Source organism: Halomonas sp. DP4Y7-1 (genome assembly GCF_019800705.1).
Taxonomy (GTDB): domain Bacteria; phylum Pseudomonadota; class Gammaproteobacteria; order Pseudomonadales; family Halomonadaceae; genus Halomonas; species Halomonas litopenaei_A.
This window is the reverse complement of the sequence record NZ_JAHVKS010000001.1, coordinates 230,686-346,028: the sequence shown is the minus strand read 5'-3', so window position 1 is coordinate 346,028 and position 115,343 is coordinate 230,686. Positions and strand designations below refer to the sequence as shown.

Annotated in this window: 93 protein-coding genes (2 of these 93 only partly in view); 42 read left to right on the top strand and 51 right to left on the bottom strand. The window is 61.8% G+C overall.

Translation table 11 applies throughout. The features are described 5' to 3' along the window. Both KUV72_RS01375 and KUV72_RS01370 read right to left on the bottom strand, forming a co-directional pair. Positions 1-123: the beginning of a hypothetical protein gene (locus KUV72_RS01375; RefSeq protein WP_206939861.1), read on the bottom strand. It extends 240 nt beyond the left edge of the window; the window shows 123 of its 363 coding nt (coding positions 1-123); it begins with the start codon at positions 121-123; the stop codon falls past the left edge of the window. Between the two features lie 665 nt (positions 124-788). Beyond that, positions 789-1,502 (bottom strand): glutathione S-transferase N-terminal domain-containing protein, encoded by a 714-nt coding sequence (locus tag KUV72_RS01370; RefSeq protein ID WP_222237181.1) that lies wholly within the window; start codon positions 1,500-1,502, stop codon positions 789-791. A 356-nt stretch (positions 1,503-1,858) separates the two neighbouring features. On the opposite strand from KUV72_RS01370, the gene KUV72_RS01365 reads away from it, so the two are divergent. Next, complete coding sequence (locus KUV72_RS01365) at positions 1,859-3,562, top strand: L-lactate permease (protein ID WP_222237180.1); 1,704 nt, start codon at positions 1,859-1,861, stop codon at positions 3,560-3,562. Between the two features lie 500 nt (positions 3,563-4,062). Beyond that, entirely contained in the window at positions 4,063-4,215 is a 153-nt protein-coding gene (locus tag KUV72_RS01360; protein ID WP_222237179.1) for a hypothetical protein, read from the top strand. A gap of 155 nt (positions 4,216-4,370) precedes the next feature. Here the strand turns inward: KUV72_RS01360 and KUV72_RS01355 are convergent, their stop codons facing one another. The 10 genes from KUV72_RS01355 to KUV72_RS01310 form a co-directional block, all read right to left on the bottom strand. Continuing rightward, positions 4,371-4,895, bottom strand: a complete 525-nt coding sequence (locus KUV72_RS01355) for a gamma carbonic anhydrase family protein (RefSeq protein WP_206939869.1) — start codon at positions 4,893-4,895, stop codon at positions 4,371-4,373. Between the two features lie 88 nt (positions 4,896-4,983). Further along, positions 4,984-6,012 carry a low-specificity L-threonine aldolase gene (gene ltaE / locus KUV72_RS01350; RefSeq protein WP_206939871.1) on the bottom strand — a complete coding sequence of 343 codons (1,029 nt, stop codon included), beginning with the start codon at positions 6,010-6,012 and terminating at the stop codon, positions 4,984-4,986. An 87-nt stretch (positions 6,013-6,099) separates the two neighbouring features. Next, positions 6,100-9,114 carry an FAD-binding and (Fe-S)-binding domain-containing protein gene (locus KUV72_RS01345; protein ID WP_222237178.1) on the bottom strand — a complete coding sequence of 1,005 codons (3,015 nt, stop codon included), beginning with the start codon at positions 9,112-9,114 and terminating at the stop codon, positions 6,100-6,102. Positions 9,115-9,179: 65 nt separating this feature from the next. Next, positions 9,180-10,403 carry a pyridoxal-phosphate-dependent aminotransferase family protein gene (locus KUV72_RS01340; RefSeq protein ID WP_222237177.1) on the bottom strand — a complete coding sequence of 408 codons (1,224 nt, stop codon included), beginning with the start codon at positions 10,401-10,403 and terminating at the stop codon, positions 9,180-9,182. 176 nt (positions 10,404-10,579) lie between these two features. After that, on the bottom strand, positions 10,580-11,767 hold the full coding sequence (locus KUV72_RS01335) for a CaiB/BaiF CoA transferase family protein (RefSeq protein ID WP_222161715.1): 1,188 nt from the start codon (positions 11,765-11,767) through the stop codon (positions 10,580-10,582). Between the two features lie 24 nt (positions 11,768-11,791). Continuing rightward, the gene (locus KUV72_RS01330; RefSeq protein ID WP_206939879.1) at positions 11,792-12,586 is read right to left on the bottom strand and encodes an enoyl-CoA hydratase/isomerase family protein; all 795 of its coding nucleotides are present in this window, start codon (positions 12,584-12,586) and stop codon (positions 11,792-11,794) included. Positions 12,587-12,614: 28 nt separating this feature from the next. Next, a complete protein-coding gene (locus tag KUV72_RS01325; RefSeq protein ID WP_206939881.1) occupies positions 12,615-13,901 on the bottom strand; it encodes a TRAP transporter large permease in 1,287 nt (428 codons plus the stop codon). Beyond that, positions 13,898-14,479, bottom strand: coding sequence for a TRAP transporter small permease (locus KUV72_RS01320; RefSeq protein WP_206939883.1), 582 nt, complete (start codon positions 14,477-14,479; stop codon positions 13,898-13,900). Before KUV72_RS01320 ends, KUV72_RS01325 begins: the two co-directional genes overlap by 4 nt. Before the next feature lie 63 nt (positions 14,480-14,542). Beyond that, positions 14,543-15,517 carry a TRAP transporter substrate-binding protein gene (locus KUV72_RS01315; protein WP_206939885.1) on the bottom strand — a complete coding sequence of 325 codons (975 nt, stop codon included), beginning with the start codon at positions 15,515-15,517 and terminating at the stop codon, positions 14,543-14,545. A gap of 512 nt (positions 15,518-16,029) precedes the next feature. Further along, positions 16,030-16,506: a GlcG/HbpS family heme-binding protein gene (locus KUV72_RS01310; protein ID WP_222161712.1), complete on the bottom strand. Its 477-nt coding sequence runs from the start codon at positions 16,504-16,506 to the stop codon at positions 16,030-16,032. Positions 16,507-16,699: 193 nt separating this feature from the next. Here KUV72_RS01310 and KUV72_RS01305 point away from each other — a divergent pair, with 193 nt between their 5' ends. Further along, a complete protein-coding gene (locus KUV72_RS01305; protein ID WP_206939889.1) occupies positions 16,700-17,359 on the top strand; it encodes a GntR family transcriptional regulator in 660 nt (219 codons plus the stop codon). 339 nt (positions 17,360-17,698) lie between these two features. Here the strand turns inward: KUV72_RS01305 and glcC are convergent, their stop codons facing one another. After that, positions 17,699-18,472: a transcriptional regulator GlcC gene (gene glcC / locus KUV72_RS01300; RefSeq protein WP_222237455.1), complete on the bottom strand. Its 774-nt coding sequence runs from the start codon at positions 18,470-18,472 to the stop codon at positions 17,699-17,701. A 212-nt stretch (positions 18,473-18,684) separates the two neighbouring features. On the opposite strand from glcC, the gene glcD reads away from it, so the two are divergent. The 10 genes from glcD (at position 18,685) to KUV72_RS01250 (ending at position 29,371) form a co-directional block, all read left to right on the top strand. Beyond that, positions 18,685-20,184 carry a glycolate oxidase subunit GlcD gene (gene glcD / locus KUV72_RS01295; RefSeq protein ID WP_222161711.1) on the top strand — a complete coding sequence of 500 codons (1,500 nt, stop codon included), beginning with the start codon at positions 18,685-18,687 and terminating at the stop codon, positions 20,182-20,184. A gap of 408 nt (positions 20,185-20,592) precedes the next feature. Continuing rightward, complete coding sequence (gene glcE / locus KUV72_RS01290; protein WP_222237176.1) at positions 20,593-21,678, top strand: glycolate oxidase subunit GlcE; 1,086 nt, start codon at positions 20,593-20,595, stop codon at positions 21,676-21,678. 98 nt (positions 21,679-21,776) lie between these two features. Next, complete coding sequence (glcF, locus tag KUV72_RS01285; protein WP_222237175.1) at positions 21,777-23,024, top strand: glycolate oxidase subunit GlcF; 1,248 nt, start codon at positions 21,777-21,779, stop codon at positions 23,022-23,024. Positions 23,025-23,080: 56 nt separating this feature from the next. Then, positions 23,081-23,482: a heme-binding protein gene (locus KUV72_RS01280; protein WP_222237174.1), complete on the top strand. Its 402-nt coding sequence runs from the start codon at positions 23,081-23,083 to the stop codon at positions 23,480-23,482. A gap of 89 nt (positions 23,483-23,571) precedes the next feature. Beyond that, the gene (locus tag KUV72_RS01275) at positions 23,572-24,468 is read left to right on the top strand and encodes a DMT family transporter (protein WP_222237173.1); all 897 of its coding nucleotides are present in this window, start codon (positions 23,572-23,574) and stop codon (positions 24,466-24,468) included. Positions 24,469-24,625: 157 nt separating this feature from the next. Then, a complete protein-coding gene (locus KUV72_RS01270; protein ID WP_222237172.1) occupies positions 24,626-24,940 on the top strand; it encodes a hypothetical protein in 315 nt (104 codons plus the stop codon). Between the two features lie 482 nt (positions 24,941-25,422). Next, positions 25,423-25,785, top strand: coding sequence for a hypothetical protein (locus KUV72_RS01265; protein ID WP_206939904.1), 363 nt, complete (start codon positions 25,423-25,425; stop codon positions 25,783-25,785). 477 nt (positions 25,786-26,262) lie between these two features. Beyond that, positions 26,263-27,837: a bifunctional GNAT family N-acetyltransferase/carbon-nitrogen hydrolase family protein gene (locus KUV72_RS01260; protein ID WP_206939905.1), complete on the top strand. Its 1,575-nt coding sequence runs from the start codon at positions 26,263-26,265 to the stop codon at positions 27,835-27,837. Then, positions 27,837-28,679 (top strand): zinc-dependent peptidase, encoded by an 843-nt coding sequence (locus KUV72_RS01255; RefSeq protein ID WP_222161704.1) that lies wholly within the window; start codon positions 27,837-27,839, stop codon positions 28,677-28,679. The genes KUV72_RS01260 and KUV72_RS01255 overlap by 1 nt, the downstream gene beginning before the upstream one ends. Continuing rightward, positions 28,676-29,371 (top strand): TVP38/TMEM64 family protein, encoded by a 696-nt coding sequence (locus KUV72_RS01250; protein ID WP_222237171.1) that lies wholly within the window; start codon positions 28,676-28,678, stop codon positions 29,369-29,371. The genes KUV72_RS01255 and KUV72_RS01250 overlap by 4 nt, the downstream gene beginning before the upstream one ends. 219 nt (positions 29,372-29,590) lie before the next feature. Here KUV72_RS01250 and KUV72_RS01245 read toward each other — a convergent pair whose 3' ends face one another. From KUV72_RS01245 to KUV72_RS01235, 3 genes are all read right to left on the bottom strand, one after another. Beyond that, the gene (locus KUV72_RS01245) at positions 29,591-30,688 is read right to left on the bottom strand and encodes a sensor domain-containing diguanylate cyclase (protein ID WP_206939910.1); all 1,098 of its coding nucleotides are present in this window, start codon (positions 30,686-30,688) and stop codon (positions 29,591-29,593) included. A gap of 106 nt (positions 30,689-30,794) precedes the next feature. Beyond that, positions 30,795-32,132 carry a glycosyltransferase gene (locus KUV72_RS01240; protein WP_222237170.1) on the bottom strand — a complete coding sequence of 446 codons (1,338 nt, stop codon included), beginning with the start codon at positions 32,130-32,132 and terminating at the stop codon, positions 30,795-30,797. Positions 32,133-32,308: 176 nt separating this feature from the next. Then, positions 32,309-33,208 carry a LysR substrate-binding domain-containing protein gene (locus KUV72_RS01235; RefSeq protein WP_222237169.1) on the bottom strand — a complete coding sequence of 300 codons (900 nt, stop codon included), beginning with the start codon at positions 33,206-33,208 and terminating at the stop codon, positions 32,309-32,311. 165 nt (positions 33,209-33,373) lie between these two features. On the opposite strand from KUV72_RS01235, the gene KUV72_RS01230 reads away from it, so the two are divergent. Further along, positions 33,374-34,570, top strand: a complete 1,197-nt coding sequence (locus KUV72_RS01230) for a TauD/TfdA family dioxygenase (protein ID WP_222237168.1) — start codon at positions 33,374-33,376, stop codon at positions 34,568-34,570. 29 nt (positions 34,571-34,599) lie between these two features. On the opposite strand, the gene KUV72_RS01225 is transcribed toward KUV72_RS01230, so the two are convergent. Continuing rightward, a complete protein-coding gene (locus tag KUV72_RS01225; protein ID WP_222237167.1) occupies positions 34,600-35,505 on the bottom strand; it encodes a LysR family transcriptional regulator in 906 nt (301 codons plus the stop codon). 208 nt (positions 35,506-35,713) lie between these two features. Here KUV72_RS01225 and KUV72_RS01220 point away from each other — a divergent pair, with 208 nt between their 5' ends. Further along, on the top strand, positions 35,714-36,790 hold the full coding sequence (locus KUV72_RS01220) for a tartrate dehydrogenase (protein WP_206939920.1): 1,077 nt from the start codon (positions 35,714-35,716) through the stop codon (positions 36,788-36,790). 29 nt (positions 36,791-36,819) lie between these two features. Here KUV72_RS01220 and KUV72_RS01215 read toward each other — a convergent pair whose 3' ends face one another. Continuing rightward, positions 36,820-37,764 carry a class I SAM-dependent methyltransferase gene (locus KUV72_RS01215; RefSeq protein WP_222237166.1) on the bottom strand — a complete coding sequence of 315 codons (945 nt, stop codon included), beginning with the start codon at positions 37,762-37,764 and terminating at the stop codon, positions 36,820-36,822. Between the two features lie 202 nt (positions 37,765-37,966). Here KUV72_RS01215 and KUV72_RS01210 point away from each other — a divergent pair, with 202 nt between their 5' ends. From KUV72_RS01210 to msrA, 11 genes are all read left to right on the top strand, one after another. Further along, the gene (locus tag KUV72_RS01210) at positions 37,967-38,536 is read left to right on the top strand and encodes a lipocalin family protein (protein ID WP_206939925.1); all 570 of its coding nucleotides are present in this window, start codon (positions 37,967-37,969) and stop codon (positions 38,534-38,536) included. Between the two features lie 118 nt (positions 38,537-38,654). Continuing rightward, positions 38,655-39,674, top strand: a complete 1,020-nt coding sequence (locus KUV72_RS01205) for an SMP-30/gluconolactonase/LRE family protein (RefSeq protein ID WP_206939926.1) — start codon at positions 38,655-38,657, stop codon at positions 39,672-39,674. Positions 39,675-40,349: 675 nt separating this feature from the next. Then, positions 40,350-41,342, top strand: a complete 993-nt coding sequence (locus KUV72_RS01200) for a succinylglutamate desuccinylase (protein WP_222237165.1) — start codon at positions 40,350-40,352, stop codon at positions 41,340-41,342. 222 nt (positions 41,343-41,564) lie between these two features. Continuing rightward, complete coding sequence (locus KUV72_RS01195; protein WP_206939928.1) at positions 41,565-42,335, top strand: ABC transporter ATP-binding protein; 771 nt, start codon at positions 41,565-41,567, stop codon at positions 42,333-42,335. An 18-nt stretch (positions 42,336-42,353) separates the two neighbouring features. Continuing rightward, positions 42,354-43,058, top strand: a complete 705-nt coding sequence (locus KUV72_RS01190; RefSeq protein WP_206939930.1) for an ABC transporter permease — start codon at positions 42,354-42,356, stop codon at positions 43,056-43,058. Continuing rightward, complete coding sequence (locus KUV72_RS01185; protein ID WP_222161695.1) at positions 43,058-43,789, top strand: ABC transporter permease; 732 nt, start codon at positions 43,058-43,060, stop codon at positions 43,787-43,789. Before KUV72_RS01190 ends, KUV72_RS01185 begins: the two co-directional genes overlap by 1 nt. Before the next feature lie 196 nt (positions 43,790-43,985). After that, a complete protein-coding gene (locus KUV72_RS01180; protein ID WP_374107035.1) occupies positions 43,986-44,753 on the top strand; it encodes a transporter substrate-binding domain-containing protein in 768 nt (255 codons plus the stop codon). A gap of 376 nt (positions 44,754-45,129) precedes the next feature. Next, on the top strand, positions 45,130-45,912 hold the full coding sequence (locus KUV72_RS01175; protein ID WP_409995875.1) for a transporter substrate-binding domain-containing protein: 783 nt from the start codon (positions 45,130-45,132) through the stop codon (positions 45,910-45,912). Between the two features lie 110 nt (positions 45,913-46,022). Beyond that, entirely contained in the window at positions 46,023-47,180 is a 1,158-nt protein-coding gene (gene iadA / locus KUV72_RS01170; RefSeq protein WP_222237164.1) for a beta-aspartyl-peptidase, read from the top strand. A 143-nt stretch (positions 47,181-47,323) separates the two neighbouring features. Then, positions 47,324-47,770 (top strand): peptide-methionine (R)-S-oxide reductase MsrB, encoded by a 447-nt coding sequence (gene msrB, locus KUV72_RS01165; RefSeq protein WP_206939936.1) that lies wholly within the window; start codon positions 47,324-47,326, stop codon positions 47,768-47,770. A 2-nt stretch (positions 47,771-47,772) separates the two neighbouring features. After that, positions 47,773-48,282: a peptide-methionine (S)-S-oxide reductase MsrA gene (msrA, locus tag KUV72_RS01160; RefSeq protein WP_206939938.1), complete on the top strand. Its 510-nt coding sequence runs from the start codon at positions 47,773-47,775 to the stop codon at positions 48,280-48,282. A gap of 109 nt (positions 48,283-48,391) precedes the next feature. On the opposite strand, the gene cadR is transcribed toward msrA, so the two are convergent. Continuing rightward, complete coding sequence (gene cadR / locus KUV72_RS01155; RefSeq protein ID WP_222237163.1) at positions 48,392-48,847, bottom strand: Cd(II)/Pb(II)-responsive transcriptional regulator; 456 nt, start codon at positions 48,845-48,847, stop codon at positions 48,392-48,394. A 200-nt stretch (positions 48,848-49,047) separates the two neighbouring features. Here cadR and KUV72_RS01150 point away from each other — a divergent pair, with 200 nt between their 5' ends. From KUV72_RS01150 to KUV72_RS01140, 3 genes are all read left to right on the top strand, one after another. Next, positions 49,048-51,354, top strand: a complete 2,307-nt coding sequence (locus tag KUV72_RS01150) for a heavy metal translocating P-type ATPase (protein WP_222237162.1) — start codon at positions 49,048-49,050, stop codon at positions 51,352-51,354. A gap of 95 nt (positions 51,355-51,449) precedes the next feature. Then, positions 51,450-51,680 carry a type II toxin-antitoxin system VapB family antitoxin gene (vapB, locus tag KUV72_RS01145; RefSeq protein ID WP_222237161.1) on the top strand — a complete coding sequence of 77 codons (231 nt, stop codon included), beginning with the start codon at positions 51,450-51,452 and terminating at the stop codon, positions 51,678-51,680. Positions 51,681-51,719: 39 nt separating this feature from the next. After that, the gene (locus tag KUV72_RS01140; protein WP_261317278.1) at positions 51,720-52,103 is read left to right on the top strand and encodes a type II toxin-antitoxin system VapC family toxin; all 384 of its coding nucleotides are present in this window, start codon (positions 51,720-51,722) and stop codon (positions 52,101-52,103) included. Positions 52,104-52,261: 158 nt separating this feature from the next. Here the strand turns inward: KUV72_RS01140 and KUV72_RS01135 are convergent, their stop codons facing one another. From KUV72_RS01135 to KUV72_RS01095, 9 genes are all read right to left on the bottom strand, one after another. Next, on the bottom strand, positions 52,262-52,501 hold the full coding sequence (locus KUV72_RS01135) for a type II toxin-antitoxin system Phd/YefM family antitoxin (RefSeq protein WP_222237160.1): 240 nt from the start codon (positions 52,499-52,501) through the stop codon (positions 52,262-52,264). Between the two features lie 89 nt (positions 52,502-52,590). Then, positions 52,591-53,319 (bottom strand): glutamine amidotransferase-related protein, encoded by a 729-nt coding sequence (locus KUV72_RS01130; RefSeq protein WP_206939945.1) that lies wholly within the window; start codon positions 53,317-53,319, stop codon positions 52,591-52,593. Between the two features lie 89 nt (positions 53,320-53,408). Beyond that, the gene (locus KUV72_RS01125; protein ID WP_206939947.1) at positions 53,409-54,587 is read right to left on the bottom strand and encodes an iron-containing alcohol dehydrogenase; all 1,179 of its coding nucleotides are present in this window, start codon (positions 54,585-54,587) and stop codon (positions 53,409-53,411) included. 7 nt (positions 54,588-54,594) lie between these two features. Next, complete coding sequence (locus KUV72_RS01120) at positions 54,595-55,980, bottom strand: aldehyde dehydrogenase family protein (RefSeq protein ID WP_222237159.1); 1,386 nt, start codon at positions 55,978-55,980, stop codon at positions 54,595-54,597. Positions 55,981-56,024: 44 nt separating this feature from the next. Next, positions 56,025-57,404 (bottom strand): glutamine synthetase family protein, encoded by a 1,380-nt coding sequence (locus tag KUV72_RS01115; RefSeq protein ID WP_222237158.1) that lies wholly within the window; start codon positions 57,402-57,404, stop codon positions 56,025-56,027. 66 nt (positions 57,405-57,470) lie between these two features. After that, positions 57,471-58,529 (bottom strand): twin-arginine translocation signal domain-containing protein, encoded by a 1,059-nt coding sequence (locus tag KUV72_RS01110; protein WP_206939953.1) that lies wholly within the window; start codon positions 58,527-58,529, stop codon positions 57,471-57,473. A gap of 253 nt (positions 58,530-58,782) precedes the next feature. Next, the gene (locus KUV72_RS01105; protein ID WP_222237157.1) at positions 58,783-60,105 is read right to left on the bottom strand and encodes a TRAP transporter large permease subunit; all 1,323 of its coding nucleotides are present in this window, start codon (positions 60,103-60,105) and stop codon (positions 58,783-58,785) included. Next, on the bottom strand, positions 60,102-60,677 hold the full coding sequence (locus KUV72_RS01100; RefSeq protein WP_222237156.1) for a TRAP transporter small permease subunit: 576 nt from the start codon (positions 60,675-60,677) through the stop codon (positions 60,102-60,104). Before KUV72_RS01100 ends, KUV72_RS01105 begins: the two co-directional genes overlap by 4 nt. A 170-nt stretch (positions 60,678-60,847) precedes the next feature. Next, positions 60,848-61,807: a LysR family transcriptional regulator gene (locus KUV72_RS01095; protein WP_222161688.1), complete on the bottom strand. Its 960-nt coding sequence runs from the start codon at positions 61,805-61,807 to the stop codon at positions 60,848-60,850. A 256-nt stretch (positions 61,808-62,063) separates the two neighbouring features. Here KUV72_RS01095 and KUV72_RS01090 point away from each other — a divergent pair, with 256 nt between their 5' ends. Next, entirely contained in the window at positions 62,064-62,864 is an 801-nt protein-coding gene (locus KUV72_RS01090; protein WP_222237155.1) for a TraX family protein, read from the top strand. 10 nt (positions 62,865-62,874) lie between these two features. On the opposite strand, the gene KUV72_RS01085 is transcribed toward KUV72_RS01090, so the two are convergent. Next, positions 62,875-63,810 carry a LysR substrate-binding domain-containing protein gene (locus tag KUV72_RS01085; RefSeq protein WP_222161686.1) on the bottom strand — a complete coding sequence of 312 codons (936 nt, stop codon included), beginning with the start codon at positions 63,808-63,810 and terminating at the stop codon, positions 62,875-62,877. A 224-nt stretch (positions 63,811-64,034) separates the two neighbouring features. Here KUV72_RS01085 and KUV72_RS01080 point away from each other — a divergent pair, with 224 nt between their 5' ends. Beyond that, positions 64,035-65,057: a YeiH family protein gene (locus KUV72_RS01080; protein WP_222237154.1), complete on the top strand. Its 1,023-nt coding sequence runs from the start codon at positions 64,035-64,037 to the stop codon at positions 65,055-65,057. A gap of 148 nt (positions 65,058-65,205) precedes the next feature. Here the strand turns inward: KUV72_RS01080 and KUV72_RS01075 are convergent, their stop codons facing one another. Continuing rightward, on the bottom strand, positions 65,206-66,321 hold the full coding sequence (locus tag KUV72_RS01075) for a 5-(carboxyamino)imidazole ribonucleotide synthase (protein WP_222237153.1): 1,116 nt from the start codon (positions 66,319-66,321) through the stop codon (positions 65,206-65,208). Positions 66,322-66,376: 55 nt separating this feature from the next. After that, complete coding sequence (purE, locus tag KUV72_RS01070; protein WP_206939969.1) at positions 66,377-66,898, bottom strand: 5-(carboxyamino)imidazole ribonucleotide mutase; 522 nt, start codon at positions 66,896-66,898, stop codon at positions 66,377-66,379. 234 nt (positions 66,899-67,132) lie between these two features. Here purE and KUV72_RS01065 point away from each other — a divergent pair, with 234 nt between their 5' ends. Continuing rightward, positions 67,133-67,843, top strand: coding sequence for a YbaY family lipoprotein (locus KUV72_RS01065; protein WP_222237152.1), 711 nt, complete (start codon positions 67,133-67,135; stop codon positions 67,841-67,843). Between the two features lie 134 nt (positions 67,844-67,977). Here KUV72_RS01065 and KUV72_RS01060 read toward each other — a convergent pair whose 3' ends face one another. The 4 genes from KUV72_RS01060 to KUV72_RS01045 all read right to left on the bottom strand — a co-directional run bounded on the left by KUV72_RS01060 (position 67,978) and on the right by KUV72_RS01045 (position 73,440). Further along, positions 67,978-69,981 (bottom strand): TRAP transporter permease, encoded by a 2,004-nt coding sequence (locus tag KUV72_RS01060; protein ID WP_222237151.1) that lies wholly within the window; start codon positions 69,979-69,981, stop codon positions 67,978-67,980. 160 nt (positions 69,982-70,141) lie between these two features. Further along, positions 70,142-70,720, bottom strand: coding sequence for a DUF1850 domain-containing protein (locus KUV72_RS01055; protein WP_222237150.1), 579 nt, complete (start codon positions 70,718-70,720; stop codon positions 70,142-70,144). Positions 70,721-70,752: 32 nt separating this feature from the next. After that, entirely contained in the window at positions 70,753-71,715 is a 963-nt protein-coding gene (locus tag KUV72_RS01050; protein ID WP_222237149.1) for a TAXI family TRAP transporter solute-binding subunit, read from the bottom strand. A 291-nt stretch (positions 71,716-72,006) separates the two neighbouring features. Next, complete coding sequence (locus KUV72_RS01045; RefSeq protein WP_222237148.1) at positions 72,007-73,440, bottom strand: APC family permease; 1,434 nt, start codon at positions 73,438-73,440, stop codon at positions 72,007-72,009. Positions 73,441-73,797: 357 nt separating this feature from the next. Between KUV72_RS01045 and KUV72_RS01040 the strand changes: the two genes are divergently transcribed. The 4 genes from KUV72_RS01040 (at position 73,798) to KUV72_RS01025 (ending at position 77,756) form a co-directional block, all read left to right on the top strand. Further along, the gene (locus KUV72_RS01040) at positions 73,798-74,085 is read left to right on the top strand and encodes an XRE family transcriptional regulator (protein ID WP_206939980.1); all 288 of its coding nucleotides are present in this window, start codon (positions 73,798-73,800) and stop codon (positions 74,083-74,085) included. Positions 74,086-74,410: 325 nt separating this feature from the next. After that, positions 74,411-75,079, top strand: a complete 669-nt coding sequence (locus KUV72_RS01035; RefSeq protein WP_222237147.1) for a hypothetical protein — start codon at positions 74,411-74,413, stop codon at positions 75,077-75,079. Positions 75,080-75,414: 335 nt separating this feature from the next. Continuing rightward, positions 75,415-76,569 carry a GGDEF domain-containing protein gene (locus KUV72_RS01030; protein WP_222237146.1) on the top strand — a complete coding sequence of 385 codons (1,155 nt, stop codon included), beginning with the start codon at positions 75,415-75,417 and terminating at the stop codon, positions 76,567-76,569. 515 nt (positions 76,570-77,084) lie between these two features. Continuing rightward, entirely contained in the window at positions 77,085-77,756 is a 672-nt protein-coding gene (locus tag KUV72_RS01025; RefSeq protein ID WP_222237145.1) for a hypothetical protein, read from the top strand. Positions 77,757-77,852: 96 nt separating this feature from the next. Here KUV72_RS01025 and KUV72_RS01020 read toward each other — a convergent pair whose 3' ends face one another. Next, a complete protein-coding gene (locus KUV72_RS01020) occupies positions 77,853-78,398 on the bottom strand; it encodes a peroxidase-related enzyme (protein WP_409995874.1) in 546 nt (181 codons plus the stop codon). A gap of 19 nt (positions 78,399-78,417) precedes the next feature. On the opposite strand from KUV72_RS01020, the gene KUV72_RS19780 reads away from it, so the two are divergent. Continuing rightward, positions 78,418-78,558, top strand: a complete 141-nt coding sequence (locus KUV72_RS19780) for a hypothetical protein (RefSeq protein WP_261317342.1) — start codon at positions 78,418-78,420, stop codon at positions 78,556-78,558. A 162-nt stretch (positions 78,559-78,720) separates the two neighbouring features. On the opposite strand, the gene KUV72_RS01015 is transcribed toward KUV72_RS19780, so the two are convergent. Continuing rightward, entirely contained in the window at positions 78,721-80,220 is a 1,500-nt protein-coding gene (locus KUV72_RS01015; protein ID WP_222161676.1) for a CoA-acylating methylmalonate-semialdehyde dehydrogenase, read from the bottom strand. 231 nt (positions 80,221-80,451) lie between these two features. Between KUV72_RS01015 and KUV72_RS01010 the strand changes: the two genes are divergently transcribed. Continuing rightward, a complete protein-coding gene (locus KUV72_RS01010; RefSeq protein WP_222237143.1) occupies positions 80,452-81,417 on the top strand; it encodes a LysR family transcriptional regulator in 966 nt (321 codons plus the stop codon). Between the two features lie 161 nt (positions 81,418-81,578). Here KUV72_RS01010 and KUV72_RS01005 read toward each other — a convergent pair whose 3' ends face one another. From KUV72_RS01005 to KUV72_RS00995, 3 genes are all read right to left on the bottom strand, one after another. Next, the gene (locus KUV72_RS01005; RefSeq protein ID WP_206939996.1) at positions 81,579-82,241 is read right to left on the bottom strand and encodes a LuxR C-terminal-related transcriptional regulator; all 663 of its coding nucleotides are present in this window, start codon (positions 82,239-82,241) and stop codon (positions 81,579-81,581) included. Positions 82,242-82,499: 258 nt separating this feature from the next. Further along, entirely contained in the window at positions 82,500-84,449 is a 1,950-nt protein-coding gene (gene acs / locus KUV72_RS01000) for an acetate--CoA ligase (RefSeq protein WP_222237142.1), read from the bottom strand. Between the two features lie 166 nt (positions 84,450-84,615). Beyond that, positions 84,616-85,200 carry a SprT-like domain-containing protein gene (locus KUV72_RS00995; RefSeq protein ID WP_222237141.1) on the bottom strand — a complete coding sequence of 195 codons (585 nt, stop codon included), beginning with the start codon at positions 85,198-85,200 and terminating at the stop codon, positions 84,616-84,618. A 96-nt stretch (positions 85,201-85,296) separates the two neighbouring features. Between KUV72_RS00995 and KUV72_RS00990 the strand changes: the two genes are divergently transcribed. Next, the gene (locus KUV72_RS00990; RefSeq protein WP_222237140.1) at positions 85,297-85,998 is read left to right on the top strand and encodes a YecA family protein; all 702 of its coding nucleotides are present in this window, start codon (positions 85,297-85,299) and stop codon (positions 85,996-85,998) included. Positions 85,999-86,108: 110 nt separating this feature from the next. On the opposite strand, the gene KUV72_RS00985 is transcribed toward KUV72_RS00990, so the two are convergent. Then, positions 86,109-87,233 carry a phospholipase D-like domain-containing protein gene (locus KUV72_RS00985; protein ID WP_222237139.1) on the bottom strand — a complete coding sequence of 375 codons (1,125 nt, stop codon included), beginning with the start codon at positions 87,231-87,233 and terminating at the stop codon, positions 86,109-86,111. 236 nt (positions 87,234-87,469) lie between these two features. Between KUV72_RS00985 and plsB the strand changes: the two genes are divergently transcribed. Further along, positions 87,470-89,905, top strand: a complete 2,436-nt coding sequence (plsB, locus tag KUV72_RS00980; RefSeq protein ID WP_261317277.1) for a glycerol-3-phosphate 1-O-acyltransferase PlsB — start codon at positions 87,470-87,472, stop codon at positions 89,903-89,905. Here the strand turns inward: plsB and KUV72_RS00975 are convergent. The 6 genes from KUV72_RS00975 to ampD all read right to left on the bottom strand — a co-directional run bounded on the left by KUV72_RS00975 (position 89,889) and on the right by ampD (position 98,215). Beyond that, complete coding sequence (locus KUV72_RS00975) at positions 89,889-90,635, bottom strand: class I SAM-dependent methyltransferase (protein WP_374107033.1); 747 nt, start codon at positions 90,633-90,635, stop codon at positions 89,889-89,891. The two genes, plsB and KUV72_RS00975, sit on opposite strands and share 17 nt — an antisense overlap. Further along, positions 90,632-91,351: a tRNA (adenosine(37)-N6)-threonylcarbamoyltransferase complex dimerization subunit type 1 TsaB gene (gene tsaB, locus KUV72_RS00970; RefSeq protein WP_222237138.1), complete on the bottom strand. Its 720-nt coding sequence runs from the start codon at positions 91,349-91,351 to the stop codon at positions 90,632-90,634. Before tsaB ends, KUV72_RS00975 begins: the two co-directional genes overlap by 4 nt. A gap of 194 nt (positions 91,352-91,545) precedes the next feature. Further along, the gene (gene adk / locus KUV72_RS00965; protein WP_206940008.1) at positions 91,546-92,202 is read right to left on the bottom strand and encodes an adenylate kinase; all 657 of its coding nucleotides are present in this window, start codon (positions 92,200-92,202) and stop codon (positions 91,546-91,548) included. A 313-nt stretch (positions 92,203-92,515) separates the two neighbouring features. Continuing rightward, positions 92,516-94,555 (bottom strand): pyruvate dehydrogenase complex dihydrolipoyllysine-residue acetyltransferase, encoded by a 2,040-nt coding sequence (gene aceF, locus KUV72_RS00960; protein WP_222237137.1) that lies wholly within the window; start codon positions 94,553-94,555, stop codon positions 92,516-92,518. A gap of 74 nt (positions 94,556-94,629) precedes the next feature. After that, complete coding sequence (gene aceE / locus KUV72_RS00955) at positions 94,630-97,302, bottom strand: pyruvate dehydrogenase (acetyl-transferring), homodimeric type (protein WP_222237136.1); 2,673 nt, start codon at positions 97,300-97,302, stop codon at positions 94,630-94,632. A gap of 343 nt (positions 97,303-97,645) precedes the next feature. After that, positions 97,646-98,215, bottom strand: a complete 570-nt coding sequence (gene ampD / locus KUV72_RS00950; protein WP_315857832.1) for a 1,6-anhydro-N-acetylmuramyl-L-alanine amidase AmpD — start codon at positions 98,213-98,215, stop codon at positions 97,646-97,648. Positions 98,216-98,317: 102 nt separating this feature from the next. Between ampD and nadC the strand changes: the two genes are divergently transcribed. Then, positions 98,318-99,175 carry a carboxylating nicotinate-nucleotide diphosphorylase gene (gene nadC, locus KUV72_RS00945; protein WP_222237134.1) on the top strand — a complete coding sequence of 286 codons (858 nt, stop codon included), beginning with the start codon at positions 98,318-98,320 and terminating at the stop codon, positions 99,173-99,175. A 102-nt stretch (positions 99,176-99,277) separates the two neighbouring features. Here the strand turns inward: nadC and KUV72_RS00940 are convergent, their stop codons facing one another. Beyond that, positions 99,278-99,799, bottom strand: a complete 522-nt coding sequence (locus tag KUV72_RS00940; protein WP_206940018.1) for a GNAT family N-acetyltransferase — start codon at positions 99,797-99,799, stop codon at positions 99,278-99,280. Positions 99,800-100,033: 234 nt separating this feature from the next. Here KUV72_RS00940 and tsaA point away from each other — a divergent pair, with 234 nt between their 5' ends. Beyond that, the gene (tsaA, locus tag KUV72_RS00935) at positions 100,034-100,753 is read left to right on the top strand and encodes a tRNA (N6-threonylcarbamoyladenosine(37)-N6)-methyltransferase TrmO (RefSeq protein ID WP_222237133.1); all 720 of its coding nucleotides are present in this window, start codon (positions 100,034-100,036) and stop codon (positions 100,751-100,753) included. A 93-nt stretch (positions 100,754-100,846) separates the two neighbouring features. Here the strand turns inward: tsaA and KUV72_RS00930 are convergent, their stop codons facing one another. The 3 genes from KUV72_RS00930 to KUV72_RS00920 all read right to left on the bottom strand — a co-directional run. Further along, positions 100,847-101,560: an SH3 domain-containing protein gene (locus tag KUV72_RS00930; protein WP_222237132.1), complete on the bottom strand. Its 714-nt coding sequence runs from the start codon at positions 101,558-101,560 to the stop codon at positions 100,847-100,849. A 67-nt stretch (positions 101,561-101,627) separates the two neighbouring features. Further along, entirely contained in the window at positions 101,628-110,897 is a 9,270-nt protein-coding gene (locus tag KUV72_RS00925; RefSeq protein WP_409995873.1) for a hypothetical protein, read from the bottom strand. Positions 110,898-111,788: 891 nt separating this feature from the next. Further along, positions 111,789-115,343: the 3' portion of an Ig-like domain-containing protein gene (locus KUV72_RS00920; RefSeq protein WP_222237130.1), read on the bottom strand. It continues 1,512 nt past the right edge of the window; only the last 3,555 of its 5,067 coding nucleotides appear in the window; its start codon lies off the right edge, out of view; its stop codon occupies positions 111,789-111,791.

Genomic DNA, 115,343 nt, shown 5'->3' with positions numbered 1-115,343 from the left:
CACATCGAGCATTTTCTGTGAATACTCCAGTGTCAGCAGGCTGCTTTCGCGCCAGGGGGTGAATAGCGTGTCCATGGAGGGAATCATCTTGTCGATGGACGGCATGGCCTTGTTGTTGCTCATTTCGGTGTCTCCCTAGGAAGTCAGCCAGCACGCCAGAACATCGGTCAGGGCGACTCATGACTCACGCTTGCGTCCGCCCAGCCAGACAAGTGCTGCCTGTGATATATCGCGTCTTCAAACGAGCACAATTTAGTCTCGCCACATGAAGACTAGAACGCCCCATGCTGCGCCGCAACATCATATAAGACATATACGCGGGCGCCGCCCCCCTTCGGGGCCGAGGCAGTCAGTTATGGCAGCGGCACTCACCATCACATCGAGAGCCAGCCTCATCTGACCATAGCAAGAGGAAAGTGACGCACCGGTGACAATCCGTTATCCGAGGGCTGGCGGCCTGTATTCGTACACTTTGTAAGAAAAGACGACATCGCGTGCTCCGTTACTGTCCCGATGAAAAGCGGTGAACTAGACGGAGGAGAAGCGACAGCGACAAGAGCCGCAAGAAAGCAAGATAGGTAAAGGCAGTGGAAGGGAGAAAAGAGACCGGGCCGGAAAAGTCCAAAGAGAACGGGCCTACGCTTTGTCCGAAAAGTCCACGAGCGAAGGTTAGACAAGGCAACAATCGGTGAGAAAGCGCAGTTTACGAGGCGTAAAGCTCGGCGAACAGCAGACGTATCGAGGTCTACGTCCGCCGCGCTTCACATCATCGTTCTTCCCATCAGCGCTCAGGGCCGATATGCGCCCTCGATATCAGTGATACGCACGGCCTTGCGTCCCATGCCATCGTTGACGTCCAGCATACGTTCCAGCCAGGCGTAAACCGGATCCGCATTGGAGACCAGGTCCGCGGTAGAGACAGTGCGGGCCCACATGAAATTCGCAAAGAGCAGGTAGTCGGCGCCAGCCGGAGCATCGCCATCCACAAAATCGCTGCCAGAGAGCTGGCCCCGCAGTGGTTCCAGGGCGGAATCCAGCTGGCTCAAGCCCTTCGCCGGCGAATGGAACTGCTCAAGCGTCATGCCCAGGCGCTTTTCCCGGGTACTGCGAAAATAGTCGCGATCCTTGGGGTGAATCGCATTTATCAGATCCATCACGATGGTGCGCAGAATCGGCAGCTGCAGGGACCGTTCGCTGTAATGCTTGAAAAAGCGTGCTCGCGCCTGGCCCATCGAGTCGCCCAGCAAGGAAGGTGCCTCAGGGTAGGCACGATCAAGGTACTGCATGATCTCGAAGCTGTCGGTGATGACGTTATCGCCGTCCACCATCACTGGCACCTTGTCGTGATGGGAGAACTCAAGCGCCTCCTTCTCGGTGAAACACCAGGGGCGCGTCTCCAGCTCAAGGCCCTTATGCGCTACCGCAAGCTTGGCCCGCCAGCAAAACGGAGAGAAGCGCAGCGCCTCATCGATGCCACACAGGTCATACATCACCAGTGCCATGCCAAATACCCCATTTCAACAAAGTGTCCACTGATAGTGCCATCCCCCACCACCGTCGCCAACGCTTGCGATGCAGGAATATCGACATTTTGCTGTCCATTAGTCTAACAATCTTGCCCGTTCGACAGCGGGGACAGGCTGAGCCAAAGACTCTAAGCTATTGTAAATAAATGCTTAACTCGTTAAATCCAAAAACAACTCAGCATTCTCATTTTGGTCTGACCAATATCCCAGAGCTAGATCAACGCCGTGAGTCAGCTTATCGTGCCGCCTTGTCCGAACCTTAGGTCGAGATGCGACCGGCACGTCATACAACGGCAATTACAAACAAGGACACGACAAGAGACCCCAACACCATGACCGATACCTCCCTAGCGTTGATCGCCTTTATACCGCTCGTCCTGGCAGGCATTCTGCTGATTGGACTGCGCATGGCTGCCAAGATCGCCATGCCTATCGTCTTCGTGGTCACCGCATTGATCGCTCTGCTGGCCTGGGACATGACCTTTACCCGGGTCATGGCTTCCACCCTGCAGGGGTTGATCCTGACCGTAGCGATCCTGTGGATCATCTTTGGCGCCATCTTGTTGCTCAATACGCTGAAGCACTCGGGTGGCATTGCCGCCATCCGTAACGGTTTTTCCGGCATCAGCCCTGACCGCAGGGTCCAGGCCATCATCGTGGCCTGGCTGTTTGGCTGCTTTATCGAAGGTGCCTCGGGTTTTGGCACTCCAGCAGCGGTCGCCGCCCCACTGATGGTCGCCCTGGGCTTCCCGGCACTTGCCGCGGTCGTTGTCGGCATGATGATCCAGTCCACACCGGTGTCCTTCGGTGCTGTCGGCACCCCGATCGTGGTGGGCGTGGCCGGAGGCCTGGACAAGGCAGGCATCACTGCCTCGCTGGAGGCTGGCGGTGCCACCTGGCTGGAGTACTTCCGTTTGATCGCCGGTGAAGTGGCGCTGGTCCATGCCGTGGTGGGCATCCTGATGCCGCTGTTCATGGTCAGCGTGATGGTGCGCTTCTTCGGCGCCAACCGTTCGTGGAAGGAAGGCCTGGCCATTGCGCCTTTTGCCATCTTCGCCGGCATTGCCTTCGTCGTGCCCTACGCCCTGGCGGGTGTCTTCCTGGGACCTGAGTTTCCTTCGATGATCGGCGCCATGGTAGGCCTGGCCATCGTCGTGCCTGCCGCCCGTCGCGGCTTCCTGATGCCCAAGGAGAGCTGGGACTTTCCCGACGCGGACAGCTGGCCCAAGCACTGGATCGGCAAGCTCAGCATCAAGGCCGATGATGTCGTGGGCCGCGCGCCGATGAGCACCTTCATGGGCTGGCTACCTTACGTACTGCTGGCGGTGCTGCTGGTACTGTCGCGTACGGTAGATCCGTTCAAGCAGGCCCTGACCTCCATCAGCGTCGGCTTCAGCGATATTCTGGGCGAAGCTGGCATCTCCGGCAGCCTGCAGCCGCTGTACCTGCCGGGGGGCATCCTGTTGATGGTGGTCCTGTTGACCGCCCTGCTGCATCGTATGAACGGCAGCCAGCTCAAGGCGGCCTTCGGGGAATCCACCCGCACCTTGCTGGGAGCAGGTTTCGTGCTGGTATTCACCATTCCGATGGTGCGTATTCTTATCAACTCAGGCGTCAACGGCGCGGACCTGGCCTCCATGCCCGTCGCCATGGCCACCGCCGTGGCTGATGGTGTGGGCGGCATCTATCCGCTGTTCGCACCGGCCGTCGGTGCCCTTGGCGCCTTTATTGCCGGCTCCAATACCGTCTCCAACCTGATGCTGGCCGACTTCCAGTTCAACGTGGCCCAACAGCTCGGTGTCTCCACTGCGCTTATGGTCGCGCTGCAGGCTGTGGGTGCCGCTGCCGGTAACATGATCGCCATCCACAACGTGGTCGCAGCCTCTGCAACGGTGGGCTTGCTGGGCCGTGAAGGCATCACGATTCGCAAGACCATTCTGCCAACGATCTACTATGTGCTCGCGGCAGGTCTGATCGGGCTCGTGGCCATGCAAGTGGTCGGGATCAGTGATCCATTGATGGGACTTGCCGGGTAATCCCGTCACGCTCGACACGTCGCGCAACGAGGGCGTCACCACCGGTGGCGCCCTTTTTGGTTGCCCTGCCAGGCGACTTGTCTCAAGGGTCAAAACAGGCGTTGCACAGGCGTTCAAGGGCTGCCGCGAACTCTCGAAGGCCTGCAAGGTGGCTCACCACTGCCTACCTATCGCCCGAGGCGATGCCTCCATAGCGCCAAGCCAGGCGCCCCTCTCAGCACAATTTGAATACTACTGTGCTGATATGGCGATCAGGCTCAGGGCCACCTAGAGTGACATCAAGGCAGGTAGTTAGCGCCGTGCCAGTTCTATAGCACCGCACAGATAATAGAGGAAGGCTTTCACCAAGGTCGCCGGGAATGACGGCCCATCCGGGAATGACGACCAATAAAGGAAGGCGAGACCGCGTCGCAGCCTCGCATCAAGGGACGACTCAGGACACCCTCGCCGATGGGGCGAAACCGTCCAGCGAGTCCACCACGCTGACAAGGAGACTTATCATGTCCTACTTTCTGTTCGCCCTGATCACCGTGATTGCTGCCATCATCATCACCCAGGCAGCACGCCCTACTGATGCCGCGCTGGTCCGCACCAAGATCCCCGTACCACAAAGGGCCCGGCGCTCCCACCGGCCCGCCAGGCGACGCTCCTGAGCGAAACAGCGGGAAGCTGGCCGGCACGCGTTCGCCCGTGCTGAAAGCAGCAGGCGCTTGCCCTGGAGGCGCACGGCCAGACAGTTTGTCTCCAACGGGCGCCTCCTCGGCCAACCTGGCCTGAGGAGGCGCCGTCCAGTCGCTGGCTGCAAGCGCTAGCCAATCCTGGCTAGCCGCGTGCGATGCAGCCTGGCTTTCTCGACATAGCCCTGGGCATTGTCCTTCAGTGCAGCAATCGCCTTGTCATTGAGCTCACGGATGACTCTCGCCGGTGCACCTACAACCAGACTGTTGTCGGGAATTTCGGCGCCTTCCTTGACCAGGGCACCCGCACCGATCAGGCAATTCTTGCCGATCACCGCGCCATTGAGCACCACCGCCTGGATGCCGATCAGCGTCCCCTCTCCCACGGTGCAGCCATGCAACATGGCCTGATGCCCCACCGTCACGCCTGGTCCCACGACCAGCGGATAGCCGGGATCCGCATGCAGCACGGCACCATCCTGAATATTGCTGCCCTGTTGAATCTCGAGTGATTCGGTATCGCCCCTCAATACGGCCTGATACCACACGCTGGCGTCTTCGTGCAGCTTGACCTGGCCGATGACCTCGGCACTTTCGGCGACGAACACGCTGCGATGGATATGAGGGGAATGGTTACCCAGACGATAGATGGCCATGGCCCGCTCCTGACGTCGTTGTCCTTGTGGATGGGTGGCGATGAGCGTCCACCCTGACTATATAGTGGACGCTGTTTCCAAACTCTGCCTACTCCGTTGTCGACTCCTGGGCGAGGGAGGCAAAGTAGCCGGAGATTTCTGTCGCCACACGGCGCACGTCCGACTCAGAGATCCCGAGGTGCGTGACCAGACGCGTGCGCGGCCTGACGGCGACAAGAATGCCTCGCTCGGCCAGATATCCTTCCAGCGCCGCGCAATGGGGGGCCGGCACATCCATGAACACCATGTTGGTCGCTTGTCCGAAAACGCCAATACCGGGGACCGCCGCCAGCCACTCCGCCAGTTGGCGCGCGTGGCGATGGTCGTCAGCCAGCCGCTCCACATGGTGATGCAGCGCATGGCGACAGGCGGCGGCGAGCAGGCCCGACTGGCGCATGCCGCCGCCAAGCGTCTTGCGCCAACGCCGAGCCGAGTCAATGAAGCGCTCACCTCCCAGCAGCAGTGACCCTACCGGAGCGCCAAGGCCCTTCGAGAAGCACAGGGATACCGAGTCAAAACCTGAACACAGCTCCGCCAACGACTTCCCGGTGGCAACGCTGGCATTGAACAGCCGAGCACCATCGAGATGACAGGCAAGACCTCTGTCCGCCGCAAGCCCGGTGACGGCCGCCACATAGTCCTGGGGCAAGACTCGGCCTTGAAAGGTATTTTCCAGGGCAATCAAACGCGTGCGCGCGTGGTGGATATCATCGCCCTTGATCGCCGCCGCAATGTCATCCAGGGCGATACGACCATCAGGCTGCTGGGCCAGCGGCTGCGGCTGAATGCCTCCCAGGACGGCGGCACCGCCCCCCTCATCGCGGTAAATGTGCGAAGCCTGCCCGGCGATGACTTCGTCTCCTCGCCCGCAGTGCACCAACATCGCGGTGAGGTTGCTCTGGGTGCCAGAGGGGAAGAACGCCGCAGCCGCAAAGCCGGCGCGATCGGCCACCTCCGACTCGAAGGCAGTGACGCTAGGGTCATCACCCCACACATCATCACCCACCGGCGCAATCGCCATGGCATCGCGCATGGCATCGGTGGGCTGCGTCACGGTATCACTACGTAGATCGATCATGGCGTTATCCCCGCATTGGCTGCTCGTGTGCTCGAGTATGCCAGCCCGGCTGCGCTGTGAGCACTGTCATCACCGCCACGCGCTGCGTCATCTCAGTGCCTCGGCCAGCACCACGGCCACGTGGCGAGCCTCCCGTGCGGCGCCATCGCGAATCTGGTGGCGACAGCTGGTACCGTCAGCCACGATCAACGCCTCCTCGTCCTCTCGCACGGCGGGCAGCAGCGATAGCTCCGCCATCTGCATGGAGGCGTCGAAATGCTCGCGTTCGTAGCCAAAGCTGCCGGCCATGCCACAGCACGACGACTGGATGGTGTTGACCTCAAGGCCGGGAATCCATGACAGCACCGTCTGCACCGGCGTCAGCGCGCCAAAGGCCTTCTGATGACAGTGCCCATGCAGCAGCGCACGCGGCGTGGCCAACGGCCCCAGTGCCAGATTCAGGCGCCCGGCATCCTGCTCCCGCACCAGAAACTCCTCGAATAGATAGCTGGAGGCTGCCAGACGCTTGGCCGCCTCACCAAAGCCAAATCCCAGGAACTCGTCCCGCAGCGTGAGCAGACACGATGGTTCGAGCCCGACGATGGCGACGCCTCGTTCGACGTAAGGCGCCAGCGCCTCCAGGGTTCGCCTGGCTTCCTGCTTGGCGCGCTCCACCTGGCCACTGGCGAGATAGGTTCGACCACAGCACAGCGGTCGGCGATCAGGCCCCCTGGCCAGCGTCACCTGATAGCCCGCCGCTTGCAGCACCCGATGAGCCGCCACCGCATTGTCGGCTTCCATGTAGTTGTTGAAGGTATCCACAAACAGCACCACTTCGCCGCTCGTGGCACCCTCACCCGCCGCCATGTCCGCCGTGTGTCCGACCATGTCGCCCAGGTAGTCCGACGTCACTCTGGGCAGGGCACGCTCCTGCGCCAGGCCAAGAGCACGCTTGAGCGGGTTGGCAACCCACGACACCTGCTCGATGGCGGCCACCAGTGGAGCCAGGCGCTTCAGCATGGGCGCTCGTCTGGGCAGGTCACCGATCAACCGCTCGCGTAGGCCGATCCCGTGCTGCGCCACCCGGGCGGCACGTGCCTCTATCTTGATCCTGGCCATGTCGACACCGGTAGGACAGTCGCGCTTGCAGCCCTTGCACGAGACGCACAGGTCGAGCGCTTCCTTGACCTCATCGCTGGCCAGGCCGTCGCGACCGAGCTGGCCGGACAGCACCAGGCGCAGGGTATTGGCACGCCCGCGGGTCAGATGTTTTTCATCTCGAGTGATGCGATAGCTGGGACACATGGTGCCAGCGTCAAACTTGCGGCAATGACCGTTGTTGTTGCACATCTCTACCGCACTGGCGAGCCCTCCCGTGCGGTCGCTTCCAGTGCCGGGTGCCGTCTGCTCACCGTTCATGGGGTCCCGTTCAACGTTCCACGGAGACCAGTCGAGTACCGGCGTCACCTCGATGCGCTGGTAGTCCGGGGGAAACCGGAACAGACGAGATTCGTCCATTTTCGGGGTATCGACGATCTTGCCGGGGTTAAGCAGGTTCGACGGATCGAACAGTCCCTTGACCTCACGAAAGGCGTCGTTGAGTGTCTCGCCAAACTGCCAGGCCACCCATTCGCCGCGACAGATGCCGTCGCCGTGTTCCCCGGAGTAGGCCCCCTTGTAGGCCTTGACCAGGGCCGATGCCTCCTCGGCGATGGCCCGCATCTTCTCGGCCCCGTCACGACGCATGTCGAGAATGGGACGGACATGCAGCGCACCGACACTGGCGTGGGCATACCAGGTGCCCTCGGTGCCATGGCGATGGAACACCTCAGTGAGCTTGTCGGTGTACTCCGCCAGATGCTCAAGTGGCACCGCGCAGTCCTCGATAAAGGACACCGGCTTGCCGTCGCCCTTCATGCTCATCATGATGTTCAGCCCGGCCTTGCGCACGTCCCACAGTGCCTTCTGGGCGCTGGGCTCCGGCATGTCGACCACACAGTCCGGCAGTCCCAGGTCAGCCATCAGCTCATTCAGCCGGGCCAGGTTCTTAAGCAGTTGCTCCCGGTCCTCACCGGCAAACTCCACCAGCAACACGGCTTCTGGCTTGCCGATCAGGGCTTTTTCAATGACAGGGCGAAATGCCGGGTTTTCCAGCGACAGCGAGATCATGGTGTGGTCCACCAGCTCCACCGCCGTCGGTGACAGGGTCACGATGTGCTGGGTCAGGTCCATGGCCTGATAGAAGGTGGGGAAGTTCACCACGCCCAGCACCTTGTGCTGCGGCAGTGGTGACAGCTTCAGGGTCAGCCGTCGCGTCACCCCCAGGGTGCCCTCGGAGCCCACCAGCAGGTGCGCCAGATTGGCGTGTCCATCAGCCTCGTACGGCAGCGGGTTCTGGCAGTCGAACAGGTCCAGGTTGTAGCCCGCCACCCGCCTGAGCACCTTGGGGAAATGCTCGCGAATGCGCTCACGCTCACGCCGCGCAATCATCTCGACGCGCTCTGCCAGCATCGCCGCCCGAGAGCCGGCGACAAGCTCGTCAACTCGCCCGAAGTACGCTTCTTCGCCATCGGCCAGCAGCACATCCATCGCCTGGACGTTGTGCACCATGTTGCCGTAATGAATCGAGCGCGAGCCGCAGGAGTTGTTGCCCGCCATGCCGCCCAGCGTGCACTGGGCGCTGGTCGATACATCGACCGGAAACCACAGGCCATGGGGCTTGAGCCAGGCGTTGAGATGATCAAGCACCATTCCCGGCTCCACCACGACGGTGCGTGCCTCCTTGTCGAAGGACACCACACCGTTGAGGTGACGGCTGACGTCGACCACCAGCGCCTCGCCCACGGTCTGGCCACACTGACTGGTCCCCCCGCCCCGGGCCAGCACCGGAATCCCCTCATCCCGCGCAATGTCGAGGGTCAGCGCGAGATCATCCTGATGACGCGGGATGACCACGCCTACCGGGGTGATCTGATAGATCGAGGCGTCGGTGGAATAACGACCGCGACTGGCGGCGTCGAACAGCACCTCCCCCTTCAACTCACGCGCAAGGCGCTCGGCAAAGCTCGGCAGAGGCTGGATGCGAGCGTTTCGGGGCGTGACAGTAGACGTCAACGAATTCATTACCCTCTCCTCAGCAACCTGGCTGGACCGCCGGCGCCAACGCACGCCGGCGGGCGGATGGTGGTTCAATCGCGAGCCAGGCGCGCCACGTGTGGCGCCGGGTTCTCGGAGAAGTACGCCATGGCGGCCTCGACGCCGCTGCCGGCGAGGCTCACCCCGGAGAGCTTCAGCCCCATCTCGCAGCCGGCCAGGGTCGCCATCAGCGTCAGGTCATTGCAGTCACCCAGATGGCCGATACGGAACATGCGTCCCTTGGCCTTGCCAAGCCCGGTGCCGAGCGACAGATCGAAGCGCTCGTAGATCAGCTTGCGCACGGCATCGGCGTCGACGCCCTCCGGCATCACCACGCCGGTCAGCACCGGCGAGTAGACCTCGGGGTCCTGGCACTGAATCTCGAGTCCCCAGGCGTTCACCGCCGCGCGCACCCCCGCTGCCCAGCGCTGATGACGGGCCAGAACGTTATCCAGCCCCTCGTCCAGCAGCATGTCGATGGCCTCGTTGAGGCCATAGAGCAGATTGGTATTGGGGGTATAGGGCCAGTAGCCGCCCTGGTTGGCTTCAAGGATCTCGTCCCAGGCCCAGAAGCTCTTGGGCAGCCGCGATTCGCGACTGGCGGCCAGGGCCTTGTCGGAGATGGCGTTGAAGCTGATGCCCGGCGGCAGCATCAGTCCCTTCTGGGAGCCGGAGATCGTGACGTCGACCCCCCACTCATCGTGGCGATAGTCGGCGCTGGCAAGCCCCGAGATGGTATCGACCAGCAACAGCGCCGGGTGGCCGGCGGCATCGATCGCCCGGCGCACCGCGGCGATATCACTGGTCACACCGGTAGAGGTCTCGTTGTGTACCACGCAGACCGCCTTGAGCCGGTGCTCGGTGTCCTCTTTGAGGCGTGCTTCGATCATGTTGGCATCGACACCATGGCGCCAGCCCTCAGCGCCAGGCATACCGATAAACTCAGGCTCCAGCCCCAGGCGACGCGCCAGGCGCTGCCACAGCGAGGCAAAGTGCCCGGTCTCGAACATCAGCACCGGGTTTCCTGGTGACAGCGTGTTGACCAGAGCCGCCTCCCAGGCCCCGGTGCCTGACGCCGGGTAGATCACTACCGGGCCATCGGTCTTGAAGATCTTGCCGACCTTGCCCAGCAATTCGCGCCCCAGCGCACCAAATTCGGGACCACGATGGTCGATGGTCGGCAGGCTCATGGCACGCAGGATGCGATCCGGTACCGGCGAAGGGCCGGGAATCTGGAGGAAGTGACGTCCGCTGGGATGATAGTCGAGATTCAGCATGTAGGGCCTCCTGGCCAGGCGTCGCACTGGGCGACACCTGGATAGCGGTTCGGGCGCCAAGAGCAAGCGCGCCCCTCTTGGAATAACTTGTAATAATGAATGCAATTTTTACGGCGACATCGGCCCACCGATTCAGCGACCTAACAGATGCTCGCTGCCGATCGAGGGGGGAGGTGTCAGCGCACGGCGCCTTGCTGGCGCAGCGCGTCGATCTCGTCTGCTGCCAGCCCGATCTCCCCCAGCACCTCATCGGTGTGCTGGGCAAACAGCGGCGCCGGCTGGCGAATCGCCAACGGGGTCGCCGAGAACTTGCTGGGAAAGCCCAGGGTCTTCATTCGCCCCATGGTGGGATGATCGACTTCCAGCACCATCTCGCGGGCCAGGTAGTGTTCGTCGTGCATGGCCTGGTCGAAGTCGTTGATCGGCCCAGCCGGCACCCCGGCGGCGTCACAGCGTTCGAGCCAGTAGGCGCGATCCTGTTGCCCGAGAATGTCCTCGAGGATGGCTTCCAGTGTCTCGACGTTGGCGCCGCGATCGAGGTTGGTCGCGAAGCGCTCGTCGACCATCAGCTCGGGGCGCCCGATGACGTCTTCGCAGAAACGCTCCCAGGTCCGCTGGTTGGCGCAGCCGAGCATCATGTAACCATCGCGAACGCGCATGGCTTGATAAGGCGCCGACACCCGGTGCCGCCAGCCGGTTGCCTGCGGCACTCGGCCCTCGGAGAAGTAGGCGCCCGCCTCCCAGGTGAACCAGGGCAGGCCACACTCGGCAATGGCGATGTCCAAGTGCTGGCCTTCACCACTGCGCTGACGGTGGATATAGGCCGCCAGGATCGAGTAGATGGCGGTCAACCCGGCGCCGATATCGTAGACGGCGACCCCGGTCTTGAGCGGACGTCGACCTGGCTCCCCGGTCATCGACATCAGCCCGCTCATGCCTTGGGCCACCAGGTCGAAGCCGCCCTTGTGACGCGACGGGCCGGTCTGGCCATAGCCCGAGATCGAGCAGTAGATCAGTCCCGGGTTGATCGCCTTGAGGCTGTCGTAGTCGATCTTCAGGGACTGGGTGACGCCGGGTCGGTAGTTCTCGACCACCACGTCGGCTTCCTTGGCGAGGCGATAGAACACCTCGCGGCCCTTTTCTTCTTTCAGGTTGAGCGAAATGCTCTTCTTGTTGCGGTTGATCTGAGCGAAACAGGTCGATTCGTCCTCGACGTAGGGGCCCATCTGGCGGCTGTCGTCGCCGCCGTTGGCCTTCTCGACCTTGATCACCTCGGCGCCCATGTCACCCAGCACCATGGTGCAGTAGGGGCCGGCCATGATCTGCGAGACGTCGAGTACCTTGATCCCATCGAGTGGCAGCATTGTGAGTCTCCTTGCCTCAGGGCCTTAGTGACCCTGCCAGCGGAAGGGTGTCTTGTTGACGAACTTGTCGACCGCGGCCTTGAAGTCGCGGCTGGTGTAGCAGGTAGCGATCCAGTCGTCGCTGGCGTCGAAGGCCGGGCGGCGCGCCTCGATCACCCGCTGGATCACCTCCTTGGCCGCCCGCACGGTCAAGGGAGCGCGCTCCTTGAACGCCTGCGCGCGCTCGACCACCGTCGCCTCGATGGCCTCGGCGTCGACGACCTCGCCTACCAGTCCCAGGGCCAGGGCCTCCTCGGCGCGTACCAGCTCACCCGCCATCAGGACCTGCTTGGCCCGGGCGATACCCGCGTGCTCGACCAGCCGCGAGACGTTGGTGATCGACAGGCAGTTGCCCAGGGTCCTGGCGATGGGAATGCCGAACTTGAGCGTTGGCGTGGCCAGGCGGAAATCACAGGCCAGGGCGATGGCGGCGCCACCGCCGACACAGAAGCCTTCCAGCAGCGCCAGCGTCGGCAGCGGCAGGTTCTCCACCCGCCCGACCACTCGGTCGATGCGACGCTCGTAGGCGATGGCATCCTCACCCTTGTCGAAGGTGGCGAACTGCTTGATGTCGGTGCCGGCGACAAAGGCTTCGCCGCCGGCGCCGCGCATCACCACCGCGACCAGCTCCGGGTCGTTCTCGATGGTCTCGCAGTGAGCCTCGAGCTGGTCGTACATCTGCCAGGTCATGGCGTTGCGACTGGCGGTGCGATCGAAGGTCAGCCAGGCGACGCCGTCTTCACTGTGGTAGTGCACCTGGCCTTGATCGTTGTCGCTCATGTCATTGTTCTCCTTTAGGTGGTCGCGATCACACGCCGTAGATCAGGTTGACCAGCGCCAGGGCCACGGCGGGCACGTAGGTGTTGATCAGCAGGATCACGAACAGCACCGCCAGGAACCACAGGTTGGTGCGGGTAGTCGCCCAGATGTCGGCCTTGGCGATGGAGCAGGAAGCGATCAGCACGCTGGCTACCGGAGGCGTCTGCTGGCCGATGGCCAGGTTCAGCGTCACGATCAGGCCGAAGTGCAGCGGATCGATGCCCACCGCGGTGACCAGCGGCAGAACGATGGGCACCACCAGGATGATCGCCGCCGCCGAGTGCAGGAAGATCCCCAGCACCAGGAAGATGACGTTCAGCAGCGCCAGTACCACGTACTTGTTGTCGGTCATCTCGGCGATGGAATTGGCCAGCTGCTGAGGAATCTGGGTCTCGGTGAGATACAGACCGACCACCGCCGAGGATGCCACCAGCAGCATCACCACCGCCGTCTGGACACCGGCATCGAGGCAGGCTTTGTAGAAGATCTTGAGGCTGAACTCGCGATAGATCACCGCACTGATGAAGATCGCCACCACCACCGCCAGCGCTGCGCCTTCTGTCGCGGTGACGATGCCGCCGAAGATTCCGCCGAGGATGATCACCGGAATCAGCAGCGCCCAGATGGCGCCCTTGAAGGCCTTCCACAGCCGCGATGCCTGGAAGTTCTGCTCCGCCGGCAGGTTGTGACGACGCGCCAGGTAGTAGCACATGGCCGCCAGCCCCAGGGCGCCGAGCAGGCCCGGGAAGATACCGGCGACAAACATCTTGACCACCGACTCGCCGGACATGACCGCGTAGAGAATCATCGGGATCGAGGGCGGCAGGATGATCGCCAGACTCGCCGCCGAGGACGAGATGGCCGCGGCGAACTCCTTGGAGTAGCCCTTCTTGCGCATGGCCGGAATCAGGATCGAGCCGATCGCCGAGACACCGGCGACGGCAGAGCCCGAGATCTCGGCAAAGAAGATCGAGGCGCCGATGGTCACCATGGCGAGACCGCCCTTGATGAAGCCGACCATGGCAGACGCCAGATCGATCAACCGGCGCGAGATGCTGGAGGCGTTCATGATGGCGCCGGCCAGGATGAACAGCGGAATCGCAATCAGCGGGAACTTGGTGGCACCGTCGAACATCACCATGCCGACGTTGGGCAAGGCCAGGGTGCCATAGCTGGCCACGGTGGCCAGGGCGCCGACAAGACCGAGGGCGATGGCCACCGGCACGTTGATCAGTATCAGCCCGATCAGGCCGAAGAACATGGACGCGATGATCATGGGGTTCTCCTCGGCATCTGACCTTCAGGCATGGCGGGTGGGTCATCGCTGCGCACGTCATCGGCCAGCACACCGGCCTCTTCGAGCTCGTGATCGACGAAGCCAGCTCCCTTGGCCGCCCGGATAACGTCGGGGAGCCTGAGCAGCTGGGCGAGAATGAACATGGCGGCACCAATCGGGATCACCGACTGGGTAAACTGCACCGAGATGCTGGGCAGGCTCACCAGCGTAGACCCCTCGAGGATCTGTACCACCTGAAAACCGGTGACGCCGAGCAGCACGAAGAAGCCAATGGTGATCGCCTCGGCGAGCAGCGCGATAGGCAGGCGAATGGATGGCGAGACCATGTTGATCACACTGGGACAGGCGATGTGGGCGCCCTTGAGGGCGGCCAGGGCGGCGCCGTAGTAGGTCAGCCAGGCCAGTCCGATGGAGGCGACCTCGTCGTACCAGCTGAAAGGGGAACCCAACAGGCGTGACGCGAACCCGATGGTCACCACCAGGGTCAGCGCCAGCACATTGAGAAAGACGATGACCTCCAGAAGCTTCTGGTAGGCCGCGGAAATGGTGGTAAGCACAGAGCATCCCTCCGAAGGTGGATGCGGCCTCACCAAGGTTGGCAAGGCCGCAGTGGACAGGCGTTATTCGCGCAGTGCTTCCACCCGCGACAACAGTTCCTCACCCCCTTCCACCTCGGCGGCGAACTTCTCGTAGATACCGCGAGAGCCCTCGACGAAGGCGTCGGTGTCGACCTCGTTCACCTCCATCCCTTCTTCTTCCATGGTGCTGACCAGGCTTTCGTCCAGCGCGGCGCCCTGCTCCAGTGCGAAGGCCTCGACCTCTTCGGCGGTCTCGATCAGCACTTCACGGACATGCTCGGGCAGGCGGGTCCAGCTGGCGCCGGCCAGCACATAGGCCGGCGAATAGACGTGGTTGGACAGCGACAGGTAGTCCTGGACCTCCTGGAAGCGCTGGGAATAGATCTGTACCAGGGGGTTTTCCTGACCGTCCATGGCGCCGGTCTGCAGCGCAACAAAGGCCTCGGACAGTGCCATGGGCGCCGGCGATGCGCCGTAGCTCTTGAACATCTCGACCCGCCACACACCGTTGGGGGTACGCAGCTTGATGCCATCGAGATCCTCGGGGACCACGATCGGGCGGACGTTGTTGGTGATCTGACGGAAGCCGTTCTCCCAGATGCCGATGATGCGGTAGCGCTTGTCTTCGGCCACGGGGTAGAGCACATCGCGCAGCACCTCGTCGCGGACGCGGGCGAGGTGCTCCCGATCCTCGATCAGGTAGGGCATCTCGAACAGCGAGAATTCCGGCGCCACGCTGCTCATGATCGAGGACGGCAGCGACAGATCGATGGTGCCGAGCTTCAACTTGTTGAGCATCTGCTCGTCGGAACCCAGCTGGCTGGAGCCGTAGGTGACCACCTCGGCCTCGCCTTCCAGCCGCTCGTTGGCCAGGCGGGCAAATTCGTTGGCGGTCTTCTCGAACAGCGAACCTGGCCCACCCACATGGCCAAACTTGATCTGCACTTCGTCGGCCTGAGCGGTGCCGACGCCTAGCGCCAGCACGGAAGCGGCCAGTACGGTCTTCAGCAGTTTCATAACCCTCACTCCGAATTGTTGTTGTCCTGCATGGTCTGGCGGAGGGCGCGGGATAACGCCCTGGAGGATGGCGCATCGGGAGCTGGCGTGCTCCTGTCACGCCTGCTTCAACCGGCGTAGTCGGGGCAAACTCTCGATGGACCACTGGAAGAATGGATACATAATTCAAAATTAGGTATTATACTTTTGTCTTTGCCTAACTCGGCTTTATCGAAAAAAATTAAATAAATATCAATTGCTTAAAGATTTCTTGGACTAGACCAAGGGTGCCATGGCACCGGCCGCCAAGCGGAAGATGCCGAAGAGACCGGCAAGACAAGCGGATAAAAAGACAAGCGGATAAGGCGGGAAGCAAACAGCAGAGTGGGGAACAGGAAAAAAGACAGATACAGAGAGAAAAGGAAGATGAACCCAAGAATCGACGGGAACACGGGAAAGGGGCGCACTTCTTCCACAGAAGGCGGCTCTTTCACCGTAATTCCACTGTGACAGGTCGTCCGGGACGAGCCCGCTCAGGACGCCGAGTCGTCTCCTGGTTGCAGGCCTGCCTGCCAGCCTTGCGCACGAATCCCCGCTATCGCCGCCGCCTGATCCTCAGCGGACGATGCACCGCTGACGCCCACGGCACCGACAATGCGCTGCTCCTCATCGAGTATCAGCACGCCGCCGGCCACGGGCACGAAGCGTCCCTGTGCCGCGTCCGCCACGGACGCCAGAAAGGCAGGCCGTTGAGCGTTACGCTCTCCGGTGACACCGCTGGCTACGCCGACCCCGAGGGCGGCATAGGCCTTGCCATTGGCCACCGCCCAGCGTAGCGGACTACAGCCGTCTTCACGCTCACCGACCACCAGCTGGCCGCCGCCATCCAGCACCACCGCCGTCAGCGGAGGCATTTGCTGTTGTCGGGCATGTTCGAATGCTGCATCCAGAATGCCTCGCGCCAACTGCCGCGGAATCTGAACCTGTGCAAGAAATACGTTCCCAGCCATCATCCCTCCATCACATCATGTGTTGTATGGAACCTCTGCCAGCACCTGTCGCACTCGCTTTCTTTGAATAATGAATTCATAATACCGAAAACGGTGGCCGTCAACTGCGGTATCCTGCATGACATCCAGCACACGCCACCGGCTATCGCCTGCTGACACCCTTCACCGACCTTTTGATCCAGGGACTCGAGACATGGAAAAGATTCAGCCGCGCAGCCTCTACCTGGAAGTCGCCGACCGGGTACGCGACCTGATCGAGCAAGGCAGTCTGCTTCCCGGCGAGAAGATTGCCGAAAAGGAGCTGTGCGAGAGTTTTGGCGTATCACGCACCCCGCTGCGCGAAGCGCTCAAGGTGTTGACGTCGGAGGGGTTGGTCGAGAACCTGCCCAATCGCGGTTCACGAGTCGTCAGGCTGACTCGCCAGGGGGTCAAGAACACCTACGACGTTATGGGTGCCCTTGAAGGACTGTCCGGCGAACTGGCCTGCCAACATCTCAGTGATGAGGATGTCGAGCAGATTCGCGCGCTGCATCAACGCATGTTGAATCACTACCGCAACGGGGAGCTAGCCCCTTACTTCGAGGTCAACCAGCAGATTCATGAGCGCATCCTGGCCGCATCGAACAATGATGTGCTTATCGAGATGTACAACAACTTGAGCCAGCGGGTAAAACGCATTCGTTATAGCGTCGAAATGGGACAAGCCAACTGGGCCAAGGCGGTCGCCGACCACGAAGCCATGCTGGAAGCCATCGATGCGCGGGACGGCAAGCGCCTGGGCGACATCCTCAGGGCCCACCTGGGCCACAAGCTGGAAGTGGCAACCGTCAGCGGCATCATCGACGAAGAATAGGGGTTCCGGGACGCCGTGGAAAGGTGTCTGCCGTCGTCTCGGCACTTAGGAAACGCTGAATAAATGTTTCGAGCGATGACAGGTCGGTAGCTGCCGGAGCGCAAAGACCGGAGTTTAGGAAGCGCTGAATAAATCAGCCGAGCGGCATGAGGCGCCAGGCGCCCGCAGCGCAGAACCCGGAGCCTATGGGGTATAGGTGAGGAGTTCGAGCAGCGCGTAACGCAGCGAATCGGCGGCGTAGGCATTTATGCAGTGTTTCCTTTGCATGCGGTTAAATGAGGATCTTGAGCACCGCCAGCAGCCGAGATGTCGAGCGCAGTAGTTTATGCAGTGTTTCCCTTACCACTCTTCCAAGCGCATGGAAGAGCGCTCCAGGCGCTGATCCTCTGCCTCGATCTCCCGCAGCATGTCACCGATGGTAGACAGGTGCTCCAGCGCCACTCGGCGCGCTAGCTGCGGCTTGCCTTCCACCACCGCCCGGTGTAGACGGGCGTGCTGGCGATTGATCATGTCTCGTGCATCCGGCCGATGATAGAGGTGCTTCACCGAGGCAAACACTGAACTCAGCAGCAGGTCGGTCAGGCTTTGCAGCGTGTGCGCCAGCACTGGGTTGTGCGACGCCTGACAGATCGCCAGATGGAAGGCGTGATCGAGACGCGCCAGACGCTCGACTTCAATGTCCTGGGTCCCACTCACGTAGTCCGCCATCTCCCGGTAGCGCCGGGTGATCAACACCCTGTCCGAGGCGGTCCCGCGACTGGCGGCCAGACTGGCCGACTCCCCTTCCAGCAAGGCTCGCACTTCAAGCAGGTCATACAGGGTTCTGGGGTGCTCGCGAAACAGGTGCATCAAGGGGCTGGCGTGGGGGGCTTCCACCAGCGGGGCGACCTCGGACCCCCTTCCCTGCCGGGTCACGATCACGCCCTTGCTGCGCAGCGTGCCCAGCGCCTCGCGCAACGACGAGCGCCCAACCCCCAGCCGCTCGCACAGGCGGCGTTCAGAGGGCAACAACTGCCCTGGCCGAAAGACACCATCCAGAATCAGCGTCTCAAGTTTTGCGGCGATCGCCGCCGAGGTGTTGCTCGGTGCGAGTCGCTCGTCCCGGTCCCACATATCCGCGTAGCCCCTCACCTCTGTCACATGTGTCGTCCGCCGGTCAGTCGTTTGCCGATCTGATCATGGACGGAAGAGAAGCGCCAGCGCTACAACAACTGGTCAGACCAGCAAACCAACTGGTGGACAGCAGGACCGATAGCACGCAGATTGTAGTGCAGACAATAACCATCAAGTACGCACGACCGTGCTAGCTGAGGCGAACAAGCATCATGAACATCCTCTACGACGAACGCCTGGACGGCGCCCTGCCGCGCCGCGACAGGCAGGAAGTCCTGGCGGAGCTTTCTCGCGTTGCCCCTGATCTTACCCTGTTGCACCGTGAGGAAGACCTGCGCCCCTTCGAATGTGACGGCCTTTCGGCCTACCGCGTCCTGCCCATGCTGGTGGCCCTGCCCGAGCGCCTGGACCAGGTCGAGGCTCTGCTCAAGCAATGCCGCGCGCTCGGCGTACCGGTGGTGACCCGGGGAGCAGGCACAGGCCTGTCCGGCGGCGCCCTGCCGCTGGAGCAAGGGGTGCTGCTGGTCATGTCACGCTTCAACCGCATCCTCGACATCGATGCCGACGCTCGCGTCGCGCGTGTGCAACCGGGGGTGCGCAACCTGGCCATCTCGGAAGCGGCCTCGCCCTTTGGGCTTTACTACGCGCCGGACCCCTCCTCCCAGATTGCCTGCTCCATTGGCGGCAATGTCGCCGAGAACGCGGGCGGTGTGCACTGCCTCAAGTACGGCCTCACGGTACACAATGTGCTGAAGCTCGAGGTGATGACCATCGAAGGCGAGCGCATGACGATCGGTTCCGAGGCGCTCGACAGCCCAGGCTTCGACCTGCTGGCGCTGATGATGGGCTCCGAGGGCATGCTCGGTGTGGTCACCGAGATCACTGTCAAGCTGCTGCCAAAACCCGAAACCGCCAAGGTGCTGATGGCCAGTTTCGACGACGTCGAAAAGGCGGGTGCCGCCGTGGGCGATATCATCGCTGCCGGCATCATTCCTGGCGGCCTCGAGATGATGGACAACCTGGCCATACGCGCCGCCGAGGACTTCATCCGAGCCGGCTACCCGGTGGATGCCGAGGCGATCCTGCTGTGCGAGCTCGACGGCGTCGAGGCCGACGTCGACGACGATATCGAGACCGTGCGCGGTGTTCTCGCCAAGGCGGGTGCCAGTGATGTCCAGCTGGCCCGCGACGAAACCGAGCGAGCCAAGTTCTGGGCAGGTCGCAAGAACGCGTTTCCCGCCGTCGGGCGCATGTCGCCGGACTACTACTGCATGGATGGCACCATCCCCAGGCGTGAGCTTCCGCGAGTGCTCAAGGGCATCAGCGACCTGTCGCAGCAATATGGCCTGAAGGTGGCCAACGTGTTTCATGCCGGCGACGGCAATATGCATCCGCTGATTCTGTTCGACGCCAATCGTGAAGGAGAGCTGGCCACCGCTGAGGCGCTGGGCGGCAAGATTCTTGAGCTATGCGTGGAAGCAGGCGGCTCGATCACCGGCGAGCATGGGGTAGGCCGCGAGAAGATCAACCAGATGTGCGCCCAGTTCGACAGCCTGGAAATCTCTACCTTCCATGCGGTCAAGGCAGCCTTCGACCCCGACGGTCTGCTCAACCCTGGCAAGAACATCCCGACCCTGGCGCGTTGTGCCGAGTTCGGAGCGATGCACGTGCACAACAACGAGCTACCGCATCCAGAGCTGCCCAGGTTCTAGCCATGACAGCTACACGACCGTCACGGCGCTGGCCCGCTGTGCCCGATCAAGGTTCAGAGCGATGCACGTGCACAACAACGAGCTGCCGCATCCAGAGCTGCCCAGGTTCTAGCCATGACAGCTACACGACCGTCACGGCGCTGGCCCGCTGTGCCCGATCAAGGTTCAGAGCGATGCACGTGCACAACAACGAGCTACCGCATCCACAGCTGCCCAGGTTCTAGCCATGACAGCTACACGACCGTCACGGCGCTGGCCCGCTGTGCCCGATCAAGGTTCAGAGCAATGCACGTGCACAACAACGAGCTACCGCATCCAGAGCTGCCTCGGTTCTCGTGAACCGGTCATCGCCGTATAGCGCGACTGCACGGATGTTTGTTTCTCTTTTGCCGGAATGCAGGTACCCGCATGTCCAACAACGATGTTTTCTGTTCTGCTGCCGACGGCCTTCCCGCCCTGTCTGAGGCCGTTGCAGCGGCCAGCAGCGCTCACCCCATCCGTATCGAAGGTGGCGGCACCAAGTCCTTCTATGGCCGCCCCGTGGAAGGTACGCCGGTATCCACCCGCGAACACCGTGGCATCACCAGCTACGATCCGGTCGAACTGATTGTCTCGGTGCGCGCTGGCACTCCGATCGCCGAACTGGAAGATGCACTTGCCGACCAGGGCCAGATGCTGCCCTTCGAACCACCTCACCTCGGCAGCGCCGCCACCGTGGGTGGCACCATCGCCACCGGGCTGTCCGGGCCACGCCGTCCCTGGGCCGGCTCAGTGCGCGATTTTGTGCTGGGCCTGCGGGTGCTCGACCATCAGGGGCGTGAGCAGCGCTTCGGCGGTGAAGTCATGAAGAACGTGGCCGGCTACGACCTGTCACGCCTGATGGTCGGCGCCCAGGGCACGTTGGGGCTGATTACCGAAGTGACGCTCAAGGTGCTGCCGAAGGCCACCGCCAGCGCCAGCCTGCGTCTTGAGATGAGCCAGCAAGATGCGCTGCAGCGCCTGGCAGAGTGGGGCCGCAAGCCACTGCCGCTGAGTGCAGCCGCCTGGCACGCTGGCTCCCTGCACGTACGCCTGGAGGGCGGTGAGAGTTCGGTGAAGGCGACCGCCAGCATGATCGGTGGCGACACGCTGGAGCCAAGCTTCTGGAGCGAACTCAAAGAGCTGTCACTGCCCTTTTTTACGGCCTCGGACGCGCCGCTATGGCGGATCAGTCTGCCGACCAACAGCGCCATGCTCACGCTCGACGGGGTTGTCCCGGATACCCTGCTGCTCGACTGGGGCGGCAACCAACGCTGGTTGAAAGGCGCGGTCGATGCCCATGAACTACGCGCCGTTGTCCAGCGCGCCGGAGGGCATGCCAGCTGTTTCACGCCGGGCGCTGCCGAGCCCTTTACCCCGCTCTCCCCAGTGGTCGCCAAGTACCACGAGCAGGTAAAGCGCCAACTCGATCCCGACGCCATCTTCAATCCGCGTCGGCTGTATCCGGACTGGTAATGCGCCCCTGGCGCGCCAAGCGATTGCCACAGGCGACCTGTTTCATCGCAAGACTGCAGTGACGCTGCAAGCCTTGACCACGACTAGCGGATAACAACATGCAGACGCATTTCACCGAACAAGATCTCGAGAAGCCTCACCTGCGTGAGGCGGACAGGGTACTGAGAAGCTGCGTACACTGCGGCTTCTGCAACGCGACCTGCCCCACCTACCAATTGCTCGGCGATGAGCGCGATGGCCCGCGCGGGCGTATCTACCTGATGAAGGAGATGCTCGAGAGCCCAGCTGACGACCAGCGCATCACCGAAGAGACGCGGCTTCACCTGGACCGTTGCCTGACCTGCCGCAACTGCGAGACGACCTGTCCGTCAGGCGTCGAGTACCACAAGCTTCTGGATATCGGCCGCGCCGAGATCGAACGCCGGGTGCCGCGCTCCACCGCCGACAAGGCGTTGCGCTTCGGTCTGCGCAAGGCATTGGTCGAGCCTGCCCGCTTCAAGGCGCTGCTGTCGCTGGGCCAGACCTTCAAGCCACTGGTCCCGGGCGCGCTCAAGAGCAAGATGCCGCCTCGTCCGGTCGATGCAGGCATCCGCCCCACCCGGCGACATGAGCGGCAGATGCTGATCCTGGAAGGCTGCGTTCAGCCGGGCCTGTCCCCCAATACCAATGCCGCAACTGCCCGCGTGCTGGACCGGCTAGGCATCGCGCTGACCCCGGCACCGGAGGCTGGCTGCTGCGGCGCCATCGACTTTCACCTGAACGCCCAGGAAGCCGGACGCGAGCGAGCCAGACGCAATATCGACGCCTGGCTGCCTCACCTTGACGCCGGTTGCGAGGCCATCATCCAGACCGCCAGCGGCTGCGGCGCCTTCGTCAAGGAATATGTCGAAGTGCTCGCCGACGACCCTGACTATGCCGAGAAGGCACGTCGGGTCAGCGAGGCCGCCAAGGACCTGGTCGAGGTGCTGGGACAGGAAGACCTGACCACTCTCGACGTGCGCGCCGACCAGCGCCTGGCCTTCCATTGCCCCTGCACCCTGCAGCATGCCCAGAAGCTCAACGGCGCGGTGGAAACGGTACTGACCAGGATGGGCTTCACCCTGACACCGGTGCGAGATGGCCACCTTTGCTGCGGCTCCGCCGGGACCTACTCGATCACCCAGCCCGAACTGTCGCGCCAGTTGCGCGACAACAAGATGGACGCGCTGGAGGAAGGCAAGCCGGATGTGGTCGTCACGGCGAACATTGGGTGCCAGACCCATCTTGCCTCCACCAACCGCACCCCGGTGCGCCACTGGGTCGAGATCGTTGATGAGGCTCTGGTCAGACAGTCCCAGAGCGCCTAGACTGAAAACGAAAATATTTTCCACATTTTGTACTGACTGTAACAACAGGAGCCACCATGCCGACCAAGCCTTACCTCGACCAGTCTCAGGTCAATGCCATTCTTGATGCCGCGCAACAGGAAGCCGACGCTAACGGCTTCGCCGTCACCATTGTGGTCAGCGACGACGGCGGTTATCCGCTGGGCCTACGCCGCCTCGATGGTGCAGCGCCCTTCAGCGCTGACGTTGCCATGGCCAAGGCACGCTCCGCCGCCATCGGCCGCAAGGACACCCAGATTTTCGAGGACATGATCAACGGTGGCCGCAATGCCTTCCTGTCGGCGCCCATGCAGGGCCTGATGTCAGGCGGTGTCCCCGTCATGATCGATGGCCAGGTGGCAGGCGCCGTGGGCATCTCCGGGGTCAAGCCCGATCAGGACATCCAGATAGCCAAGGCTGGCGCCGCTGCCATCGCGTAACACGCCGTCCCCGACAGCTGGATCCACCGCCGCCGCTTCTGGCGGCGGTGGTGCTTGTGACTCACCGAAGTGCTGACACGGAAGGTCCCATGCCACTTCTGCCCTTTCTCGCGCCGCTGGGTGCCGTGCTGATCTGGTCCGGCAACATGACCATCAACCAGCTGACCGTAGGCACCATCTCTCCCAGCAGCATCGCCTTTCTACGCTGGGTGCTGGCCGTACTCGTGATGACCCCCTTTGTCTGGCCACGACTGTGGTCAGAGCGACGGCAGGTCATCCAGCATTGGCCAAGGCTCGCGCTGCTCGGTCTGCTTGGCATGGCGCTCTGGCAGGGCCTTGCCTACGTGGCAGCGGCCACCACCAGTGCCACCAATATGGGCATTCTAGCCGCCATGGTACCGCTGCTGACCATTCTGCTCAGTGCGCTGGTGCTGCGAGAGGCGCCTACCTGGGGTGGATGCATCGGCGGCCTGCTGGCATTGATCGGGGTGCTCTGGCTCTTGAGCCAAGGCCGACTCGCTACCCTGGCAGCGCTGGAGGTCGCTCCAGGCGATGCCCTGATGGTAGTGGCCGCTATCTGCTACGCGCTGTATGGCGTCATGCTCAAGCGTTGGCCGCTCCCCATCTCCCCCTGGGTCATGCTCTACGGCCAGGCGCTGTTCGCCGTGATCGCGCTGCTGCCTTTTTATCTGATGGGCCCCATGACCCCCATTGATTCAAAAAATATAGGACTGATCCTGTACGCAGGCATCCCTGCGTCCATCGTCACCACCTACCTGTGGATGCTGGCCATTCGACAAATTGGCGCCAGCAGAGCCAGCATATTCATCAACCTGATGCCGCTATTCAGCGCCCTTATCGCCATGTCCTTCCTTAGTGAAACTCTTTCGTGGCACCACCTTAGCGGTGGCGCGCTAGTGCTTTCCGGGGTTCTCCTGGCGCAGACCTTGCGTCGCCCCATCGGCCTAAAACCTCCTGTTACCTAGGGGACATGCCTGCCGTTGTCGCCATAACAGTGAACAATACTTAGACTTAGTTATCAGGCTTATTTGCATTTTCAGATCAGGTTGTATAGCTTTAGTACAACCGCTGAGCACAGGACGCCGGCGGTCCACTGCACCCACCAGCGACGAGAGGTTCACCATGAAACATATCGTCAAGGCAGCAGCACTGATGAGCGCCATGGCGTTGTTTTCCAGCATGGCCCTGGCAAACCATCATGAGGAAAGCGATGCACAGGAAAGTGGCGTCGATTCTTCCAATAATGTCACCGAGCAGCACGATTCAAGCGGCAAGCATGGCAGCGATGCCATGAACACTGATGAGCCGATTGTCGAGGACGGTGGCGTCGACTCTGCCAACAGCACCGAAGGTGCTGACGCCGGCATGACTCAGACCCAGCCGACCGGTGACCTGGCAGAAGACAGCGGCGTCGACTCTGCCAACGAAACCGAATAAACGCGCCCTGCCAAGGACGGCACTAGCGGCACGGATATGCCGCGGGTCGGCGGCCAGGAAGGCCGCCAGTGGTTCCAGGACGGAACCGCAGGAGCAGGAGGCTCCACGACGAGCAGACGGACTCGCTCACGCCCGACAGCGACACGGAAGATTGACGGGCCCATGGAAGGGCCCAGGCCAGATCAGCACGGCTGCCAGGAAGGCTGCCGACAGTTCCAGGACGGGACTGATGGGCTTGGATGCCCACATTGAGCACAAGGATCGGCTCGCGCCGGACAGTGAAAAGGACGCCACCCGAGCCCAAGGAAGGGTTCACGCCTCCCTCGCCCTCGTCCGGCTAACGTTTCTTGGTTGTTAGCCCCCACCCACAGCGATCTTCTTTGCCCTGAACTGAGACGTATGCGCTCTCACTGATGAGCCAGCGCACAGGCATCGACTGACCCTGTACAGACCATGACCAGTGAACATCTGGAGGTACTGCAATGAACACTTTCTCAACCACGTTGCTCAAGCGCCTGGCCCTTGCTGGACTGCTTGGACTCGCCTCCGGCGCCGCACTGGCAGACCACCACGGCGACGACCATGCGCACGCCCAGGGTGATATGCAGCAGGAGGAGGTCACGCCGGACAACAGCGGAGTCGATTCGGCCAACGACCCGTCCATGGCCGACCATGCCGATGGCGCCATCCCCGGTGGCGAAATCGTCAAGGATGGTGGCGTCGATTCCAGCCACATGCCTTCTGACAAGGCCTCTGACAGCGATAACCCGTCTGCTCTCGACGAGGGCAAGCTGGTCGAGGATAGCGGCGTCGACTCAGCCAACAAGCCGGAAAACGAGGTCTGAGACCTCTAGCACTGCGGCGCGCGCCGCTGCACCTGCCCGCAAAGTGACTCGTCTGGCTCCGCCCCTCATTGGGCGGGGCCTTTTTATGTCCTGGGGCTATCGGTTGCCTTAGTTGTCTTGCGTGTGTTGTGCCTCCTGCCACCCTGACGATGGGACAGGCGCTGGCTCACGTCACAGACGTGCCTAAGGTATACTCGTGACCACCTGTTTTTCGAAGTCCTGACACTACCGCCACTGTGTAGCGGAACACCTTACATGGGTCGTTGATACAGGGCTCGTGGCTGTTGTACAGATGCTTTTCCAGCGATGCTCTTGTGCCGCTGCTGTTATCCCGATGGTCTTATGTGAGTGTTCTTGTACAGCACCTGTTTACCGCGTTTTCCTGTCAACCAACGCTGATCCCCACCTTTTCCCGGCTTTTCCACCTGCCGCAAGCGGCATGTTAGCCTTAGCGACTCATTTCCGGAGGAACGTTGCATGTCCCTCGATGATCTACAGCTGAATCTCCGCAACCTGACCTGCGACGACTATCCCCAGCTCAAGGGGCTGATGGACAAGGTCTATCACGATATTGGCGGAGCCTGGCCCAGGAACACCATCGACAAGCTGGTGGCAGAATTTCCTGACGGCCAGATCGTCATCGAGGACGATGGCCGCCTGGTGGGCGTGGCATTGACCGCCCTGGTGGACTACGAAGAGTTCTCCAACCCCCATCGCTACGACGATCTCATCGGTAAGCGCGAGACCATCCAGAACGACAAGGATGGCGATGCCATGTACGGCATCGATGTACTGATCGACCCCGCCTACCGCGGCTATCGCCTGGGCCGACGCCTGTACGAAGCGCGCAAGGAAGTCTGTCGCCAGCTCAACCTCAAAGCGATCCTGGCCGGGGGCCGCATCCCGGAGTATCACCGGGTTGCCGAGCAGATGTCTCCCAGTGAGTACATCGACAAGGTATCGCGCAAGGAGCTGCACGACCCCATCCTGTCGTTTCAGCTGTCCAACGATTTCCAGGTCAAGCGACTGCTGCGCAAGTACTTGCCCGAGGACGAGAAGTCCCAGGGATATGCGACCCTGCTCGAGTGGAACAACATCCTGTTCGAGCCGGCCGAGCGCATGCTGGAAAGTCGTCCCACCCAGGTTCGGGTTGGCGCGGTGCAGTGGCAGATGCGCGAATTTGCATCGGTCGAGGCGGTACTGCAGCAGGTCGAGTACTTTGTCGATGCGCTGTCGGACTACCAGAGCGACTTTGCCGTCTTTCCCGAATTGTTCAACGCCCCGCTGATGGGGCTGCAGGATCGCGCCGCACAGCAGGACCAGATGGCGGCCATTCGCTTCCTGGCCGGATTCACCGAGCGCTTCAAGACCGAAATGTCACGCATGGCGGTAGCCTATAACATCAACATCATCGCAGGGTCGATGATCGAGGAAGGCCCCGAGGGTCGCCTCTACAATGTGGCGTACCTGTGCCATCGTGACGGCAGCGTAGAGCGCCAGGCAAAGCTGCACATCACCCCTCAAGAGCGGCGTGATTGGGTCATTGAGGGCGGCGACGACCTCTGCGTGTTCCAGACCGATGCCGGGCGCATCGGCATCCTGATCTGCTACGACGTGGAATTCCCGGAGCTGGGCCGACTGCTCGCGGATCAAGACATGGACATGCTGTTCGTGCCGTTCTGGACCGATACCAAGAATGGCTACCTGCGGGTGCGCCATTGTGCCCAGGCTCGCGCCATCGAGAACGAGTGCTATGTCGTCCTGTGTGGCAGCGTGGGCAACGTGCCGTCCATCGAGAACCTGGATATCCAGTACGCCCAGTCATCGGTGTTCTCACCGTCGGACTTTGCCTTTCCCCACGATGCGGTCATGGCAGAGACCACCCCCAACACCGAAATGATCATGTTCTCGGATCTCGACCTGTCGCGGTTGACCGTGGTGCGTGCCGAGGGCTCGGTGACCAACCTCAAGGACCGCCGCAAGGACCTGTTCGACCTGCGCCTGCGCGACTGGTCCTGGAAGTCCGGCGCCAGGGATCAGGACGACAGCTGATGTTGTCCCGCCTCAGGCGATGGCGAGCGGCGCGTTTCGATGCTCGTCATCCCTTTCCCGCCGACACCTGGGCAGCCGCGCGAGCGCGGCTGCCCTTGCTGGCCCGGGTGCCCGAGGCGTCGGCCCAGCGCCTGGGGCAGCGCGCCTGGCGCTTTCTTCACGACAAGCGTCTGAGCCTGCACCCGGACCTGGATCCTGCGGCACTGGATAGCGAGGAACGCCTGGCCCTGGCGGCCCAGGCCTGCCTGCTGACGCTCGGCTGGAGCGAGCACGAGCACCAGGACGCCTTCGCCAACGTGCACGAAGTACTGGTGTTGCCCGACGCCTTTCGTCGCCAGGTCGAAGAGATGGACGAGGCCGGCGTGATGCACGTCTACGAGGACGAGCGTGCCGGCGAGACGTTCTATCAGGGGCCTGTGGTCATTGCCCTGCCCGACCTGCTGGAGAGCGGTGGTCTGGAGGGCTTCAACGTGGTCATCCACGAGTTCGCCCATAAGCTCGACATGGGCAACTCTCAGGACGTCGACGGCTTCCCCCCGCTTCCTGTGACCATTGCCTCGGCGCAGTGGCATCGCGAATTCTCCGCGGTCTGGAACGACCTTCAGGAACGTGTTGCCAGCGGCGAGCCGACGCCTATCGATGACTACGCGGCCACTCACCCTGGAGAGTGTTTCGCGGTCTGCTGCGAGACCTTCTTCAGCGCACCCGACCTCCTATCGCAGGCCTATCCCGGCCTGTACGAACTGCTCTGTCGCTACTTCAAGCAGCAGCCGCATCAATGGCACCTACCCACCGCTGCCCTTGACGCTCCGTCATCCGACTCACAGGCTCGCTCGTCATGACCCGTCGCTGGCTTCTCCCTACTCTGGCGCTGACGCTTCTCCTCGCCTGCGGTCTGACATGGCAATGGCTGGCGATGCATGACCTGCTGACGGTCGACACCTTGTTGACGCTGGCCCAGGGCGCCGCGGCATGGCGCGATAGCCCATGGGCGATGGTGGTGGTGGCCAGCGTCTACGCCGGCCTGTCGCTGGTGATGTTCCCGCTCAGCCTGCTGGTAGCGGCCACGGGCCTGCTGTTCGGGCCCTGGTGGGGGTTTGGTTATGCCCTGATTGGCACCTTGGCCGCGTCATGCCTGACCTGGTGGGTCGGCCGGCAACTCGGTCGGGACGCACTGCTGCGCTATGGCGGCAAGCGACTCCACGGCGTATCGCGCTACCTTTCCGGCCGCGGCATACGCACCATGACCATCGTCAATCTGCTGCCATTGGCCCCCTTCACCCTGACCAATATGCTGGCCGGTGCCTTTCACCTGCGTTTCAGGGATTACCTGATCGGCTCCGTCATCGGGATCGCCCCTGGGCTTGCCGGCGTTACCCTGCTGGGCAGCCAGCTGGGTGAGCTGGTAACGGCAGACAGCCGCAGCGAGGTGATCTACTCCGTGATGGGACTGGCAATCGGCGTTGCCGTGCTGGTGGCGCTCAAGCGCTGGGCGGACCGGCGCAAACGCTCCCGGCGCGAGATAACGCGGTAAGCCCTTTCTAGAACAGCGTGTCTCGAGAGCAGGGCTTGAAGTGCGGGGCGTGAAGTGAGCGCCCCCCAGGTGCGGGCGAGGCTTTGTCCGAAAAGTCGACGAGCGAAGGTTAGACAAGGCAAAAATCGGTGAGAAAGCGCAGTTTACGAAGTGTAAATGAGCATTTTGACCCGATTTTTAACGCCGTATCACCAAGCGCAGGCACTTTTCGTACAAGCCCTAGGTGGCACTTTCCTTAAGGTGAACAAACTCAATACGATTACGCCCGCCGGTCTTGGCACGGTACATGGCCTTGTCGGCATGGCTGACCAGCTGGCTCAGGTCCTCGTGCCCCTGATCGATCAACAGGGCGCCAATACTGGCCGTGACCGCAATCGGCGCTCCTGCGGCCGACACATCGAGACTGGCCAGCGCCTGATTGAAACGCTCCAGCGCCACCATCAGCGCCGGCTTGTCCACATCGGCCATGACCACGCAAAATTCCTCGCCTCCCATTCGCGCGATCAGGTCAGACTTGCGAAAGCTGGACGTGAGCGCTTTCGCCACGGCGACCAGAACCTGGTCGCCCACGTCATGGCCGTAAGTGTCGTTGATGGACTTGAAGTGATCGAGGTCGATGAGCGCGATTCCCAGAGCCGCGCTATGGCACTGCCAGCGCTTGGTCAGTGCACCAAAGCGGGTGGCGAAGGCCCGTCTATTGCATACCCCGGTCAGGGGGTCGGTACCGGACAGCAGCGCCATTTCTTCCATCTGGTGATGAATACGAATGCTGGCCGCCACCCAGTGCGCCATGGCCTGCAGGCGCTGCCGATCGAGGTCGCTGAAGGCGTCAGGCGTCTCATGGGCAATATTCATGGTGCCCATGCAGCGACCGCTGCTGATCATCGGCACATCGAGACAACACCTTAGTCCCTTGCTACGCAGCATCTGGCAATCCAGATCGCTGCTACCTTCGAAGCTGGCGGCGTACTCCGCCTGACGGGTGCGATAGACCCGCCCCACCATCGTCCCTTCGATGGGCATGGGAGCGTCTACGGGAATGGCGTTGTTACCCTGCATGGCAATCAATGCCAGTTCGGTCTCGGACTTGGCCAGGGTGATGGACGCCCGATTGGCGCCAAACACGGTATGCGACCACCTGGCCACCGTGTCCAGCACGTCCTGCAACGACTCGGCAGCAGACAGCTCGTGCACGAAGCGCACCGGCAACTCGATGGTCAAGTCGACGTCGAGAGACGTCATTTCCCCTGGTTCGCTTGCCTTGGACACCCTGCCACCTCCACGCCAGGCATTCATGCCATCCTGCTGCATTGTCATGACACTATCGTGCACCAGCCAGGGAGAGGGAACAACCGCCAAGCGACGCACCGCAACGGCATACTGACGACAGCAAGCCTTCGACATGTCTTAGGCCAGGGTACGCCTACGACTCTTCTCGGCGAGCCGGTGTCTTCGGTTCACCATGGTGGTGCCCAGGCCACCAGGAAGGACGCTCTTCCCGCCATTCGTCTTGCACCACGTGACGCAGGACTCGCCCTCGGTAGCACAGCATCTGCCACTCAGCGCCAAGACGGCTGCGCACCCGCTCCCAGCCGCCATCGTCTGCGTGTGTAAAGGGGCCGCCATGGGCGATGGCCAGGCGATAGACGCGCAGGCAACGCTCGGCACAGCGCGACTCATCGTAGTCTTTTGCGGTTGTCAGCGCGGCCTGATGCCGGTCCTGCCAGCACTCGGGCTCACCGCACTCCAGCAGCGCCTCGGCAAAGGCACTCTCGTCCTCGCTCTGCAGCAGGCGGCCGTTGGCACCGTCACGCACCACCTCGCGCACGCCTGGCGCGTCCAGGGCCACCACCGGCAAGCCCGCCGCCATCGCCTCGGCGACGACCATGCCTTGCGTCTCGCTAAACGAAGCAAAGGCAAACACATCCATCCCATGGTAGGCATCGATCAGCTCCTGACCATGCAGGCACCCGGTAAAGCAGACGCGATCCAACACCCCCTGTTCCTGGGCGATGCTCTCGACCACCTGCCGCGCATTGCCGTCACCCACCACCAGCCACCAGGCGTCCGTTCGGGCCGTCAACGCCAGGCACACAGCACGGGCCAGGAAGGCCAGATTCTTCTCCTTGGCAAGGCGACCAAGATGTCCCAACACCAGCGCATCGTCACCGATACCGAAGTGCTTACGCCAACGGTCACGCTGGCCACCGGCAAACCGACGGGTATCGACACCGCTTGGTACCACCGTGGTCTGCGGATTGCCGGCACGTTCCGCCAACAGCGCCTTGATGCTCTCGCTCGGCGCGATGACCTCGTCACACAGCCAGGTGTACTGGGTCGCCAGGGCGATGGCGAAGCGCTGCATCCGGGGCGAATGCCCGGGCACATAGTGGGTGTAGTGTTCATACAGTGTGTGGTGGGTGAACACCAAAGGCAGTCCGTACGTTTCCGCTGCTCGAGCCGCGGTATCCCCCAGCAGGAAAGGATGATGGGAATGCACGATGTCTGGCTCGAAGGACTCGATGGCATCGAACAATTGCCCGGGAATCGGTACGGGGAGGGAAAAGTCACTGCCATTGAACTGCTGGACCGCCGCCACCCTGACCACATCCGGCTCGTTGTCCGGCTGTCCCTCAAGCCGAGGTGCCACCACCAGCACAGCATGGCCGGCGTCCTGGAGCTGGGACTTGAGACGCTGCACGGATTCGCTCACCCCGCCCACAATGGGTGCATAGGTGTTGGTGAACATCAGCACATTCACGGTGGCTATTCGCTCCCGAAAGCAGGTAAAAAAAGCGTATAACGCCTGCGTGAAACGGTCGTCACTCGAGTGGCGTGGACGACGGCAACGGCGCTGGCAACAAACCCTATGAGGACAAGTTTACGCGTGTATGGTTCGCCCCGCCTGGCCATCATGGATACGAGCACTCAGGTGACTCAGGTGGAGGCAGGGGTGATGACAGAACGTTCGGCATCCTCCCGATAGGCCAGCAGCCACGTCCACAGACCGTGTGCGGCCTGACCCTGCTGCCGTTTTGGCCGGCACAGCCAGAACCCTTCATCCACGGGCAATGCCGTCGCGAAAGGGGCCACCAGGGAGTGCCTGCCACTTAGCAGGCGCTGATGCACCAATGCCACTCCGACGCCCTGCTCGGCAAGGCTGATAACCATGCTGAGGTTGTCACATACCAGGCTATGGCACTGGCGCGACAGTGCTGCCTGGTCCACCAGAGACAGCCACGCCAGCCAGCCTGAGGCGAATCCTGCAGCGTGCAACAGCGTCTGTCCAGCCAGATCCCCCGGTGAGGCCAGACGCTCGGCCAGCGAAGGTGAACATACGGGGATCAGCGACTCCTTGCCCAGGCTGATGCTCTCCACATTCCCCCAGTCCCCTCGGCCGTAGCGGATTTCCATATCCGCCCCCTGGGCGCCAAAGTCGGCGCTCCAGATGGCACTGACCACCCTGACCGAGATATCGCGATGAGTGGCGTGAAAACGCGCCAGCCGAGGCGCCAACCAATAATGCTGCAGGGCGGGCGTGGTGCGCAGGGTGACCTGGCCTTCCGAGGTGGTACCGAACACCTCAAGCGTTCCCTCTTCCAGGCGCGCGAAGGCTTCCTGCACGCTCGGCAGCCAGGCTTGGCCTGCCGGGGTCAACGACAGGCTGCGAGGGTGTCGTACGAACAGGGCTTGCCCCAGACGGTCCTCCAGCAACCTGATGCGCTGACTGATGGCCGCCTGAGTCACCGACAGTTCCTGTCCTGCTGCGGTGAAGCTCAGCGTGCGCGCCGAAGCCTCGAAGGCCTGCAGCCAGTGGAGAGGAGGAAGAGCGCTCATCTCGTATCCATCCGCGTAGTGGTTGGTTTACTTGGCACCAAGCAAAAAGGTGCCATAAGCAGAGCTTGGCCTAAGACCCCATATTAGTCGTTTGTCGACGCGGGCTCGAGCCGCCACCATGTTTCCCCTCCCTCACCTTCGACATGCCGATTCAGGAGAGTTTCCATGCAAAGCGATGCCGTGCCGCCCCAAGCGACTGACGTCTCCCTACGCGCTGACGCGCTAATCGACATGCATGAACTCGCCCCCTACCCCGAGCGGCCATGGCTTGCCACCGTCAGCACCAGCGAATCCCACGTCAGGCTGACCTGGGAAAACGGTGACGAGGGCAGCTACCCGCTGATCTGGCTTCGTGATCATTGTGCCTGCGAGCGATGCCGACACCCGCAGACCCGGGAGCGGCTGGTGATGCCCCTTGAGGAAACGCCACGGCTGTCTGGTGCACGGGTCGTACAAGGGCAACTGCAGCTGTCCTGGCAGGATGAGCATATCAGCCGGTTCGCCAGCGGCTGGCTGCATCAGCGCCGGCCAGGGTATTCAAGCCCGTCGCCGCTGCCCAACACGGTGGCGTGGCCCGATGGTTTCGCTGCCGAGCGTGTACGCCACTCAGACCTCGTCGCCGGCGGTGAGGGCGAACAACGGTGGCTCACCGCACTGCTGCGCGATGGCCTGGTGCTGCTGGATGACGGCCCGCTGGCCCTGGACGAAGTCAGCCGACTGGCGCAGCGTATCGGACCGCTCAGAGCGACCAACTTCGGTGCACGTTTCGACGTAGTCTCAAAGCCCAACCCCAACAACGCAGCCTATACGGCCATCGGCCTGGCGCTGCATACGGACCTGCCCAACTGGCGCCAGCCGCCGGACATACAGCTGCTTTACTGCCTCAAGAACGATGCCGAAGGAGGCGGCTCGATCTTTGCCGACGGCGTTCAGGTCGCTGAGGCATTGCGGGCCGAACATCCCGCCCACTTCACCCTGTTGGCGACAACGCCCATCGACTTTCGCTTTCAGGATGACGAGCAGGATATTGGCGTGCGCGAACCGGTCATAGACGTGGCGCCGGATGGGCGCATTCGCGAGATTCGCTTCAATAACTGGATTCGTGACACCCTCCACCTGCCGGAGGCGTTGATCGCCCCCTGGTACGAGGCCTACGCCCATTTCTGGGCGTTGCTGAACGCCCCGGAGCACCGAATATCCCTTGAGCTCAAGCCAGGGCAGATGGTCGCCTTTGACAATCGCCGGGTTCTCCACGGTCGCGAAGCGTTCGACCCCAGCACCGGCGAGCGCCACCTGCAGGGCACCTACCTGGACCGCGACATGCTGGAGTCACGCTTGCGCGTGCTGGCCAGACAGGGCTGAGCCAGCGCCCTAGTGCGCCAGCCCGTCGCTCAAGCCGGGACAGCAATGCGGTCTTCCAGTCCCTTCGCGAGAAAGTCGACCAGCGCCCGCAGTCGAGCCGGCACGTGACGGCGCTGGGCATAGACCGCGAAGAAGTCGGCCCTGACTCCCTGCCACCCCGGCAGCAGCTGGATCAGCCTTCCCGCCGCCAGGTCATCACAGACATCCCACCAGGAGCGCAGCATGATTCCGTGGCCGTCTAGCGCCAGCCGCTTGATGACTTCCCCGTCATTGCTGGCAAGGCGCCCACCGACCTTCACCGATACCTCCTTGCCCTGGGCATCTTCAAAGCGCCACTGAGCAAAGTCACTATCGTTCTCGCGAAGCACCAGACAGGCATGGCGTTGAAGGTCGGAGACGGCGACGGGCCGTCCGTGCCTGGCCAGATAGTCAGGTGAGGCACAGGGCACTCGACGGTTGATGACCAGCCGACGCGCGACCAGGCGCGAGTCCGGTGGCTCGCCGATACGGATCCCCAGATCGACCCCCTCCACCAGCGGCGCAGGAAAGTTCGACAGTTCAAGCGACGCCTCGATCCCGGGATGCTGGGCACAGAAATCGGATAGCAGTGGAGCCACGTGGCGGCGACCGAAGCCAAAGGTGGCATTGATGCGAATCGGCCCCGCCAGTGCGCGGCGGTCCTCCCCCAGGCTCTCTTCCAGCTCTGCCAGCTCTTCCAGCAGGGCCATGCCACGGGCCAGATACCGCTCTCCCTCGGCGGTCAGGGTCCACCGGCGGGTGGTACGCGTGGCCAGCTCAACCCCCAGCCGCGCCTCGATCTGCTTGAGCCGTTTGCTCACCGCCGACAGCGACAGCCCAAGCTCCCGCGCCGTAGCCGTCAAGTTGCCTGCCAGCGCCAGCTGGCGAAAGAACGCAAGATCATCCAGTGACGCCACGCCACTCTCCACCAAGATTCAACAATGAATTGCCATAAAGCCCCATTATCCCATTCACGTAAAGGGCTACACTGGCTTCAGCGACGGCGACCTGGCCAACGTCAGGACCGCCGACCTGACGACAGACGGCCGTTCAACCCGCAACCACTCGGCTGGCAGTCTCTCCACTAACAACAGATCAACATCAACGCTGACAGGAGCTCGCCCCATGTCTCATCGCATTGCGATCATCGCCGGAGACGGCATCGGTACCGAAGTCATGCCAGAGGGCGTGCGCGCCCTGGAGGCCGCCGCCAAGCGTTTCGATATTGCGCTCGACACCCAGACCTTTGACTTCGCCTGCTGTGACTATTACCTCGAGCACGGCAAGATGCTGCCGGACGACTGGCGTGAGACGCTGATCGGCTTTGATGCCATCTTCTATGGTGCCATCGGCTGGCCCGACAAAGTGCCCGATCACATCTCGCTGTGGGGATCGCTGCTCAAGTTTCGACGCGAGTTCGATCAGTACGTCAACCTGCGCCCCTGCCGCCTGCTACCGGGGATCAAGAGTCCTCTGGCAGGACGCGTGCCCGGGGACATCGACTTCTATGTGGTTCGCGAGAACACCGAGGGCGAGTATTCGAGCGTTGGCGGCACCATGTTCGAGGGCACTGATCGGGAAGTCGTCATTCAGGAAACCGTGATGACCCGCCACGGCGTCGACCGAGTCCTCAAGTACGCCTTTGACCTGGCCCAGAGCCGGCCTCGCAAGAAACTGACGTCCGCCACCAAGTCCAACGGCATCGCCATCACCATGCCCTGGTGGGACAGCCGCGTGGCCGAGATGGCCAAGCACTACAGCGATGTCGAGGTCGACAAGTTTCATATCGACATCCTGACCGCCAACTTCGTGATGCACCCGGACTGGTTCGATGTGGTGGTCGCCTCGAATCTGTTCGGCGACATCCTGTCTGACCTGGGGCCTGCCTGCACCGGCACCATTGGCGTCGCGCCCTCTGCCAACATCAACCCTGAGGGCACCTTCCCCAGCCTGTTCGAGCCAGTTCACGGCAGCGCACCGGATATCGCCGGCAAGGGCATCGCCAATCCCATCGGCCAGATCTGGTCCGGAGCCATGATGCTCGAACACCTGGGACACAAGGACGCCGGCGACGCCATCCTCGCGGCGATCGAAGCCGTACTGGAAGACGGCAACAAGGCGGTCCTGACGCCGGATCTTGGTGGCACTGGTACCACCGAGCAACTGGGTGGTGCCATCAGCGAGCGGATTGCTCACGGCTGAGGCCGACGGGGCAGGCCTGATCGAACAGGTCAGCCCCGCTGCCACACGCCCTGTACCACCCTCACCCGATCGTGCTGAAGGTTGTCGAGCAGGTTACGCCCCATGTCGACAAACGACTCACCGAAGATGGCCGCCGCGCCGGGCAGCTTGTGACGGCTGCCCTCCGTCTTTGCGGGCGTCCCCTGCGTCGTCTCAGCCTGTGGCGGTTGTTCGTGGCGTGCATGCTTGCCCCGCCATGCCAGGGCATCGGCCGTCACGTCCTCAAGCGTCAGGCATTCAAAGCCAGCGCTTTTCAGGCGCCGCTCAAGCTGAGCCAGTGACTCGAGCTGGCTATGCTCTCGGCGACTTGCCCAGGGCACCGGCAGCACCAGCGGTGAGGGGTTGTCACCGCTGACCACCTCATGCAGCAGCAGCTTGCCCTGACCGGCAAGGACTCGACACCATTCGCCGATCACCGCATCGGGGGTCGGCATGTTAAGCAGCGCATGCTGACACCAGACCGCGTCAACACTTGCGCTGGGCAGCGGCAGTTCGGCGGCATCGGCACAGATGAACCGGGTCCTGGACGACAGCCCGGTGGCACGACTGAGCCATCTGGCCACATCGATAAACTCCGCCGTGACGTCAATCCCCACCACCTGGCAGTCGCCTTCAGCGGCAAGCAGGCGACTGGCACCCCCGGTGCCACAGCCGATATCCAGCACGCGGCTGCCTGCGGGCAGTTGAGCCAGCTGGCTCAGCCGTCGACTCGCCGCGCGGCCGCCAAGATGAAGCTGGTCGATACCCGCTATCTCGTCCAGGCTCAGCCGCTCCACATCGCAGCCTGCCGCCTGAAAGGCATCTCTCAGCCGGTCGGTCAAACCGGCATCAAGGCGGCCAGCAGGTTTGCCAGCGGGTTTGCCAGCGGGTTTGCCAGCGTAGTGCTCATCAACTCTTGCCAATACCGCCTCACTGCGTGACCTCGTGTCCTTCATCCCCAGGCTCCCTATTGTCTTCTGATGCCCTGTCGTACTGTCCTTCACGGCCATGCCCTGATTCTCCGTTCCCCACTGGTCATCTGACCACGCGGGTATCAGCACCGGAGTGGCGATTGGCAGAAGCCGCCCCACCCTTGGACAACATTGATACCAGAGACATACACTAGCTTTACATCATGAACGTTTCTCTGGAGTCACCATGTCTTCGCACGGACGCCGTCTTCGCTCTCTGACCACCCTGTTTCCCCTCAGCATGCTGGCGCTGGCCGGCTGCACCGGGCTGCCTTCGGGTACCCAACCCATCAATGACTTTGCCCTTGATGACTACCTGGGGCGCTGGTACGAGATCGCTCGCTTCGATCACAGCTTTGAAGAGGGGCTGGACTGCGTGACCGCAGACTACTCCCTGCGCGACGACGGTGGCGTGCGAGTGATCAACCGCGGCGTCAACCTCGCCGAGGGCAACGTGGATGTGGCAGAAGGCAAGGCCTACCTGCTTGAGGAAGACAATGTTGGTCGCCTGAAAGTGAGTTTCTTCGGCCCCTTCTACTCAAGCTACAACATTCTGGCGCTGGACGACGCAGGACAATGGTCGCTGGTCACCGGACCAGACCGCGACTATCTCTGGGTTCTGGCGCGGAGTCCTCAACTGGACCAGGCGACCTACCAATCGCTGGTCGAGCGCGCCGAACGCCTCGACTACCCGGTTGATGAGTTGATCAACGTCGACCAGGGCGAGGCCTGCACCGCGTATCGACAAGGGGCGTGAGCCGCCGATCAGGTCCACCAGCCCTCGTCAAAATGTATAACATACAGATGCATGATTACCTCATACGCTGAAGGGGCGGCCATGGTGGCTGCCTTTTCACTGCATGGAGGTTTCCCCAATGTCACTTGGAAGACGAGAATTTCTTGCTGCCACGGCAGCCATCGGCGCCAGCAGCTTTGCACCGTCGCTGTTCGCTCAGGCCCCCGCCCCCCAACGTTACCCGGTCGATGCATGGCAGGTGGTAGACGACCGATTCGCATCGTACAAGCTGTTCAACGCTCCGCTGGAGCGCGAATGGACAGGCGGGCTGTGGCTGGAAGGGCCTGCCTGGAACGCCGTCGGCCGCTACGCGGTGTTCAGCGATATCCCAAGAGCGCGACAGATGCGCTGGGACGAGGCCAGTGGTCAGGTCAGTGTGCTGCGTGACCACGTGGGGCACTCCAACGGCAACGCGTTCGATGATCGCGGTCGGCTGGTGGCCTGCGAACACTCCCCTGCACGGGTAGTACGCTATGAGTGGGACGGCAGCCTCAGCGTGCTGGCGAGCACCTACGAAGGCAAACCCCTGAATGCCCCGAATGATCTGGTAACGCTTCCGGGGGGCGCGATCATCTTTACCGACCCGGGTTACGGCGCTCACTCCGACTACGAGGGGCAGAAGCGTGAGCTGGAGCTGGACACTGCGATCTACTATTGGGAAGAAGGCCTGGACGAGCCTCGACGGCTGACTACCGAGCTGTTCAAGCCCAACGGCATCGCTCTGGGCCCGGACGGCACGTCCCTATACGTCACTGACACGGCCCCCTCTCACCATCCCGACCAACCTGCGACCATTACCCGCTTCACCCTGGACAGCGACCAGAAGACGCTAGGCGAAGCAACGCGGCTGGTCGAGAGCAAGACCGAGGGCTACGACGGCATGTGCTGCGACGAGGACGGCAACCTGTGGGTAGGTACGTCTGGAGGAGAGGGCATCGATGGTGTCAGCGTCTTCGCCAGTGACGGCACCCTCATCGGCCGTATTCTGCTACCAGAGGTGTGCGCCAACGTCTGCTTTGTGGGTGAGAAACGCAACCGCCTGCTGATGGCTGCCAGTCAGTCGATCTACACCCTGTACACCGGTGCACGGGGAATCTAGGGCTTGCCTGAAAAGTGCCTGCGCTCGGTCATACGGCGTTAAAAATCGGCTGGTACGCCAGCCCGGTCAAAATGCTCATTTACACCCTGTAAACTGCGCTTTCTCACCGTTTTTTGCCTTGTCCAACCTTCGCTCGTCGACTTTTCGTACAAACCCTAGACCTCCTGAGCCTAGCCCCGGCTCGCCGAAGCGAATCGGCGAGCCGGGGCGAATGTAGCGGCAAGGCCGTGAGACGCCAGCACTGCGCCGTGACGTCATTGCAGCTGCCCTTTACCGGTGCTCGCCGGCGACGCTACACGACCTTTCATCTTCGCACCCCGGGTTTACACCAGATCGACGCCCGCCCTTGCAGCTAGCGTGAAGCGTGCCGAAGCTGGCTCAGCTCTCATCGGAACCTGCACCGGAACTTGCATCGGAACGTGCAAAGGAGCAGGCGTCAGAATGTGCTCCGGGCCAGCGCCACTGGATCCACATGATGCCGTGATCACCGTGAGGGCAGTGCGCTCCTCGGCGCCGGTTCGCCAGACTGGCGTCGCGTCAGCGTGCCGAGTTGGCGACGCCCAGCGGTAGGCGTCACACACCACCACCGCATACGACAACAAAGAACGCTGCCCATGTTGCTTGCTCTACCTCGCCATACCCGTATGTTGTGTAGCACCACAGAGGAAGCTCGACATGCTTTCTGATTGGCTGTCGAAAAGCCTCGACGCTGCTTCCGCCTCGCTCCCGTCAGACGGCAGGATTCACGGCGGACACTACCGCATCGAAGCGCCAGGGGTGTTGCGCCTTACCCCAGACCACGTATCTCCCCACGCACGCGCCTGCGTGCTGTCAGCCGGTATCCACGGCAACGAGACGGCTCCCATTGAGCTGCTCGGAGACTGCCTGGCACGCCTTGAGGCCGGCTTCATCGAGCTGGGGGCTCCCGTGCTGGTGATCCTGGGCAACCTGGAAGCCATTCGACGCAACACGCGCTTCGTCGAGACCAACCTCAATCGGCTGTTCCGCCAAGGCCTGGACCAACCCGGTGATGAGGCCGACCGTGCGCGTGAACTGATGGCGGCAGTAGATACCTTCTTTGCTGACCACCCCCAGCTGTCACGCTTGCACTACGACCTGCATACCGCCATTCGCGACAGCCATTATCCGCGCTTCGTGGTGGCCCCCTTCGCTGACACGCTTACCGAACCACAGCAGTGGCGATGGATGGCCGGTGCTGGCATTCAGGCGGCGCTCAAGCAGCATCAGCATAGCTGGACCTTTTCCCACTACAGCAAGCACTACCACCAGGCCCAGGCGTTTACGCTGGAACTCGGCAAGGCGCTGCCCTTCGGTCACAATGATCTTGCGCCCCTTGCTGCCATGGGTGATTTGCTGTTGGCCTTGCTGAGCGGACTGTCTCCGCGAGAGGGGCAGATCGCGGATTTACAGGGCTTCGCGGTGGAAATGGAGGTCTTTCGCGAAAGCGAGGACTTTACGCTGTGCTTTGCCGACAACACCCCGAACTTCACCGAGTTCGCGCCGGGCGAGGTCGTCGCCCGCGACGCCAAGGCCGGTGAAACGCGCATCGGCGCAACACCACTGAGCGTGGTATTTCCCAACGCCAAGGTGGAACTCGGCGCCCGTGCAGCGCTTCTGGTCGCCCCTGTTGCTCTCGACATGGACTGACCCTGTACGCTGCGATCTCCCCGATATTCTCGAGATAACAACAACTTGGAGATAACATCATGATGACCCGCCCCTCCAGATTAGACGAAGGTATAATGCTTCTGTATTTCGCTTCGTCTGCTGCGCCGACCCAAGCCTGTTAGAATCCCCCGTTTTTTCGCGCCAGCCCGCGCCATTCGGCCGGCTTACCAGGCACGGCCGTTTTTCTCTGGAGCCCGATCCATGGCTGATACACCGATTCCGCTGGAAGTGCGCAATATCAAGAAGCGCTTCGGCAACACCGAAGTGCTCAAGGGGCTGTCCCTGGAGGCCCGCAAGGGTGACGTCATTACCCTGATCGGAGCTTCCGGCTCCGGCAAGAGTACCTTCCTGCGTTGCATGAACCTGCTCGAGCAGCCCAATGAAGGCGAACTGATCGTTCATGGCGAGCAGATCCGTTTCAAGGAAACCAAGCACGGGCGGGAACCCGCCGACTGGAACCAGGTGGTGCAGATGCGCGCCAAACTGTCGATGGTGTTCCAGAGCTTCAACCTGTGGGCCCACATGACCCTGCTGGAAAACGTCATCGAAGCGCCCGTGCATGTGCTGAAGAAGCCCAGGAAGGAAGCCATCCAGCATGCCAGGGCGCTGCTTGAGCGCGTTGGCCTGGCGGAGCGCGCCGACTACTATCCCGCCCAGCTTTCCGGAGGCCAACAGCAGCGCGGCGCCATCGCCCGCGCCCTGGCCATGGACCCGGAGGTGATGCTGTTCGACGAGCCGACGTCAGCGCTTGACCCGGAGCTGGTCGGCGACGTGCTCAAGGTCATGCGCGACCTGGCCGAAGAGGGCCGCACCATGATCGTGGTCACCCACGAGATGGCCTTTGCCCGGGACGTGTCCAGCCAGGTGATCTACCTGCACCAGGGGCAGGTAGAAGAAGCCGGTCCTCCCGATGAGGTGCTGGGCAATCCCCGTTCCGAGCGACTCAAGCAGTTTCTTGCACCCAAGCGCTGAGACGGCCAGGAGAGACCCATGATTGACCTTCACGGTTACGGGCCGCGCCTTCTCGAGGGAGCGCTGGTCACCATCGAGCTGGCAGTACTGTCATTGATCCTGGCCATTGTGCTGGGACTGATTACCGCCAGCGCAAAGATGTCACGCAACTGGGTCGCCCATCGTCTGGGAACCCTCTATACCACCATCATCCGCGGTGTCCCCGACCTGGTGCTGATGATGCTGCTGTTCTTTGGCGGCCAGATTGGCATCAATATGGTCACCGACTGGCTGTATGACCGCTTCGACATCGATATCTTCATCAACGTCAACGAGTTCGTGGCAGGCGTCCTGACCATCGGTCTGATCTTCGGCGCCTATATGGGAGAAACCTTCCGCGGCGCCTTTCTGGCCGTCGACAGCGGCCAGATCGAGGCCGGACGCGCCTACGGCATGAGCCATGCGCTGGTGTTCAGGCGCATCCGCTTTCCCCAGATGATGCGCCACGCTCTGCCCGGCCTTTCCAACAACTGGATGGTATTGCTCAAGACCACCGCACTGGTCTCGGTGATCGGCCTGTCGGACATGGTTCGGGTGGCCGCCGAAGCGTCCAAGGCCACCCGGGAACCCTTCCTGTTCATGATTATCGTCGCGATCATCTACCTGCTGATCGCCAGCGTCTCGGAGTGGTTCTTTGCCAAGCTGCAAAAGCGCTATGACGTCGGTTTTGGAGGCCATGACTGATGGAATCTGTGCTCGCCTCACTGGAGACAATGCTGGCCGACAACAGCATCTTCACCCTGGACACCCTGTCCTACTACGGTGAAGGACTGACAACAACGGTCCAACTGGTCTTCCTGTCGCTGATCGTTGGCCTGGTTGCTGCGGTCCCCCTGTCCATTGGCCGCGGTTCCAAGCGCCGGTGGATCAAGATGCCCATCTTCTTCTACACCTACGTCTTCCGCGGCACGCCGCTGCTGGTGCAGCTGTATCTTATCTACTATGGCGTCGTCTTCGTCGAGGGGATCCAGGACACCTGGCTCTGGGTGCTGCTGGAGAAGCCGTTCTTCCCGGCGCTGGTGGCGTTCTCCCTCAATACGGCGGCCTACACCACCGAGATCTTCCATGGCGCCATCAAGGCAACTCCCCGTGGAGAGATCGAAGCGGCCAGGGCCTACGGCATGCGCTACTCCCTGATGATGCGTCGCATCGTGCTGCCCAGCGCCTTTCGTCGGGCGCTACCGGCCTACGGCAACGAGGTCATCTTCATGCTCCACGCCAGCGCCATTGCCAGCGTGGTGACCATCATGGACCTGACCGGCGCCGCTCGCTTCGTCTACGCACGTTTCTATGCGCCCTTCGATGCCTTCCTGTTCGTCGCGGCCATCTACCTGTGCCTGACCTTCGCTATCCTCTATCTGTTCCGCTATCTCGAGAAGCGCTTGCTGGCGCACCTTAAGCCGGCTTCAGGCTAGAGACCAACGCCGGAGGCCAGTTCCTCCGGCGTCCCTTGAGGATCGTCAAACGAGCGTTGGGAACTACCGTTTCACTGCCCCCTTTTTTTCCTTCCTGACGGGGGCGTGATTCGCTAAGGTGGCATCATGCGTCCACGAGACGCCTGCCAGTACCCTCCTATCAACCATCTCTCATCAACAATAAGGGTCACTCCACATGACACTGCGCAACCTTTTTACCGCGAGTCTCATCGGCACGGCGGTGCTTGCCTCCACCGCCCAGGCTGAGGTTCGTGATATTCGCATCGGCGTCGACGTTCCCTACGAGCCCATGGAGTACCGCACCCCTGACGGCGAGCTGACCGGCTTTGACATCGACCTGGGCAATGCCCTGTGTGCCGAGGTCGGTATCCAGTGCGAGTGGGTGGTGCAGGGATGGGACGGCATCATTCCTGGCCTGATGGCACGCAAATACGACGCCATCATGTCGTCCATGACGATCAACGACGAGCGTCGCGAGCAGGTGCTGTTCTCTGACCCCTACTTCACTCCGCCGTCAGCCTGGTTTGCCCCTGCCGACCTGGAGATGGGCAACCCCGATGCCGAGGCCCTCGAGGGCATGACCATCGGTGTGCAGCGCGGCACCCTGCAGGACAACTACGTCACCGACCTGTACGGAGATGTCGCTGATGTCAGCCGCTACGCCACCGCCGACGACCTGGTCCTGGACATGGACTCTGGTCGCGTGGATATCGGCTTCCTCGACTATCCGGTGGGCAAGTCCACGCTGCTGGACAGCGATGCCGGTGACTACAAGGTGGTCGGTGAGCAGATCACCGAACCGAAGGAATACTTCGGTGACGGCTTCGGCATTGCCTTCCGCCAGCGCGACGAAGACCTGGCCAAGGCCTTCAATGACGCCCTGGCCACCCTCAAGGGCAATGGCACCTATGACGAGATCCATGCCAAGTACTTTGCTGAATAAATCGTACTTTGCTGAATAAATCGTACTTTGCTGGATACACAGTGCGTTGCTGAGTCACCTCACCCTGGCTCTGCATGACGTCGACCCTCTGGGGTCGGCGTCAACCACCACCGATCTGGACCTGAGCTGACCTGACGTGCCTTCGCCCTTGCTCCTCCACGGCGCGATGCCCCTATCTCGCCCCCTGTCCCTGCCCCAGTCGCTCTGGCTGGATGGCTTCGCCCTGAGCGAGTGGTTCGACGAATAATCGCTGGCGTCATCGGCGCCTGGCTATCTCCCGTACGACATCCCCCCGGTGTCTTTCCGCCTTATTATTGTGGGCGGTGAGCTTGTGTCTCGACCACACAACACTTTTCCGTTATTTGAGGATTTCCCCATGCCACGCTCTCCCATGCTGTTTGCCTCCACCCTGGCAGCTGTGATGCTTGCCACTCCTCCCGTCCTGGCCGACGACCCCCTGCGCCTGGCCGTCGACGTGCCCTACGAACCGTTCGAGTACAAGACCGCAGATGGCACTCTGACCGGCTTTGAAGTGGACCTGGGCAATGCCGTCTGCGCGCACCTCGAGATCCAGTGCACCTGGGTGGAGCAACCCTGGGACGGCATGATTCCGGCGCTGATGGCGCGCAAGTTCGACGCCATCATGTCGTCCATGGCGATCACCGAGGAACGCAGCCGCCAGGTACTGTTCTCCGAGCCTTACTACACCACGCCGAGCGCCTGGATCACGCCACGTGGCCGGGACATCGACATCTCCGACAAGGCAAGCCTTGAAGGGCTCACGGCTGGCGTCCAGCGCGCTACCCTGCAGGATCGCTACGTGACCGACCTGTACGGCGATGTGCTCGAGGTACGCCGCTATGCCAGCGCCGACGATGTGGTCGCCGACCTGCGTGCCGGCCGTCTTGACCTGACCTTCATGGACTACCCCATCGCCGAGGCGATGATCGAGATCGATACCGAGGCAAGCGATTTTGTGCGCATCAGCGACTTCATCAAGGAGCCCGACACCTACTTCGGACAAGGCGTCGGCGTTGCCTTCCGCAAGCGTGATCGCGACCTCGCCGAGCGCTTCAATCAAGCGCTGGCAGAGCTCAAGGCCAATGGGACCTACGACGAGATCATGAGCGAGTACTTCAGCTACGACATTAAACTGTAGCCATGCCTCTACCAGATCCGGGCGGTGAACGCCGCCCGGCCTGGAGTGCCGAACGCTGGCTGGCGTTGCGCCAGCCACATCCCAGCCTCGACCGACCCGCAGGAACCGCCATGCTGACCCTTCTCAAGAATGCGCGGCTGTATGCCCCAGCTCCGCTTGGCCTCAAGCATCTGCTGATCGCCGACCAACGCATCGCCGCCATACTCGACCCGCAGGATAGCCCGGACATTCACTTGCCCGGTCTCTCGGTCCAGGACCTGGAGGGGCGGCGAGTGATTCCTGGCCTGGTGGATCCGCTGGTCCATATGACCGGCGGCGGCGGCGAGGGCGGCTTTGGCACCCGCACCCCGGAGCTGCGTCTCGAGGACGCCGTGAGCTCCGGCGTCACCACCCTGATCGGCGCCCTGGGGACCGACGCCCTGACCCGCACCCCGGCCAACCTGCTCGGCAAGGTGCGCGAGCTCGCCGCCGGGGGACTGAGTTGCTACGCCTATACCGGGTCCTACCAGCTTCCCCCGGTCACCCTGACCGGCTCCGTCGCTCAGGACATCCTGTATATTCCTGAATACATCGGTGTGGGAGAGGTCGCCATCAGCGACCACCGCGGTTCCCAACCGTCCATTCAGGAGCTGGCCCGGCTGGCATCGGATAGCCGCACTGCGGGCATGCTGGCGGGCAAGTCCGGCATTGTGTTCATCCACACCGGCGACGCCGCAGGGGGACTCGAGATCCTGCGCGAGGTGGCACGTACCACGGCACTGCCTATCGCTCAGTTCATGCCCACCCATATCAACCGCACCGCGACCCTGTTCGAAGACGGGCTGCGTTTCGCCCGTGACGGCGGCCGCATCGACCTCACGACCAGTACCACCCCGGAGCTGCTCGCCGAGGGCGAAGTCCCCGCCTCGGAAGCGGTCGCGCGGGCGCTCAAGGCGCGTGTCGAGCCCTCGCGCGTGACGCTCTCGTCAGACGCCAACGCTTCTCTGCCGCGCTTCGATGACCATGGCCGCTTCATTGGCCTCAAGGCGGGACGCCTCGACAGCCTGTTCGAGGTCGTGGGCGAATGTGTCAACGACCACGGTATCGCGCTGGAGAACGCACTAGGCTTCGCCAGCAGCCACAGTGCGGACGCCCTGGGCCTTGCCCGCAAGGGACGCCTCACGGTGGGGCAGGATGCGGACCTGCTGGTTCTTGCTGACGACGCCTGGGCAATTGACGAGGTCTGGGCGCTGGGACGATGCGTGCATCGACGTGACACAGATCGTTAGTCGTGTAAGGATTATTGGCGGATCACAGACTGAAGGCTGTCCCACGAGCTTGGGCGGCCAGCGCAACGACCGTTGAGTGAGCGTGCGATGGCTGACAAATCGATGTGCCAAGCCCGTGTCTCCCCCATCCACGAGGAGAGCCTATGAAAACCTACGACAAGTCACCCGAGGCCATTGCCCGTCTCAATCGTGAACAGTACCGGGTCACTCAGGAGAGCGGTACCGAGCGTCCTGGCACCGGCGAGTATCTGCATCATCATGAACCGGGCATCTACGTGGACATTGTCTCCGGCGAACCCCTGTTCGCGTCGTCGGACAAGTATGAGTCCGGCTGCGGATGGCCAAGTTTCACCAAGCCCATTGCGCCTGCCTACGTCAATGAACTGGTGGACTCGTCCCATGGCATGATCCGTACCGAGGTGCGCTCCAGCCATGGCGACAGCCACCTGGGTCATGTCTTTCCAGACGGCCCTAGAGACAAGGGTGGCATGCGTTATTGCATCAACTCGGCGTCGCTCAGGTTCATCCACCGCGATGACATGGAAGCCGAAGGCTACGGCGAGTACCTGGATCAAGTGGAGGAGATCTGAACATGGCACTACAACGCGCAGTTCTGGCAGGAGGTTGCTTCTGGGGCATGCAGGATCTGATCCGCAAGCTGCCAGGCGTCGAAAGTACACGTGTCGGCTACACCGGTGGCGACGTGGAAAACGCCACCTATCGCCACCATGGCACCCATGCCGAGGGCATCGAGATCATGTTTGACCCGGCGGTGATCAGCTATCGTCGACTGCTGGAGTACTTCTTCCAGATTCATGATCCGACGACGGTCAACCGTCAGGGTAACGATCGTGGCATGTCCTACCGGTCCGCCATCTACTACGTGGACGAGGACCAGAAGGCAGAGGCGCTGAACACCATTGCCGATGTCGACGCCTCGGGACTGTGGCCGGGCAAGGTGGTGACCGAAGTGGAGCCTGTAGGCGACTTCTGGGAAGCCGAGCCGGAGCACCAGGATTACCTGGAACGTCTTCCCAACGGCTATACCTGCCACTTCCCGCGCCCGGATTGGGTCCTGCCCAAGCGCACGGAAGAGGCCTGAGGTTGCCTCCAGGCAGGCGGCAATCGCGCGCTAAGCACGCGATGTCCTGCCGTTGGTATGCGAACTGCGACACCGCCCTTCTGGGCGGTGTCGTCGTTTCTCACGGGGTTCAACGCCGGGGATGCGCACCGCCCACATGAACCCCGGCGTCTCCTCCACCACTCACGTCCCCTACCGGCTGCGCCAGTTCGTTGAGAATGCCGCACTCTCCCGCCGTGCCATGCCCAGCGCAGCGCTGCCTGAGCCCCTCGAGCTCCGCCTTCAATCGGGACAGCTGGGCAATTCTCTGCTCCACATGGCCCAGGTGTGCCTCGATCAACGCATCGGCATCTTCACAGGGACGCTCCGGGTGATCCTGGCAGACCAGCAGCGCGCGGATTTCGTCCAGGGTCATGTCCAGCGCGCGGCAGTGGCGAATGAAATCCAGCCGCTCGGCGTGGGCATCACGATACACGCGATAGTTGCCGTCACTGCGCTCGGGCTCGGGCAGCAACCCTTCGCGCTCGTAGTAGCGCAGCGTTTCTACCTTCACCCCACTACGACGGGCCAGTTCTCCTATCTTCATTTACGGCCTCCCCATTCTCTCGACGTTCTTGGCATGTCACCGACGCTCTTGGCATGTCATCGAAGCTTGCGCCATGCCTTCGCCGCCCATGCTGGACGTATTCTCGCGGCAGGTGATCTCGTGACTCACTCGGATGCTTGACTCTGTAGTCACTACAGGGTGTCAACTTGGATACCAGAATCCTCTTTGGAGTTCCAGGCATGGCTGATCTTGAGCGCCAGACACCGTCAGACGACCCCTCATCCTGCTGCAGTGTCGGGCACACGAAAGCGTCCTGCGGCAACGACCCGAGCGGAACGTCGAGTGCGAACTGTTCGTCGACCCAGAGCGCGTCGACCCAGAATGCACCGACCGACAGTACCTCTGCGGCTACGCCGGAAGGCACTCAGCGCCTGGACGTGATCGTTGACGAAATGTGCTGTCCGACTGAAGAGCGCGTCCTGCGCAAAGCACTGAACAGCCTGCCAGGCGTCGAGCAGCTGACCTTTGACACCATGCAGCGTCGGCTCACCATCCATCACCGAAATGTGGACCGCCGGGCGGTCGCGTCGCGTATTCAGGAGGCGGGAATGACGGCTCGCTTCCTTGATCAGGCCAAGCAGGAGCCCCCCCGCGATAGCGCTTCTCTGCCCTGGGCTCGCCTGGCAGTCGCCGGCGCACTGGCCCTGGGGGCAGAGGTCACCGGCTGGCTTGGCCTGGGCGTGCCCTGGTTGGCGGCGCTGCTGGCCATTATCGCCATCGCCATGGTGGGGCTGCCCACCTGGAAGAAAGGCTTGCTGGCGCTACGCCAGGGCACCCTCAATATCAATGCCCTGATGAGCGTTGCCGTCACCGGCGCCATGCTGATTGGGCACTGGTCCGAGGCGGCCATGGTGATTGTGCTGTTCACCCTGGCGGAGCATCTGGAAGCGCGCTCGCTGGAGCGCGCCCGCCGGGCCATCTCAGGCTTGCTTGACCTGGCGCCTCCCATGGCAAGAGTGCGCGACGAGAGCGCAGCCGAGGCGAACCGTTGGCGCGAGATCAAGGCAGAAGAGGTCAGGCCTGGGGCTTTGGTCAGGGTGTTCGCCGGTGAACGCCTGGCGCTGGATGGTGAAATTGTGCGCGGTGAAGCGAGCCTGGATGAAGCCCCTATCACGGGCGAAAGCCTGCCTCGCGAACGCGGTCCAGGTGACACCGTTTACGCAGGCTCGATCAATCTATCCGGCGATCTCGACTATCGCGTGACACGCGACGCCAGTGACACCACCCTGGCCCGCATCATTCACGCCGTAGAGGACGCCCAGTCACGGCGTGCGCCGACCCAGCGCACCATCGACCGCTTCGCCGCCGTCTACACGCCGGTGGTCTTTGTCCTGGCGCTGGTCGTAGCTGTCGGCTGGCCTTTGCTGGGCCTCGGTCCGTGGCTCGACGGCGTCTATCGTGCCCTGGTCCTGCTGGTCATTGCCTGCCCCTGCGCCCTGGTCATCTCGACCCCGGTCACCGTGGTCAGCGGGCTCGGCGCCGCCGCTCGCCAGGGAATTCTGATCAAGGGAGGCGCCTTTCTGGAGCAGGCCACCCGCCTGACCCACCTGGCCATGGACAAGACCGGTACCCTGACCGAGGGCAAGCCACACCTGGTCAGCGCCAGTGCCATCGGCAACACGTCCGACAAGGACTGCCACCGCCTGGCCGTGGCCCTGGCCGAGCGCTCCAACCATCCGGTGTCCCGCGCGCTGGTGGTGGGGTTGGGCGCGCAGCCCGATGTCTCTCTCGAGCAGGTCGAGGAGCGCAGTGGTCGTGGTCTAGTGGCCAGGGAGGCGATAAGCGACACCGATATGGCTGCTCGGTTATGGCTCGGCAATGGCCGTCTGGCCCGCGACATGGGCGTCGACGACACGGTACTGCTGAGTCATGGACCAACGGATGATGCTGCTGGCGTCGTCTGGCTTGGCCGCGACGCGACCGTGCTGGGTAGCTTCAAGGTACGGGATGCCCTGCGCCCGAGCAGCAAGGCGGCGATCAAGCGCCTGCATCGCCAAGGCGTCAAGGTCAGCGTGCTCAGCGGCGACAGCCAGTCCCGAGTCGATGCCATCGCCCTGGAAGCCGGCATCGACGAAGCCTTCGGCGAGTTGCTGCCGGAAGACAAGCTCGAGCACCTCGATGCCCTGGCCAAGCGCGGCACCACCGGCATGGTCGGCGATGGCATCAACGATGCACCGGCGCTGGCCCGAGCCGATGTCGGCATCGCCATGGGCGCGGCGGGCAGCGACGTGGCCATCGAGACCGCCGATATCGCGTTGATGAACGATGACCCGGCCAGCCTGCCGAGGCTGATCGACCTGGCCCGCACCACTCGGCGACTGCTGGTGCAGAACATTGCGCTGGCGCTGGGGATCAAGGCCGTGTTTCTGGCCCTCGCCCTGACCGGCAACGCCACCCTGTGGATGGCCGTCTTCGCCGACCTGGGATCGAGCCTTCTGGTGGTAGGCAATGGGCTGAGGATTCTGACGTATCGGACCGAGTCATAAGCGCGGTGGGCTCGAGGGAGTCGGGCATATGCTCTACATCTGCCTATCGACGCAACTACGCTATGCAGAGAGCGAAGCCTCAGGAGGAGCGTGACATGCGAACCGTGTCAATTTTCAAGAATGGCAAGAGCCAGACCGTTCAACTACCCGCTGACATGGCCTATGAAGGCATAAGAGAGCTGGAAATCACCCGAGACGGCGATGTGATTACCCTTCGTCCTGCTCGCCCGTCCTGGGAGTCATTCAAGGATTTACCCAAGGCAGACGACAACTTCCTGCAGGAGCGCCCGTCCGTCGTGAACAACGAGAGCAGGTTCCACCTGTGACGACCTAATATGCTCGATACCTGAACTTGCTCGTTCATCATGCGAGAACGTCTGGTGAGGGTTATCCAGCGTTTGAGCGAAGCGGTCGAATCGGGAAACCGGATCGTCGTGTCGGCCATCACCTACGCTGAAATGCGCTACGGCCAGGTCGGCAAAAAGGCGTTGGCCAAACACAAGACCTTGGTGGACGAGTTCGTCAAACGACTCGATGACATATTGCCGTGGGATCAACTCGCGGTAGACGCTGCGCTGGCAATCATGAGCACTCTAAGGAGCGCGGGCCCCCCCATCGGGTATAACGATACGGGGATCGCAGGGCACGCCATAGCATCCGGCGCCATTTTGGTGACCAATAACGTTCGAGAATTTGGCCGCGTAGAAGGCCTTGTGTATCAGGATTGGTGTCATCAACACCCAACGTGATCCGGGGTGCACCGAACTCCACTGAGCATCCGCTTGTCGTTGGCCCGTGATCCACGTTTATTGGGCAAGATCAGTCATCAGTTACGGCCTCCACCGACAATCGGCCAGGCTCAGCGGCCGCCCAGAGAAGCACGTGGACATCCAGCAGAAGGTTCACGTCAAGCGCCAAACATATCCGCGATCTCGCGCTCAGCCATTAGGTCGAAGTCCTCCGGCACGCTGAACTGGCCTTCCAGAAAGCCAAGGCGTCTCTGCTGACCAGGCCCTGGACTATCAATAGCCGTGACACGCACCATGGGCTTACCCGCCTTGGCGATGATGAACCCCTCGCCTTGCTGCGCGCGAGCGACTAGCTGTACCAATTGCGTGCTGGCTTCATGGATATCAAAGGACCGCATGCTCTTCCCCCGCCTGGTCACGACAAACTGCCTGCGACATAAGACAAGCGTACAACCGTATACTGCTTGCTCCAGTCATCGTCACCACACTACCTGACCGCGATCGCCTCGCGCATAAAGCGCAGTATCCACTCGGCCATCACGGCGTCGTCGATTCGCCCGGACAATGATGCCTGTCCCTGGCGCACCCGGGCGTCTCCCACCAGGCCCTGGCGCAGGTTCATCAAGTCACGGGAGTAGTCCGGGCGAAATTCCGGGTGCCCCTGAACCCCGAGGAAGCAGCGGCCCACCCGGATCAGGTAGTGGGGACAGAAGCCACTCCCCCCAAGCGTACAGGCGCCATCGGGCAGCACCTCCACCTGGTCCTGGTGACTGACCAGCAGGTCAAGCGCTTCCTGCCATGGCGTCATCCAGGGTTCGCGTTCGACTACCCGATTGTTGGACAGGCCAACCCCCCACCCCTTGGGGCTCTTGATGACCTCGCCGCCTAGCGCCTTGACGATCAACTGGTGGCCAAAGCAGATGCCCACCAGCGGCTTCTCGGCACGATAGAGATCGCGTACGAATCCCTCGAGACGATCGATCCAGTCATGGCCGTCGTTGACCCCAAACTTGGAACCGGTGGTCAGCCAGGCGTCCACCGCTTCGATATCCGTTGGAATCTCGCCATCCAGGCAGCGATAGACCTGCCACTCTAGCGTCACGCCAAGATCGTATGCCGCCGGCGCCAGCAACGCCTCGAACATGGCGGGATAGTTGCCATGGGCGGCGATCAGTTCAGGTGCCACGTCATCGCACTGCAGTAGACCGATTCGCATGATGTTCTCCATCACCAGTACTCCCTTGACGCTGGCCGGCCACCTTGCCAGAGAGCCGCCAGGGCTGTGTCATCGGGCGAGGCCGGCCGCTAGAGTCTGCCCTCAAGGGCCGCCAGAAAGACCCGACGATAGTCCTCGGCCGTGAAGGCGATGGGGTTGGATCCCGCAGACGGGTCCACCACCGCCATTTCGGCGACCTTGTCGGCCTGTGAATCGTCGATACCGATAGCCGCCAGATCATGAGGAATCGCCAGTCGTTCGCGCAGTTCCAGCACCCAATCGATAGCGCTGGCGGTGCTGGGCTGGCGCAGATCCAGATAGCGACACAGGCGGACCATGGGCTCGCCGATGGCGCGCTCGTTGGCCTTGAGCACATAGGGCATCAGGATGGCATTAAGGGTGCCGTGATGGGCGTCATAGAGGGCTCCCAGAGGATGCGCCAGGGCGTGCATTGCCCCCAGCCCTCGTTGAAAGGCCGTCGCCCCCATGCTGGAGGCCACCAGCATGTTAAGGCGGGCCTCCAGGTCATCGCCATGAGCATAGGCCCTCGGCAAGAAGTCTCGTACCCGCCGCATGCCTTCCACCGCGATGCCTTCCGCCATGGGGTGGTAGCCTGGCGCGCACCATGCTTCCAGGCAGTGGGACAGGGCATCCATACCGGTCGCTGCGGTCACCGCAGGAGGCAGTCCGACGGTCAGGGTCGGATCAAGGATCACCCGCGCCGGTACCATGCCAGGGTGAAAAATGATGCGTTTGACGTGCTCTGCCTCGTCGGTAATCACGGAGGCACGTCCCACTTCGGAGCCGGTGCCCGCGGTGGTAGGTACCGCTACCACCGGCACGATGGCCTTGGCATCGGCATTCTTCCAGTTGTCGCCGATGTCCTCCAGCGACCACAGCGACAGGCCGTCACGTTGATTGGCCATCAGGGCCACCGCCTTGGCGGCATCAAGCCCGGAACCGCCGCCGAAGGCGATCACGCCGTCATGCTCCCCCTCGCGAAAGGCATCCACGCCAGCGATGACATTGGCACCGGTCGGATTGCCCTTGATCTCGCTGAACAGCCCGACCCGGAGTCCTTCCGATCGACAGTGTTCAAGGGCATCCGCCACCATCGGCAGCGCCGCCAGGCCAGGGTCGGTCACCAGCAGCGGCGCATGCATGCCAAGCTCATGGCACTGTTGCGGAAGGTCTCGAATACGCCCCGCGCCGGTCAGGATCGAGGACGGATAATTCCAGCTGGTGGTAAAGCGGCTGATATCGCTCATGGTGACCTCAGGGATGCTTGAGATGGAAGGATTTGGGCCGGGTCAGGCTGTCAAAGCCCAGGCGCGATAGCGAGCAACCGCGTCCTGATAGCTTGACCCCCGTCCAGGCGAGCTCGGGATCCAGATAGTCGCAGCGGTTGACGAAGGCCGTACCGACGTCGAGGCGGGCCGCCAGTGCCTCACCGGCCTCCAGGTCGCGGGTAAAGATCGCGCCGGTCAGGCCAAAGGCGGAATCGTTCATCAGAGCAATGGCCTCGTCGTCGCTATCGACGGGCATGACGGCGACCACCGGGCCAAAACTCTCCTCCTGCATCACCGCCATGGAGTGATCGACGTCCGTCAGCAGCTGCGGCGCCAGATAGGCACTACCTGGCCGGGACAGCGGGTAGTCGCCGGGATCGATCCAGGCACGTGCGCCGGCAGCGACCGCCGCTTCTACCTGTTCACGTACAAAATCCGCGGCAGCAGGTTTGACCACGGGCCCCAGGGTCGTGGCGGGGTCGGTGGGATTACCGAGCTTGAGCTGCTTCAGCCAGGCCACGGCGCGCGCGACGAAATCATCGAAGATGGCCCGCTCGACATAGATGCGCTCAATGCCACAGCAGCTCTGGCCTGAGTTGAAGAAGGCGCCATCCATGACACCATCCACTGCGTTGTCCAGATCGACATCGCCACGCACGTAGGCCGCATCCTTGCCCCCCAGTTCCAGCGCTGTCGCAATGAAACGCCCCGCCGTTGCCTGCTCCACGGTGCGCCCACCCGCGACCGACCCGGTAAACGAGACGTGGGCAATGCGTGGATCTCCCATCACCTGCTCGGCGTCGGCGTGACTCATGTGCAGGAACTGAAAGACGCCCTCCTCGATACCCGCCTCCCGGGCGGCCTCCACCATGCGCTCTGCGCACAGCGGGGTCTGGGCCGAGTGCTTGAGGATCACCGCGTTTCCGGCAAGCAGCGCCGGGATCACCGCATTCACGGCCGTCATATAGGGAAAGTTCCAGGGCGCCACGATCAGTGACACGCCGAGAGGTTCGCGGCGGATGTAGCGAGTAAACCCCGGCTTGTCGCCTAGCCTGAGGGGAGACAGCGCCTCAGGCGCCATCTCGATCATGGCCCTGGCACGTTCCTCGAAACCGCCGATTTCGCCTCCCGCTTGAGCGATGGGCCGCCCCATCTGCCAGCAAAGCTCTTCCACGTGTTGATCGCGCCGGGAGATAAAGGCATCCACCATGGCGCTGGCCAGACGGCAGCGTTGTTCCACACTGACGTCACGCCAGCGCTTCTGGGCATCGGTCGCCAGGGCAAGGGTACGCTCGATATGCTCGGCATCGGCCTGCTCTCGTTCTACGTACACCGAGCCGTCCACCGGCGATAGGGTCTGTTGAATGGCCATGCGGTTCTCTCGTCAGTCGATGGGCGGGATGCCGGGCATCCGCGTCAAATGATTTCGAAATAGCGATCCAGCTCCCAATCGGTGATGTGACGTCGGAACTCGCGCTCTTCCCATTCTCGGGTGGCCGCGAAGTGCTCGACGAAGTCGTCACCGAACAGCGCCCGCGCCGGGGCTGATCCCTTTAGCCGCTGCGCTGCGTCCCACAGTGTTCGAGGCAGCGCCTGATGCTCCGGGTGATCCAGTGTGTAGGCGTTACCAGTGACCGCCGTGTCGGGTTCAAGCTGCTGCTCGATCCCATAGAGGCCGGCACCGATTGCCGCGGCAAGCGCCAGATAGGGATTGGCATCAGCGCTACCCAGGCGATACTCGACCCGCTGAGACTTGGCGCTGCCGGGAATGACCCTCAGCGCCGTCGTGCGGTTTTCCACCCCCCAGGTGGCGTCAGTCGGCGCCCAGAAACCAGGTATCAGCCGGGTGTAGCTGTTGACGGTAGGCGCGAACATGGCCAGGAACTCTGGCATCAGGCGCTGCTGTCCGGCGACGAAATGACGCTGGATGGCACTCATGCCGTACTCGGCCTCGCCATCGTAGAAGGCCGACTGGCCGTCATTCAGGTGGGTCATCGACAGGTGGATGTGCCCACTCTGCCCGGGATAGTCCGGCGACCACTTGGCCATGAAGGTGGCCATCAGGCCACGCCGCTGAGCCCAGACCTTGGTGAAGGTCTTGAACAACGCCGCCTTGTCACCGGCAGCCAGGGCTTCGTCGACGCCAATGGCCGCCTCCAGCACTCCTGGCCCGGTCTCGGTGTGCAGCCCCTCGATGGGGAAGTCCATGCGTTCCGACAGGGCCAACAACTCGTGATACAGCTCGGCGTGTACCGAACTTCTGAGCATCGAGTAGCCCATCATGTCGGGCGTCAGGGGACGCAGCTGACGAAAGCCCTTCTCGCGCACCGACTCAGGCGTCTCCTGGAACATGAAAAACTCATATTCGAGCGATCCATGTACCTTGAATCCCATGTCGGCGGCCCGGGTCAGCACTCGACGCAGCAGCCCGCGGGGACAGATTGCCTCGGCCCGCTCGGTGAATTCCGCCATGAACAGCAGCATGTCGCCCTCGAAGGGCACCTCGCGGCAGGTCTCCGGCAATAGCCTCAACTGGGCGTCGGGGTAACCGGTATGCCAGCCGGTAAAGCGCGTGTTGTCGTACAGCTCGTCCTTGCTGTCCCAGCCCAGCACGACATCACAGAAGGCAAAGCCCCCCTCCAGCGCGGCGAAGAACTTGTCACGCTGCATGTACTTGCCGACCATGACCCCGTCCAGGTCGAGAAAGCCGACTTTGACGTGGCTGAGGTTGCGCGCTTCGACCACGCGCCGAGCATCCTCTGCCGTGCGCACGTCCCTCGGGTTGAGTCCTGACATCGATCACCCTCCTCATGGGCGAAGGAATGAAGGGCCGGCCCGCAGGCCGGCCTGCACTGCCTCGTATCAGCTGTAGCGATAAGGAGGGCCCGCCTGCTGCATGGTCTGGCGGTAGTCCTTGAGGATCTGCACCACCTTGGCATTGCGCTCGCTCTGGGCCGCAATCTCATCCCAGAACCCCAGCGCTTCATCCTCGATGGTCTGCCACTCTTCTTCCGGGATGGAGGTCAGTTCGAGCTTGCCACCCTTGGTGCGGTAGTGGGCTTCACCCCACCAGTACCAGTGCTGACGATAGTAATGAGAGCTGTCCATGCACATCCTGAACAGCGTCTTAAGGTGATCCGGGAGCTCGTTCCAGCGTTCGCTGTTGGCAAAGTAGGACCCCGCCCAGGCGCCCGAGATGTTGTTGGTCAGGTAGTAGCTGGAGACATCCGCCCAGCCCACGGTGTAAGCCTCGGTAATGCCCGCCCAGGCGATGCCATCAAGCTCGCGGGTCTGCATGGCGACCTCGATGTCTTCCCAGGGCAGGGTCACCGGCACCACCCCGAAGCGAGTCAGGAAGCGCCCGGCAGTGGGGAAGGTAAACACCCGCTTGCCCTCGAGGTCCTTGATGCTGCGAATGGGCTCTCGGGTGACGAAGTTGCAGGGATCCCAGCTGCCCGAGCCGAGCCAGGTCACGCCCTCGATCTCGCCGTAGGCCTCTTCCCAGATTTCCTTCAGACCGTAGTGGTTGAACAGGGTCGGTACATCCAGGCTGTAACGCGAGGCAAACGGGAAATAGCCGCCGAACACCGACACGTCCACCGGTGCATTGATCGAGTCATCATCGCTCTGCACGGCGTCGATGGTGCCTCTCTGCATGGCCCGGAACAGCTCCCCGGTGGGGACCAGCTGATCGGAAAAATACAGTTCGATTTCCATCTCGCCATTGGCGGCCTTGTTGAAGGCATCAATGGAAGGCTTGATGACATGCTCCGCCAGCGCTGGCCCCGCATAGGTCTGCAGACGCCAGCGTATCGGCGTCTTCGACTGGGCATGCACATAGGGGGCCGCAAGAGTGCCTGCGCCCACGGTAGCGGCGGTAGCGACACCGGCCTTTTTCAAGAAGTCGCGACGGTTGGTCATTGGATCTCTCCCTACTCTGTCGATTGTTGTGGTCAGGGGTGATGCCATCGGGTACTGCTGTGACTCATTGCACCTGTCGGTGTGTTGCCGGCCTCCTGCCGTTTTTCGTTTCCTGTCTTGTTGCCGCTGTTGCGCTATCTATCGCTCGCTCCGGCATTCGGCCTAACATGCCTTGTGGAGCACCTTCGTCGCCGCTGACCGGTGCGCGATACTCCCTGGCAACAGCCGGTCATGTCGCTGCTTGCGCCCAGGCTCAGTAATCCCGGAACAGCTCGGGGAGCCACAGTGCGAGCTGGGGAAAGGCGGTAATGAGCGCCAGGCCCGCCAACATGATGGCGACAAACGGCCACACGCTCTTGTAGATATCCCCCAGGCTGATCTCCGGCGGCGCCATGGCCCGCATCAGGAACAGGTTGTAGCCGAAGGGCGGGGTCATATAGGCGATCTGCACCGTGATCGTGTAGAGCACGCCATACCAGATCGGGTCGAAGCCAAGACTGATGACCAGCGGCACGTAAAGCGGGGCCACGATGACCAGCATGGCGGTGTCATCGAGAAACATGCCAAGCAGGATGTAGGACAGCTGCATCATCACCAGGATCTGCCAGGGGGTCAGGCCAAAGGCCTCGAGGAATACAGACTCGATGGCACGCACCGCGCCGAGACCATCGAACACCGCGCCAAAACACAAGGCCGCCAGGATGATCCACATGAACATGCAGGTGATGCCCAGCGAGCGGCGCACCGTGGTCTCGATGACGGCGCGATTCAAGCGTCCCTTGATCAGGGCAGCCAGAGTGGCCGACAGCGCCCCTACCGCAGCGCTTTCCACCAGGCTGGTCACTCCCATCACGAACAGGCCGGTCATGAAAAAGAAGATGGCCAATGGCATGATGCCGGCGCGCAACAGCTTCAACTTGTCAGCGGTGGAGAGGTTGCGTTCTTCCGGCGGCAGGGTCGGCCCCAGGCTCGGCTGCAAGCGACAGCGGATGACGATATAGGCCACGAACATGGCCGCCAGGATCAAGCCGGGTATCGCCCCGGCCAGCCATAGCTGGCTGACCGGCTGGCGCGCAATCATGCCGTAGAGCACCAGCACCACGCTGGGCGGTACCAATATGCCCAGCGAGCTGCCAGCCTGGATCACGCCGGTAACCATGACCTTGTCGTAGCCCCGTCGCAGCAGTTCCGGCAGGGCAATGGTGGCGCCGATGGCCATACCGGCCACACTCAGCCCATTCATCGCCGAGACCACCACCATCAGACCGATGGTGCCCACGGCAAGACCACCCTTGAGCCCGCCCATCCACACGTGGAACATCTCGTAGAGCTCGGAGGCGATGCCCGATTCCGACAGCATGTATCCCATGAAGATGAACAGCGGCAAGGTCAACAGCGGGTACCAGTTCATCAGCTGAATGGCGGCACTGAAGGGCATCTCCATGCCGCCGTCGCCCCACAGCACCAAGGCGGCTGCCGCGCCGACAAAGCCAATCACGCCGAACACCCGCTGTCCTGTCAGCAGCAGCAGCATCATGGAAGAGAACATGGTAAGGGCGATCATTTCGTAGCTCATCGGTCGCCCTCCCCGTCCTTGCGGTCCTTCCCTTCCCTGGCATCCTTCTCCCCTTCACTCTCCTCCAGCGGTCGCCCGAGCAGCACGGCGACATCCTTGAACAGGGTGGAAAGACACTGGGCCAGCATCAAGGCCACACCGACGGTCATGATGGTCTTGATGGGTGCCAGTGGCGGCGCCCAGGAGCTGTAATTGGTCTCGCCGTACTTGATCGCATAGCTGGTACTGGAGATGCCGCCAGCCAGCAGTGTGCCCAGAAACACCAGCAGCAACAGCATCGTCAGCACGTCACTCATGGCCTTGGCACGAGGGGACAGCCGGGTATAGAACAGATCCATGCGCACGTGGTCATCGAGCTGCATGGAATAGGCGCCGCCCAGCAGAAAGTAGGCCACCATCAGAAACTGCGAGACCTCGACGCCCCACAGCAGCGGCCGGTCAAACAGCGTGCGCGAGAGCGAGGCATACAGCAGTACACCTATCATCACGAAGATCAGGTACATGACGATACGCCCGATGCGCCGGTTGAAGCGGTCGACGTAACGAACGTAGAGACGAATGGCTGCCGGCATGGGGTCTCCCGGACTCAAGAGGAATCTCATGAGTCTTGGTTCAGCCTGACCAACCTCGCCAATTGCATCGACTTCAACGACACCCGCACTATCGAAGCTTTCGATATTGCCACCGCTTGGCGCATCGAGAGGACCTCGACGCACCAGGACGGATCACCCCGCGGGGAACGTCACGACGTCGTCGTGATCTGTGCGTCTACCCAGGGCAGCTCGGCTGCCAGGGTGCGGCGAAAGCCAGCGTCCAGTAAACGCCGTGCGTCACGGGCCAGCTGCCCAGGCAGCCCTCCCAGCTCATCCCGTCGCGCGACCAGCGTCAGCGTGCGGCTAAGCGGCGATAGGGGCAGCGGCTCGATCCGCACCCTGAGCTGGTCAAGACCCGCCTGGTACAGGCACAACGGCGTCGTCACGGTAAAGCCGACACCATCGCTGACCGCCTTGAGCAAGGCACAGGTATTGTCCAGATGAAGACGCGCCGGCAGCTCGACGCCAGACAGCCGCAGATGACGCTCGATGCTCTGCCCGATCAATGACTGCGGGACATAGCGCACCAGATCGAGTTGACGCGATAGCCAGCGCAAATTGTCGGCAGGGCCTGACCAGTCGGCCGGAAGGACCAGCACGAAAGGCTCCACCAGCACGCTGTGGCGCTCCAGGCCGTCATAATTCTCGAGGCGATCATCCGAAATGATCACGTCCACATGTCGGGTCAGCAGTGAGTGACCGTGCATGTGGGAGAGCCCCGTGGTCAGGGTATAGTCCCGGGTGTGTCGACGGATAAGGTCGATCAAGGGCTTGCCCACGGCAGTGGCCAACGAGTCGACCAGTGCCAGCCGCATTTGATGAAGTTGTCCAAAGGCGCCGGAAATCAGCTCGCGGCGCGTATCTCTGGCTTCACTCAGCAGCCGTCTCGCCCGGTCATAGAAAAACCGCCCAGCGCTGGTCGGCTCCAAAGGACGTGAGCGACGCTCAAACAGCGTCAGTCCAAGGCTCTCTTCCAGGGTCGCCAGACAGTGGGATACCGAGGATTGGGTCAACCCCAGCGCTTCCGCGGCGGCACTCTGGCTGCCCCGCTCCAGCGTCTCGACGAAGATTTCCATACTGCGCAGATCGAAACCGAAGCCATTCTTCATGGCAACTCCTGAAGGGTTGTCTTGTTATTGTCCCTGTGACGCAGCGCCTGCCGTCACGCACCCCATCTTATCCTGCTCTTCACCGGCGGTGACGTCCAAAGGTGCCACTGCATGAAGGCCTGCCCCGACGAGCCGCTGCGAGGCGCGCCGCTCGGATGCCTGACCCGTGCAGCTCCCAACGGCTAAAATGTGCTGTATTGGAACTTGTGGGACGTCCATCAGTCTATCCTGACATTGCGAACAACAGGGATGTCCGATGAACCTCGCCACCAACGCCAGCTACGCGGCGCGCCCGTCTTCCGCCTGGACCGGTTGGGGACAGTGGATTGCACTGATCACCATGACCCTGGATCATGTCGCCCGCTACCTGGCCACTGATGCCTGGCATTTGGGCTGGATCGATTCGAGTGTCGGTCGCATCGCCTTTCCCTTGTTCGCCGGCATGGTGGCCTGGCATGGTCTGTTCAACACCCGAGATCCCCTGCGCTACGCCCGCAGAGTCATGGTCATCGGTCTGCTCGCCCAGCTTCCCTATCAGCTGATGCCACGTGAAGCGATCTTCCAGCTCAACATCTGCTTTACCTTGGCCCTTGGTCTGATGGCGGGTCACTGGCTCGAGCAACTGACCCGGCGCCAGGATGGCGGCGAACTGGGCTATCCACGTCTCGCCCTGGAGACCCTGGGCATCGCGCTGGCATGGTACTTCGCCGGCTTCTGGGTGGAGTACGGCCACCAGGGGCTGTTGCTGGTTCCCTTCTTCATGCTGGCGATCGGTCAGTTGCATCGCGCCGACGACGATATCCCATCGCGGCTGCTGGCCGTGGCAGGCTGCCTGCCGCTGCTGGCAGTGGCCGGCCTGATGAATTCCTCTGACATGGCGAAGTCGGTGACGGTAGCCACCGTACTGCTGGTCCTGCTGCTGGCTGCCGGTGCCAGCCGCCTGGTCCGAGCCCCCTCTGTGACCATGCCGAGAAAGATGTGGCTGGCGTGGTATCCCGCCCACTTCGCAGTGATCGCCGCCATCCTGCTGTGGAATGGCAATGCGCAGATCACGTGATGAGGCTGAGTCAGCGACGGTGAATGACGCGATCCTTGTGCTCCACCAGAAACACCTTGAAGGCCTGCCATGCCGGGCTACGGTAGCGGTCCGGATGCCACACCAGCGAGAAGTGGCGCGTCAATGGCAGGTCATGGGCCAGCTCGACCAGGTCGCCCCGCTCCAGCTCTCCACGCACGCTCAAGCGTGATAGACAGCCAAGGCCCAAGCCGGCCGCGACGGCCTGCTTGATGGCTTCGTGCTGCCCCAGCTCCATTCGCACTTTCAGTCTGGCCACTCGAGGAAGCACCGCTGCCTCGAGTACCTCCCGGGAGCCAGAGCCCAGTTCACGCAGTATCCAGGGCTGCTCGGCCAGATCCACGTCCGAGATGCGGCCCTTTTCCACCAGTGGATGCCCAGGCGCGCAGACCACCACCATGTGATCTTCGCACCACACCTCACTGGCCAGGCCCGGTTCATGGCAGCGCCCCTCGATCAATCCCAGGTCCGCATCGAAACGCTGCACCTCGGCAATGACCTCGCCGGTATTGCGCAGGCGCAGTCGCAGATCGACACCGGGATGCCATTCACCGAACTCACCGGCCAGGGGCGGCAGCAGGTAGGTCCCGATGGTGGCACTGGCAGAGATCGCCAGGCTACCGTGCAGCACATCCCCTGGCTCTACCGCTGCGGCGACCAGGTCATCAAGCTCATCCAGCAACTGCTCGGCTCTGGGCAACAGACGATGCCCCATATCGTTGAGGCTGAGTCTACGCCCGGGACGCTCGAATACCACCACGCCAAGCTGCCGCTCCAGGTCGGCCAGCGCCTGGCTCGTGGCCGATTGAGAAAGGCTTAGCTGTCGAGCAGCGGCGCTGACAGTCCCCAGTCTGGCGACGGCTACGAAGACTTCCAGCTGACGCAAGGTGATGCGCGAGCGTGATCGCTGATGGGTAGGGTGGGACATGATGACCTCTCGCTGCGTGATCAGGAGCCTCGCAAACGCCGCCTGCTCTTATATCGGTTTTACTTATAACCGATTTCGTTATTACACGATAATAAAAAGATATATCCAAGCCTAGAATGGCCCCATCAGAGCAAAGCTGACGTCGGTAGCCAGATGAGGCACGCCTTCCTGTGCCGCTCACGGGAGTATCGATGCCAGCACAATAATGGAAGGAGGTCAGGATCATGTGGCAAGGATTGGTACTGTGCGCCCTACTCACACTGGCCGGCCAGGTGATCAGCCGCCTGCCAGGCATCAGTGAGACGGGGATCAGTCCGCTGGTGTTCGCCCTGCTGCTGGGTATCATCGTGGGCAACCTGCCGCTGGGGCGTACCCTGGAGTCTTCCCACAAGGGACTGGCCTTTGCCACCCGCTGGCTGTTGCGCGGTGGCATCGTGCTGTTCGGGCTATCGTTGACCTTTGCTCAGGTGGTAGGACTCGGTCCCAAGGTGTTGTTACTCGATGCACTGGTGATTACTGCCGTACTGGTGAGCGGCTATCAGATCGGCACCCGGGTCCTCGGCATGGACCGAGAAACTACCCTGCTGACCAGCGCAGGCAGTGCCATCTGCGGGGCGGCGGCAGTGCTCGCCACCGAGTCTACCATCCGCTCCAGGCCTGCCGCTGCGTCCATGGCGGTGGCCACCGTGGTTCTGTTCGGTTCTCTGGCGATGCTGACCTATCCCCTGCTGTACCCGTGGCTGGGCATGGAGGAAGGGTTGTTCGGCGTCTATATCGGCGCCACCATTCATGAAGTCGCTCAGGTCGTCGCCGCGGGCGATGCGGTCGGCCCGGACGCGCTGGCCAATGCGGTCATTGTCAAGCTGGTCAGGGTCATGCTGCTGGTCCCCTTCCTGCTGATCGTCGGCCAGTGGTGGCTACGCCAGCCCAGTGAAGCAGACGCCGCCACGCCGGACGGACAGGCCGGCGGTCAGGTCGAGAAAGCCAAGCTGGTCATTCCGTGGTTTGCTCTGGGCTTTATCGTCATGGTCGGGGTCAACAGTGTCATCAGCCTGCCGGCTCCACTCCATGCTGCACTGGTGCTTGGTGGTCAGATCGCGCTGACCATGGCCATGGCGGCGCTGGGCATCAATACCCGGATATCACGCCTCAAGGCGCTGGGCATCAAGCCCTTCCTGCTGGCATTGATCCTGTTCGCGCTACTGGTGGTCGGCGGTGGCCTGGCCAGCGCCGTGCTGATGGGGTGAGCGGCCCCATCATCCTGGATAGCGGCCAAGCGTCTGACCGCCAGCGGCTAAGTACAAGCAGTACAAACAGCACAAACAGTACAAGCAGCACAAACGACAGCGGGCCCCCAGAAGGGGCCCGCTGTGCTTGCTGCCACGCAACCTGCGCTCAGTCTTCGAAGCTGAAGCGCACCTCAGGGGCATCGGGCACCAGCGCTGCGCACTGGCGAACACGATCCAGCAAGGTCGCGTGATCGGCGGCCACCAGATTGATGTGGCCCAGCTTGCGGCCTGCTCGTTCGCTCTTGTCGTAGCGATGCAGATGGGCATCGGGCATGGCCAGCACCTGGCTCGGGTCCGGCTCACGACCGATCACGTTGACCATGCAGGTGGGAGCACGCGCGCTGGTATCGCCCAGCGGCAAGCCCTGGATGGCGCGCAAATGGTTCTCGAACTGGCTGGTGACCGCACCGTCCATGGTCCAATGACCGGAGTTATGGACCCGTGGCGCCATCTCGTTGGCCAACAGGCTACCGTCGGCACACTGAAACAGCTCCAGCGTCAGCACTCCGACATAGTCCAGCTCGTCCAGCAGCGCACGAATGTACTCATCGGCAGTATGCTGAACACTGTCATCCAGGTTGGGCATGGGCGCCAGCGAGTAACGCAGGATGCCGTCGACGTGCACGTTCTCGGCCATGGGATAGAACACGACCTGTCCATCACGGCCGCGCACGGCAATGATCGATACCTCGCGAACAAAGTCGACAAAGGACTCGACGATCAGCCGCGGGTGGTTGATGCGCGACCAGGCCTCTGCAGCGTCGCTTGGCTGCTTGAGCACCGCCTGCCCCTTGCCGTCGTAGCCCTCGGTGATGGACTTGGCCACCACCGGAGTCCCCAGTTCCTTGGCGGCGGCCTCCAGCGCCTCTGCGCTGTCTACCAACCGATAGGCGGGAGTGGGAATGCCCAGGCGATCAAACAGTGCCTTTTCCTCGGCCCGGTTCTGGCACACGCGAATCGCTTCACTGCCCGGATAGACCGGCCGCTCCGCCTCGATCGCCTGGACCAGCGAGACTGGCAGATGCTCGAACTCATAGGTGACCAGGTCGACATCTTCAAGAAAGCTCTGAATATGTTTCTGGTCGGTGTCGATCATCACCTCGCCGATGCCGGCACTGGGATTCCCGGTGGTATCGAGAAAGCGGAACCGGTTGGCCAACGGGTAGCCAGCGAGCGCCAGCATGCGGCCAAGCTGTCCGGCCCCGAGAACACCAATCTTCATGACTTGCTCCTATGCTCTTACGACGGTCGTGCAAGGGTTGGGGCGCCGACCACGCTCAGCCCTGGCGAGCTTCCGGCGGACGGGGATCAGGGTTATCCAGCACCGTCTGCGTCTGCTCGGCGCGGAAGGCTTCTACCGCATCACGCACCGCGCTATCGGCAAGCCCGACGATCTGAGCCGCCAGCAGCCCCGCGTTGGTCGCGCCAGCCTTGCCGATCGCCAGCGTACCCACCGCTACACCACCTGGCATCTGGGCGATCGACAGCAACGAGTCCAGCCCTTTCAACGCCTTGGATTCAACCGGAACACCCAGCACCGGCAATGCCGTCTGCGACGCCACCATGCCCGGCAGGTGGGCCGCGCCTCCTGCACCAGCGATGATGACCTGGATGCCACGCTCGGCAGCACTCTTGGCGTAGTCGAACAACAGGTCCGGCGTCCGATGAGCGGAGACGACCTGGGTTTCATAGCTCACGCCCAAGCGCTCCAGCATGGTGACGGCGTGCTCCATGACAGGCCAGTCAGACTTGGAACCCATGATCACGCCGACCCGGGGCGCTGGGGAGGTGGATGACATCGGCAACTCCTCGAAGAAACGACGGTGCCGCAGCAAAGAAATCGCCGCGACTAGGGAACAATCGGGAAGCGCCATAGTCTAGCAGAGCCGAGGGAGCGATACCTCTCCCGATACAGACGTCGTCAGCCAGCGACAGCAACATTCATTCTGACTGCGCATTGGTCTGCTACTTTTTTCTGTCATCGCCAATGTCACAGCGTCTATTAGGACGACACGCTCACCAAGGAGAGAGCCATGAAACCGACCCTGCTGCTTATCGCCGCCTTAACATCTGGCCTGGCGCTGGCCGGTTGCGACGATAGCCAGAGCAACGCCAGCAGCTCCCAGAGCAGTGCCGAGACCAGCCAGCAGGCCAGCGCCGAGCAGGCCACACAGATGACCCTCAAGGGTACCGTCAGCTTTGCCGAAACCGGGCAGACACTGCCACAGGGCGCTGACGTGAAGGTCCTTCTTAACGATGTGGCCCTGGCCGATGCACCGGCCAAGACCATTGCCGAGACCACGGTCTCGATCGACCGCCAGGCGCCCACCGATTTCTCTTTGAGCTATGACGCCGACGATGTCAGCGAACGTCACACCCATAGCCTGCGTGGGGAAATCCGGGGCGACGACGGCCAGCTGATCTGGACCAGCACCCAAGCCAACCCGGTCGAGGTCGGCCCAGACGCTGACCAGCCTCCGGTGTCCATCGTGCTCCACCCGGTGGGAGCCGACGGCAACGCGCAGAGTGAAAGCATGCAGCAGGCCCAGGAGGCCTTGCTATCGAGCGGTGATGAGCCCACCGCCGCAGAGAAACAGGCCGCTGAGCAGGCCGACGCGGTGGCCGAGCAAGCGGCTGGCATGCAGGAACCCAGCCAGGGGGCAGCGGCCGCCGGCGGCGGCAATGCCACAGCCCCTGATGCTACAACCCCTACTGAAGGCAGCGGCAGCGCTCAAGCCCAGTAACGCGGGCCCCGCCATCCCCCGTACGAATCTGGCCTAGCGGTTCCACAACACAGCGTGTGCCACGACACAACGACAGCGCCGTGCCCTGAGGCACGGTGCTGTCGTCACGCTGAGAAGCCCTGTCACTCGACCGACTAGGCGGGCGTTGCCACCCTGCGCGACTCCCAATAGTTGAAACCAATGATCGCCGCCATCACTGCGGCCCCGGCAACGTCGAACATCATTGACGGCAGGAACACGCCCACGATTGCCGGCAACAGCAGCAGCCGCTGCCACAGCGGGATCCGGGTGAACAGGTAGCCCTCCAGCGTCGCCGCAAAGGCACCCAACGCCAGCAGGCCCGTCACGCCCTTCCAGATCAACAGCCAGACCGGCCCACCGATAATGATCTCAGGGTTGTAGACCATGAACAGCGGCACCAGATACAGGCCCTTGGCGAACTTCCAGGACTGGAAGCTGGTCTCCATCGGCTTGGCACCCGCAATGGCAGCACCTGCAAAGCCTGCCAGTGCAATAGGTGGCGTCACGTTGGAATCCTGGGAGTACCAGAACACCACCAGGTGAGCGATCAGCAGCGGTACGCCAAACTCATTGGAGAGTGCCGGACCGACCAGCACGATCAGCACGATGTAGCTCGCCGTTACCGGCAGGCCCATGCCCAGTACCAGACTGGCCAGCAGCACCATGATCAGCGCCAGCAGCAAGTGGCCGTTGGAGAAGGCCAGCATCATGGCCGAGAACTTGAGGCCGAGGCCGGTCAAACCAACCACGCCAACGATGATACCGGCCACCGCACAGGCCATGGTCACCGCCACCGCGTTGCGTGCCCCCAGTTCCAGCCCCTCAAGCAGCTTCATCAGGCCATTACGACAGGCCAGGGCCAGGCGCTGGGCATTGACCGGCTGCCCCTCCTTTGGCGCAACGAACAAGAACCAGACGGCGAAGCGCAACACGGCCACCACCAGCATGCAGACGATGGCGTAATAGCCGACCCGCATCGGCGACATGTTCATCACCAGCAGCCATACCAGCACCGCCAGCGGCAGCAGGAAGTGCCAGCCATGCTTGAGCACGTCGCTCATCTGCGGCAGCTCTTCCTTGGCCATGCCTTGCATGCCCTCTTTCAGAGCGATGATGTGGACGAAAAGGTAGACCGTGCCAAAGTACATGAAGGCTGGAAGAATGCTGACCTTGACCACCTCGAGGTAAGGCAGCCGGGTGTATTCCGCAATCAGAAATGCCCCAGCCCCCATCAATGGCGGCATGATCTGCCCCCCGGTAGAGGCCGCCGCCTCGATGCCCCCCGCCTGATGCGGCTTGTAGCCAAGACGCTTCATCAGAGGAATGGTAAAGGCGCCGGTGGTCACCACGTTGGCGATGGCACTCCCTGAGATCGACCCCATCCCGGCAGAGGCAATCACTGCAGCCTTGGCGGGCCCACCGCGCTGGCGCCCGGTGGCGGCATACGCCAGATCGATGAAGAACTTGCCTGCGCCAGTGATCTCGAGAAAGGCACCAAACAGAACAAAGATGAAGATGTAGGTGGCGGCTACCCCCATGGGCAGACCAAAAATGCCTTCCTGGCCCAGGTACAGCTGGCCCACCAGGCGATCCAGATTGTAGCCGCGGTGTTCCAGGATGCCCGGCAGGAACTGCCCGAGCCAGGGCAACTCGCCCCGGGGGCCGGCAAAAGCGTAGAGAATGGCGATCATGCCGATGATGGTCATGCCAAGCCCCACCGCTCGCCGACTGGCCTCCAGCACGGTCACGGTGGCGATGATGCCCACCCAGATATCGGTCTGGCTCCAGAATCCTGCGCGATTAATGATCTCGTCAAGATACAGCGCCATATAACCGCCGGTGACGACGGCGCCACAGAAGAACACCAGGTCGATGAGCGCTCCCACCGGGCCTCGCCCTCGGGACGGGCCAAACACGGGGAACATCAAAAACGCCAGCATCATGACCAGCGCCAGGTGGATGCTGCGCTGATAGAACAAGCCGAGCGGCTGGATGCCAGCCGAATAGAGCTGAAACAGTGACAGGCCGATCGCTACCAGAGAGATCAGCCACAGTACGATTTTCGAGTGGTTGGCCTGGCTGCCAGGCACCACGGGAGAAGCTGGCGATTCGCTCATCGTTATCTTCCTGGGAGTGTCAGTCAGGGGCATGCTGGTGTCAGCCTTGCGCCATCAAATGGCGCAACAGCGACGGTCGCTCCCTGCCTTATCGGCGAATTTCGCCTTGCATGTACGTTAGACAATGGCTGGTCGTGCCAGCCTTAATGGGTGCTCAAGCCTAGCCTGGACCATGGTCATCCACACCGCGCCCCTCCAGGCCAACGCTGACCAAACGCCCGGCCGCGATATCGCTTAAGCTGATCGGGGTAGCCTGCGCGGGCAACGCTTCCGCCCAGGCGGCTGCACACGACCGTCCCGCCGCGACCAACCTTTCCAGCGTGGGCTTTCCACGGCTGACCAGGCGGTGATCAACGCGCTTGGCGCCGACCCGCAGCCGGTAGTGATTACCCGGTACCGCCTCGTCGATATCGTTGATCCAGTAGCCTCCCTGCCCATCACTGACCTGCCGCCCGCGGCCCGGCACATGGTCAAGGCCGGCGGCAAAGTCGGGCAGGTGGCTGCGCTCCAGCACCATTTGACCTTCTACGTGACGGTAGCAGTCGAGCACCTCGAACCCTTCCACGGAATGGTTCCAGGCCATGCACCACCCTGCGCCAGGCGGCATCGGGATTGCCACCAGCAGCCTGCCCTCACTATCGCGAACCGTCAGTTGATCGTCACAGCTCGACGTCAGCTCCGCAGCCACTGCGTTCATCGGCGCCACACCCAGCCATAGCACGCACAAGGCGAGCCTCATGGCTCGCCTTGTGAAGCGTGTCCCCATGACCATCAGGGACGCTGCTTGTCCTGCACCTCAGCACCGACTTCCTCGTAGTAACGCAGTGCACCCGGATGGAAGGCAATGGGCGTGGACTCCACCGAGAACTCAACCGTGGTGTCATTGGCGGCAGGATGAATGGCGATCAGTTCATCGGTCTGCTCGAACAACGTCTTGGTGATCTGGTAGGCCAGCTCGTCATCCATCTCGCTGCTGGCAATCAGCACATTGGGTACGCCCAGGGTCTGCATCGCGGCGTCCATGCCTTCATAAAGGCCTTGCTTGAGCTCGTAGGCGGCGAACACCGGCTCGTCTTCCTGGGCGTTGGCGACTTCCTCGTCGCTGAGACCGATCAGGCGCACGTCGCTGGTAGTCGCCAGATTCAGAATCGAGCTGGTGGGCGGACCGACACTCCAGAAGCCGACATCGATATCGCCGTCACGCAAGGCATCAGCGGTTTCGTTGAAGTTGAGGCGCCGTGCGTCGAAGTCGTCATAGCTGAGGCCGTTGGCCTCAAGGATGGCACGAGCGTTAAGTTCGGTACCGCTACCCGGGGCGCCCACCGATACCACCTTACCTTCCAGGTCATCCAGTGAGTCGATACCGGAGTCCGCCATGGTGACGATCTGCACCGCGTTGGGGTAGATCGACGCGATAGCACGAATGTTCTCGAGCTTGCGCCCCTCGAAATCGCCGGTACCGGTCGCCCCCTGGTACACCGTATCCGCCAGCGCCAGGGCAAGGTCCGAGTCGCCGCGCCACACCAGCCCCATATTCTCTACCGAGGCACCGGTGACCTCTGCCACGGCATCATAGCCATCAACATGCTTCTTGATCAGCTCTGCCAAGCCCCCGCCATAGGGGTAATAGGTGCCGCCGGTGCCACCAGTGGCAATCGACAGCTGGCTCTGGGCCACCGCGGTGTGGCTGGCAACCAGCAGGGACGCCGTCAGGGCGAATGTCAGTGCTCGCATGATCTTCCTCCGTTCCTCGTGGGAACCATCGTGACGTTGTTGTTGATCGATTCGAGATGCGCTAAGCAAACTAGCAAGTGCCTAGCGACTTCGCCAATGCCAACATTTCGACGTTTTTTGTCTTTGTCTGCAATTCTCACAAGGTCTTAGATGCATCGCTGCTGATTCATGACATCAACGCTACCCACCAGGCCGCTGCCGCGGCCTGGCTGCGGGCGCGAGGCTCTGCGCCCGCTCACCCGCTAGCGTTGAATAACGGTTCATGTTGGATCGGCCGGCGACGCGGCGGACTCAGACGTCCTGCCCAGCCCCCGCCAGCTCACGCTTCATCTGGCGATCGCTGTAGTCGGTGCCGTAGCGCTGGCGGGACCACACATACAGCCCCAGTCCAAGTCCCATCCAGCCGGCGAACAGTCCCCACTCGATCGCAGACAGCGCCGAAGGACTGCCGGGCAGGTACAGCGCAATCAGGCCCAGCGACATCACGACCGCCAGCCAGCCCACCAGCCTGGCATGCTTGACCCGGAAAGGACGTTCGAGCTCCGGCTCCTTACGCCGCAGTATCAGGAAGGAAATGGACACAAACAGGTAGGCAATGACGATGCCCAGTCCGCCCGCCACGACCAGCCAGACCATGGCCTGGCGACCCAGCAGCGGGGCCAGACTGGACACAAGTCCCATCAGCAGAATGGCGTTGACCGGCGTCCGATGACGGGGATGCAGCTTGGCCAGGAAGGCCGGCAACATGCCGCAATGCGCCAGGGCATAGATGGCCCGGGAGCCTCCCACATAGAAGGCATTCCAACTGGTCAGGATGCCCGCGATACCTGCCAGTACCATCAGATTGGCGGCCCAGGGAGTGTTGAACACCGCCCGCATCGCATCCGGTACCGCGAGGGAGCTGTTCTCGAGTTCAGCGGGAGACAGCATCAGCGCGGTCCCCAGCACGATGAAGGCGTACCAGAACACGGCCAGCACCACGGACAGCATCAACACGCGTCCGATATCGCGAAACGGCAGGTCGATCTCCTCCGCAGCCTGAGGGATGACATCAAAGCCGACGAACAGGAACGGCACCATGATCAGCACCATGGTGATTCCCCCGAGCACCCCGCTCTCGGTGTTGAACAGCGGTGTCAGATTGGCGCTGCCGCCCTCGAACAAGGCGCCAGTAATGAACATCACGCCCACCGCCAGGATCAGCAAGGTCACCAGCTTCTGCACCAGCGCAGCGGTGCGCACGCCAACGTAGTTGATGATCATCATGACGATCGAACCGGCCATGCCCACGGCGACCCAGGTCGCCTTGACGTCCCAGCCGGCCAGCGTCCAAAGATGCCCGACCGCATAGGAAGGGAACAGGTGTTCGACGACGGTAGGCAGCGCCACCGCCTCGAACGCCACCACGCTCAGATAGCCCAGCACAATGGCCCATGTACACAAAAATGAGGCGAAGTGCCCCATGGCGCGATAGCTGTAGACGTGCTCCCCGCCCACCTGTGGCATCGCCGACGCCAGCTCGGCGTAGGTCAGGCCCACCAACACGATGACCGCTCCACCGAGCAAAAAGGCCAGAATGGCACCCAGGCTCCCGGCTGAGGTGATAAAGCCTCCGGTGAGGACAATCCAGCCCCAGCCCACCATGGCACCAAACGCCAGGGCCAGCACATCCTTGCGCGCGAGCACTCGACTTAGCTGTGCTCCTTCACTGCTGTTCGCTTGCATAATCTATCGCTCGTTGTAACTCCCCCGCCCTGGCTACCCGCGAAGGGACAACAGATCAGAACAGGTCAGGCGGGGGGAAAGCTCTCATGCCAGAGCCTTTCTTGTTGAATGTATCCCTCGAGCGAGAAAACTATCACGCGCTACTCTGCCGTCAGCAGCACTGGTTGATACCTCTTTCGTCTAAGTTTACATCGGCGCAGCATACCTCCATTCGCCCGTGCACCCGGGCGTAGCGGGCCTCCCTGCGCTTTCCCCTGACGGCCCCGTCAATGACACTAGCCGTTTGCCGATTTTGGACTGGCAAGGGAGCAAAAAAGGTTGCATGCTGTAGGGGTCGCAAACGCCCATTGGAGCACCATGAGCACCGCAGATTCCTTGTCTCGAGCAGACGCCTCAGAACCGCCTCCTCGACGATGCCCTGACCTCGACGTCAGGGACCTGGAACAGCGCACACGACTGATGCGCATCGTCACACGGCTAATTGCCGTATCCGATCTCGGAAGCCGTGAGATCGCCCGCCGCGCAGGCCTACCCATGCAAAAGATCAGTGATCTATTGTCTGGAAGGCTGGAGCACTTCACCTGCGATGAATTGCAGGCCATCCGCCGAATCATCGACGATGGCCACCTATCACTGAATCACTGAACTGAACCTCTGAACAGAACCTCTGAGCCGAATCACTGAATAGCTCTCGCTGACGACGTCGCCCGCAGGCGATGACGTCAGCTTCCGTGCATCCCGATCGCGCCTGGCTCAGTGTTGCCAAGCAACGCCTGCTATTCCCCTGGCTGCGCCAATCGCCGCGGGCACCGCTCGGGGGCTACACTGACGTGGCCGCTAGGCCGTTCTGGCGATGCCATGGAACCTTCGCTGACTGCCGAACTCTCACTTTCCACGTATCTCTGCATCACGCGTCTTCACCCTTTGTGCTTCTTTCCCCCTTCTTTACCCCTATGTAGAGGAAATCCCCATGCGCCGTTCCCTTCTGGCAGCCTGCCTTCTGTGCATGTCCCCCATGGTGCTGGCCGACGGCCAGGCCACCCTGGTAGACGGCAGTGGCGATCCCGATAGCGCAGTGACGGCACGTTGGATAGGAGATCAGCTTCGCCTGGACTTCCCTCGTCACGCCGCCAAGGGCTACTTGCTACTTCGCGATGGCAAAGGGTATGCGGTGACCAACTTCGGCGGACAGCCGGTGGTTCTGGGTATCCGTGACCTGCAGTCGATTGCCGGGCAGCTCGGCGGCCAGGACATGTCGCAACTGGGCAGCTATCAGGCTCAGAAGGTGCTGGCCCTAGAGCCCACTGGCTCAACGGAGAACGTTGCGGGTATCGAAGGAGACGTATACCGCCTCGACTGGATCAATCGTGACGGCGATCGTCGCCAGGACTCACTGGTACTCAGCCAGCGCGGCGAGGTCCGAGAGTTACTGCAGGTAGTCGACCGCTATCAGCGCATCATGACGGGACAACCGGATCCAGTGGCCGCCCAACTGGAACAGCGTGGACTTGGTATCCTGCGTTTCGGTGACAAGTTCCAGGTCTCCCAACTGACCTCCACTCCCCCTGATGCCGCCGCTTTAGCCCTTCCCGCGCAAGGCGGCAACGTCTCTGACCTGCTCCGCTCAGTGATCCAGTAAAGACGTCGACTCATACGGCTGCGCCGTCATCCTGGCATGACGGCGCGGGCGCGTAACACCCGCTATTTCGCGTCACCCTCCAGTCTCTGCCCCTGCCTCTCGGCGCCACGCCCTTCTCCCCTTGTACACTGGTGCTGACGACCTTCTCGCCAGCCAACATGTACTCATTTGCGCACTGCGTGGAATCCTCGTGTGTCAATGGCGTGCACAATCGCCAAAATGCGGTGCAAGCCCGGCCGTAACGCGATATATGTTGAAGACACACTTCTTCTTAATGTCGGCGCCGGGGATTTTCGTCAATCCGCGAGCGGCGCATCAATCCGGTGAGAGTCGCCATGAGGCCGATCGACAAATCCCTGCTCGAGCAGATGCATATCAGCGAGGTAGAGATTCAGCGCCGCAAGGAGTTCTTGAGTCTTGATGAGGCAGGTCTGGCTGATCTGGCTGCGCTAAAGCCTATCATTAATGAACATATCGAAATCATTGTCGAAGAGTTCTACGAGCGCCAGACCGAAATCGATGAAATCAGCCTGTTGATCGGCGACTCGGAAACCCTTCAGCGGCTGCGTTCCGCTCAACGCCAGTACGTGCTTGATCTGTTCACCGGTTACTACGATGCGGAGTACGTCAACAGCCGGCTGCGCATCGGACTGGTACACAAGCGTATCGGGGTGGAGCCCAAGCTATTCCTGGCCGCCATGAGAACCCTCAAGGAAATCCTGTTTCGGGTGATCGACGAAAACCTGACAGACCAACACAGCCTTACCTCGGCCAAGGATAACCTCGACAAGTTGATGTACTTCGATATCACACTGGTCTTCGATACCTATATCGACACCCTGCTCAATGAAGTGCACAGCGCCAAGCGGCGAATGGAAATCTATGCCCGCAATCTCGAGGAAAAGACGAAGGAGCTTGCTACCTACGCGGAGAAGGACGCGCTGACGGGACTGTTCAATCAACGCGGCATGAGCGAGGCCTTGAGTCGCGAAATCCGCATGGCAGAAAGGCGGCACTCGCTGGTCAGCCTGATCTACTGCGACATCGATGACTTCAAGCAGATCAATGATACCTATGGCCATCACAAGGGTGACGAGATACTGATCACCTTTGGCCAGATCATGCGTGAGACCGTGAGGTCCAGCGACATCTGCTGCCGCCTTGGCGGCGACGAGTTCTGCTGCATCCTGCCTGACTGCGACGTCAAGAGCGCGGGTACCATTGGCAGCAAGATCGAACTGGCCTTTCAGGACAAGTACCCGGACTTCTCCATTAGCCTGGGGGTGGCCGAGACGGGCGACCGCGAGTATCTGCGCGAGGAGGAATTGCTGCGTGCGGCAGATGCCATGATGTATCGCAACAAGGAAGCCAGAAAGCGAGGCCGCAGCAATAAGGCCGCCAAGCCCTCCCCCACTGACGACGCGCAAGAAACGGACAAGCAGGCTGCTGCACCTCATCAGCCCACCACGGCCCACAACGATGAACGCTAGGCTTTGTCCGAAAAGTCGACGAGCGAAGGTTAGACAAGGCAAAAATCGGTGAGAAAGCGCAGTTTACGAGGTGTAAATGAGCATTTTGACCGGGCTGGCGTACCAGCCGATTTTTAACGCCGTATCACCAAGCGCAGGCACTTTGCGTAAAAGCCCTAGCCGCCCGAGGGCAGCTGATCAATCATCAGGCCTGACGCCCTAGTCAAGCGCCGAACACATCAGCCGAGCACAACGCGATGCCTGGCAACCGAAACACCGCGTTCGGAGCCTATGCGGTATCGCTGTTGAACTCGAGAGCGCGCAACGCGGGGAATCGTCGGCGCAGATATTGATGCAATGTTTTCCTGGCTCCGGGAACCGCACGGAGATATCTACGCAACCATCGATAAGGCCGCCGCTCAGACCGTCAACAAGACCGTCCAGCAAGACAGCCGTTGCCATGCTTAAAGAAACAGGATTAACTTATTAAGCTAAGCAAATGACACTATTCGCCCGGCTCTCGAGGACATGTCGCCATGCCATACAGCGAAGCCAAGGAACACGCGCCCTGCCGTCTACATCGCCTGTTCACCTCGCCCTATACTGCATTCGACAATCAGGCCAACGAGCGCCAGCTGCACTTGTTACTGGCATTGCAGACGCTGCTGTTCGGCCCTCTTGAGCAGGGCAGACTGACCTTGAGACTGCTCGATGGCTGGCAGAATGGCGACTGCCAGCCTCATACGCTGGTCTATCAGGATATCGATATCCGTCGGCCCGAGGACTTGGCCACGGCCTCCCCCGCGATGCCATGGCGCCCGCTGCTTTCCACCACCCTGGAAGAGTCTCTTTCCCAGGCCCTGGAAGACGATGTTGCCCTTCCCGATGATATTCGCCACACCCCCGCCAGATGGCCTGCTTTTGCGGGTGGGCTCTCGCTCTATACGCGCTACAAGGTGTGCCATCGTCTGATCTATGGAGAAGACGACAGCTATCGTTCGATACGCTGCGAGACACCTGCCGGCTTGCGGGAAATCCACGAGTTCCACCTGCAGGAGGGTGATTTTGCCATCAGCCTGCCACACGCCGATGCCAAGGACGGCAGCGACGATACCGTGGGCCTGGTTGCACATGGTTCCCAGCGCCAGCTGCTTGCACGATGGCTGATCGAGCTGGCCGAAAAGCCGCTGCTCTCCCTGCTGAGCTGAAGTCACCAGCCAAGCGACACCAGGCGCCCGCGACGCAGCAACTCGTCCGAGCAGGCAGGCATGCCGTGTTTCCTCGAGCTCGCTTGCCTGGCGAACCTAAGAGTTGGGCTCACGGGGCACCCGCCCCATCAGGTAGAACTCTGGATTCGGTGGCGTGCCGGTCAAGGTGACCAGTCGATTGGACAGGCCAAAGAAGGCACAGATGGCGCCAATGTCCCAAATGTCGTCTTGGGTAAAGCCCACTGCCTCCAGTCGCGTCATCCACTCTTCGGTCAACTCTCCTACGTCGATGCCGCAGTGAATGGCGGCGTCCAGCATCACACGATGCCGCTCGCTTAGGTCCGCGCTATGGTGATTGATCGCCACGCGATCCGCCAACAATGGATCCTTGCTGTAGAGCCTCACCAAGGCGCCATGGGCCACCACACAGTACAGGCAGCGGTTACGCGCGCTGGTGGCGACCACGATCATCTCCTTTTCGGCCTTGGTCAGGGTATCTGACTCCCGCTCCATCAGGGCATCGTGATAGGCAAAGAAGGCGCGAAACTCAGCGGGCCGATGGGCCAACATCAAGAACACATTGGGGATAAAACCCGCCTTGTCTTGAACGGCAAGAATGCTGTCACGAATATCGTCGGGCAACTCGTCAAGAGATGCTGGAATGGGAAAGCGACTCAGGGACGGATCACCGGACGACGGTACCGGCGATGACAAGGAAGAAGATGAGGCAGAAGATAACGAAGACGAGAGAGGAGGAGAAACGGATGACGAGCGAGACGACATGGGCGGACTCCAGCATTGAGTGAGGTGGCTCTCAAAAAACTGACTTTACGTTAACGTAAAGCAAGCACTCTCACTCTTGTCCTTTGATCGAACACGCCCCACCTGTCTACACACGACAATGCCCCGTGGCAGGGGCATTGTCGCGGGTCCTGGCTTCCTTCAGTTCAGTTCACAGCTCAGCTCAGCTCAGCGAGATCGTGCTGTTAATGCCAGAGGAGACATTTTCAGGCTCAAACCAGCGCGCAGTCACCGTCTTGGTCTGGGTCCAGAAACTGATCGCCTGCTTGCCGTTGGGGCCCAGGTCGCCCAGCTTGGATGCCCGTGAGCCGGTGAAGCTGAAATAGGCGACCGGTACCGGGATCGGCACATTGATGCCTACCTGCCCCACATCGATATCTGTCTCGAAGCGCCGCGCCACCCATCCCGAGTTGGTAAAGATCGAGGTGCCGTTACCGTTAGGATTGGCATTGATGAAGGCGATTGCCTCATCCAGCGTGTCCACTTCCACCACGCACAGCACTGGGCCGAAAATCTCTTCCCGGTAGATGTCCATCTCGGCGGTAACACCCGCAAACAGTGTAGGCCCCACAAAGTTGCCCTGGGGATAACCTTCCACCTGACAGCCACGCCCATCGACCAGCAGCCTGGCGCCTTCCTGCTCACCCTGGGCAATCAGGCGTTCTACCCGGTCCTTGGCCGCCGGAGACACCAGTGGGCCGAGATCCGCCTGACGGTCGGTGCCTGGCCCCACTCGCATGTTGCGTGCGCCTTCCACGATATCGTCCAGCCATTCCCGCGCCTGGCCGACCAGCACCACAACGGAATTCGCCATGCAGCGCTGCCCCGCAGCGCCAAAGGCGGAACCCAGCAGATTGTTGATGGCCTGGCTGCGATTGGCATCGGGCATGACCACACAGTGATTCTTGGCCCCCATCATGGCCTGGGCACGCTTGCCGGACTCGCTGGCCCGGCGGTAGAGCTGGGTACCGACATGGGTCGAGCCGATAAAGGACATGGCCTTGATATCCGGGTGCTCGCACAGACGGTTGGCCACATCTGGGCCACCGTGCACGACATTCAGCACGCCAGGCGGGACACCGGCTTCAAGGGCCAGTTCGACCAGCCGCATGGTCGAGCTGGGATCCTGCTCGGAGGGCTTGAGGACAAAGGTATTGCCCGTGGCGATCGCCAGCGGAAACATGAAGCATGGCAACATGATGGGGAAGTTGAAAGCGGTGATCCCGGCGCCCACGCCAAGGGGCTGGTTGAGGGTGTAGACATCCACCTCACTGGCCGCGTTTTCCGCCACCTCGCCGAGCTGCAACGAGGTAATCGAGCAGGCATGCTCCACCACCTCGAGCCCACGCCCCACCTCTCCTTCTGCATCGGGCAACGTCTTGCCATGCTCCTCGCTGATCAAGGCCGCAAGCTCAGGGGTGTGTTCGCGGATCAGCGCCTGCAGCTTCAGCATGATCCTCATGCGCTTGCCGAGCGGCACCTTGCGCCAGCTGGAGAAGGCCTGGTGGGCGTTGGCGACCGCCTTGTCGACCTCTTCGAGGGTACAGAAGGGGACCCTGGCTACCACCTCCTGGGTGGCCGGGTTGGTCACGTCGCGCCATTCACTGGACTGCGAGGGGACGGCCTGGCCATCGATGATCATCGGAATATCGCGGACTGTCATGGCGTGCTCCTACTCTTGTCGTTGTCGTATCGCGTTGTTGCCGTATCGTGTCGCTGTCAACACCAGCGGCTCGCGTGGTGCAGGGCGATCCACCAACGCCCAGCGTGAGGCTACACACGCAAGCAAAGAGGGTCAGTCTAGCCACAGGTCGGATAGCCAAACAATGTTCAGCGGGGCACATTGCTTGTGCAATTTTGCAAAAGCGATGTCGGCGGACAACCGGAGGCAAACGTGCTCGACTGGCAGGATCTGCAGGTCTTTCTTGAAGTGGCCAGACACCCTCGCCTGGCCGATGCCGCGCGGCGCCTAGGGGTCGATCATTCCACCCTATCTCGTCGAACGCGCCGGTTTGAACAGCGCCTCAACACTCAGCTGTTTGAACGCAGTACTCATGGCTATCGTCTTACGCCAGCCGGCGAGCGATTGAAGGTGCACGCAGAGCTCATGGCACGCCATGCAGACGACGCCACTGACGGTCTGGTCGACCACAACCTGAGGCTGGAAGGACAGATTCGACTGGGTGTCACCGAGGGCTTTGGCACCTGGGTGATAGCGCCCCTGCTAAGCGCTTTCTGTCGCCGACATCCAGGCCTCACTCTAGACCTGCTGGCACTCCCTAGAGTCGTCAACTTGAGCCGTCATGAGGCCGACCTGGCAATTACCATCGAACGGCCGGCCAATCAGGGCCTGGTCACATCCCGGCTGTGCGATTACCGCTTGAAGCTTTACGCCGCGGATCGCTACCTGCGACAGCACGGTGCACCGCTGCACCGCTCGGAACTCAGCCAGCACCCGCTGATCGGCTACGTGGATGACTTGCTGTTCAGCGAGCAGCTCAATTATCTGGACCCTCTGCTGGCACACCGCTGCGAGGACACCAAGGCCCACTTTTCACTACGCAGCACCAGCGTCACGACGCAGATGATGGCAACCGAAAGCGGTGCCGGTCTTGGGGTGCTGCCATGCTTCATGGCTGCCGGGCGCGCCGAGCTGAGGACAGTGCTCGACCACGACGTATCGATCGACAGGCAGTTCTGGGTCACCGCGCGGCAGGAACAGCGGCAGCTGACGCGCATCCGTTTGCTGTGGGACTACCTGCGGGAGGCTCTCGCGCTCAACCAGAACTTCCTGATGGGAAGGCAGGCGCAGCTGGTCATGCCGGACGACGACCCCGGCAGCGATCAGGCTTCGCCCTGATACCCCTGCCGAGCCCCCTCGCTAAGCACTCCTGGCCGCCCCCCCCTCGCCGGGCGCCCCTCGCCGGGCACCCCTGGCCGGGCGCCCCTCGCCGGGCACCCCAAAACACAACACCCCGCCGGATGGCGGGGTGTTGCTCTGCAGCGCTGGACCAGGTCCGTTCAGGACTCGACCTTGGGCGGCTCGACCTCAAGCTTCTGCGCGGCGATCACCGCCTGGGTGCGTGAATGCACCCCAAGCTTGCGCAGAATCGCCGTGACGTGGGCTTTGATGGTCGCCTCAGACACATTCAACTCGTAGGCAATCTGCTTGTTGAGAAGCCCTTCCGTCAGCATGTTCAGCACGCGAAACTGCTGGGGGGTCAGCGAGGCGATCGCCTCAGCGAAACGGGCTTCTTCTTCATCGGCTTCACCGAGGGCGTCCGCCATGTCTTCCGGTAGCCACACCTCACCATCGAGAATCTCCCCCACGGCTTCAGCAATCAACGCCAGCGAAGAAGACTTGGGAATGAAGCCGGACGCACCGTAGTCGATGGCTCGACGAACCACGTGCAGCTCATCACTGCCGGACACTACCGCCACCGGCACGTCCGGGGTCTGTCCACGCAACTGGATCAGCCCAGAGAAGCCGTGAGCGCCAGGCATGTGCAGGTCGAGCAGAATCAGATCGGCATCAGGATGCCGGATCACCACGTCGGAAGTGGCTTCCATGGTATCCGCTTCAATGATCTCGGCCTGAGGTGCCAATTGGCGCAGCGCCTGCGTCAAGGCAGCACGGAACAGCGGATGATCATCGGCAACGATGAATTTCTGGGCAAAGGCCATGGATTCTCCTCCGGATTCCGCTGCGGCGTGTCAGGCCCTGACGCCACAACGCAAGACGCTTGTTTGACCAGCATGTTACCCCATGGCCACCGGCTTTCCCAAGCACCCTTGCACTCCCGTCATCAACGTCAGCCACAAGATGCCCATCAAGTCCGCATCATTCGGTGCACTCCAGACGAAAAGACGCCGATGGCGGGCATCGCCGCCACCGGCGTTTCGGCATGATTCATGCCATGTCTAGCGTCTGCCAACCCGCTGTTACTTGATGGCGCGGTGCTCGATCAGATCTTCCACCACCGTGGGATCGGCCAGCGTGCTGGTATCCCCCAGTCCATCGCATTCGTTGGCCGCGATCTTGCGCAAGATACGACGCATGATCTTGCCAGAGCGCGTCTTGGGAAGCCCCGGCGCCCACTGGATATGGTCAGGCGATGCGATGGGACCGATGTCCTTGCGCACCCACTGGGTCAATTCCTTGCGCAGTTCATCGCTGGGCTCCGCCTCATCGTTAAGGGTCACGTAAATATAGATGCCCTGCCCCTTGATATCGTGCGGGAAGCCCACCACCGCGGCCTCCGCGACGGCGGAGTGAGCCACCAGCGATGACTCGATCTCGGCCGTCCCCATGCGGTGGCCCGAAACATTGAGCACATCATCTACCCGGCCGGTAATCCAGTAATAGCCGTCCTCGTCGCGACGACAGCCATCGCCGGTGAAGTAGGTTCCTTCGTAGGTCGAGAAATAGGTCTGCACGAAGCGCTCATGGTTGTTCCAGATGGAACGTGCCTGCCCCGGCCAGGAATCGAGGATGACCAGGTTGCCCTCGGTCGCGCCGTCAAGCCGCTTGCCTTCGTTATCCACCAGTGCGGGCTGCACCCCGAAGAAAGGCAACGTCGCCGAACCCGGCTTCTGCGCAATGGCACCGGGGAGCGGGGTAATCATGATGCCGCCGGTCTCGGTCTGCCACCAGGTGTCCACGATCGGGCACTGGCCGTTGCCGATGACTCGGTGGAACCACTCCCAGGCTTCCGGATTGATCGGCTCCCCGACAGACCCCAGCAGACGCAGGCTGCTGCGCGAGCTGGAATCCATGACATGGTCACCATGGGCCATCAGGGCGCGCACTGCCGTGGGGGCGGTATAGAGAATGTTGACCTTGTGCTTGTCGACAATCTCGCCCATGCGGCCGTGAGTGGGGTAGCTGGGCACCCCTTCAAACATCAGGGTAACGGCGCCATTGGCCAGGGGCCCGTAGACGATATAACTGTGTCCGGTGACCCAGCCCACGTCCGCGGTGCACCAGTAGACCTCGTCCTCGTGGTAGTCGAACACGTACTGATGGGTCAGGCTGGCGTAGGTCAGGTAGCCACCGGTGGTGTGCTTGAGCCCCTTGGGGGTGCCGGTAGAACCAGAGGTATACAGAATGAACAGCGGGTCTTCAGCGCCCATCTCTTCCGCGGGGCAGTCAGTGTCCTGTCCTGCCACCAGGTCGTGGTACCAGACATCACGATCCTGGTGCCACTCGATATCCCCACCGGTGCGCTTGACCACCAGCACCTTCTCCGCCACATCGGTGCCATCGCGAGTCAGCGCCGCATCCACGTTGTCCTTCAGCGGCACGTGCTTGCCGCCACGAACCGACTCGTCCGCCGTGATGATGATGCGAGAAGCGGCGTCCTTGACCCGCTGTGCCAGCGCGTCAGGGGAGAAACCGCCGAACACGACCGAGTGCACCGCGCCGATACGCGCACAGGCCAGCATGGCCATGGCAGCCTCGGGAATCATCGGCATGTAGAGCGTCACCGTGTCGCCCTTGCCAACGCCAAGCGATTTCAATCCGTTGGCCAACTGACAGGTACGCTCGTACAGCTCGCGGTAGGTGATGATCGACGACTCGCCGGGATCGTCACCTTCCCAGATGATGGCCGGCTTGTCGCCACGGGTCTCGAGGTGACGGTCAAGGCAGTTGGCGGCGACATTCAAGGTGCCGTCCTCGAACCAGCGGATATCCACATTGTCACTGGCGTAGGAGACCGACTTGATGGTGTTGGGGGCCTTGATCCAGTCGAGGCGAGCGGCCTGCTCTTTCCAGAAAGCTTCAGGGTCTTCCACCGACTGCCGATAGAGCTTGTCATAGGTGGCCTTGTCGGCCCAGGCGGTCTTGGCGAACGTATCGGAGACCGGATAGACGTGCTTGTGATCGCTCATGGTGCTCTGTCCTTGGATACCCATTGAAGTGGAGAGCCAGCCGCCAACAGAGGCGTGTCCGGCGCGAATAACCTGCTAGCCAGCATAACGTTGCCAGCCCAGGCTTTCCCCTTAGACATTGGTATGACTATTTTTATTATTACAAACAAAGAGTTATGCCATATTTTTAGTCGGCTCGATCGATGTAGCAAAGCCGCCCACGACAGTGACGACAGCGATACTCTTGACCAGCCTTCGCATTGGCGTGGCGGCGAGCAGAAAATTGGTGGTCACGACAGTGGCAACGATAGCGAAACGGTGCAGGACTGGACCGGCTGGTGTCAAAGCGATGAGTCACCCTGGGTGACAGGCCAAACAGGCGCACCATGACGGTCTGCCACTCCCGCCCATGCGGACGAAAGGAAGGACCATCCTCAAGGTGCCAGACCAACCAGTGGGCTACCTCATGGGGAATCACCTCATCAAAGAAGGCCTGGCGGTTCTCCTCCAGCAGCCTGGGATTGAAACGCAGCCCTCCTCGGCCGAAATGCGCCTGACCAGCGCCCTTCCCCCGCAGATCACACCACACGGCGGGTTCCGGCAGATGCGGGTGAACGTCGCGACACAGGGCCACCGCCGCTTTCACTCTGGCATTCACCGCCGCATGCAGGGCCTTGGCCCCGAGCGCTTCCAGCCACTCTCCGTCCACCGCGGGAAGTACCGGGGCGGTGCCTGCCAAAGCAGCATGCGGTCTGCGTCGCGTCTCACTCATTGAATCATCAGTCTCCCTCAAGGAATGCTAGAATGCCGCCTCGAACCAGGGCGGTAAAGACCGCCCCCATTCCACCCCCGACCAAGTGAGCGCTCCATGTCCGACGCCGAAACGCCGCTCCCGCAACCGCTGCTCGAAGATGATGCCCTGGACCTGCTCGATGACTTTCTCGAGGAACGGGCCGGCGCTGATGCGCTAGACCTGATTGGCGCGCACGGCTTTCTGGTCGCCCTGGCAGTGGCGCCACGGGAAACCGATGCTGCCACTTGGGTGGCCGAGCTGTTCCACGGCTCACCGGAGTTCGAGTCAGAGCAGGAGCGTGAGATCATCCTGGGGCTGTTCGAGCAGCTCAGGTCCAACGCCATCAATGTGCTGGAAAGTGGGGGGCTGCCAGAGCTGCCCTTCGAGCTGACGCTGGATGGCATGGCAGCGGAAGAGACTCCCATCGGGGACTGGTGTGCCGGTTTCATGGAGGGCGTCTTCCTGGACGAGGCCCCCTGGTTCGAGGGCGACGAAGAAACCGTCGCCACCTTGCTGCTGCCCTTCATGGCACTATCGGGGCTGTTTGCCGATGAACCCGACATGGCGGACCTGGCCGGCGATGCGAAACGTCTGGAGGAGCTGGTCAACCAATTGCCTGAACTGGTGCTGGATCTGTATCTGCACTTCCGGGTGCCGCCGGATACCCCCAAGCCCAAGCCAAGAGGCAAGTCCCCCGCACGGGGCAAGGGCGCGCCACCTTCCGCCAAGAAGGGAGCAGGCGGCAAGGGCGGCGCCAAAGGCAAGGGCAAGCGCTGAGCCTTACTGCCACTAGCGCTGCCACCGGCGCTGCGACCGGCACTGTCATCGGGTTCGGCGAGGCCTGGCGTCGTCGAGCCCGCGCTGGACGAGGCGGTATCCACCGTCCATCAGCGCAAGCGCGTCATCCAGCCATCGAGAGTGCCATACAGCCAGGTTCTCAACTTTGCCCACAGTGAGCGGCGGCTCCAATGCTCATGCGAGATTTCCTTACTGACGGCAAAATTGCGCTGGAACAGCGTCGCCACCTCCTGCGCCAGGCCAGCATCTTCCACTTCCTGGTTGGCCTCCAGGTTCCATTGCAGGCTCCAGTGATCAAAGTTGCACGACCCTAGACTGACCCAGTCGTCCACCATGACGAATTTGGCATGGATAAAGCTCGGCTGAAATTCGTAGATGCGCACTCCAGCGCGGAGCAGGCGCGAGTAGAAGCGCTGTCCGGCATATCGAATACCGGGATGATCATGGTCCTGCCCTGGCAGCAACAGGCGCACATCCACCCCTTTGCGTGCCGCTCGCTGCAGCCTCAGTCGCGTACCCAATGTCGGCACGAAGTAGGGCGTACATAGCCACAACCGACCCTGACTGGTATCGATACGCTGCTGCAATGAATGACGGATCGCCTGAAAGCGATAGCCACGCCCCCACATGACCCTGGCCCGCATCTTGCCATCCGCCGCGTCAGCAGTGGCGGCTGCAGCGCGTACGCGAGGTAGCGCCGGCGCCTGGTCGGCGCCTCTGGCCAGCGGTGAATTCCACACCTGGGCAAACAGCGCGACCCAGTCGTTGACGACCGGCCCCCGCACCCGCACTGCCACCTCGAACCAGGCCGACAGGAAGTCATCCACCGCCCCAAATCCGCCGGTGAAGGCAAGCCGCTGGTCGACCACCACCAGCTTGCGGTGATCGCGGCTGACGTTGCGGGCCAGCGAATGCCAGCCCAGCGGGTTGAAGTCACGCAACCAGACTCCGCCTGCCGTCAGCCGCTGTCGATCAGCGCGTGACAGCCCCATCGCGCCGAATCCATCCAGCAGCAGATAGACCGCCACCCCCCTGGCGGCCGCATCGGCCAACGCCTCGATGACTCGGTTGGCCAGCTCGCCCGATTCCATCAGATACAGCTCTACCAGCACAGATTCCTGTGCCTGAGCCACCGCCTCGAACAAGGCCGGCAGAAATCGATCTGCCTCTGGCAGCAGTTCCACCGCGTTGTGCTCACGCCATTGGGTACTCATCTCGCCTGGCCTCCATGCCATTGCATGCGGGTCGTTGCCTGGCCACGGCAGCGTCACACCCGCCACCATCGTGACTCTTCAATACCCTAATCAAAGGGCACAGAAAAGTCGCGAGAGAAGGTGGCCTGACGCCAGCCTTCTTCGCAATTAATCCCAAGTTTGCGTGTCCGATCGTTATACTGACGGCACACATGGATGACCGCCGAGCCCGGACTGCTCGCGGCATGGACAACGGGATGGCTATGTTTCACGCGCCGCTGCGACGACTGATCAAACTATGGACAGAGGTCCGCCTGGCCGAGCCGGCTCCGCTGCAGCTCAATCCCGACCTGCCGACGTTGTATGTGCTGCCAAGGCCAGCACTCAGCGATGTGCTGCTGCTGGATGCCTACTGTCGGGAGCATGGACTGCCTCCCGCCCACGGCAAGTTGGCGGAGCTTTCACTGCCACGCTGCGTGGCGCTTCCGGCTCGTGGCTCGCGCCTGTGGCGCGGCCGCGCGACCAGCGTTGCTCCATTTACCCAGCTTGTCGCCAACGGTATCCAGGTCCAGCTAGTACCGGTCAGCGTGTTCTGGGGTCGCGCCCCGGGCAAGAATTTCGGCTTCTGGCACCTGCTGGCCGCAGATAGCTGGCAACTGACCGGACGAGTTCGACGGGCCTTGTCGGTCTTGATCAACGGCCGCGATGTGGAGCTGCAGTTCGGCGCGCCTCTGCACCTCGAGGAGCTGCACAACGGTGATCCATCGCTCACCAACCGCAAGGCCGCTCGCCTGCTCCGCGTGCATTTTCGCCGCGTGCGCACACGGGTGCTGGGCCCGGATCTGTCTCACCGCAGCACCATGATCCAGGGCGTCGTGGCCAGCGATGCGGTACGCCACGCCATCGGACAGCAGGTCGACCAGGGGATGTCGCCCTCGCGGCTAAAGCGACGTGCGCGCCGTTACGGACATGAGATTGCGGCAAACATGACCTATCCGGTGTTGCGCTTCCTTGCCGGTGCCCTGCGGCGGTTGTGGAATCGCCTGTACGATGGCGTCGATGTGACCGGCCTGGACAAGGTCAAGTCCCTGGCAGGCGATCACACCCTGATCTACGTGCCCTGCCACCGCAGTCATATCGACTACCTGCTGCTGTCCTACGTGCTTTACCGAGAGGGGCTGATGCCGCCGCACATCGCGGCGGGCAAGAACCTCAACATGCCGATCATCGGCCCCCTGTTGAGGCGCGGCGGGGCCTTCTTCCTGCGCCGCAGCTTCCGCGACAACCGGCTCTATGGCGCCGTCTTCAACGAGTACCTGCATCGCTTGCTGGCCGGTGGCTACCCGATGGAGTACTTCATCGAAGGCGGGCGTTCGCGAAGTGGCCGCATGCTGTCTCCGCGTCCCGGCATGCTGGCCATGACCCTGACCTCATTCATGCGCTGTCAACGCGGCGACGACCGCCCGATGGTGTTCGTGCCTGTCTACATTGGCTATGAGCGCATTCTCGAGAACTCGAGCTATCAGCGCGAACTGAGCGGCGGCAAGAAGCGCAAGGAATCACCGCTGGGTCTGTTGCGGGTCATTGGCCGGCTGCGAGAGCCTTACGGCCGGGTCGCCGTCAATATCGGGGAACCGCTGCCCATCGCCGACTTCCTTGATCGGTCCGCCCCGGAGTGGCGCACTAGCGGGGCCGATGATCACCCCTGGTTGAAACCCACGGTCACTGGTCTTGGACACCTGCTGACGCAGCGTATCAATGAGGTCGCCGCGCTGAATGCTGCCAACCTGACCGGCCTTGCCCTGCTGGCGTCACCTTATCGCGCACTGGAACACGCGACGCTGTGTGACCAGTTGGCGCTGCTGAGCCGGCTTGCCCGCAGTCAGGCCTGCGCCCAGACGCCCAGCTTACCGGCCGAATCGCCAGAGGACTGTGTGACCAAAGCCGTCGCGCTGGAGCTGGTCGAACGCCACCATCACCGCCTGGGTGATATCGTCAGTGCCACCCCCGCCCAGGCCGCGCAACTGGCCTGGTATCGCAACAATGTGCTGCACCTGTTTGCTCTGCCGGCCCTGGTGGCCTTTGCCTTCCGTAGCCGAACTCAGCGCAGCCCAGCAGAGCTGCACGACCTGCTGCGTCCTCTATGGCCACCCTTGGCACATGAATTCTGCATCAGCGATGATGCCGATCTCGAAGAGCGTATCGATGCCATCCTGACCAGCCTGTGTGATCTCGACCTGCTGGAACGCTACGGCGCGAGCTTCACCCCGAAGGACAGCCTGGCGGCGCGGGAGCGGCTGCAGCTGGTCGGACGCATGATTCAGCCGTCGCTGGAACGCAACGCGCTGCTGATCGAAGTTCTGCTGCACGCGGGCAGCGGCACCCTGACCCGGCAGGAATTGACCGAGCGCTCCCGCGACCTGGCCGAACGGCTAGGCCTGCTCAGCGGCCGCGAGGCACCGGAATTCTTTGATCCCAAACTGTTCGAGACCTTGATCGACACCCTGGGGCAGGAAGGCTGGATCTGGCTTGACCAGCAGCAGGTCCACTTCGATGAGTGTCTCAGACAAGCCGCCCAGCGTGCCTCTCGCTTGCTCGATGCATCACTGCGCAGACGCCTGGCGCTGATCACCCGCTACCGCGAAAACAGTGACGTGCGCGACCGCCAGTCCGCGCTCAACCCTGAGCCTTGAGCGAGCGATGCACGTAGATATCGTAGCGGCTGGTTTTCTCTTCCAGCCGGTGCCTTGGCTCAGGCCCATCGATCGGCGGAGCCTTGCGCGGGCGCTTGACCACCACCCGGTGAGTCGCCACATCAAGCGCCGCCTCCAGCAAGCGCGGCGCGTCAGCATCATCACCGGCCAACTCCCGGAAGACCCGCATCTCCTTCTTGACCAGCGCTGACTTGTCCCGATGGGGAAACATGGGATCGAGATGGATTACTTCGGGTGCCTTGTGATGGTCCGCCACCAGTTCGGCGAGATCACGGCTGCTGTCGCCGTGACATAGGGTCATGCGCTGCGCCGCGTCACGTGTTTCCTCGCAGCCACGTGCCCGTTGCAGGCCATCGTCAAGCAGCGCGGCAATGGCGGCCACCCGCTCGATCAGCAGCACGTCGGCGCCCAGGCTCGCCAGGACGAAGGCGTCACGCCCGAGCCCAGCGGTAGCATCGACCACCTGGGGCGTAATGCCCTTTGCCAGGCCACAGGCCCTGGCCACCAGCTGACCGCGTCCTCCGCCGAAGCGTCGGCGATGACCATCACGACCACCGATGAAGTCGACCCACAGCGGCTTGCCGTAGAGCGCCTCATCTCCTGCCAGCACTAGCCGTCCCTGCTCATCTCGCTCAAGCAAAAGCCCGGCTTCGGGGCAATGCTCCAGCGTGAAGGGCAAGGCGAGCCCTGGGGCCAAGCGTACGCTCACTGAGCACGCTTCCTTGCAGTCTTCTTCCAGGCCACCTGGTCTCGAAGATAGACAGGCTGAGCGTCATGGGGCCGCTGACCGCCGCCAGCGTCGAACACCTCCACGGCAAGTCGCGCCATGTCTTCGGCAGCCGGATCGATGTCCACCACTGTCAGGTTCAGGTTGGCCTGGAGCTCTGCCGACATCTGATCCCACAGGGCCCAGCCAGACCCAAGCCCCACCCAGTCATGATCCTCATGCTCTCGAGGCAGTAGCAGCCGCTCCGGTGGCAACACCGCTTCGTCCACCAACGCTACCGGCAGGCCATCATCGATACGCCAGGCAGCGGCATAGACTTCACCCATACGAGCGTCCAGAGCCGTCACCATGTAACGATAACGGTGGCTGCGATAACCGCTCAGAGCCAGCGCTTGCAGCGTCGACACGCCGATCAGCGGACGTCCCAGACCATAGGCAAGCCCCTGGGCCACTCCCGCGGCGATTCGCAGTCCAGTGAACGAGCCTGGCCCACGACCGTAAGCCACGGCATCCAACGCATTGGCCGAGACACCAGCCTCTGCCAATACCTCATCCACCATCGGCATCAAACGCCGAGTGTGCTCTCGCGGGGTCTGCGCAAAACGTGCCAGCACTTCATCCGGCTGGCCGTCGATACGGCGCAGCAAGGCCGCAGAACAGGCGCTGGAAGAAGCGTCGAGGGCCACAATCAGGGTCATGTTGGACTCATCCTGCAAGGGAAAAACCGGCGCATTATAAAGCAAGTGACCGGAAAATGGGGGAGCCGGTACCCGAGCTCGTCGGACATTTGGCGGGCTCACTCGACGGGCTGATTTGACAGGCTATGCCCGATAAACGACCACGGCCCGCCAAAGGCGGGCCGTGGTCAGCGATGCACGGGCGGGAAGCCTGACTAGCCCTCCAGGGCCGCGAGCACCTGACGGGTGATGTCGTCCACGCTGCCGACACCTGCGACACGGTGGTAGCGAGGTGCAGCCTCAGGCGCCTCAGCTGCCCACTCCTGGTAGTAACCCACCAGCGGCTCGGTCTGTTCGTGATACACGGACAGGCGATTGCGCACGGTGCTCTCGCTGTCGTCTTCACGCTGGATCAGCGCCTCGCCGGTGACGTCATCCTTGCCTTCTTCCTTCGGCGGATTGTAGACGACGTGGTAGACACGACCGGATGCCGGGTGGACGCGACGACCGGCCAGGCGATTGACGATCTCTTCATCGGCCACGGCAATTTCCAGCACGTGGTCAATCTTCACACCACCGTCCTTCATGGCGTCGGCCTGGGGAATGGTGCGGGGGAAGCCGTCGAACAGGAAGCCATTGGCACAGTCAGGCTGAGCGATGCGCTCCTTCACCAGAGCGATAATGATGTCATCGGACACCAGACCGCCGGTATTCAGGATTTCCTTCACCTTGAGCCCCAGCTCACTGCCTTCCTTGACCGCTGCGCGCAGCATGTCGCCAGTGGAAATCTGCGGAATGTCATAACGCTCGCAGATGAATTGAGCCTGGGTGCCCTTGCCGGCTCCCGGTGCACCCAAGAGGATCAAACGCATCAGTAGAACTCCTTCGAAAAAGCGAAAAATTCGGGGTGAAGAATAGGGTTAGCGAACAATACCCGCGCAGCTCTGGCGACACAACCTGAGACAACCGCCACAGCACCGGAAAAAGAGGATAAACAACTGTAATATCAAATAACTAAATACTGGATTGCACTTTCGTCAGGCGTCATCAAAGGTTCATGATTCGCGTGACGTAGCACAGCATGGCACCAACACCTCTGATCAGGAGAAAGGCCACTTGATGAGCGGGCCGCCAACGACGAACGGCGCCTTGCGGCGCCGTTCGTTGCTCCCAGGTGGAGCAGGCTTACAGCAGCAGACGCCGGACGTCGGTCAGCAGCTGTCCCAGCAGCGCGGTAAAGCGCGCCGCGTCGGCCCCGTTCACCGCACGGTGATCATAGGACAGCGACAGCGGCATCATCAGGCGTGGCTGGAAGGCCGCACCATCCCATACCGGCTTCATGGACGCCTTGGACACCCCGAGAATCGCCACTTCAGGCGGGTTCACAATGGGGGTGAAGGCGGTGCCGCCAATCGACCCAAGGCTCGAGATGGTGAAACAGCCACCGGTCATCTCTTCACGCTTGAGTTTCTTGGACTGGGCTTTCTTGGCCAGCTCCACCGACTCCTTGGCCAGGTCGATCAGCGACTTCTTGTCGGCATCACGAATCACCGGCACCATCAGGCCGTCAGGCGTATCCACGGCGATGCCGATATGCACATACTTCTTGTGCACCACGGTCTCGCCGTCGGCCTTGAGGCTGACGTTGAACTGCGGGTACTTGGCCAGGGCGTATGCACACGCCTTGATCATGAACGGCAGCGGCGTCAGTTTCGCACCCTGAGCCTCGGCTTCCGCCTTCATCGACTTGCGGAAGGCCTCGAGCTCGGTGATGTCGGCCTCGTCAAACTGCGTCACGTGGGGAATGTTGACCCAGCTGCGATGCAGGTTGTTGGCGCCCATCTTCATCAGGCGGCCCATCGGCTTCTCTTCGATCTCACCGAACTGGCTAAAGTCCTGATCGGGAATCGGCGGAATACCGGAACCACCCGCGGCGGCGGCCGGAGCAGATGCCCCCTGGCTCTTGCCGTGATTGGCCATGGCCTGCTTGACGTAGTTCTGGACGTCTTCCTTGAGCACTCGATCCTTGGGACCGGAGGGCTTGACCAGGCCAAGATCGACACCCAGCTCACGTGCCAGCATGCGCACCGCCGGACCCGCGTGCACGTTCTTGGCATCGCGAGGCTTGTCCGCCACGGCAGAGCTCTTGGCGCTATCCGCCGAACCGCCGCCAGACGCCTGCTGCTTGGACGCTTCCTGCTTGGGCGCTGCCTGCTTGGCCGCTTCCTGCTTGGGCGCTGCCTTCTTCTTGGGCGCTGCACCGGCCACTTCGATATAGCCGATCAAGTCACCCTCGGAAACGGTGTCGCCTTCCTTGACCGACAGTTCGACCACCTTGCCCTTGAAGGGGCTTGGCACGTCCATGGAGGCCTTGTCGGACTCCAGCGTGATCAGGGCGTCTTCGACATCGACCTCATCGCCCTCACTGACGGCCATCTCGATGATCGGCACGTCACTGGAACCGGAGAGATCCGGCACGCGCACTTCCTGACGGCCGCCTTCTGCGGCGGCGTCATCATCGTCACCGTCATCCTCAGATGCAGGCTCGCTGGCCTCAGGCGCACTGGCGGACGCAGCGTCATCCGACGCGCCATCATCCTCGTCGCCGCCTTCACCCGCCACTTCCATGGTGCCGATCACATCGCCTTCGGAGACCGTGTCGCCTTCCTTCACGCTCAGGCTGACCAACTTGCCGGCGTGGGGGCTGGGCACATCCATGGAAGCCTTGTCGGACTCCAGGGTGATCAGGGTATCTTCTTCGGCGACATCATCGCCTTCGGACACCGCCACTTCGATGATCTCCACATCGCTGGAGCCACCGAGATCTGGAACCTTGATCTCCACGGTACGACTGCCGCCGCTCTGCTTGGGAGCAGGCTTGCTGTCGCTGGCCGCTGACGCCTCCTGCTGGCTGTCGGCCTCCGCCTTGGGGGCGTCGTCCTTGGCATCGTCAGCCGCGTCGTTGCCTGCGTCGGCATCGCCACCGCCTTCGGCTTCGATCTCGACGATGTCGTCACCTTCGGAGACGGTATCCCCTTCCTTGACCAGCACCTTGATGACCTTGCCGCCCTTGGGCGCGGGCACATCCATGCTGGCCTTGTCCGACTCCAGGGTGATCAGCGTATCTTCCGCTTCGATCACGTCGCCCTCGGATACGGCGATCTCGATGATTTCTACATCGGTGTCCCCACCGATATCGGGCACTTTGATGATTTCGCTACTCAAGGTCGCGCTCCTTCAAACTCTTGACGGAGGCGGGCCTCCCGGCCCGCCATGCCACCGAACATTCCCTTGTCGCCTCAGACGTCCAGGGGGTTGGGCTTGTTCGGGTCGATGTCGTACTTCTTGAGTGCCTCGGCCACGACCTTGCGATCGATCTCGTCGCGATCCGCCAGCGCCTTGAGCGCCGCCACGGTGACGTAGTAACGATCCACCTCGAAGAAGGCACGCAGCGCTTCGCGAGTGTCGGAGCGACCGTAGCCGTCGGTGCCCAGTACATGATAGTCGGTCGGCACCCAGGCACGAACCTGGTCGGCGTACAGCTTCATGTAGTCGGTGGACGCGATAGCCGGACCCTTGCGCCCTTCCAGGCACTTGGTGACATGGGGCTTCTCGGGCTTGGCCTCGGGGTTGATGAAGGCCTGACGATCGAGACCGAGCGCTTCACGACGCAGCTCGTTGAAGCTGGTCACGCTCCAGATATCCGAGCCGACACCCCATTCTTCGGCAAGCATTTCAGCGGCAGCCTCGACTTCGCGCAGGATGGTACCCGACCCCAGCAGCTGGACGTGTCCCTTCTTGCCTTCGGTCTCGCGCAGCAGATACATGCCCTTGATGATGTCCTCGGCAGGAATCTCGGCAAGCTCCGGGTGCTCGTAGTTTTCGTTCATCAGGGTCAGGTAGTAGAAGCAGTTCTCCTTGTCGGCGAACATGCGCTTCAAACCATCCTGCACGATGACGGCCACTTCGTGGGCGTAAGTGGGATCGTAGGTCCGGCAGTTCGGGATCATCGCTGCCTGCAGCAGGCTGTGCCCGTCCTGGTGCTGGAGACCTTCGCCATTAAGCGTGGTACGGCCGGCGGTGCCGCCACACAGGAAGCCTCGCGCCTGCATGTCACCCGCGGCCCAGGCCAGATCACCGATACGCTGGAAGCCGAACATCGAGTAGTAGATGTAGAACGGCAACAACGTGGTGTTGTTGTTCGAGTAGGACGTGGCGGCGGCAATCCACGCCGACATGGCGCCGGCCTCGGTGATGCCTTCCTCGAGGATCTGACCTTTCTGATCCTCGCGGTAGAACATGATCTGTCCCTTGTCGACGGGCTCGTACTTCTGCCCTTCGGAGGTGTAGATCCCGAGCTGACGGAACATCCCTTCCATGCCGAAGGTACGGGCCTCGTCGGGGATGATCGGCACCACGCGCTTACCGATCTTCTTGTCCTTGACCAGGCCATTCAGGACACGCACGAAGGCCATGGTGGTGGACACCTCACGACCCTTAGACCCTGCGGTCTGGGACGCGAAGGTCTTGTCGTCAAGGCCAGGAATTTCCAGCGCTTCAAAGTCCGCACGACGACTCGGCAGGTAGCCACCCAGCTGCTCGCGGCGGTAGTGCATGTACTTCATTTCCGGAGAGTCATCTTCGGGCTTGTAGTACGGCACATCCTTGAGCTGCTCGTCAGAGATGGGAATGCCGAAGCGGTCACGGAACCGCTTGAGCGCTTCGTACTCCATGGTCTTGACCTGGTGCGCTTCGTTGGCCGCCTCACCATCGCCGCCACCCATGCCGTAGCCCTTGACGGTATGCGCCAGGATCACAGTGGGACGGCCGTTGGCGTTGGTGGTCGCCTCGTGATACGCCGCGTAGACCTTGAACGGGTCATGACCACCACGGTTGAGCTTCCAGATGTCCTCGTCGGACATGTCCTTGACCAAGTCGGCGGTTTCCGGGTACTTGCCGAAGAAGTGTTCCCGGGTGTACGCGCCGCCGTTGGCCTTGTAATTCTGATAGTCGCCGTCGACCGCCTCGTCCATGCGCTTCTGCAGCATGCCCTTCTTGTCTTTCTCGAACAGCGGATCCCAGTGGCGTCCCCAGACGACCTTCAGCACGTTCCAGCCGGCGCCGCGGAAGACACCTTCGAGCTCGTCGATGATGCGGGAGTTACCGCGCACCGGGCCATCGAGACGCTGCAGGTTGCAGTTGATGACAAAGATGAGGTTGTCGAGTTTTTCGCGGCTGGCCAGGTGAATGGCACCGAGGGATTCCGGCTCGTCACATTCGCCGTCACCCATGAAGCACCAGATCTTGCGGTCCTGCATATCATGCAGTTCGCGGGAGTGCAGGTACTTCATGACGTGGGCCTGGTAGATCGCCTGGATCGGGCCCAGACCCATGGACACCGTGGGGAACTGCCAGAAATCCGGCATCAGCCAGGGGTGCGGGTAAGAGGACAGGCCATTGCCGTCCACTTCCTGGCGGTAGCTGTCCATCTGCTCTTCGGTCAGACGACCTTCAAGGTAGGCACGGGCATAGATACCCGGCGCCACGTGGCCCTGGATATAGATCAGGTCGCCTTCGAAGTCTCCGTTCGGGGCGCGGAAGAAGTGGTTGAAGCCCACGTCATACAGCGTCGCGGAGGACATGAAACTGGCGATGTGGCCACCAAGCCCTGGCTTGGCACGGTTATTACGAATGACCTGGGCAATGGCGTTATAGCGGATCACCGAGCGGATACGACGCTCCATGAACAGGTCGCCCGGCATCGGCGCTTCACAGTGCACCGGAATGGTGTTGCGATGCGGGGTGGTGACCGAGAAGGGCACCTGCATGCCGTCCTGGCGATAACGGTCGGCGAGCCGTGTCATCAGGTACCGGGCACGATCCTCGCCCTCGCGATCCAGGACTGACTCCAGGGAATCCAACCATTCCTGGGTTTCGACCGGATCGAGATCTTCTCTTGAACCAAGACTCATAGAACGTCTCTCCGAATGACGATGGGGGTCCACTGCCCCGCGATCGAGGCCAATGAGCGAGCGGGATTGAGGAGTAATCCCCGGCCGCCTCGCAGCGTCAGGCATGTAGTAATATTACGAGATTATCCGTGCCAACCGGGCACGATTGGGCAAGAAGATACCTCAATCGCCCTGCACTGCCAATTGAACCAGCTATGGAAATGTTTTTCAATTCAGCTATATTGCACTGCAACACAATGGCTTAGCCACGCTCCTCTGCCAGTTATGTGACGAAAGTCAGCCACTTGTAAACAAACTACCGTTTGACACCCGGCTCGCGACCAAACTATGCAAGAACGCTGGCCTAGGGCATCGACTCGCGGCACTGCAAACAGCGGCGCAGGTAAGCCCAGTCAAAAGACGGACCCGGGTCGTCCTTGCGCAGAGGGGCGATTCGAGCATGACTGGTCAGCCTTTCGGGGGTGATGAGTGGATAGGCGTCAAACAGATCGTGCAGCACCTGTGCCAGACGTCGGTACTGTGCTTCTCGATATGGCGTCGATGGATCACCTTCGAGTTCGATGCCAATGGAAAAATCATTCAGCTCGTCACGCATGCGATGCCCATCGAACCAGCGCGAGCGCCCAGCGTGCCAGGCGCGAGCCTCGAAGGGAGCAAACTGCACGCACTCGCCATCTCGTCGAATCAGCAGATGCGCGGACACCTTGAGCCCCGCTATCCTGGCAAAGTAAGGATGGGCCTCTGGCACCAGCCGGTTACAGAACAGCGCTTCGATATGATCACCGCCAAACTCACCCGGCGGCAGGCTGATCGAATGCAGCACCACCGCAGACACTTCCTGGTCGGGCCGCTCATTGATGTTCGGTGAAGGCACCTGGCGAGCACCGTTCAACCATCCGTTCACACAGGTCACTGGCCTCTCCTTGCCGGTATCGGAGTCTGTCGCCCAGGCACTGACGCCGAGGCTTATCCCCCCTATAATGTCGGCTCCACGCGCCGCAATACAGAGATATCCATGCATTTCCAGGACGCCCTTGCCGAAGAGATCCGCAACAGCGCCGCTCGCCTGCTGGCAGAGGATGTCGGCCCGGTGGACATTACGGCTCAGCTGATTCCCGAAAAACACCAGGGCCACGCCCGAGTCATCAGCCGCGAGCCGGCCATCCTGTGCGGCGTGGCTTGGGTCGACGAGCTGTTCCGCCGCCTTGACCCGCGCGTCACCTTGACCTGGCATGCCGCCGACGGTGATCGACTGACGCCCGACGTGCCGTTTCTCGAGCTGACAGGCCCTGCCAGGAGCCTGCTCACCGGAGAGCGGGCCGCCCTGAACCTGCTTCAGACGCTATCTGCCACGGCCACTCGCACGCGCCACTATGTGGACCTGCTGGAAGGGACCGGGGTCAAGCTGCTGGACACCCGCAAGACGCTACCCGGCATGCGCGTCGCGCAGAAATATGCGGTGGCCTGCGGGGGCGGCACCAATCACCGGATTGGGCTCTACGATGCCTTTCTGATCAAGGAAAATCACATCTGGGCCTGCGGCGGTATCGCCGGAGCAGTGAAGGAAGCACGCAGCATCGCCAAGGATCTCACCGTGGAGGTCGAAGTCGAGACCTTTGATGAGCTCAACCAGGCGCTGGCAGCCGGTGCAGATGTCATCATGCTGGATAATTTCTCGCTGGACGATATGCGCGAAGCCGTGCGCCAGGTCGCCGGTCGCGCCACGCTGGAGGCCTCCGGCAATGTCGATGAGACCACCCTGAAAGCGATCGCTGACACCGGCGTCGACTGCATTTCCAGCGGTGCCTTGACCAAGGACATCAAGGCGATTGACCTGTCCATGCGGATGGTGGAAGACGGCCCAGCCAGCTGACAGGGGCTTACGGCGGGCTCGTTACTGATAGAGGGCCTATCGCTGACAGAGGGCTGATAGAGCGTACCCCCGCACGCTGGCAGGCGTGCGGCCGGGTCATCGTCATGTGAGAGCCTTGCTCAGACACAGGCGAGGCAGCCGTTCCCCGTTACGCTCGACCCACTCTTCGCCATGGGATACCCAGCCAGCCCTGAGCAAGGGTTCGGCCAACAGCAGGCTGGCCTCGATGATCATTCGTCTGGCTCCCGCCTGCTTGAGTCGTTCCTCTGCCAGCTCAAGCAGACGCCCGCCGATCCCCTGGCCAGCCAGGGATGGCCAAACGTAAAGCGTCTCGATTCTGGCACGGGCGATGTCGTACTCGACAAAGCCGACACAGCGGCCGTCACAGTCCGCCACCAGGGTCGTAAACAGTGCCTGACGAGCCCGCCAGGCGGCGCCCTCGCGGGGCAATGCCGAGGCCCAGGCATGACGTTGCTCGATGCTGTAATGACGGCTGGCACCGGTCATGACCGCGTGATAGAACACTTCCGCCTGGTCCGAGGCGTCATCCGCCAGGGCTTCGCGATAGCGGATACGCGGAAGCCGGACTTCCTGTGCGGGCGATGCTGGATGAGGGGCAGACATGAAAGACACTCCTGGGGGACTGGCAGCCATCAACCTCGCCTGGCGAGGTTCGCCAAGCCTACCCACAAGCCGAGCTCTGTCCAATAGCCAGCTCCATCTTGATACCAGCCGAGAGAAGATAATGCCCCACTGCTTTGCCATGACACGATGCCTGCATCCGCTGATCACCGGTACGTCGGCCCTCCCTGCGACGCCACTCGACCATTTTCCCCTTGCCGGAGCCACTGCCTGAGCATGTCCGACTCCAGCTTCACGCTTACCCCCATCGGCACCATTCACAGCGACTTTCCCGATAAGTTTGGTGTTCCCAGGCAGCCGGGCCTGGTCAAGGACGCCAGAGCCTGGCTCACACTCGAGGGCGAGTTTGCCGACCCCTTGGCGGTCAGAGGCCTCGATGAGTTCAGCCACCTGTGGCTGACGTTCATCTTTCACCTTAGTCCGCAACGGTGGAAACCGATGGTTAGGCCGCCTCGCCTGGGCGGAAATGCCCGAATGGGCGTATTCGCCAGCCGCAGCACACATCGTCCCAACCGACTCGGGCTATCCTTGGTCGAACTCCTCGACATCGACACCACCGCGGGGGTCAGTTTGCTGTTGGCGGGCGCGGACCTGGTGGATGGCACCCCGGTGGTCGACATCAAGCCGTACCTGCCCTGGACCGAAAGCCAGCCCGATGCCAGGGCGGGGTTCGCCCCCGCCGCCCCCATCCAGCATGCCGTGTCCTTTTCTTCCGAAGCGCAGGCTGCACTAGATGATCACCCACACGGGGCATCGCTTAGGCGCTTGATTGCCCAGGTCCTGAGCCAAGATCCTCGACCGGCCTATCGAGGTCATGACGACCAACGCCAGTACGGCGTCAGCCTGCGCGACGTCAACGTGCGCTTCCATGTTGAGCATGAACATGAAAAAGGCGCCCTGCGCTTCTGCGTGGACGCCCTGGAGCGGAACAGCTGACACGATAAGTAACGTAGAGCTTTCAGGTGACTGCGGCCTTGCCTAAAGAGCTGAGCTACCCAATAAATCCTACGACATCAGCTAGCGCTTCCCTCAGCTGGGATCCGCCGCCTGCAACAGGCGGCTGGCCACCCAGCCTACTGCACGATCATCATCGACATAGACGTGACTCCAGCCATCGACCTCCCCGATCACGTGGACCTGCTCACCTTGGCCGGCCCACTCAATCACGGGGAAGGCAGTCGAGCCCCCTTCACGCACATTGGCTCCGCGTACCTTGATCTGCTTGACCGCAAGCCCCGCTAGAACGGCCTCGAGGTTTTCCGTGGCCACGGCGACACCCGCTGAAGACGCCCGTGAGAAACGACTCAAGGCCTGGCCAATATCACGCTCTACCCCCGCCCCCTTGAGGTACAACAACCCAAGGTTGTTCTGGGCCAGCGGCGAGCCCGCCTCGGCAGCTCGGCGATACCACTCGGCCGCCTTGGCGGCATCCTGGGGGACCAGTCGTCCCGCTTCATAGAGCCCGGCGAGTTCAAGCGCTGACGAGACGCTGCCGAGCTCTGCCGCTCGCTCCAGCAGCGACAGGGCTTGCTCGGTGTTCTGCTCGACGCCTCGCCCCTCGAGAAACAGGATGCCGAGGTTATGCAGTGCGTCCTTGTCACCCTGTTGCGCCAGAGGCAGCCACTGTTCATACGCGGCGGGGTAGTTGCCACTGACATAGGCATCGATACCGCTTTGCACGCTTGCCAGGGCCATTGCTGGCGTCAGCAGCAAGCCCGCTACTACGCTGATCCATCGCTTCATTGCTTCACACCCTCTTCCAACATATGTCCATGCGACACCCCACACCATGCAACGCGGGAATGCGTTCTCAGTCGATCACCCCGGAGACACCCAGCCCCACCGTCGGCCCCCCATGGGATGCGCCGATCCCTAGCCCCACACTCCAGCGACCGTCATCTGCCGTGCGCCGGAGGCTCACACCCAGGGCCGATTCGCCGTTGTGGTAGCCAGTACCGATGTGGTAGGTGAACTTGCCGGCCACATAAGGGGCATCCGCCATGGCGGCCAGGGCGGCAATGCCACCGCTGGCATCACGTTCGACCTCATTGATCTTGTCGCTGAGATGGTCATAGGCGTGGCTGAACTTGCTATCCAGTGCATTCAACTGGCCGAGGTTGACCGCGTCGTAGGTCGACGTCCCTGACGCGACATTGTGGATCTGCACTGGCTCCCCCCCATTCCCGAGGCTGACAGATCCATAGTCGACGCTGCCGTCACCCTTGCGGTCATAGTTGACAGCGCCCTCCTGCACGGACTTGAGCTGACGCACATTGACCGCATCGGTATCTTCGGTACCGCCGGCCACGTGGGTGATCTGGCGCTCACCGCCTTCGCTCCCGACCGACAGCGCGCCCTGGGACGACGCCACCGCAACGTCAGAGAAGGCTTCCTGCTTGCCATTCATGCCTTCGCGATCGGCGATAGCCCCACTGCCAAGGGCCACGCCACCCTTGGACTCAGCGACGGCCTTGCCGCCAATGGCAATGCTGTCATCGCCCTTGGCCTGGGCGGCAGGAGCGCTGGAGTTGGCCTGGAAGTATTTGCTGTCCTGCGCCGACACTTGCAGATCACCAACGTCTTCCATCAGGTCCCAGATCTGACCGCCATTGACGGCCTCGCTGCTACCTTGGCTGATGCTACCGTCCGCCACGTTGGAGATAAGCGTACCGCCGGTACCCCCTAGCGTGATCTGACCCTTGTCACTGTCTGCGTCATATTGCACCGCGTTATCCGCCAGCGCCGCGACATCGCCATTCATGTCATCGATGACGTCCTCGATGCTGCCCACATCGCCTTCCACCCGGGCCACACGGTCATTGGTGTCCTTGAGCTGGCTGCCGTTGATCGCTTCCTTGCTATCACTGGCAATCTTGCCGTCAGCCACGCCATCCAGCACCGTTCCGGCCGCTGCTCTCGTCTTGGCACCGAGGGTCACCCGGCCCCAGTTGACACTACCGTCGCTCATGCGGTCATAGGCCACCAGCTCGTTCATCGCCTGATGGGTCGCGAAAAGCTGACTGCCATTGATGGCATCGGTGGAATCCGCCGCCACACGTCCCGCCGCCAGATGGGTCAGCGTGCGCTCCTTACCCACCGCGCCAACACTGACCGTGGCCAAGGGGGAACCGCCTGCCACTGCACGTGACTGGCCAAGAAGGGTGATGGCATCCGTTGCCACGGCGTCCTCGGTCACGGACTGCGCGCCCAGGGCAACAGCACCTGCCTGAGTGGCCTTGGCCCCGGCACCGAGGGCCACGGACTGTTCCCCGCCACCCTGTGCCGACGAGCCGATCGTCACCGCATCGGCCAGGGAGCTATGGGCCTGGTCACCGATGGCAATCGCCCCGGCCGCGGATGCTTCTACCTTGGCTTGGTAACCGACACCAATGGCCTCATCGGCATTGACCACTGCACCAGGGCCCGCCGCCATGGCATTGTTACCTGATGCGACGGAGTCCTCGTCTTCAATGCCATTGGCATGGAAGAACAGCGCATTGGTATCCGACAGCGAGCCGATGGCCCCTTTGAGCTGACGCAAGGTCACCGCGTCATGGTCCTCAACCCCATCGGCGACATGAGTGACCTGACGGTACTCGCCAGTCTGGCCAACAGAGACTTCACCCAACAAGGTGCCGTCGCCCGTGTTGTAGGAGACCACACCGGAACCCGCTGCAAACTGCCCAGAAACAGGCGCAGTGGCTCGATCGGCCTTTGCCCCACTGCCCAGTGCGACGCTGGACGCGACGCTGACAGAAGCTCCCTTACCGATGGCGAGGCTGTTGTCACCCATCGCACTGGCAGAGGGCCCCATCGCCAGGCTGTCCACGCCTGTGGCGACCGAAACGTCACCAGTGGAGTTGGCCTTGTAGTAGCGAGCGTTAGCCTCTATATCTCCAATGGCTTCGATATTGTCCTGGATGTCGTCGTGGTTATCGCTAATGGCGTTGGCATTGATGGTGATATTGTCGGCATTGATACCGATATCGGTTTCCGCCTCGCCCAGACGGGTATCCAGCCCGCCCACTGCTTGGTTGGTGGCGTAAAGCTGGCTGCCATTCACCGCATCGGTGCTGTCCGCGCTCAGGTTTCCTTCAGCCACATTACTCAGCTTGGTGCCATCGGCCCCGCCGGCGAGGGTGATACTGTCGGTATCGACATCATCGTTACCGTCCAGGTCATACTTGACCACGCCCGCATCCAGGGCATCCACCGCCTGATTGGTGGCGTATAGCTGGCTGCCGTTCACCGCATCGGTGCTGTCCGTGGCCAGGCGACCTGCCGCCACATGGGTGATGGTGCGCTCTGCGCCATTGGTGCCCACACTGACGGTGCCAGTCGGGGCCGTACCAGCAAAGTCATATTTTGTTCCCGCCAGCGTCACCTCCGCCGTGCCCACCGCGGTTTCCGTGGTGGCCCCGTTGCCCAGCGCTACGCTGTTGGCAATGCTGGCGTTGGCCCCATTGCCGATGGCCACGCTGTTGGTAGCGCTGGCCTTGGCGACGGGTCCCATGGCCAGGCTGTCGGTACCGCTGGCATCGGCGCCATTCAGGGTGGAGTTGGCCTGGTAGTACTTGCTGTCACCGGCCACACCATCCAACTGATTCTGCACCGTCCACAGCTGATCACCGCTGACCGCATCGCGGCTGCCTTCGGCCACATCACCGTTGGCCAGGTTGGTGATCTTGGTGCCGATAGTGTCGCCATCGCCGTTTTTGGTACCGGTCAGGGTGATGGTGCCAGGCGTCACATTACCGTCGGTATCCCTGTCGTACTGCACCGCGCCGTCGCCCAGCTTGGCGATGGCATCCGTATTGGTGGAGATATTGCCGGTGTTGAGGGTGATGGCATCGGCGTTATCTTCAATCGCATCCGCATTGGTGCCGATATCGGTTTCCGCCGTGCTCAGACGGGTGTCCAGTCCCCCTACCGCCTGGTTGGTGGCATACAGCTGGCTGCCGTTCACCGCATCGGTGCTGGTGGCAGACAGGCGGCCTGCCGCGACATGGGTAATGGTGCGCTCAGCACCGCTGGTGCCCACGCTGACGGTGCCCGTGGGAGCCTTGCCGGCAAAGTCATACTGGTTATCGGCCAGCGTCACCTCCGCCGTGCCCACCGCGGTTTCCGTGGTGGCCCCGTTGCCCAGCGCCACGCTGTTGGCAATGCTGGCGTTGGCCCCATTACCGATAGCCACACTGTTGCTGGCACTGGCCTTGGCGACGGGTCCCATGGCCAGGCTGTCGGTACCGCTGGCATCGGCGCCATTCAGGGTGGAGTTGGCCTGGTAGTACTTGCTGTCACCGGCCACACCATCCAACTGGTTCTGCACCGTCCACAGCTGATCACCGCTGACCGCATCGCGGCTGCCTTCGGCGACATCACCGTTGGCCAGGTTGGTGATCTTGGTGCCGATATTGTCGCCATCGCCGTTTTTGGTACCGGTCAGGGTGATGGTGCCAGGCGTCACATTACCGTCGGTATCCCGGTCATACTGCACCGCACCGTCGCCCAGTTCGACGATGGCATCCGTGTTGGTGGAGATATTGCCGGTGTTGAGGGTGATGGCATCGGCGTTATCTTCAATCGCATCCGCATTGGTGCCGATATCGGTTTCCGCCGTGCCCAGACGAGTATCCAGTCCCCCCACCGCCTGGTTGGTGGCGTATAGCTGGCTGCCGTTCACCGCATCGGTGCTGTCCGCAGTCAGGCGACCTGCCGCGACGTGGGTGATCGTCCGCTCGGCGCCGCTGGTGCCCACACTGACGGTACCCTTGGCATCGCCACCGGCGAAGGTGTACTCGGTTCCCGCCACTGTGCCCTTGGCGGTATCCACGACGGTAGCGGTAGTTGCTCCGTTACCTAGGGCGACGCTGTCTGCTACCGAGGCGTTGGCCCCACTACCGATGGCCACGCTGTTGGTGGCGCTGGCCTTCGCCACTGGGCCCATGGCCAGGCTGTCGATACCGCTGGCATCGGCGCCATTCAGGGTGGAGTTGGCCTGGTAGTACTTGCTGTCACCGGCCACACCCTCGAGCTGATTCTGCACCGTCCACAGCTGATCACCGCTGACCGCATCGCGGCTGCCTTCGGCGACATCACCGTTGGCCAGGTTGGTGATCTTGGTGCCGATATTGTCGCCATCGCCGTTTTTGGTACCGGTCAGGGTGATGGTGCTAGGCGTCACAGTACCGTCGGTATCCCGGTCATACTGCACCGCACCGTCGCCCAGTTCGGCGATGGCATCCGTGTTGGTGGAGATATTGCCGGTGTTCGTTGAGATATTTCCGGCATTGGTGGTGATACTGCCGGTGTTAGTACTGATATCGCCTTCGGCGGTATCCAGACGGGTATCCAGCCCGCCCACTGCCTGATTGGTGGCGTACAGCTGGCTGCCGTTCACCGCATCGGTGCTGTCCGTGGCCAGGCGACCTGCCGCGACGTTGGTGATAGTGCGCTCGGCGCCGCTGGTGCCCACACTGACGGTACCCTTGGCATCGCCACCGGCGAAGGTGTACTCGGTTCCCGCCACTGTGCCCTTGGCGGTATCCACGACGGTAGCGGTAGTTGCTCCGTTACCTAGGGCGACGCTGTCTGCTACCGAGGCGTTGGCCCCACTACCGATAGCCACGCTATTGGTGGCGCTGGCCTTCGCCACTGGGCCCATGGCCAGGCTGTCGATACCGCTGGCATCGGCGCCATTCAGGGTGGAGTTGGCCTGGTAGTACTTGCTGTCACCGGCCACACCATCCAACTGGTTCTGCACCGTCCACAGCTGATCACCGCTGACCGCATCGCGGCTGCCTTCGGCCACATCACCGTTGGCCAGGTTGGTGATCTTGGTGCCGATAGTGTCGCCATCGCCATTTGTGGTACCGGTCAGGGTGATGGTGCCAGGCGTAACATTACCGTCGGTATCCCGGTCATACTGCACCGCACCGTCGCCCAGTTCGGCGATGGCATCCGTATTGGTGGAGATATTGCCGGTGTTAAGGGTGATGGCATCCGCGTTATCTTGGATCGCATCCGCATTGGTGCCGATATCGGTTTCCGCCGTGCTCAGACGGGTATCCAGTCTCCCCATCGCCTGGTTGGTGGCGTATAGCTGGCTGCCGTTCACCGCATCGGTGCTGGTGGCAGACAGGCGTCCCGCCGCCACATGGGTAATGGTGCGCTCGGCGCCGCTGGTACCCACACTGACGGTGCCCTTGGCATCGCCACCGGCGAAGGTGTACTCGGTGCCCGCCACTGTGCCCTTGGCGGTATCCACGACGGTAGCGGTAGTTGCTCCGTTACCTAGGGCGACGCTGTTGGCAATGCTGGCGTTGGCCCCATTGCCGATGGCCACGCTATTGGTGGCGCTGGCCTTGGCCACCGGGCCCATGGCCAGGCTGTCGGTACCGCTGGCATCGGCGCCATTTAGGGTGGAGTTGGCCTGGTAGTACTTGCTGTCACCGGCCACACCATCCAACTGGTTCTGCACCGTCCACAGCTGATCACCGCTGACCGCATCGCGGCTGCCTTCGGCCACATCACCGTTGGCCAGGTTGGTGATCTTGGTGCCGATAGTGTCGCCATCGCCATTTGTGGTACCGGTCAGGGTGATGGTGCCAGGCGTAACATTACCGTCGGTATCCCGGTCATACTGCACCGCACCGTCGCCCAGTTCGGCGATGGCATCCGTATTGGTGGAGATATTGCCGGTGTTCGTTGAGATATTTCCGGCATTGGTGGTGATATTGCCGGTGTTAGTACTGATATCGCCTTCGGCGGTATCCAGACGGGTATCCAGCCCGCCCACTGCCTGATTGGTGGCGTACAGCTGGCTGCCGTTCACCGCATCGGTGCTGTCCGTGGCCAGGCGACCTGCCGCGACGTTGGTGATAGTGCGCTCGGCACCGCTGGTGCCCACGCTGACGGTGCCCGTGGGGGCCGTGCCGGCAAAGTCATATTTTGTTCCCGCCAGCGTCACCTCCGCCGTGCCCACCGCAGTTTCCGTGGTGGCCCCGTTGCCCAGCGCTACGCTGTTGGCAATGCTGGCGTTGGCCCCATTACCGATAGCCACACTGTTGCTAGCACTGGCCTTGGCGACGGGTCCCATGGCCAGGCTGTCGGTACCGCTGGCATCGGCGCCATTCAGGGTGGAGTTGGCCTGGTAATACTTGGCGTCCGCCGTCAGGTCGCCGATGTCGTCATTAATCGTGGTGATATCGACTCTATTCTTGGCCACTTCTGTATTCGTGGCATATAGCTGGCTACCATTCACCGCATCGGTACTGGTCGCGGATAGCTGGCCCGCCGCCACGTTGGTGACGGTGCGCTCGCTCCCCACTGTGCCCACGCTGACGGTGCCCTTGGCATCGCCACCGGCAAAGGTGTGCTCGGTACCCGCCACCGTGCCCTTGGCGGTATCCACAATGGCAGCAGTGGTCGCCCCATTTCCCAGGGCCACGCTGTCGGCCACCGAGGCGTTGGCCCCATTACCGATGGCCACGCTATTGGTGGCGCTGGCTTTGGACTCCGGCCCCATGGCCAGACTGTCGGTGCCGGTGGCCGATGCCGCAGCACCAGTGGAGTTGGCCTGGTAGTACTTGGCATCACCCTGCAAGTCGGTGATAGCGGTAGTATTCCCCCCAATGGCGGTGGTGTTGCCCTCAATGGACGTCTTATTGGCCTCGGCCGACGCCTTGTTGGCGGTGATATTGCCCTCCGCCGTGTCCAAGCGGCCATCCAGCCCATCCACCTCCTGATTGGTGGCATACAGCTGGCTACCATTCACCGCATCGGTACTGGTCGCGGATAGCTGGCCCGCCGCCACGTTGGTGACGGTGCGCTCGCTACCCGCTGCGCCGACGCTGACGGTGCCCTTGGCATCGCCACCGGCAAAGGTGTGCTCGGTACCCGCCACCGTGCCCTTGGCGGTATCCACAATGGCAGCAGTGGTCGCCCCATTTCCCAGGGCCACGCTGTCGGCCACCGAGGCGTTGGCCCCATTACCGATGGCCACGCTATTGGTGGCGCTGGCCTTGGCCACTGGGCCCATGGCCAGACTGTCGGTACCGCTGGCATCGGCGCCATTCAGGGTGGAGTTGGCCTGATAGTACTTGGCATCACCCTGCAAGTCGGTGATAGCGGTGGAGTTCCCCCCAATGGCGGTGGTGTTGCCCTCAATGGACGTCTTATTGGCCTCGGCCAACGCCTTGTTGGCGGTGACATTGCCCTCCGCCGTGTCCATACGGCCATCCAGACCATCCACCTCCTGATTGGTGGCATACAGCTGGCTGCCATTCACCGCATCGGTACTGGTCGTGGATAGCTGGCCCGCCGCGACGTTGGTGATGGTGCGCTCGCTACCCACTGCACCCACGCTGACGGTGCCCTTGGCATCGCCACCAGCAAAGGTGTGCTCGGTACCCGCCACCGTGCCCTTGGCGGTATCCAAAATGGCAGCAGTGGTCGCCCCATTTCCCAGGGCCACGCTGTCGGCCACCGTGGCTTTGGCGCCATTGCCAATAGCCACACTATTGGCCTTGTCTGCCACCGCAGATGGCCCCATGGCCAGGCTGTCAGCACCGGTGGCCGAGGCCGCGGCACCAGTGGAGTTGGCCTGGTAGTAGTCAGCATCAGATTTAAGGTCAGCCAGCGCCGCCGTGTGACCATCGATGGTGGTCTTGTTGCCATCGATGGCGAGATTACTGGCGTGGAGCTGGCTACCGTTCACCGCATCGGTGCTGGTCGCTGACAGGCGGCCCGCCGCCACATGGGTAATCGTACGTTCGGTGCTGGCAACGGCATTGCCTTCGCTATCTGTCGTCGCCGCAGAACCGACACTAACGGTGCCCTTTGGCGCAGTACCGGCAAACGTGTATTTGGTCCCCGCCACCGTCGTATCACTCGTACCAACGGCCGTCTCCGTCGTCGTACCACTACCCAGCGCAATGCTTGAAGCTTCGCTGGCATTGGCGTCGTGCCCAATGGCGACAGCCTCCAAGGCAGACGCGGTACCGTTGGTGCCAATCACGATGGTGTGGTCGGCGCTTGCAATTCCCGAACTACCGACAACCGTCGCTCCTAGTCCGTCAACGCTGGCATTATTGCCAATGACATTGGCCTGTTTCGATGCGGAAGATACCGTATTGTTTGATCCGGCAACGCCGGCGAAGTCAGCGCTAATGTCATTGTTGTTGCCAAGTACGCGCACTGCGTTACCGTCTACATCATTTTTCATGCCGAGAACGCTGGAGTACTGCGACGCGTCGCTGATCGTATTGGAGTCACCAATGGCGTTCGCACTCTCAGCGTTGGCACCGATAGAGCTGTTCGTGCCAATCACCACGCTATTGGCAGCGCCGGCGGTCAGTGCACTGCCGAGGCTCACCGCGCCATCAGCGCTAGAGGTACTCCCCTCACCGATGGCAACGGCCTTTGCTCCGGTGGCGCTAGACTCGCCCCCCAAGGCGATAGCACCACTTTTGGTGGCCTGAGCCCCTCTGACAGTATTACTACCAATGGCGATCGCCCCGACACCCGACGCAATCGTAGAGTCCTTGACCGCTAACACCTCACCGCTCGCACCGCCGGCAGCGCCAATAGCAACCGAGTTCGTTGCTGTCGCGTTAGCGCCAAATCCAAGGGCTGTACTGGCAAAGGCATCCGCGACACTTTCAAGCCCGAACGCGCTTGCAAAGTTCGCTGTTGCAGCACTGTTGAAACCGACCGCCGTTGCCCCCTGCCCGCTCGCAGCAGAGTGAGCGCCAAATGCTGTCGCCGCAGAACTTGATGCAGTAGCGTCACAGCCAGCCGCTAAGTTATAGGTGTAATCGGACGTCCAAGCCTGGTACTTACTACCTTGGGTAGGCAAACGCCCAATAGTAAACGTACCCGTTGTGCCAGCGCAGGTCTCCACCGTATGGAGGACGTTGGCTGACACTCCCCCTGACGCGCACAACAACACGGCAATGCCAAGCAATGAGACCACCGTCCGACTTGCTCGCGCGGACTGCACAGTTCCAATAGCTAAAGTCAACGGATGCAGGCTCACGGGCGGCTGTGCAATTTCTTTAAGTGGCGTATGGCGTTGCATGACTAGCGTCCTCTCACTTCATCGCGAGTTCAGCAGAGATGTGACTTTACTTTTTGCCTAAAAAGGCATCTCAAAAGCTACGACCAGCATCATTTAGATACGATTTTTTACACAAAGACTAATCCCGAAAACTACTTCTGATCAACTAAAAAAATCAAACAGGCAATGCGTTTTTATCATGCATATTTGTGATGAATGAACTAAACAAGACTCACCATATAGCTACCACCCACACAGACAAAATAAGCATCAAAATAGATAAACTTAATGCTCTAAAAGAGGACATAAGATATTTATTAAAAAGGGACGATTAGAGGCCAAGCATCAATTTCTAAAAAACATCTAAAGAAACAGATGGATCATGATGAAAATGAACCAATGCGGGCATTTCTTCGATCACGAGAGTCGAAAAAAATCGACAGAATCCACCATTCTCTCCGTAAGTTATGAACTAGTGACATAGATCAACCATCTGGATGCGTAAGGTGTTTCTATCATCGATGGAGATAATATGCCGTCACGATAGACCGCACTCGCCAACAGGGAAGGTGCGACAGCTGAATGACATTACCAGCCGCCTTAACATCGACCACTGTGGGATTAGCTAAAGGAAAGCAGGACAGATCGCCCTCATGAAAGAGGCCGTCGTCCAATGGATGGACTACTTAGAACACGACGTGGATTGGGCACCGCGGCAACATACCACCTCGCCCCTCACCGCAAGCAAAGCTATACACGTATTGCTGAAATCTAGGAAGAAAAGCGCCCGGTATTCACCGGGCGCTAAACGCTTTATCCGCTAGGTGAGCGTCAATGCCCTCACCTTGAGACAGCGCTACATACTGTGCTGAGTCCTATCTAAGTTCAGCAATGTTTTGAGGGCGACTACTTTCACTCCACCTCCAGCTGACCGTTTTGAATCAGCTGGTTAAGGAAGTCACCGCTCGTATCCCCGCCCATGCTGACGCCTTGTAGCAGGATGGTCTGATCCGCGTTTGCTCCAGAAGACGCGATGCCACCGTCGGATTTTACCGAGATCAGTGTGTCAGCGCCTTCCTGGCTGGCCACCAGATAGTCGGACACATCGCTCTCGATAGCGCCATCGAGAAGCTCTGATAGGTCAAGCTTGTCCGCCTCTCCACCGGCGGTGAAGCTGCCCAAACCAAAGTCAGCGATGGTGTCTTCAGCGAGGGCACTGCTGGCACTTCCCTGCTCGAAGGCAAACACATCTGCCCCAAATCCGCCCATCAGTAGGTCATCGCCAGCACCGCCGATCAGCAGGTCGTTACCACCACCACCCACCAGTACATCATCGCCGGCGCCACCACGCAGGGTATCGTTACCGCCATCTTGGCGTGCTGCATCGAGCAGCGAGGCATAGTTGTCACGGATATACTGACTCAGCTGATCGCTAGTCGCCGCAGCACCGTCGTTAATCGCCCACTTCAGGTATTCGGTCAGGCCTTCGTAGCCCAAACCATCGTGGCCTGCGGCCGTAAAGGCTTCGCCGGTATCACCATTGATCCAGGCCAGATGGTCGGTATTGATGGTGTCGCCGAAGATGGTGTCGTTACCGGCACCGCCCTCTAGGCTGTCGTTGCCCAATGACTTGAGCGCGTCGATCTGCCCACCATTCGCCAGAGCAGCATCCAGGTCATCGCTGTCGTAGACGATATCGAGCTGGCCGTAGCTGGCCATATCGTCGTCGCCCAGCAGACGAGTTTCAAGCCGGATATCGTCAACATCCAGGCGATCATCACCTCCAATATTGTTCGCGACCTCAAAGACTAAACGGTACTGCCCTGCCTCCAGAAAGCCCGCATCCCAGGTGACCCAGCTGGTCGTCTCACCGAGCGAGGAGCCCGAATAATACTGCCAGCTACCGCCAACAAAGGTTTCGATGGTATAGCTGATCGAGTCTTCCGGCGATATATCATCTGTCCCATATCTGAAACGCAATGCGGTCTTGAGGTTATCGCTTCCCGTTTCCGACACAAAGAAGGATGGGCTGATTGAGACAGCCGCCTGTCCGTCGTTCTTCCAATCTTCAATCCGGACGAAGCCACTTATCTGATACCCCTTAGCCCCCGGTGCAGTCGGGCCAGTCCAGTCCTCGACCCGTAGCGGCTCCATGGAGCCAGCGAAGAAACGGGCCAGGTATTCAGTCTCGACCAGCGTACCCGTATAGGGAATCCCCCCCGTTCCCTGAACGTCGGTGTTATCAAAGAAGCGGAGGATATCCACCACAGTGCCTCGGCCGATACCGACGGCGTTGACTTCACTAAGGGCGGAAAGCTCTTCAAAGGCTTCGACCGCCTCGACGATGGCGTTCTTGTTAACGGCCCCCGTGCCACTGACAATACCGCCATTGTCATTGAGCCAATAGTTGGGTGCACCATCCGTCAGGAAGAAAGTCAGGTCTTCATAGTCGCTGTAGGCCGGATTGGCATCCTGCGCCGTCAGCCACTCGCTGGCCTTGCGAATCCCTGCTTCGTAGTTGGTAGCGCCTTCTGCGTCCAGGCCATTGATGAAGTTGATGACTGAATTGATGTCACTCCCGCTGGAGCCCAGGTCAAACGCAACATGCTGCACGGCATTGCTGTCGAAATCGACGATCTGCAGGTTGACCTTGCCATCGTGGCCAACCAGGTCGACCACGAGCTTTGTCAGGGCCTGCTTCACCAGCTGTATCTTGGTCAAGCCATCGGTTCCTGACCCCACCGCCATGCTGCCAGTAGTGTCGACGATCAGCGAGATGTTGTAGTTGGTCGACGGCTTCAAGGTGGTCATCACGCCGCCCTGATCACCTAGCAGTACGTCGTCTCCAGCCCCCGTAGAGGCACCGCTATCGCCGTTATCGCCCACAAACAGTTCATTGGACGCGATCTGGGTCACCTGCACCTTGAGGTCAGCGGTCGTGGCATCACCATCGCCGTCGGTGAGGGTATAGCGAATGCTGGCATCACCATCGAAGCCATCTGCCGGGGTGAAGGTCAGGGTTCCATCACTATTGACGACAACGGCACCCACTCCCGCACCACCCACCACGTTGGCGCCAGTCACGCGAGCGCCATCGGCACCGGTACCGTCATTGGCCAGCACATCCACCGTTACAGGCTCACCATCGGATGACGTGGCGGAGTCAGCACGAGCAATCGGGGTGTCATCATCGATGATCACGCCCAGCAGACCACTTGCTGTATCACCGTCCGCATCCGTGATGGTGTAACCCACGTCCAGCTTGATGTCGTCTTCGACGCCGGCCACCGAATGATCCAACGGCTTCGCCAGGGTGACCTCGTAAGCACCGCTTGCGAGGTCCGTCAGTTCAATCGTAAGCACCGGCGACCCATTGGCACTTCCGACCAACGTCTGTCCATTGGCGCTGACCGACCAGCTGACGCTCTGACCCTGAGACGTCAGGTTCGCAAGCCCGCTGGTGTTCCAGCTGAAGCTACCGGCACCGTCGTCTCCGAAGCTGTAGCCAAGCGTCCCGGTCGCCACGGGGCTATTCTTCAGCACATCCTTGATACCCCCCGCTACGCCACCCGCCAGCCCATCTTCGTCAACGACTGCCAGAGGTACCTTGCCAGACGGGTCCCCATCGCCACCAGGTGTCGTCGGTGTGCTGGCGGTTCCTTCCACGGCTACCGACAGACGCCCCACCACGGAGTCGCCATCACCGTCGGTCACGGTGTACTTGATGACAGCATCGCCACTAAACCCACTGCTGGGCTGGAACGTCACGGAACCGTCGGCATTGACCGTCACCGTCCCGACGCTGGCACCACCCACCACGTTGGCGCCAGTCACGCGAGCGCCATCGGCACCAGTACCGTCATTGGCCAGCACATCCACCGTTACAGGCTCACCATCGGATGACGTGGCGGAGTCATCACGAGCAATCGGGGTGTCGTCGTCGATGATCACACCCAGCTGGCCATCCGCCGTATCGCCGTCCGCATCCGTGATGGTGTAACCCACGTCCAGCTTGATGTCGTCTTCAACGCCTGCGATCGAATGATCCAGCGGCTTCGTCAGGGTCACCTCGTAAGCACCGCTTGCGAGGTCCGTCAGTTCAATCGTAAGCACCGGCGACCCATTGGCACTTCCGACCAACGTCTGTCCATTGGCGCTGACCGACCAGCTGACGCTCTGACCTTGTGATGTCAGGTTCGCAAGCCCGCTGGTGTTCCAGCTGAAACTGCCAGCACCATCCTCCCCGAAGCTATAGCCAAGCGATCCCGTCGCGATGATACGGTTTGTCGCCACATCGTTGATACCACCGGCAATGCCGCCCGCCAACCCATCTTCATCGACCACGGCTAGAGGAACGTTACTACCAGGTTGTCCTTCACCGCCGGGTGTTACAGGCGTGCTATCAACACCTTCCACCCACACAGACAGACGACCAACTACCGTATCTCCATCACCGTCAACCACGGT

Bases quoted from the DNA above. Each gene is read 5' to 3' on its own strand.
- KUV72_RS01080 (WP_222237154.1), top strand. From the start codon at position 64,035: ATGTGGCAAGGATTGGTACTGTGCGCCCTACTCACACTGGCCGGCCAG.
- KUV72_RS01075 (WP_222237153.1), bottom strand. From the start codon at position 66,321: ATGAAGATTGGTGTTCTCGGGGCCGGACAGCTTGGCCGCATGCTGGCG.
- KUV72_RS01105 (WP_222237157.1), bottom strand. From the start codon at position 60,105: ATGAGCTACGAAATGATCGCCCTTACCATGTTCTCTTCCATGATGCTG.
- KUV72_RS01280 (WP_222237174.1), top strand. From the start codon at position 23,081: ATGCCGACCAAGCCTTACCTCGACCAGTCTCAGGTCAATGCCATTCTT.
- aceE (WP_222237136.1), bottom strand. From the start codon at position 97,302: ATGAGTCTTGGTTCAAGAGAAGATCTCGATCCGGTCGAAACCCAGGAA.
- KUV72_RS01130 (WP_206939945.1), bottom strand. From the start codon at position 53,319: ATGCGAATCGGTCTACTGCAGTGCGATGACGTGGCACCTGAACTGATC.
- KUV72_RS01330 (WP_206939879.1), bottom strand. From the start codon at position 12,586: ATGAGCGACAACGATCAAGGCCAGGTGCACTACCACAGTGAAGACGGC.
- KUV72_RS01265 (WP_206939904.1), top strand. From the start codon at position 25,423: ATGAACACTTTCTCAACCACGTTGCTCAAGCGCCTGGCCCTTGCTGGA.
- KUV72_RS00940 (WP_206940018.1), bottom strand. From the start codon at position 99,799: ATGTCTGCCCCTCATCCAGCATCGCCCGCACAGGAAGTCCGGCTTCCG.
- adk (WP_206940008.1), bottom strand. From the start codon at position 92,202: ATGCGTTTGATCCTCTTGGGTGCACCGGGAGCCGGCAAGGGCACCCAG.
- KUV72_RS01185 (WP_222161695.1), top strand. From the start codon at position 43,058: ATGGAATCTGTGCTCGCCTCACTGGAGACAATGCTGGCCGACAACAGC.
- KUV72_RS01345 (WP_222237178.1), bottom strand. From the start codon at position 9,114: ATGAATTCGTTGACGTCTACTGTCACGCCCCGAAACGCTCGCATCCAG.
- acs (WP_222237142.1), bottom strand. From the start codon at position 84,449: ATGAGCGATCACAAGCACGTCTATCCGGTCTCCGATACGTTCGCCAAG.
- KUV72_RS19780 (WP_261317342.1), top strand. From the start codon at position 78,418: ATGGGAAAGCGACTCAGGGACGGATCACCGGACGACGGTACCGGCGAT.
- KUV72_RS01030 (WP_222237146.1), top strand. From the start codon at position 75,415: ATGAGGCCGATCGACAAATCCCTGCTCGAGCAGATGCATATCAGCGAG.
- KUV72_RS01305 (WP_206939889.1), top strand. From the start codon at position 16,700: ATGGAAAAGATTCAGCCGCGCAGCCTCTACCTGGAAGTCGCCGACCGG.
- nadC (WP_222237134.1), top strand. From the start codon at position 98,318: ATGCATTTCCAGGACGCCCTTGCCGAAGAGATCCGCAACAGCGCCGCT.
- KUV72_RS00990 (WP_222237140.1), top strand. From the start codon at position 85,297: ATGTCCGACGCCGAAACGCCGCTCCCGCAACCGCTGCTCGAAGATGAT.
- KUV72_RS01015 (WP_222161676.1), bottom strand. From the start codon at position 80,220: ATGACAGTCCGCGATATTCCGATGATCATCGATGGCCAGGCCGTCCCC.
- KUV72_RS01360 (WP_222237179.1), top strand. From the start codon at position 4,063: ATGTCCTACTTTCTGTTCGCCCTGATCACCGTGATTGCTGCCATCATC.
- KUV72_RS01315 (WP_206939885.1), bottom strand. From the start codon at position 15,517: ATGAAACTGCTGAAGACCGTACTGGCCGCTTCCGTGCTGGCGCTAGGC.
- KUV72_RS01210 (WP_206939925.1), top strand. From the start codon at position 37,967: ATGTCTTCGCACGGACGCCGTCTTCGCTCTCTGACCACCCTGTTTCCC.
- KUV72_RS01270 (WP_222237172.1), top strand. From the start codon at position 24,626: ATGAAACATATCGTCAAGGCAGCAGCACTGATGAGCGCCATGGCGTTG.
- KUV72_RS01195 (WP_206939928.1), top strand. From the start codon at position 41,565: ATGGCTGATACACCGATTCCGCTGGAAGTGCGCAATATCAAGAAGCGC.
- KUV72_RS01035 (WP_222237147.1), top strand. From the start codon at position 74,411: ATGCGCCGTTCCCTTCTGGCAGCCTGCCTTCTGTGCATGTCCCCCATG.
- KUV72_RS01115 (WP_222237158.1), bottom strand. From the start codon at position 57,404: ATGTCAGGACTCAACCCGAGGGACGTGCGCACGGCAGAGGATGCTCGG.
- KUV72_RS00995 (WP_222237141.1), bottom strand. From the start codon at position 85,200: ATGAGTGAGACGCGACGCAGACCGCATGCTGCTTTGGCAGGCACCGCC.
- glcF (WP_222237175.1), top strand. From the start codon at position 21,777: ATGCAGACGCATTTCACCGAACAAGATCTCGAGAAGCCTCACCTGCGT.
- ltaE (WP_206939871.1), bottom strand. From the start codon at position 6,012: ATGATCGATCTACGTAGTGATACCGTGACGCAGCCCACCGATGCCATG.
- KUV72_RS01340 (WP_222237177.1), bottom strand. From the start codon at position 10,403: ATGCTGAATCTCGACTATCATCCCAGCGGACGTCACTTCCTCCAGATT.
- KUV72_RS01355 (WP_206939869.1), bottom strand. From the start codon at position 4,895: ATGGCCATCTATCGTCTGGGTAACCATTCCCCTCATATCCATCGCAGC.
- msrB (WP_206939936.1), top strand. From the start codon at position 47,324: ATGAAAACCTACGACAAGTCACCCGAGGCCATTGCCCGTCTCAATCGT.
- KUV72_RS01100 (WP_222237156.1), bottom strand. From the start codon at position 60,677: ATGCCGGCAGCCATTCGTCTCTACGTTCGTTACGTCGACCGCTTCAAC.
- KUV72_RS01175 (WP_409995875.1), top strand. From the start codon at position 45,130: ATGCCACGCTCTCCCATGCTGTTTGCCTCCACCCTGGCAGCTGTGATG.
- iadA (WP_222237164.1), top strand. From the start codon at position 46,023: ATGCTGACCCTTCTCAAGAATGCGCGGCTGTATGCCCCAGCTCCGCTT.
- KUV72_RS01275 (WP_222237173.1), top strand. From the start codon at position 23,572: ATGCCACTTCTGCCCTTTCTCGCGCCGCTGGGTGCCGTGCTGATCTGG.
- KUV72_RS00925 (WP_409995873.1), bottom strand. From the start codon at position 110,897: ATGCAACGCCATACGCCACTTAAAGAAATTGCACAGCCGCCCGTGAGC.
- KUV72_RS00930 (WP_222237132.1), bottom strand. From the start codon at position 101,560: ATGAAGCGATGGATCAGCGTAGTAGCGGGCTTGCTGCTGACGCCAGCA.
- plsB (WP_261317277.1), top strand. From the start codon at position 87,470: ATGGCTATGTTTCACGCGCCGCTGCGACGACTGATCAAACTATGGACA.
- KUV72_RS01085 (WP_222161686.1), bottom strand. From the start codon at position 63,810: ATGTCCCACCCTACCCATCAGCGATCACGCTCGCGCATCACCTTGCGT.
- KUV72_RS01205 (WP_206939926.1), top strand. From the start codon at position 38,655: ATGTCACTTGGAAGACGAGAATTTCTTGCTGCCACGGCAGCCATCGGC.
- KUV72_RS01125 (WP_206939947.1), bottom strand. From the start codon at position 54,587: ATGAGCGATATCAGCCGCTTTACCACCAGCTGGAATTATCCGTCCTCG.
- KUV72_RS01335 (WP_222161715.1), bottom strand. From the start codon at position 11,767: ATGCTGCCACTCGATGGGATCAAGGTACTCGACGTCTCGCAGATCATG.
- KUV72_RS01325 (WP_206939881.1), bottom strand. From the start codon at position 13,901: ATGATCATCGCGTCCATGTTCTTCGGCCTGATCGGGCTGATACTGATC.
- KUV72_RS01040 (WP_206939980.1), top strand. From the start codon at position 73,798: ATGAGCACCGCAGATTCCTTGTCTCGAGCAGACGCCTCAGAACCGCCT.
- KUV72_RS01220 (WP_206939920.1), top strand. From the start codon at position 35,714: ATGTCTCATCGCATTGCGATCATCGCCGGAGACGGCATCGGTACCGAA.
- KUV72_RS01095 (WP_222161688.1), bottom strand. From the start codon at position 61,807: ATGAAGAATGGCTTCGGTTTCGATCTGCGCAGTATGGAAATCTTCGTC.
- KUV72_RS01230 (WP_222237168.1), top strand. From the start codon at position 33,374: ATGCAAAGCGATGCCGTGCCGCCCCAAGCGACTGACGTCTCCCTACGC.
- KUV72_RS01055 (WP_222237150.1), bottom strand. From the start codon at position 70,720: ATGAGGCTCGCCTTGTGCGTGCTATGGCTGGGTGTGGCGCCGATGAAC.
- KUV72_RS01245 (WP_206939910.1), bottom strand. From the start codon at position 30,688: ATGACAATGCAGCAGGATGGCATGAATGCCTGGCGTGGAGGTGGCAGG.
- KUV72_RS01190 (WP_206939930.1), top strand. From the start codon at position 42,354: ATGATTGACCTTCACGGTTACGGGCCGCGCCTTCTCGAGGGAGCGCTG.
- purE (WP_206939969.1), bottom strand. From the start codon at position 66,898: ATGTCATCCACCTCCCCAGCGCCCCGGGTCGGCGTGATCATGGGTTCC.
- KUV72_RS01215 (WP_222237166.1), bottom strand. From the start codon at position 37,764: ATGAAGGACACGAGGTCACGCAGTGAGGCGGTATTGGCAAGAGTTGAT.
- KUV72_RS01150 (WP_222237162.1), top strand. From the start codon at position 49,048: ATGGCTGATCTTGAGCGCCAGACACCGTCAGACGACCCCTCATCCTGC.
- KUV72_RS01255 (WP_222161704.1), top strand. From the start codon at position 27,837: ATGTTGTCCCGCCTCAGGCGATGGCGAGCGGCGCGTTTCGATGCTCGT.
- KUV72_RS01045 (WP_222237148.1), bottom strand. From the start codon at position 73,440: ATGCAAGCGAACAGCAGTGAAGGAGCACAGCTAAGTCGAGTGCTCGCG.
- KUV72_RS01110 (WP_206939953.1), bottom strand. From the start codon at position 58,529: ATGACCAACCGTCGCGACTTCTTGAAAAAGGCCGGTGTCGCTACCGCC.
- KUV72_RS01310 (WP_222161712.1), bottom strand. From the start codon at position 16,506: ATGGCTGGGAACGTATTTCTTGCACAGGTTCAGATTCCGCGGCAGTTG.
- KUV72_RS01250 (WP_222237171.1), top strand. From the start codon at position 28,676: ATGACCCGTCGCTGGCTTCTCCCTACTCTGGCGCTGACGCTTCTCCTC.
- vapB (WP_222237161.1), top strand. From the start codon at position 51,450: ATGCGAACCGTGTCAATTTTCAAGAATGGCAAGAGCCAGACCGTTCAA.
- KUV72_RS01180 (WP_374107035.1), top strand. From the start codon at position 43,986: ATGACACTGCGCAACCTTTTTACCGCGAGTCTCATCGGCACGGCGGTG.
- tsaB (WP_222237138.1), bottom strand. From the start codon at position 91,351: ATGACCCTGATTGTGGCCCTCGACGCTTCTTCCAGCGCCTGTTCTGCG.
- KUV72_RS01090 (WP_222237155.1), top strand. From the start codon at position 62,064: ATGAACCTCGCCACCAACGCCAGCTACGCGGCGCGCCCGTCTTCCGCC.
- KUV72_RS01050 (WP_222237149.1), bottom strand. From the start codon at position 71,715: ATGCGAGCACTGACATTCGCCCTGACGGCGTCCCTGCTGGTTGCCAGC.
- KUV72_RS01365 (WP_222237180.1), top strand. From the start codon at position 1,859: ATGACCGATACCTCCCTAGCGTTGATCGCCTTTATACCGCTCGTCCTG.
- KUV72_RS00985 (WP_222237139.1), bottom strand. From the start codon at position 87,233: ATGAGTACCCAATGGCGTGAGCACAACGCGGTGGAACTGCTGCCAGAG.
- msrA (WP_206939938.1), top strand. From the start codon at position 47,773: ATGGCACTACAACGCGCAGTTCTGGCAGGAGGTTGCTTCTGGGGCATG.
- KUV72_RS01235 (WP_222237169.1), bottom strand. From the start codon at position 33,208: ATGAGCGCTCTTCCTCCTCTCCACTGGCTGCAGGCCTTCGAGGCTTCG.
- KUV72_RS01120 (WP_222237159.1), bottom strand. From the start codon at position 55,980: ATGGCCATTCAACAGACCCTATCGCCGGTGGACGGCTCGGTGTACGTA.
- glcC (WP_222237455.1), bottom strand. From the start codon at position 18,472: ATGTGGGACCGGGACGAGCGACTCGCACCGAGCAACACCTCGGCGGCG.
- glcE (WP_222237176.1), top strand. From the start codon at position 20,593: ATGTCCAACAACGATGTTTTCTGTTCTGCTGCCGACGGCCTTCCCGCC.
- KUV72_RS01370 (WP_222237181.1), bottom strand. From the start codon at position 1,502: ATGGCACTGGTGATGTATGACCTGTGTGGCATCGATGAGGCGCTGCGC.
- KUV72_RS01260 (WP_206939905.1), top strand. From the start codon at position 26,263: ATGTCCCTCGATGATCTACAGCTGAATCTCCGCAACCTGACCTGCGAC.
- KUV72_RS01065 (WP_222237152.1), top strand. From the start codon at position 67,133: ATGAAACCGACCCTGCTGCTTATCGCCGCCTTAACATCTGGCCTGGCG.
- KUV72_RS01060 (WP_222237151.1), bottom strand. From the start codon at position 69,981: ATGAGCGAATCGCCAGCTTCTCCCGTGGTGCCTGGCAGCCAGGCCAAC.
- KUV72_RS01135 (WP_222237160.1), bottom strand. From the start codon at position 52,501: ATGCGGTCCTTTGATATCCATGAAGCCAGCACGCAATTGGTACAGCTA.
- cadR (WP_222237163.1), bottom strand. From the start codon at position 48,847: ATGAAGATAGGAGAACTGGCCCGTCGTAGTGGGGTGAAGGTAGAAACG.
- KUV72_RS01200 (WP_222237165.1), top strand. From the start codon at position 40,350: ATGCTTTCTGATTGGCTGTCGAAAAGCCTCGACGCTGCTTCCGCCTCG.
- KUV72_RS01025 (WP_222237145.1), top strand. From the start codon at position 77,085: ATGCCATACAGCGAAGCCAAGGAACACGCGCCCTGCCGTCTACATCGC.
- KUV72_RS01005 (WP_206939996.1), bottom strand. From the start codon at position 82,241: ATGGCCTTTGCCCAGAAATTCATCGTTGCCGATGATCATCCGCTGTTC.
- KUV72_RS01140 (WP_261317278.1), top strand. From the start codon at position 51,720: ATGCGAGAACGTCTGGTGAGGGTTATCCAGCGTTTGAGCGAAGCGGTC.
- glcD (WP_222161711.1), top strand. From the start codon at position 18,685: ATGAACATCCTCTACGACGAACGCCTGGACGGCGCCCTGCCGCGCCGC.
- tsaA (WP_222237133.1), top strand. From the start codon at position 100,034: ATGTCCGACTCCAGCTTCACGCTTACCCCCATCGGCACCATTCACAGC.